Annotated in this window: 104 protein-coding genes and 2 pseudogenes; 60 read left to right on the top strand and 46 right to left on the bottom strand. The window is 60.9% G+C overall.

Annotated elements, in window-relative coordinates:
* Window positions 1-254: 254 nt before the first annotated feature.
* Window positions 255-1142 (top strand): threonine/homoserine exporter RhtA, encoded by an 888-nt coding sequence (gene rhtA / locus V6F91_RS20765; RefSeq protein ID WP_332767695.1) that lies wholly within the window; start codon window positions 255-257, stop codon window positions 1140-1142.
* 167 nt (window positions 1143-1309) lie between these two features.
* Window positions 1310-1591, top strand: coding sequence for a hypothetical protein (locus V6F91_RS20760; protein WP_332767693.1), 282 nt, complete (start codon window positions 1310-1312; stop codon window positions 1589-1591).
* Between the two features lies 1 nt (window position 1592).
* Here V6F91_RS20760 and V6F91_RS20755 read toward each other — a convergent pair whose 3' ends face one another.
* Window positions 1593-2156, bottom strand: a complete 564-nt coding sequence (locus V6F91_RS20755; protein WP_332767691.1) for a TetR/AcrR family transcriptional regulator — start codon at window positions 2154-2156, stop codon at window positions 1593-1595.
* 91 nt (window positions 2157-2247) lie between these two features.
* Here V6F91_RS20755 and V6F91_RS20750 point away from each other — a divergent pair, with 91 nt between their 5' ends.
* The gene (locus tag V6F91_RS20750; protein WP_332767689.1) at window positions 2248-2976 is read left to right on the top strand and encodes an SDR family oxidoreductase; all 729 of its coding nucleotides are present in this window, start codon (window positions 2248-2250) and stop codon (window positions 2974-2976) included.
* 48 nt (window positions 2977-3024) lie between these two features.
* Entirely contained in the window at window positions 3025-3621 is a 597-nt protein-coding gene (locus V6F91_RS20745; protein WP_332767712.1) for a 2-hydroxychromene-2-carboxylate isomerase, read from the top strand.
* Window positions 3622-3670: 49 nt separating this feature from the next.
* On the opposite strand, the gene V6F91_RS20740 is transcribed toward V6F91_RS20745, so the two are convergent.
* From V6F91_RS20740 to V6F91_RS20720, 5 genes are all read right to left on the bottom strand, one after another.
* The gene (locus tag V6F91_RS20740) at window positions 3671-5479 is read right to left on the bottom strand and encodes an aminopeptidase P family protein (RefSeq protein WP_332767687.1); all 1809 of its coding nucleotides are present in this window, start codon (window positions 5477-5479) and stop codon (window positions 3671-3673) included.
* A 56-nt stretch (window positions 5480-5535) separates the two neighbouring features.
* The gene (locus tag V6F91_RS20735) at window positions 5536-6702 is read right to left on the bottom strand and encodes an aminotransferase class V-fold PLP-dependent enzyme (RefSeq protein ID WP_332767685.1); all 1167 of its coding nucleotides are present in this window, start codon (window positions 6700-6702) and stop codon (window positions 5536-5538) included.
* Between the two features lie 205 nt (window positions 6703-6907).
* Window positions 6908-7522 (bottom strand): LysE family translocator, encoded by a 615-nt coding sequence (locus V6F91_RS20730; protein WP_208940372.1) that lies wholly within the window; start codon window positions 7520-7522, stop codon window positions 6908-6910.
* Between the two features lie 101 nt (window positions 7523-7623).
* Window positions 7624-7893: a hypothetical protein gene (locus tag V6F91_RS20725; RefSeq protein ID WP_090284800.1), complete on the bottom strand. Its 270-nt coding sequence runs from the start codon at window positions 7891-7893 to the stop codon at window positions 7624-7626.
* Window positions 7894-8023: 130 nt separating this feature from the next.
* Entirely contained in the window at window positions 8024-8389 is a 366-nt protein-coding gene (locus V6F91_RS20720) for an antibiotic biosynthesis monooxygenase (RefSeq protein WP_332767681.1), read from the bottom strand.
* A gap of 90 nt (window positions 8390-8479) precedes the next feature.
* Here V6F91_RS20720 and soxR point away from each other — a divergent pair, with 90 nt between their 5' ends.
* From soxR to V6F91_RS20700, 4 genes are all read left to right on the top strand, one after another.
* Entirely contained in the window at window positions 8480-8932 is a 453-nt protein-coding gene (gene soxR / locus V6F91_RS20715; RefSeq protein WP_332767679.1) for a redox-sensitive transcriptional activator SoxR, read from the top strand.
* Between the two features lie 102 nt (window positions 8933-9034).
* Entirely contained in the window at window positions 9035-9493 is a 459-nt protein-coding gene (locus V6F91_RS20710; RefSeq protein ID WP_332767677.1) for a VOC family protein, read from the top strand.
* 224 nt (window positions 9494-9717) lie between these two features.
* A complete protein-coding gene (locus V6F91_RS20705; protein ID WP_332767675.1) occupies window positions 9718-10593 on the top strand; it encodes an alpha/beta hydrolase in 876 nt (291 codons plus the stop codon).
* 24 nt (window positions 10594-10617) lie between these two features.
* Entirely contained in the window at window positions 10618-11568 is a 951-nt protein-coding gene (locus V6F91_RS20700) for a LysR substrate-binding domain-containing protein (RefSeq protein ID WP_332767673.1), read from the top strand.
* A 29-nt stretch (window positions 11569-11597) separates the two neighbouring features.
* On the opposite strand, the gene leuD is transcribed toward V6F91_RS20700, so the two are convergent.
* Complete coding sequence (gene leuD, locus V6F91_RS20695) at window positions 11598-12212, bottom strand: 3-isopropylmalate dehydratase small subunit (RefSeq protein WP_332767670.1); 615 nt, start codon at window positions 12210-12212, stop codon at window positions 11598-11600.
* A complete protein-coding gene (gene leuC, locus V6F91_RS20690) occupies window positions 12209-13627 on the bottom strand; it encodes a 3-isopropylmalate dehydratase large subunit (RefSeq protein ID WP_332767668.1) in 1419 nt (472 codons plus the stop codon). Before leuC ends, leuD begins: the two co-directional genes overlap by 4 nt.
* 407 nt (window positions 13628-14034) lie before the next feature.
* On the opposite strand from leuC, the gene V6F91_RS20685 reads away from it, so the two are divergent.
* Genes V6F91_RS20685 through V6F91_RS20650 form a run of 8 tightly spaced genes read left to right on the top strand, consistent with a single transcriptional unit; the run spans window position 14035 to window position 20301 of the window.
* Entirely contained in the window at window positions 14035-15234 is a 1200-nt protein-coding gene (locus V6F91_RS20685; RefSeq protein ID WP_332767666.1) for a PepSY domain-containing protein, read from the top strand.
* Window positions 15231-15773, top strand: a complete 543-nt coding sequence (locus V6F91_RS20680; protein ID WP_332767664.1) for a thiamine pyrophosphate-binding protein — start codon at window positions 15231-15233, stop codon at window positions 15771-15773. The genes V6F91_RS20685 and V6F91_RS20680 overlap by 4 nt, the downstream gene beginning before the upstream one ends.
* Window positions 15770-16111 (top strand): hypothetical protein, encoded by a 342-nt coding sequence (locus V6F91_RS20675; protein ID WP_332767662.1) that lies wholly within the window; start codon window positions 15770-15772, stop codon window positions 16109-16111. Before V6F91_RS20680 ends, V6F91_RS20675 begins: the two co-directional genes overlap by 4 nt.
* Window positions 16108-16683, top strand: coding sequence for a DUF6162 family protein (locus V6F91_RS20670; RefSeq protein ID WP_332767660.1), 576 nt, complete (start codon window positions 16108-16110; stop codon window positions 16681-16683). Before V6F91_RS20675 ends, V6F91_RS20670 begins: the two co-directional genes overlap by 4 nt.
* Window positions 16683-17648, top strand: coding sequence for a metal ABC transporter substrate-binding protein (locus V6F91_RS20665; RefSeq protein WP_423815344.1), 966 nt, complete (start codon window positions 16683-16685; stop codon window positions 17646-17648). Before V6F91_RS20670 ends, V6F91_RS20665 begins: the two co-directional genes overlap by 1 nt.
* Window positions 17645-18496: a metal ABC transporter ATP-binding protein gene (locus tag V6F91_RS20660; RefSeq protein WP_332767656.1), complete on the top strand. Its 852-nt coding sequence runs from the start codon at window positions 17645-17647 to the stop codon at window positions 18494-18496. Before V6F91_RS20665 ends, V6F91_RS20660 begins: the two co-directional genes overlap by 4 nt.
* Window positions 18496-19395: a metal ABC transporter permease gene (locus V6F91_RS20655; RefSeq protein WP_258448503.1), complete on the top strand. Its 900-nt coding sequence runs from the start codon at window positions 18496-18498 to the stop codon at window positions 19393-19395. The genes V6F91_RS20660 and V6F91_RS20655 overlap by 1 nt, the downstream gene beginning before the upstream one ends.
* A complete protein-coding gene (locus V6F91_RS20650) occupies window positions 19396-20301 on the top strand; it encodes a metal ABC transporter substrate-binding protein (RefSeq protein ID WP_332767652.1) in 906 nt (301 codons plus the stop codon).
* Window positions 20302-20483: 182 nt separating this feature from the next.
* On the opposite strand, the gene V6F91_RS20645 is transcribed toward V6F91_RS20650, so the two are convergent.
* The 5 genes from V6F91_RS20645 to V6F91_RS20625 all read right to left on the bottom strand — a co-directional run bounded on the left by V6F91_RS20645 (window position 20484) and on the right by V6F91_RS20625 (window position 25035).
* The gene (locus V6F91_RS20645) at window positions 20484-20708 is read right to left on the bottom strand and encodes an MbtH family protein (protein ID WP_332767650.1); all 225 of its coding nucleotides are present in this window, start codon (window positions 20706-20708) and stop codon (window positions 20484-20486) included.
* A gap of 83 nt (window positions 20709-20791) precedes the next feature.
* Entirely contained in the window at window positions 20792-22201 is a 1410-nt protein-coding gene (locus V6F91_RS20640) for an aspartate aminotransferase family protein (RefSeq protein ID WP_332767648.1), read from the bottom strand.
* Between the two features lie 142 nt (window positions 22202-22343).
* Window positions 22344-22829: a GNAT family N-acetyltransferase gene (locus tag V6F91_RS20635; RefSeq protein WP_332767646.1), complete on the bottom strand. Its 486-nt coding sequence runs from the start codon at window positions 22827-22829 to the stop codon at window positions 22344-22346.
* Between the two features lie 203 nt (window positions 22830-23032).
* Entirely contained in the window at window positions 23033-24355 is a 1323-nt protein-coding gene (locus tag V6F91_RS20630; RefSeq protein ID WP_332767644.1) for an ATP-binding protein, read from the bottom strand.
* Window positions 24355-25035, bottom strand: a complete 681-nt coding sequence (locus V6F91_RS20625; protein ID WP_332767642.1) for a response regulator — start codon at window positions 25033-25035, stop codon at window positions 24355-24357. The genes V6F91_RS20630 and V6F91_RS20625 overlap by 1 nt, the downstream gene beginning before the upstream one ends.
* 237 nt (window positions 25036-25272) lie before the next feature.
* Between V6F91_RS20625 and V6F91_RS20620 the strand changes: the two genes are divergently transcribed.
* The 4 genes from V6F91_RS20620 (at window position 25273) to dsbG (ending at window position 29424) form a co-directional block, all read left to right on the top strand.
* A complete protein-coding gene (locus tag V6F91_RS20620; RefSeq protein WP_332767640.1) occupies window positions 25273-25965 on the top strand; it encodes a hypothetical protein in 693 nt (230 codons plus the stop codon).
* 98 nt (window positions 25966-26063) lie between these two features.
* Window positions 26064-27797 carry a protein-disulfide reductase DsbD gene (gene dsbD, locus V6F91_RS20615; RefSeq protein ID WP_332767638.1) on the top strand — a complete coding sequence of 578 codons (1734 nt, stop codon included), beginning with the start codon at window positions 26064-26066 and terminating at the stop codon, window positions 27795-27797.
* Window positions 27797-28678 (top strand): TlpA disulfide reductase family protein, encoded by an 882-nt coding sequence (locus V6F91_RS20610; RefSeq protein ID WP_332767636.1) that lies wholly within the window; start codon window positions 27797-27799, stop codon window positions 28676-28678. Before dsbD ends, V6F91_RS20610 begins: the two co-directional genes overlap by 1 nt.
* The gene (gene dsbG, locus V6F91_RS20605) at window positions 28654-29424 is read left to right on the top strand and encodes a thiol:disulfide interchange protein DsbG (protein ID WP_332767634.1); all 771 of its coding nucleotides are present in this window, start codon (window positions 28654-28656) and stop codon (window positions 29422-29424) included. Before V6F91_RS20610 ends, dsbG begins: the two co-directional genes overlap by 25 nt.
* 136 nt (window positions 29425-29560) lie before the next feature.
* On the opposite strand, the gene V6F91_RS20600 is transcribed toward dsbG, so the two are convergent.
* Window positions 29561-30376 (bottom strand): alpha/beta fold hydrolase, encoded by an 816-nt coding sequence (locus V6F91_RS20600; RefSeq protein ID WP_332767632.1) that lies wholly within the window; start codon window positions 30374-30376, stop codon window positions 29561-29563.
* Window positions 30377-30592: 216 nt separating this feature from the next.
* Window positions 30593-43591 carry a non-ribosomal peptide synthetase gene (locus V6F91_RS20595; protein ID WP_332767630.1) on the bottom strand — a complete coding sequence of 4333 codons (12999 nt, stop codon included), beginning with the start codon at window positions 43589-43591 and terminating at the stop codon, window positions 30593-30595.
* A gap of 372 nt (window positions 43592-43963) precedes the next feature.
* Between V6F91_RS20595 and V6F91_RS20590 the strand changes: the two genes are divergently transcribed.
* Window positions 43964-44518 (top strand): RNA polymerase factor sigma-70, encoded by a 555-nt coding sequence (locus V6F91_RS20590; protein WP_332767628.1) that lies wholly within the window; start codon window positions 43964-43966, stop codon window positions 44516-44518.
* A 137-nt stretch (window positions 44519-44655) separates the two neighbouring features.
* Here V6F91_RS20590 and V6F91_RS20585 read toward each other — a convergent pair whose 3' ends face one another.
* From V6F91_RS20585 to V6F91_RS20575, 3 genes are all read right to left on the bottom strand, one after another.
* A complete protein-coding gene (locus V6F91_RS20585; protein WP_332767626.1) occupies window positions 44656-45669 on the bottom strand; it encodes a GNAT family N-acetyltransferase in 1014 nt (337 codons plus the stop codon).
* Between the two features lie 87 nt (window positions 45670-45756).
* Window positions 45757-46554 (bottom strand): transporter substrate-binding domain-containing protein, encoded by a 798-nt coding sequence (locus V6F91_RS20580; protein WP_332767624.1) that lies wholly within the window; start codon window positions 46552-46554, stop codon window positions 45757-45759.
* 92 nt (window positions 46555-46646) lie between these two features.
* The gene (locus tag V6F91_RS20575; RefSeq protein WP_332767622.1) at window positions 46647-47270 is read right to left on the bottom strand and encodes a TetR/AcrR family transcriptional regulator; all 624 of its coding nucleotides are present in this window, start codon (window positions 47268-47270) and stop codon (window positions 46647-46649) included.
* A 184-nt stretch (window positions 47271-47454) separates the two neighbouring features.
* On the opposite strand from V6F91_RS20575, the gene V6F91_RS20570 reads away from it, so the two are divergent.
* From V6F91_RS20570 to V6F91_RS20535, 9 genes and pseudogenes are all read left to right on the top strand, one after another.
* On the top strand, window positions 47455-49239 hold the full coding sequence (locus V6F91_RS20570; RefSeq protein ID WP_332767620.1) for an acyclic terpene utilization AtuA family protein: 1785 nt from the start codon (window positions 47455-47457) through the stop codon (window positions 49237-49239).
* A 12-nt stretch (window positions 49240-49251) separates the two neighbouring features.
* On the top strand, window positions 49252-50121 hold the full coding sequence (locus V6F91_RS20565) for an SDR family oxidoreductase (RefSeq protein WP_332767618.1): 870 nt from the start codon (window positions 49252-49254) through the stop codon (window positions 50119-50121).
* Window positions 50122-50124: 3 nt separating this feature from the next.
* A complete protein-coding gene (locus V6F91_RS20560) occupies window positions 50125-51741 on the top strand; it encodes an acyl-CoA carboxylase subunit beta (RefSeq protein ID WP_332767616.1) in 1617 nt (538 codons plus the stop codon).
* Window positions 51742-51771: 30 nt separating this feature from the next.
* On the top strand, window positions 51772-52929 hold the full coding sequence (gene atuD, locus V6F91_RS20555; protein ID WP_332767614.1) for a citronellyl-CoA dehydrogenase: 1158 nt from the start codon (window positions 51772-51774) through the stop codon (window positions 52927-52929).
* The gene (locus V6F91_RS20550) at window positions 52926-53723 is read left to right on the top strand and encodes an enoyl-CoA hydratase/isomerase family protein (protein WP_332767612.1); all 798 of its coding nucleotides are present in this window, start codon (window positions 52926-52928) and stop codon (window positions 53721-53723) included. Before atuD ends, V6F91_RS20550 begins: the two co-directional genes overlap by 4 nt.
* A 118-nt stretch (window positions 53724-53841) precedes the next feature.
* Window positions 53842-55348, top strand: a pseudogene (locus V6F91_RS20545) (acetyl-CoA carboxylase biotin carboxylase subunit); the annotation flags it as partial.
* 110 nt (window positions 55349-55458) lie between these two features.
* Window positions 55459-55803: pseudogene (locus V6F91_RS27540) on the top strand (acetyl-CoA carboxylase biotin carboxyl carrier protein subunit); the annotation flags it as partial.
* A gap of 70 nt (window positions 55804-55873) precedes the next feature.
* Window positions 55874-56416 (top strand): exonuclease domain-containing protein, encoded by a 543-nt coding sequence (locus tag V6F91_RS20540; protein WP_332767608.1) that lies wholly within the window; start codon window positions 55874-55876, stop codon window positions 56414-56416.
* 70 nt (window positions 56417-56486) lie between these two features.
* Entirely contained in the window at window positions 56487-56771 is a 285-nt protein-coding gene (locus V6F91_RS20535) for a pyrimidine/purine nucleoside phosphorylase (RefSeq protein ID WP_007940055.1), read from the top strand.
* Window positions 56772-56842: 71 nt separating this feature from the next.
* On the opposite strand, the gene V6F91_RS20530 is transcribed toward V6F91_RS20535, so the two are convergent.
* Window positions 56843-57649, bottom strand: coding sequence for an MOSC domain-containing protein (locus V6F91_RS20530; RefSeq protein WP_332767605.1), 807 nt, complete (start codon window positions 57647-57649; stop codon window positions 56843-56845).
* Between the two features lie 106 nt (window positions 57650-57755).
* Window positions 57756-58691 (bottom strand): chemotaxis protein CheV, encoded by a 936-nt coding sequence (locus V6F91_RS20525; RefSeq protein WP_090284879.1) that lies wholly within the window; start codon window positions 58689-58691, stop codon window positions 57756-57758.
* A gap of 455 nt (window positions 58692-59146) precedes the next feature.
* On the opposite strand from V6F91_RS20525, the gene V6F91_RS20520 reads away from it, so the two are divergent.
* The 3 genes from V6F91_RS20520 to V6F91_RS20510 all read left to right on the top strand — a co-directional run bounded on the left by V6F91_RS20520 (window position 59147) and on the right by V6F91_RS20510 (window position 61654).
* Window positions 59147-59614, top strand: a complete 468-nt coding sequence (locus V6F91_RS20520) for a hypothetical protein (RefSeq protein ID WP_332767602.1) — start codon at window positions 59147-59149, stop codon at window positions 59612-59614.
* A gap of 490 nt (window positions 59615-60104) precedes the next feature.
* Window positions 60105-60998 (top strand): sensor histidine kinase, encoded by an 894-nt coding sequence (locus tag V6F91_RS20515; protein ID WP_332767710.1) that lies wholly within the window; start codon window positions 60105-60107, stop codon window positions 60996-60998.
* Entirely contained in the window at window positions 60995-61654 is a 660-nt protein-coding gene (locus V6F91_RS20510) for a response regulator transcription factor (protein ID WP_332767600.1), read from the top strand. The genes V6F91_RS20515 and V6F91_RS20510 overlap by 4 nt, the downstream gene beginning before the upstream one ends.
* Here the strand turns inward: V6F91_RS20510 and yegS are convergent.
* On the bottom strand, window positions 61638-62555 hold the full coding sequence (yegS, locus tag V6F91_RS20505) for a lipid kinase YegS (RefSeq protein ID WP_332767598.1): 918 nt from the start codon (window positions 62553-62555) through the stop codon (window positions 61638-61640). The two genes, V6F91_RS20510 and yegS, sit on opposite strands and share 17 nt — an antisense overlap.
* Window positions 62556-62870: 315 nt before the next feature.
* Here yegS and V6F91_RS20500 point away from each other — a divergent pair, with 315 nt between their 5' ends.
* Complete coding sequence (locus tag V6F91_RS20500) at window positions 62871-63179, top strand: hypothetical protein (protein WP_332767596.1); 309 nt, start codon at window positions 62871-62873, stop codon at window positions 63177-63179.
* 61 nt (window positions 63180-63240) lie between these two features.
* Here V6F91_RS20500 and glp read toward each other — a convergent pair whose 3' ends face one another.
* Both glp and moaB read right to left on the bottom strand, forming a co-directional pair.
* Window positions 63241-64467: a gephyrin-like molybdotransferase Glp gene (gene glp / locus V6F91_RS20495; protein WP_332767594.1), complete on the bottom strand. Its 1227-nt coding sequence runs from the start codon at window positions 64465-64467 to the stop codon at window positions 63241-63243.
* Window positions 64451-64990 carry a molybdenum cofactor biosynthesis protein B gene (gene moaB, locus V6F91_RS20490; RefSeq protein ID WP_090284891.1) on the bottom strand — a complete coding sequence of 180 codons (540 nt, stop codon included), beginning with the start codon at window positions 64988-64990 and terminating at the stop codon, window positions 64451-64453. The genes glp and moaB overlap by 17 nt, the downstream gene beginning before the upstream one ends.
* Before the next feature lie 81 nt (window positions 64991-65071).
* Here moaB and mobA point away from each other — a divergent pair, with 81 nt between their 5' ends.
* Both mobA and V6F91_RS20480 read left to right on the top strand, forming a co-directional pair.
* Window positions 65072-65674: a molybdenum cofactor guanylyltransferase MobA gene (gene mobA / locus V6F91_RS20485; protein ID WP_332767591.1), complete on the top strand. Its 603-nt coding sequence runs from the start codon at window positions 65072-65074 to the stop codon at window positions 65672-65674.
* 78 nt (window positions 65675-65752) lie between these two features.
* Entirely contained in the window at window positions 65753-65974 is a 222-nt protein-coding gene (locus V6F91_RS20480) for a YgdI/YgdR family lipoprotein (protein WP_016770600.1), read from the top strand.
* Window positions 65975-66049: 75 nt separating this feature from the next.
* Here the strand turns inward: V6F91_RS20480 and V6F91_RS20475 are convergent, their stop codons facing one another.
* The 3 genes from V6F91_RS20475 to V6F91_RS20465 all read right to left on the bottom strand — a co-directional run bounded on the left by V6F91_RS20475 (window position 66050) and on the right by V6F91_RS20465 (window position 67674).
* Window positions 66050-66940 carry a pseudouridine synthase gene (locus tag V6F91_RS20475; protein WP_332767589.1) on the bottom strand — a complete coding sequence of 297 codons (891 nt, stop codon included), beginning with the start codon at window positions 66938-66940 and terminating at the stop codon, window positions 66050-66052.
* 71 nt (window positions 66941-67011) lie between these two features.
* Window positions 67012-67329 (bottom strand): transcriptional regulator, encoded by a 318-nt coding sequence (locus V6F91_RS20470; protein ID WP_003226726.1) that lies wholly within the window; start codon window positions 67327-67329, stop codon window positions 67012-67014.
* Window positions 67330-67437: 108 nt separating this feature from the next.
* Window positions 67438-67674: a glutaredoxin family protein gene (locus V6F91_RS20465; RefSeq protein WP_332767586.1), complete on the bottom strand. Its 237-nt coding sequence runs from the start codon at window positions 67672-67674 to the stop codon at window positions 67438-67440.
* 210 nt (window positions 67675-67884) lie between these two features.
* Here V6F91_RS20465 and V6F91_RS20460 point away from each other — a divergent pair, with 210 nt between their 5' ends.
* Window positions 67885-69597 carry a monovalent cation:proton antiporter-2 (CPA2) family protein gene (locus V6F91_RS20460; protein ID WP_332767584.1) on the top strand — a complete coding sequence of 571 codons (1713 nt, stop codon included), beginning with the start codon at window positions 67885-67887 and terminating at the stop codon, window positions 69595-69597.
* Here the strand turns inward: V6F91_RS20460 and V6F91_RS20455 are convergent.
* The gene (locus tag V6F91_RS20455; RefSeq protein WP_332767582.1) at window positions 69594-70802 is read right to left on the bottom strand and encodes an ammonium transporter; all 1209 of its coding nucleotides are present in this window, start codon (window positions 70800-70802) and stop codon (window positions 69594-69596) included. The two genes, V6F91_RS20460 and V6F91_RS20455, sit on opposite strands and share 4 nt — an antisense overlap.
* A gap of 305 nt (window positions 70803-71107) precedes the next feature.
* On the opposite strand from V6F91_RS20455, the gene V6F91_RS20450 reads away from it, so the two are divergent.
* The 8 genes from V6F91_RS20450 (at window position 71108) to V6F91_RS20415 (ending at window position 82893) form a co-directional block, all read left to right on the top strand.
* On the top strand, window positions 71108-71422 hold the full coding sequence (locus tag V6F91_RS20450) for a DUF883 family protein (protein WP_090284903.1): 315 nt from the start codon (window positions 71108-71110) through the stop codon (window positions 71420-71422).
* A gap of 2 nt (window positions 71423-71424) precedes the next feature.
* Entirely contained in the window at window positions 71425-71811 is a 387-nt protein-coding gene (locus V6F91_RS20445) for a phage holin family protein (RefSeq protein ID WP_016985474.1), read from the top strand.
* Window positions 71808-72143 carry a hypothetical protein gene (locus V6F91_RS20440; RefSeq protein WP_208940325.1) on the top strand — a complete coding sequence of 112 codons (336 nt, stop codon included), beginning with the start codon at window positions 71808-71810 and terminating at the stop codon, window positions 72141-72143. Before V6F91_RS20445 ends, V6F91_RS20440 begins: the two co-directional genes overlap by 4 nt.
* A 119-nt stretch (window positions 72144-72262) precedes the next feature.
* Window positions 72263-73426, top strand: a complete 1164-nt coding sequence (locus V6F91_RS20435; RefSeq protein ID WP_332767578.1) for an EAL domain-containing protein — start codon at window positions 72263-72265, stop codon at window positions 73424-73426.
* A 76-nt stretch (window positions 73427-73502) separates the two neighbouring features.
* Window positions 73503-74831 carry a deoxyguanosinetriphosphate triphosphohydrolase gene (locus V6F91_RS20430; protein WP_203418868.1) on the top strand — a complete coding sequence of 443 codons (1329 nt, stop codon included), beginning with the start codon at window positions 73503-73505 and terminating at the stop codon, window positions 74829-74831.
* A gap of 790 nt (window positions 74832-75621) precedes the next feature.
* Window positions 75622-76248, top strand: a complete 627-nt coding sequence (locus tag V6F91_RS20425) for a response regulator transcription factor (protein ID WP_208941065.1) — start codon at window positions 75622-75624, stop codon at window positions 76246-76248.
* Window positions 76249-76255: 7 nt separating this feature from the next.
* On the top strand, window positions 76256-79900 hold the full coding sequence (locus V6F91_RS20420; RefSeq protein WP_332767574.1) for a transporter substrate-binding domain-containing protein: 3645 nt from the start codon (window positions 76256-76258) through the stop codon (window positions 79898-79900).
* Between the two features lie 47 nt (window positions 79901-79947).
* The gene (locus tag V6F91_RS20415; protein ID WP_332767572.1) at window positions 79948-82893 is read left to right on the top strand and encodes an HD domain-containing phosphohydrolase; all 2946 of its coding nucleotides are present in this window, start codon (window positions 79948-79950) and stop codon (window positions 82891-82893) included.
* Here the strand turns inward: V6F91_RS20415 and V6F91_RS20410 are convergent, their stop codons facing one another.
* Window positions 82894-83376, bottom strand: a complete 483-nt coding sequence (locus tag V6F91_RS20410) for a GAF domain-containing protein (RefSeq protein ID WP_208940319.1) — start codon at window positions 83374-83376, stop codon at window positions 82894-82896. It lies immediately after the preceding gene.
* Window positions 83373-84263 carry an ATP-binding protein gene (locus V6F91_RS20405; protein WP_332767570.1) on the bottom strand — a complete coding sequence of 297 codons (891 nt, stop codon included), beginning with the start codon at window positions 84261-84263 and terminating at the stop codon, window positions 83373-83375. Before V6F91_RS20405 ends, V6F91_RS20410 begins: the two co-directional genes overlap by 4 nt.
* Window positions 84264-84429: 166 nt before the next feature.
* Here V6F91_RS20405 and V6F91_RS20400 point away from each other — a divergent pair, with 166 nt between their 5' ends.
* Window positions 84430-86751, top strand: a complete 2322-nt coding sequence (locus V6F91_RS20400) for a hybrid sensor histidine kinase/response regulator (protein ID WP_332767568.1) — start codon at window positions 84430-84432, stop codon at window positions 86749-86751.
* Here the strand turns inward: V6F91_RS20400 and V6F91_RS20395 are convergent.
* The 3 genes from V6F91_RS20395 to msrB all read right to left on the bottom strand — a co-directional run bounded on the left by V6F91_RS20395 (window position 86735) and on the right by msrB (window position 88183).
* A complete protein-coding gene (locus tag V6F91_RS20395) occupies window positions 86735-87196 on the bottom strand; it encodes a MarR family transcriptional regulator (RefSeq protein ID WP_332767566.1) in 462 nt (153 codons plus the stop codon). The genes V6F91_RS20400 and V6F91_RS20395 overlap by 17 nt on opposite strands.
* A complete protein-coding gene (locus tag V6F91_RS20390; RefSeq protein WP_093099714.1) occupies window positions 87193-87678 on the bottom strand; it encodes a glutathione peroxidase in 486 nt (161 codons plus the stop codon). Before V6F91_RS20390 ends, V6F91_RS20395 begins: the two co-directional genes overlap by 4 nt.
* A 109-nt stretch (window positions 87679-87787) precedes the next feature.
* Entirely contained in the window at window positions 87788-88183 is a 396-nt protein-coding gene (gene msrB, locus V6F91_RS20385) for a peptide-methionine (R)-S-oxide reductase MsrB (RefSeq protein ID WP_208940315.1), read from the bottom strand.
* Between the two features lie 224 nt (window positions 88184-88407).
* Between msrB and V6F91_RS20380 the strand changes: the two genes are divergently transcribed.
* Both V6F91_RS20380 and htpX read left to right on the top strand, forming a co-directional pair.
* Window positions 88408-89619: a pyridoxal phosphate-dependent aminotransferase gene (locus V6F91_RS20380; protein ID WP_332767562.1), complete on the top strand. Its 1212-nt coding sequence runs from the start codon at window positions 88408-88410 to the stop codon at window positions 89617-89619.
* 303 nt (window positions 89620-89922) lie between these two features.
* The gene (gene htpX, locus V6F91_RS20375) at window positions 89923-90810 is read left to right on the top strand and encodes a protease HtpX (protein ID WP_123466521.1); all 888 of its coding nucleotides are present in this window, start codon (window positions 89923-89925) and stop codon (window positions 90808-90810) included.
* A 196-nt stretch (window positions 90811-91006) separates the two neighbouring features.
* Here htpX and V6F91_RS20370 read toward each other — a convergent pair whose 3' ends face one another.
* Window positions 91007-91663 carry a thiopurine S-methyltransferase gene (locus V6F91_RS20370; protein ID WP_332767559.1) on the bottom strand — a complete coding sequence of 219 codons (657 nt, stop codon included), beginning with the start codon at window positions 91661-91663 and terminating at the stop codon, window positions 91007-91009.
* 102 nt (window positions 91664-91765) lie between these two features.
* Here V6F91_RS20370 and V6F91_RS20365 point away from each other — a divergent pair, with 102 nt between their 5' ends.
* Window positions 91766-92533 (top strand): class III extradiol ring-cleavage dioxygenase, encoded by a 768-nt coding sequence (locus V6F91_RS20365; RefSeq protein WP_332767557.1) that lies wholly within the window; start codon window positions 91766-91768, stop codon window positions 92531-92533.
* Window positions 92534-92650: 117 nt separating this feature from the next.
* Here the strand turns inward: V6F91_RS20365 and V6F91_RS20360 are convergent, their stop codons facing one another.
* Window positions 92651-94324 (bottom strand): DEAD/DEAH box helicase, encoded by a 1674-nt coding sequence (locus tag V6F91_RS20360; RefSeq protein ID WP_090284939.1) that lies wholly within the window; start codon window positions 94322-94324, stop codon window positions 92651-92653.
* Window positions 94325-94744: 420 nt separating this feature from the next.
* On the opposite strand from V6F91_RS20360, the gene V6F91_RS20355 reads away from it, so the two are divergent.
* Window positions 94745-95536, top strand: coding sequence for a crotonase/enoyl-CoA hydratase family protein (locus V6F91_RS20355; protein WP_332767554.1), 792 nt, complete (start codon window positions 94745-94747; stop codon window positions 95534-95536).
* 132 nt (window positions 95537-95668) lie between these two features.
* On the opposite strand, the gene V6F91_RS20350 is transcribed toward V6F91_RS20355, so the two are convergent.
* On the bottom strand, window positions 95669-96424 hold the full coding sequence (locus tag V6F91_RS20350) for a spermidine synthase (RefSeq protein ID WP_332767552.1): 756 nt from the start codon (window positions 96422-96424) through the stop codon (window positions 95669-95671).
* Between the two features lie 152 nt (window positions 96425-96576).
* On the opposite strand from V6F91_RS20350, the gene V6F91_RS20345 reads away from it, so the two are divergent.
* Window positions 96577-97923 carry a class II 3-deoxy-7-phosphoheptulonate synthase gene (locus V6F91_RS20345; RefSeq protein ID WP_332767550.1) on the top strand — a complete coding sequence of 449 codons (1347 nt, stop codon included), beginning with the start codon at window positions 96577-96579 and terminating at the stop codon, window positions 97921-97923.
* A 98-nt stretch (window positions 97924-98021) separates the two neighbouring features.
* On the opposite strand, the gene V6F91_RS20340 is transcribed toward V6F91_RS20345, so the two are convergent.
* Window positions 98022-99248, bottom strand: coding sequence for a winged helix-turn-helix domain-containing protein (locus V6F91_RS20340; protein WP_332767548.1), 1227 nt, complete (start codon window positions 99246-99248; stop codon window positions 98022-98024).
* A 64-nt stretch (window positions 99249-99312) separates the two neighbouring features.
* Window positions 99313-99534 (bottom strand): DUF1127 domain-containing protein, encoded by a 222-nt coding sequence (locus tag V6F91_RS20335; RefSeq protein ID WP_090284949.1) that lies wholly within the window; start codon window positions 99532-99534, stop codon window positions 99313-99315.
* 97 nt (window positions 99535-99631) lie between these two features.
* On the opposite strand from V6F91_RS20335, the gene V6F91_RS20330 reads away from it, so the two are divergent.
* On the top strand, window positions 99632-100486 hold the full coding sequence (locus V6F91_RS20330) for a LysR substrate-binding domain-containing protein (protein WP_332767708.1): 855 nt from the start codon (window positions 99632-99634) through the stop codon (window positions 100484-100486).
* On the opposite strand, the gene V6F91_RS20325 is transcribed toward V6F91_RS20330, so the two are convergent.
* The gene (locus V6F91_RS20325) at window positions 100476-101225 is read right to left on the bottom strand and encodes a sulfite exporter TauE/SafE family protein (protein WP_332767545.1); all 750 of its coding nucleotides are present in this window, start codon (window positions 101223-101225) and stop codon (window positions 100476-100478) included. The genes V6F91_RS20330 and V6F91_RS20325 overlap by 11 nt on opposite strands.
* Before the next feature lie 107 nt (window positions 101226-101332).
* Between V6F91_RS20325 and V6F91_RS20320 the strand changes: the two genes are divergently transcribed.
* The 4 genes from V6F91_RS20320 (at window position 101333) to V6F91_RS20305 (ending at window position 104624) form a co-directional block, all read left to right on the top strand.
* Window positions 101333-102289: a LysR family transcriptional regulator gene (locus V6F91_RS20320; RefSeq protein ID WP_332767543.1), complete on the top strand. Its 957-nt coding sequence runs from the start codon at window positions 101333-101335 to the stop codon at window positions 102287-102289.
* A gap of 87 nt (window positions 102290-102376) precedes the next feature.
* Window positions 102377-102832, top strand: a complete 456-nt coding sequence (locus V6F91_RS20315; RefSeq protein WP_332767541.1) for a MarR family transcriptional regulator — start codon at window positions 102377-102379, stop codon at window positions 102830-102832.
* Window positions 102833-103158: 326 nt separating this feature from the next.
* Window positions 103159-103578 (top strand): organic hydroperoxide resistance protein, encoded by a 420-nt coding sequence (locus V6F91_RS20310; RefSeq protein ID WP_034155242.1) that lies wholly within the window; start codon window positions 103159-103161, stop codon window positions 103576-103578.
* Window positions 103579-103613: 35 nt separating this feature from the next.
* Window positions 103614-104624, top strand: a complete 1011-nt coding sequence (locus V6F91_RS20305; protein WP_332767538.1) for an alpha/beta hydrolase — start codon at window positions 103614-103616, stop codon at window positions 104622-104624.
* Between the two features lie 180 nt (window positions 104625-104804).
* Here the strand turns inward: V6F91_RS20305 and V6F91_RS20300 are convergent, their stop codons facing one another.
* Both V6F91_RS20300 and earP read right to left on the bottom strand, forming a co-directional pair.
* Window positions 104805-105374 carry an elongation factor P gene (locus V6F91_RS20300; RefSeq protein ID WP_003226785.1) on the bottom strand — a complete coding sequence of 190 codons (570 nt, stop codon included), beginning with the start codon at window positions 105372-105374 and terminating at the stop codon, window positions 104805-104807.
* A 48-nt stretch (window positions 105375-105422) separates the two neighbouring features.
* Complete coding sequence (gene earP / locus V6F91_RS20295) at window positions 105423-106565, bottom strand: elongation factor P maturation arginine rhamnosyltransferase EarP (RefSeq protein WP_332767535.1); 1143 nt, start codon at window positions 106563-106565, stop codon at window positions 105423-105425.
* Window positions 106566-106689: 124 nt separating this feature from the next.
* Here earP and V6F91_RS20290 point away from each other — a divergent pair, with 124 nt between their 5' ends.
* Together V6F91_RS20290 and V6F91_RS20285 are read left to right on the top strand one after the other, a co-directional pair.
* Window positions 106690-107106, top strand: a complete 417-nt coding sequence (locus V6F91_RS20290; RefSeq protein WP_332767533.1) for a hypothetical protein — start codon at window positions 106690-106692, stop codon at window positions 107104-107106.
* A 2-nt stretch (window positions 107107-107108) separates the two neighbouring features.
* A complete protein-coding gene (locus tag V6F91_RS20285) occupies window positions 107109-107591 on the top strand; it encodes a transcription elongation factor GreAB (RefSeq protein WP_332767531.1) in 483 nt (160 codons plus the stop codon).
* Window positions 107592-107600: 9 nt separating this feature from the next.
* Here the strand turns inward: V6F91_RS20285 and cysB are convergent, their stop codons facing one another.
* The 5 genes from cysB to V6F91_RS20260 form a co-directional block, all read right to left on the bottom strand.
* Entirely contained in the window at window positions 107601-108575 is a 975-nt protein-coding gene (gene cysB, locus V6F91_RS20280; protein ID WP_003183769.1) for an HTH-type transcriptional regulator CysB, read from the bottom strand.
* Between the two features lie 112 nt (window positions 108576-108687).
* On the bottom strand, window positions 108688-109191 hold the full coding sequence (locus V6F91_RS20275; RefSeq protein WP_090284968.1) for a universal stress protein: 504 nt from the start codon (window positions 109189-109191) through the stop codon (window positions 108688-108690).
* 96 nt (window positions 109192-109287) lie between these two features.
* Window positions 109288-110193, bottom strand: a complete 906-nt coding sequence (locus V6F91_RS20270; protein WP_332767527.1) for a 5'-nucleotidase — start codon at window positions 110191-110193, stop codon at window positions 109288-109290.
* A 20-nt stretch (window positions 110194-110213) separates the two neighbouring features.
* Window positions 110214-111170, bottom strand: a complete 957-nt coding sequence (locus V6F91_RS20265) for a putative 2-dehydropantoate 2-reductase (RefSeq protein ID WP_332767525.1) — start codon at window positions 111168-111170, stop codon at window positions 110214-110216.
* Window positions 111167-111553: a thioredoxin family protein gene (locus V6F91_RS20260; protein WP_093099687.1), complete on the bottom strand. Its 387-nt coding sequence runs from the start codon at window positions 111551-111553 to the stop codon at window positions 111167-111169. Before V6F91_RS20260 ends, V6F91_RS20265 begins: the two co-directional genes overlap by 4 nt.
* Between V6F91_RS20260 and V6F91_RS20255 the strand changes: the two genes are divergently transcribed.
* Both V6F91_RS20255 and V6F91_RS20250 read left to right on the top strand, forming a co-directional pair.
* Window positions 111552-111995, top strand: coding sequence for a PilZ domain-containing protein (locus V6F91_RS20255; protein WP_332767522.1), 444 nt, complete (start codon window positions 111552-111554; stop codon window positions 111993-111995). The genes V6F91_RS20260 and V6F91_RS20255 overlap by 2 nt on opposite strands.
* 129 nt (window positions 111996-112124) lie before the next feature.
* The gene (locus tag V6F91_RS20250) at window positions 112125-113201 is read left to right on the top strand and encodes a 3-deoxy-7-phosphoheptulonate synthase (protein WP_090284978.1); all 1077 of its coding nucleotides are present in this window, start codon (window positions 112125-112127) and stop codon (window positions 113199-113201) included.
* Window positions 113202-113261: 60 nt separating this feature from the next.
* On the opposite strand, the gene V6F91_RS20245 is transcribed toward V6F91_RS20250, so the two are convergent.
* Window positions 113262-113543 (bottom strand): GNAT family N-acetyltransferase, encoded by a 282-nt coding sequence (locus tag V6F91_RS20245; protein WP_332767519.1) that lies wholly within the window; start codon window positions 113541-113543, stop codon window positions 113262-113264.
* Between the last annotated feature and the right edge of the window lie 256 nt (window positions 113544-113799).

Genomic DNA, 113799 nt, shown 5'->3' with positions numbered 1-113799 from the left:
CGATGAACTGAAGCCGCTTGCTGTCGAAACCTACTTAACTCATTGAATCTCAAGGAGTTTTCCGTTTCGACTGCGCCGGAAGTGGGGCGAATTATAGACACCTCAGATCTGCCGTCAACCGTTAATTATGCTTTTCTATCGGAACTGGCGAAAATACCTTCTATATATAGACGTAGCCAAAAGCAATGCGCAGTATATTGCTCAATTCTAAAAACAAGCCTTTTACGCTCTCACCTATTGGACGATGCCGCGCAATGAATAACCAACCAAGATCACTTGCCTCCATGCTGTTCCCGGTTGGCCTGCTGTTAATCGCCATGGCATCGATCCAGTCCGGAGCCTCTCTGGCGAAAAGCATGTTCCCCGTGGTTGGCGCCCAGGGCACCACCACGCTGCGCCTTATGTTTGCCAGTGTGATCATGTTGCTCATACTGCGCCCCTGGCGGGCCAAGCTGACGGCCAGATCGCTGCGCACCGTGATCGTTTACGGGATGGCGCTGGGCGGCATGAACTTCCTCTTCTATATGTCACTGCGCACGGTCCCACTGGGCATCGCCGTTGCCCTCGAATTCACCGGCCCACTCGCCGTAGCTATCTATGCATCCCGCCGGGCAATCGACTTTCTGTGGATCGCCCTCGCTGCGGTTGGTTTGTTCCTGTTGATCCCCTCCGGAGCCACCAGCGCCGGTATCGACCTGGTGGGCGCCGGCTATGCACTGGGCGCAGGTGTCTGCTGGGCGCTGTACATCCTGTTCGGACAAAAGGCCGGCGCCGATAATGGCGTCACGACAGCTGCACTTGGAGTGATGATCGCCGCGCTGTTCGTAGCACCGATCGGGATCGTGCATGCAGGCGCAGCTCTGTTGACCCCCTCGTTGATCCCGATTGCCATCGGTGTGGCGATTCTGTCTACCGCCCTGCCCTACACGCTGGAGATGGTCGCACTTACGCGCATGCCGGCGCGTACGTTTGGCACATTGATGAGCATCGAGCCGGCCTTCGGCGCGCTGTCCGGCCTGTTGTTTCTGCAGGAATTCCTCACGCTGTCACAATGGATGGCCATTCTGTGCATTATTCTGGCTTCCGTCGGCGCCACCATGACCATGGGCAGCGCTGCGAAACCGGCAATCGCGGCCGATTGAATGCGCAAGTGACGAAGGTCTGGCAATTGCGGCGCATTTAGGCCATGTTTAGCCCGGTAACCCAATGCCAGACATGGATTTTTTTCACACAGGGACGGACAACGCTCAACGCGTGGCGAACACAGGCAGACCCGAGCGACAGACTCGTGGCCGCTATAAGGACGGTAATGAAACGAATTTTGCTACTGATCGCCATCCTGGCAGTTGCGGGTTGTGCGGCGACTTCGGAAACACAGGTCAAACGCGGGAAAAAAGGGCTGCATATCAACTGTTCGGGGCTGTCGTCCTCCTGGGACAAGTGCTACGCCAGCGCCGCCAATGCCTGTTTGCCGAAAGGCTACAAGGTGATCGCCAAATCCGGTGACGCCGTCGAAGAGCCCGGCGACTATCCCTTTGGTCTCAACCCTGCCGGCTACACCAGCCGCAGCATGATCGTCATCTGCAAATAGCTCAGCGTGGTTCGGCCATCTGACGGCCGATCTCGTCATGACTGGACTTCAGCACCGCTTGCTGAATGTCCGGCGTGACCAGCATGCGCGCCACCACCAGCGCGCCGACGCATTGCGACAGAACCGACCACGCCAGGCTGTCGCTTTCCAATATCTGAGCCCAGCGCTCATGCAACCGGCAAATCCACAACTGCGCTTGTTCGCGCACTTGTACATCCGAGCGGGCAATTTCCGCGCCCAACGCCGGCAACGCGCAGCCAACTTCAGGCTGCTCGACGTGAGACACACTCAGATAGTGTTTGAGGCAGCGCTGCAACCGCTCGCGATCCTGTTCACCCTTCCCGCCCAAGCGCTCAAGGCTTTGACTCAGCTCGCGTTCGACAATCGCAGTAAACAACTGATCTTTCGATGAGAAGTGGCTGTAGAACGCCGCCCCACTCAAGCCGATCGCTTTCATCAACGCATCGACGCCGACCGTGGAAAACCCGGAGCGTTTTGCCGACAGTGCGCTGCTCTGCAATAACTTCTCTCGTGTTTCAAGCTTGTGACTGGCGGAATAGCGCATGGGATTACCCTCGAATCGACGACCTTGACGTTGCCCGAATCCTAGCATAACGTTCGTTCACTTAACGATCGTTTAATAAAGGGATTCACCCATGAATAACAAGAAGGTCGTATTGGTGGTTGGCGCCGGAGACTCAACGGGCGGAGCGATTGCCAAGCGTTTTGCCCGCGAGGGATTCGTCGCTTGCGTTACCCGGCGCAGCGCCGACAAGTTGCAACCGCTGGTAGACGCAATCAACGCTGAAGGCGGTGAAGCCCACGGTTTTGCCTGCGATGCGCGCAAGGAAGAGGATGTCATTGCACTGATTGAAGACATCGAAACCCGCCTCGGTCCGATCGAAGCCTTTATCTTTAATATCGGCGCCAACGTGCCCTGCAGCATCCTCGAAGAAACCGCACGCAAGTATTTCAAAATCTGGGAAATGGCCTGCTTCTCAGGCTTTCTCAATGCCCGCGAAGTGGCCAAACGCATGGTCACCCGTCAGCGCGGCACGATCCTGTTCACCGGTGCAACCGCCGGGCTGCGTGGCGCTGCAGGATTCGCTGCGTTCGCAGGTGCCAAACACGGTATTCGCGCACTTGCGCAAAGCATGGCACGGGAGTTGGGGCCGATGAACATCCACGTCGCCCATATTGTGGTCGACGGTGCTATCGATACCGACTTCATCCGCACCAGTTTCCCCGAGAAATACGCGACGAAAGATCAGGACGGCATACTCAACCCCGAGCACATTGCCGAGAACTATTGGTATCTGCACAGCCAACCGAGGGACGCCTGGACCTTTGAACTTGATCTGCGCCCGTGGAATGAACGCTGGTAAGCCCTCGCTATAACTACTCGCCATAAAAACAAGCAGAGAGACGCGATGATGACGAAAACCGTGGAGTTCTATTTCGACCTCGGCAGCCCTGCCACCTATCTGGCCTATACCCAATTGCCGAAGATCTGCGCCGAAACCGGCAGTCAGTTGCGCTACATTCCGATGCTGCTTGGTGGCGTGTTCAAGGCGACCGGCAATGCATCACCGGCGATGATTCCGGCGAAGGGTCGTTACATGTTTCAGGATCTGGACCGCTATGCGAAACGCTACGCAGTGCCGCTGAAATTCAATCCGCACTTTCCGATCAATACGCTGATGCTGATGCGCGCAGTGACGGGCATTCAGCTTCATCAGCCTGAACGTTTTCAGGCTTTTATCGACTGTCTGTTCAAAGCGGTTTGGGTTGAAGGACGCAGCTTGAATGAACCAGAAACCGTAGCGGCCGTATTGATTGAACACGGTTTCGACCCGCAGACAGTGATGGCGTTGGTTAACGACGAAACAGTCAAAGCAGCCCTCAAGGAAAATACCGAAACCGCCGTTAAACGCGGTGTTTTCGGCGCACCGAGCATGTTTGTCGACAACCAGTTGTTCTTCGGACAGGATCGATTGGATTTTGTCGAAGCGGCATTGCGCCAGCTCTAAAGCATAGCAAACACCCGGGCGCTGGCGGCAGCGCCCGAGTGACAGTCGCTTAAATGGCCGCGGTCCGCGTGTTCAGCCATTCCAGCGCAGCGCCTTCCAGCAATGGGCTTAAGCGTTCACGCACCTCGGCGTGGTAGCCGTTGAACCACTGTTTCTCGTCTTGTGTAAGCAGAGCAGGCAACAAGCAACGCGTGTCGATCGGGCACAGCGTCAGGGTTTCAAACTCAAGAAATTCACCGAACTCGCTGCTGCCCGCCTCGCGGTTCATCGCCAGGTTCTCGATTCGCACACCCCAACGACCCGGACGATAAGTGCCCGGCTCGATCGAAGTGATCATTCCCGGCTGCATGGCCGTTTGCGGCGCAGGCGCGGCCTGGTAGGCAATCACTTGCGGACCTTCGTGGACATTAAGGAAATAGCCAACGCCATGCCCGGTGCCGTGTCCGTAATCGACGTTATCCGCCCAGATCGGCGCACGGGCGATGGCGTCCAGCAGCGGCGAGAGAATCCCTTTTGGGAAGCGTGCCCGCGACAGGGCAATGACGCCTTTCAACACCCGCGTGCAATCGCGTTTCTGCTCTTCGGTCGGCGTACCGACTGGCACCATCCGCGTGATATCGGTGGTGCCGCCCAAATATTGGCCGCCGGAGTCGATCAGCAGCAAGCCGTCGCCTTCGATCAGCGCATGCTCTTCTTCTGTGGCATGGTAATGCGGCATGGCACCGTTGGCGTTGAACGCGGCAATGGTGTTGAAACTCAGCGAGACGTAATCCGGACGTCGCTCACGTGCGGCAGTGAGCTTCTCGTCGATGGTCAATTCGGTAATGCGTTCGCGTCCCCAGGCCGATTCCAGCCACGCGAAAAACTCGCACAGCGCCGCACCGTCCTGCTCCATTGCCCGCCGAATATGTTGCGCATCCGCTTCGCTTTTTTGCGATTTGGCGAGCGTGGTCGGGTTCAAGCCTTCGACCAGTTTCACTTCGCTGTCGAGGTTGTCCAGCAGGCCCGTGGTAACTCGCGCCGGATCAACCAGCAGGCTCGCGCCCTTCGGTACGTCACGCAAAGCGTGCGCAACGTCGCTGTAGTCGCGCAGCGTCACGCCATCCTGTTCCAGCACTGCGCGCAAATTCGCGTCGACTTTGCTCAGCGCGACGAACAGCGTCGCTTGCTGTTGACTGATCAACGCAAACGAGACAAACACCGGGTTGAACGACACGTCACCGCCGCGCAGGTTGAACAGCCAGGCGATGTCGTCGAGGGTGGCGATGAAATGCCAGTCAGCCCCGCGCTCCTGCAAGGTTTCGCGCAGTCTGGCGAGTTTTTCGCCGCGGCTGACCGTCGCCTGCGGTGGCAGATGCGGATATATCGGGGCATTCGGCAGGCTCGGGCGGTCGCTCCAGACGTCCTGCAGCAGGTCGATGTCGGTGCGCAGGCGCGCCCCGCGTGCTTCGAGCTTGCTGCTCAAGGTACGCGCCGATGCCACGGCCATTACCGCGCCGTCAACCGCGACCACACCACCTTCCGGCGTCTGCTCGGCCAGCCAGTCCAGCGGGCTCGGCTGCCCCGGTTGCAGCTTGACCAGTTCGATGCCGCTGCCCTTGAGTTCCTTGGTCGCCTGTTCCCAGTAGCGGCTGTCGGCCCAGACCCCGGCAAAATCGGCGGTGACGATCAGCGTGCCGACCGAACCATGGAAACCCGACAACCATTGCCGACCCTGCCAGTAGCCCGGCAGGTATTCCGACAAATGCGGGTCGGCGGACGGCACCAACAACGCATGGATACCTTCGCGGCGCATCAGTTCACGGGTCTGCGCCAAGCGCTGGGGCACCAATCCTTCGGTCGAGGTCTGGGTACTCATCATGTCTCCTGCTAATCACTTCATCGTTATTGTTCGTAGCCGTTTATCCGGCTCGTTTAAAGTCCTGTCGCCCAGAATGCCGGGGCACTGGCGCAAGCGCTCTTGATCAGTTCAACGGCCTTGTCGACATCCTCGGCGGTGGTAAAACGGCCAAGGCTCAAGCGGATGGTGCGGCCGGCCAGATGCGCGTCATGCCCCAACGCCAGCAGCACGTGCGACGGCGCGTTACTTGCCGAATTACACGCCGACGTTGCGGAAAAAGCGATCGACTGGCTCAACGCCGCACTGTTGAATTCACCTTCGCTGAAGGTCACGCTCAAGGTATGGGGGATGCGCTGGGTGGCACAGCCGTTCAGGCGCACGCCCGGCAGGCTCGACAGTTGTTCGAGCAGGCGTTGGCGCAGCGCGACAATGGTTGCTTTCTCTGCGTCAAAGGCTTCGGCAGCCAAGGCAAACGCGGCGCCCATGCCGGCAATCTGGTGGGTGGCCAACGTTCCGGAACGCAATCCACCTTCGTGACCGCCGCCGTGAATCTGCGCCTGCAAACGCTGCTGCGCCCGCAGGCCGACGTACAACGCGCCGATGCCTTTGGGGCCGTAGAGTTTGTGCGCGGAAAACGACATCAGATCGACCGGCCATTGCCGCAGATCGATGGCAATTTTGCCGGCACCCTGCGCGGCATCCACATGAAACAAAGCGCCGCGGGCCCGCACGACTTCGCCAATCGCTTGAACATCATTGACGGTGCCCAACTCATTGTTGACCAGCATCAGCGACACCAGAAAAGTGTCGTCGCGCAGCGCCTCGCTGACCGCTTGCGCGGTGATCAAACCATTGGCGTCGGGGACCAGATACGTCACGGCGACGCCGCTGTCCTGCAACTGGCGGGCGGTATCGAGGATGGCTTTGTGTTCGATCTGGCTGGTGATGATGTGGCCACCGGGCACACCGCGTGCCTGCGCCACGCCCTTGAGGGCCAGGTTGTTGGATTCGGTGGCGCCGGAGGTCCAGACGATCTGCTCGGCATCGGCGCCGACCAGTCCGGCGACTTGCCGGCGCGCCTGCTCGACCGTGTGCCGGGCCTGCTGGCCGAAGGCATGGGAGCTGGAGGCCGGATTACCGAAATTGCCGTGAAAACCCAGACACTCGATCATCACCTGGATGACCCGCTCGTCCACCGGGGTGGTGGCGGCGTAATCGAAATACAACGGACGTGTGTTCATAAAAGACTCGCAGAGCGTGTTCCGGGATCAGGAGGCTCGTGTCTGCAAACGGCACAGCGCAGCCTTGTGAGCTGCGCGTCGGTTCGAGAGCGTCATCAATACCTGATCGGATGCCGTTAAAGAAGGACAACTTCATTTAAAAGTGCGTAGGAACGCTCCTGAAGCCGAGCTTAACAGGCATCCGGCCTGCGGTTGAAGCAATGCGTCAGCTAAAGCTTTCGAGAAGTAACGGGTACAGGGAAATCACCAGCAGCGCGGCCATGCCCCAGTTGAACACACGTAACCAACGCGGTTCCTTCAGTACATTGCGCAGCAACGTGCCGCAGGCGGCCCAGACACCGACGCTGGGCAAGTTGATGATGGCGAACACCGCAGCGATCACCACGACGTTGGTGAAATAGCCCTGCATCGGCGTGTAGGTGCTGATCGCGCCGATGGCCATGATCCAGGCTTTCGGGTTGACCCACTGAAACGCCGCGGCACCGAGATAGCTGATCGGCCTGGCCTCGCCTTCGACACTGTCGCCGACCGGCCCCGAGTGGGCGATTTTCCACGCCAGATACAACAGATACGCCGCGCCGACATAGCGCAGGATCGTGTAAAGGATCGGATAGTTCTGGAACACCGCACCCAGACCAAAGCCCACCGCCACCACCAGAACGAAAAAGCCGCAGGTAATACCGAGCATGTGCGGAATGGTGCGGTTGAAGCCGAAATTCACCCCCGATGCCAACAACATGGTGTTGTTCGGCCCCGGCGTTATCGAGGTGACAAGGGCAAACAGGGCAAAGCCCAACAACAGATCAAGCGAGAGGGTCATAGCGGGCAGTCCATCAAGGTCATTCAGATGTTGACCCTATCCCACTGCGCCCGCCCGGCCCACGGACAGTTGCGGAAAACTTGCAGCAGTACAGTTGTATTTCAGCTTGGGCGACCGTGCAGCTGTACGGCACGTTCGGCGCTCATCTCGCCTTGCTGGTCGAAACCGTAGGATTTCTGCGGCTGACCCAACAGTGCGGCTTTCTTAGCGTGGTATTCGTCGAAGGACAGGCCGCTGCGATTCAGCGCTTCCAGCGCCAGTTCGCGGGATTCTTCGGCGGTGTAAGGGCGTAATTCCGGTGCGACATGGCCGGCACATCCGGCGAGTACGGAAACAGCGAGCAGCAGCGAAACAGTCAGTAAACGATTCATGGGAGCGTCCTGGCGAGCAGTGTTGGTCGATGTAGAAAGGCTACGCCGCGGCACGCTCGCGCAGAAATCAACGCTCTCAATAGTGGCTATCAGTAATTCGCCACGGGCAGTGATGAATCGCCGAATCAGCCTAACCGAGCAACCGGCAATGCAGCGCGTCGTCGCGGCTGCGGGCGATGCTGCTAAGCACCTGGAACGAATTGAAGGTGATGGTTTTGGCCCGGTGGCGACGAATCAGTTGCCAGAAATCCTGCTCACCGGTCTCGAAACTGCGAAACGCCGCCTCGCCCGCCTCGCGGGTCTGCCATTGCAGAAACCCCAGCACGCGTCGGCCATCGTCGCTGGCTTGCACGCTGGCGCTGACGAACCCGGCATAACGCTGGGCCAGGCGCTCGGTTTGCAGCGCCAGCTCCGCCACCAGGGCTGGCTGCTGCACCGGTTCGATTTCAAATTCGATCAACTGCGTGAAGCTGCGGTTTTGCGTGGATGCTTGCATGGTGTCCCCACTTATCGTCAGGCGAATCTTGCGACTCGAAGGCCAGCAGGGTAAAACCTCCAGTTAAGTCAAGGTCAAGAGCTGTTTTCGATGATCAGCAAAGAACAGGTGCGTAAACCGTTGACCGTTGGTGAAGTGGCGGCGCGCAGCGGCGTCTCGGTCACGGCGCTGCATTTTTATGAAACCAAAGGCTTGATCAAGAGCCAGCGCAACGCGGGCAATCAGCGCCGCTATGGGCGTGAGGTGCTGCGCCGGGTGGCGCTGATCAAAGTGGCGCAGCGCCTGGGCATTCCATTGGCGCAGATTGGCGACGCGCTGCAAATGCTCCCGGACGATCGCGCGCCCACGGCAGCCGACTGGAAGATCCTCTCCGAGCGCTGGCGCAAGGAGCTCGATGAGCGTATCGAACAGTTGCTGTTACTGCGCGACCGCCTCGACGGCTGCATCGGTTGCGGCTGTTTGTCGATGGAGGCCTGCCCGCTGCGCAATCACGGCGATGTACTTGGTGAACAGGGGCCCGGGCCACATTTCCCCAACGATTGACGGCTCGTCGGGCCAACCTCTGCACCGCTCCGAGCGTTCTATAGTGATTTCTCCACCCATCCGGTGAGAGCAATTTCGTAGAACAAAATCAGGGAGAACGTCATGAGCGTCAAACCCATTCCCGAGGGGTATCACAGCATTACCCCCTATCTCGGCATTCACAAAGCCGCCGAGGCCATCGATTTCTATAAAAAAGCCTTCGGCGCCACCGAGGTCATGCGCCTGGCCATGCCCGACGGCTCCATCGGGCACGCCGAGCTGCGCATCGGTGACAGCGCAATCATGCTCGGTTCGCCGTGTGATCAGGGGCCTTTGAGCAATCCCGATCATGCGGTTTCGGTCGGTTTGCATCTGTATGTGGCCGATGTTGATCGATCGTTTCAACAGGCGCTGGATGCCGGGGCGACCATGGTGTCAGAGGTCAAGGATCAGTTCTACGGCGATCGCAGCGGGACGTTGAAGGATCCGTACGGGCATCTGTGGTTTCTGGCTACGCACAAGGAGGATTTGACTGAAGAGCAGATCAGGCAGCGGGCGATGGAGATGTTTCAACAGAGTTGAGCGCTTTGGCGTCTGCCCCGGCCTCTTCGCGAGCAGGCGCGCTCCCACAATGGAAATGCATTTCAACCGTGGGAGCGAGCCTGCTCGCGAAGGGGCTAGCAAAAGCACTGCAAAACTCCCTGAACACAGTTCATGAACCTGCCCACCACGCTTTAGCCCTTGCCACACACTCCGGACGATTTCAGGATGCATCCAACAAGAACCCTGAAAGAAGGACCAACCCGATGTTCGCCGGATTCCGCAAAGACCAGCGTCACGTCAACGGCGTCGACATCGCCTGCCGCATCGGTGGCAGCGGCCCAGGATTATTGCTGCTGCACGGGCACCCGCAGACCCACGTAATCTGGCACAAGATCGCCGAACCGTTGGCCGAGCATTTCACCGTGGTCGCCGCCGACCTGCGCGGTTACGGCGACAGCAGCCGTCCGCCGGCGGATGACGTGCACAGCAATTATTCAAAACGTGAAATGGCCCGCGACAATGTCGAGTTGATGCAGTCGCTGGGGTTTGCGCAGTTCTCGATCCTCGCTCACGACCGCGGCGCAAGGGTCGCTCATCGTCTGGCGCTCGACCACGCTGAAGCCGTGCAACGCATGATGCTGCTGGACATCGCGCCGACCCTGTCGATGTATGCGCAGACCAACGAAGCCTTCGCCCGCGCGTACTGGCACTGGTTCTTCCTGATCCGCCCGGCGCCGCTGCCGGAAACTCTGATCGAAGCCGATCCTGAAGGCTATCTGCGCAGTGTCATGGGCAGTCGCAGCGCCGGGTTCAAGCCGTTCACCGATGAGGCGTTTGGCGAATACCTGCGTTGCCTGCGACAACCGGGCAGTGCACGCGGCCTCTGCGAGGATTACCGCGCCAGCGCCAGCATCGATCTGGAGCATGACCGCGCCGACATCGCCGCCGGGCATCGGTTGAATTTGCCGTTGCGCGTGCTGTGGGGTGCGGAAGGCACCGTCGGGAATTGCTTCGATCCGCTCAAAGAATGGCAAGAGGTAGCCGCCAATGTCAGCGGCAAAGCCTTGCCCGCTGGCCATTACATCGCCGAAGAAGTCCCCGAATTGCTGCTGGCCGATGCGCTGGCGTTTCTGCGCTGAGCCGCGCCTGCACAGCGCGGTGCTATGCTGGCGGCTTGTGCCGCCAGTGCCCGTTTAGACATGTCCCGGAATAACGACGCCTTGCCCCTGCCCGAAGACCTGCGTGTGTTGCTCACGGTGATTCGCAAGAACGGCTTCGCGGCCGCTGCGGATGATTTGGGCTTGTCACCGGCCTATGTCAGCAAACGCATTCAGATTCTCGAAAGCACTCTCGGCACACGTCTGCTGCACCGCACCAGCCGTCGCGTGTCCCTGACCGAGGACGGCGAGCGCGTGCAACGTTGGGCGCTGCGCATTCTCGATGACTTTCAGCAATTGCACGACGAACTGTCCGATGCCCACGCCAGTCCGCGTGGGCGTCTGCATATCTGCAGCAGCTTCGGCTTCGGCCGCAATCACGTGGCGCCAGCGGTGTCGCTCTTGGCGGAACGCTATCCGCAGCTGGAGATTCGTCTCGACCTGTTTGACCGGGTGGTGGATATCATCGACGAAGGCTTCGATCTGGAGATTCGCGTGGGCGATGACCTTCCCGGCCAGCACATCGGCCGCAGGCTGGTCAGTAATCGCCGCGTGCTGTGCGCCGCCCCCGCGTACCTGCAACGCCGCGGAACACCGCAGACCCTCGAAGACCTGCAAGCGCATGACTGCCTGGTGATCAAGGAGCGCGACAACGCTTTCGGCATCTGGAATCTGGACGGTGACAATGGCGAAGAAACCGTGCGGGTCAGCGGCCCGTTGTCCTCGAACAACGGCGAGATTGTCCTGCAATGGGCGCTGGACGGCCGCGGGATTCTGCTGCGTTCACTGTGGGATGTGAAACCCATGCTGGAGCAAGGACGCCTGGTGCGGGTGCTCGATGCTTACAGCCAGAGCGCCAACGTCTGGGCGGTTTACCCGACGCGCCTGGCGCACTCGGGGAAATTGCGCGCGTGTGTGGAGTTCTTGCAGGACCATTTCAAAGGACTGTCGCTGTAACTGCAAACACCACAGAACCCTTGTGGGAGTCAGGCGAGCCACGGATTATTGGCCAGATGCTCGCGCTCAAAGGCCTCGATCTGCTCGCGCCGCTGCAAGGTGCTGCCAATCGCATCCAGCCCCAGCAGCAAGGCGCTTTTGCGCAAGATGTCGATCTGAAAATCCACTACCGAGCCATCCGCCAGGCGGATCTGCTGCGCCTCGAGGTCAATACTGATCCGCGCCGTCTCCGGCTGCCCGACCAGCCGGCCAATCCGCTGCAACTGCGCCTCTTCCAGGGTGATCAACAACACGCCGTTACGCTGGCAATTGTCGTAGAAGATCCCGGCGAAACTGCTGCCGATCAAAGCGCGGATACCCATCTGCTGCAACCCCCACACCGCATGTTCGCGGCTGGAACCGCAGCCGAAATTCGGCCCGACCACAAGAAAACTCGCGCCCTGCCACACCGGTTGATTCAGCACGAAGTCGGGGTTGGGACCGCCATCGCGCAGAAAGCGCAGATCGAAGAACAGCCCGCGATCCAGTCCCTGCCGATCAATACCCTTGAGGAATTGCTTGGGCATGATCACGTCGGTGTCGATATTGGCCGCCAGCAACGGCGCGGCCTGACCGCTGACGTGAGTGAAGGGTTGCAGGCTCATGGGCGTTCTCCAAAATCGCGGACATCGGTGAGTCGGCCGCTGATCGCCGCGGCGGCGACCATCGCCGGGCTCATCAGATGGGTGCGCGCGCCGGCGCCCTGGCGGCCTTCGAAGTTGCGGTTGGTGCTGGAGGCGCAGCGGTCGCCGGATGCGAGCACATCGTCGTTCATCGCCAGACACATCGAGCAACCGGACTGGCGCCATTCGAAACCGGCGTCGATAAAGATCTGCGCCAGCCCTTCCGCCTCAGCCTGGGCGCGGACTTCGCTGGAACCGGGCACGATCATCGCCCGCACGTGCCCGGCCACTCGCCGGCCGTCGACGATTCGGGCGGCGTCACGCAAATCTTCGATGCGCGCATTGGTGCACGAGCCAATAAAGGCGTGGCTGATGACGATCTCGCTGAGCGCCATGCCCGCTTCGAGGCCCATGTAATTCAGGGCGCGGCGCATGTCCTGACGCAGGATCGGATCGCTGATCGCTTGCGGGTCCGGTACACGCGCGCCAATAGCGGCAGCCTGATCCGGGCTGGTGCCCCAGGTGACCATCGGCTCAAGGACGCTGGCATCGAGGTGGATCTCGCGGTCAAACTCCGCGCCCGGATCACTGCGCAGTTCGCGCCATTTTTCCACGCCCTGTTCCCACAGTGCGCCAACCGGCGCCCTTGGTTTGCCCTTGAGGTAGGCGAACACCTTTTCATCCGGCGCCATGAACGCTCCGCGCGCGCCGGCCTCGACCGCCATGTTGCAGATGGTCATGCGCGCTTCGACGCTCAACGCATCGATGGTCGAACCGCAGAATTCAATCGCATAACCGCTGGCCCCGGAAGCGCCGATTCGACCGATCAGCGCCATGATCACGTCTTTGGAGGTCAGGCCCGGCGGCAGTGCGCCATCGATGGTCACGCGCAGGGTTTTCAGGCGTTTGTAGATCAGGGTCTGTGACGCCAGCAGGTGCTCGATCTCGGAGGTGCCGATGCCAAAACCAAAGGCACCGAGGGCGCCGTAGGTCGTGGTGTGGCTGTCGCCAGCGGCAATCACCATGCCCGGCAGAATGAAGCCCTGCTCCGGGGCGATCACATGTTCGATGCCCTGACGCTTGTCGAGGATGTCGAGCAATTCGATGCCGAAGTCCCGGCAGTTTTCTGCCAGGTACGACACTTGCCGGGCACCGCCCGCGTCGGGCATGGCAGCGATGCGCAGCGGCGCGGTCGGGTTGACGTGATCGACCACCGCCAGCGCCGTGCCCGGCCGCCACACCTTGCGCCCGGCCGCACGCAAACCGCTGAAGGCCTGCGGGCTGGTGTATTCGTTGATCACCTGGCGATCGATATACAACAGCACATGGCCCTGATCATCGAGACGGCAAACCGTGTGCGAATCGATGTGTTTGGCGTAGAGGGTTCTGGCGGTCATCACGGGGCGCTCATTGAGGAATCCGGTGATGCCCATCATAGGGAGCATGCACCGGCCATCAATTGGCAGAGGGTGATGGCGTCGTTCATGAAGCGTGTTCGATCCCGACACACCGAAATTTCCCTTGTGGGAGCGAGCCTGCTCGCGAAAGCGGTGGGTCAGGCACGAATGCATTGTCTGATCCGGCGCCTTCGCAAGCAGGCTCGCTCCTACAGGGGACTTGTTGTGATTGAGGCGAAACGCGAAACATTTACTTTCATATCGTTTATCGGGATTTGCCGCGCTCATTCGTCTTATAGAGATGCGAGCCGGCCGCGTAGGCAAAAGCCACGGCCGGACCTTCCAGGGAAACAGCGACTGCGAAGCCCGTAGTCATGCCCCTTTCACCGAAAACAAGACGCGCAACCATGTCGAAGAAATCCCGTTCCAAACTGTGGTTCCTGGTGCATAGCTGGCTCGCTTTGCCCATCTGGTTCTTTGTGCTGATCGTCTGTGTCACCGGCACGCTGGCGGTGGTCAGCCAGGAAATCGTCTGGCTGGCCAACCCGCAGATGCGCGCCAGCCAGCCGGCGGATGATGCGCCACGACTCAGCTACGACCAGATTCTGGCCGCGATCAAGCAGGCCGAACCGCAAACCGTGGTGCAGCGCATCAGCCGGCCCGACGAGTCGCATTTTGCCCTCGACGTCAACGTCAGCTACCCCGACGGGCGTTCGCAAACCGTTTACGTCAATCCCTATACCGGGGTGATTCAGGGCGGCGCGCCGGACTTCAATTTCAAAGCCTTCACCCGTGCACTGCATGGCTGGTGGCTGGTGCCGTTCACCAACGGCTTCAGTTGGGGCTGGTATCTGGTGTCGTTCCTCGGCTTGCCGTTGCTGGCTTCGTTGATCACCGGGTTGGTGGTCTATAAACGCTTCTGGAAAGGCTTCTTCCACCCGACCCTGCGTTTTCGTCACGGTGCGCGGATCTTCTGGGGCGACTTCCACCGTCTCAGCGGCATCTGGTCGATCTGGTTCATCGCGGTCATCTCCATCACCGGCATCTGGTTCCTGATCGAAGCGCTGCTGTTCGACAATCACATTTCCATTTCCAGCGAGCCGGTCATTCCGGCGATGGCCCGTGAAGCGGTGCCGATCTCCGCCGACGGCACGCCGCCGCCGCGCATCAGCCTCGACCGCGCGATTGAAGTCGCGCAGCAGAAAATCCCTGGCCTGGAAGTCAGCTTCGTCAGCCTGCCGGGCAATGCTTACAGCCACATGAACCTCGGTGGCCGTGGCTGGTATCCGCTGATGTTCCAGTCCGCCACGCTCAACCCGTTCAACGGTGATCTGGCCGCTTCGCGACTGTTGTCCGATCGCACTGCGCTGGAGTTCGTCACCGAATCCATGCGTCCCCTGCACACCGGCGACTTCGGCGGGTTGTGGATCAAGCTGATCTGGTTCTTCTTCGGTCTGGTGCTGAGCATGATGGTGCTCAGCGGCCTGTTGATCTGGACCAAACGCACCGCGCTGGCCACCGCCAATGCGCTCAAGCGTGAATCGAAGAAAACCCGTGTGACGGCGCAACCAGCCGTCAATCGTGAGCCTGCGGAGGTCAACCCGTGAGCAAGTCCATTGCGGCACCGCAACCCTCGCGCCTGAGCCGGTTCTGGCATAAATGGCGCTTCCACATCAACGTTTTGCTGTTGCTGATTCCGCTGGGCTTCATGCCCAAATACTTCGCCGATGCCGCGCTGTTTCGCGGCGATATCGGGCTGGGTGAGCGCGAAGTCGGCGAAATCGCCGTCGGCCCGTGGAGCCTGCGTCTGGCCGAATTGCGCAACGAAGCGCCACGCCTGGAAGGCCCGGCCGGCTACATGAAAGGTTTCAACGCCGCGCTCTGCGATGCCTGCATCGACAAGGTCAAGGCGACCTACCTGCGGATCGGCAAACCGCGTAGCCTGCGCGCAGCCGGCGCGCTGTTCTTCGGCACGCCCTATCGCATGGGCGCGCAATTGCCGGTGCCGGAAAAAACCAAAGCCGATGCCGAACTGTGGATCACCATGGAAGGCTGGGACGGCAGCATGCATCAGGCCTCTATTCCCCTGAGCCAGGCCTCGCCCGCCACCCTCGACTGGCTGAACAAACAAGGAGCCCGACCATGACTCGCTTTCAACGTGCTTCGCGCCTGCATTTGAGCGCCGTGTTGCTGGTGCTGAGCGCCGCTTTCAGCACTGGCGCGCTGGCGCATAACCCGATGTGCGAATGCAAAGCCATCGACGCCGAACAGATCAAATGCACCGGCGGCTTCTCCGACGGCAGCGGCGCTCCGGGGGTGACCCTCGATGTGATCGGCTACGACGAAACGATCCTGGTGCCGGGCAAGCTCGGCGCCGATTCAACCCTGACCTTCAAAAAGCCCGGCGCCGAATTCTACGTACTGTTCGACGCCGGCCCCGGCCATGTGGTCGAAATCGACCAAGCGGATATCCAGGCCCCATGAGTACACCAACCACGCAAATCGTGCGCCCGGCCGGCGCCGGTCATGAAACTCTAAATGTGTTGCTGCTGTGCCTGTTGATTCTGGCGGTCGCCGGTTCCGTGGTGGCCTGGCGCGGCGTCTCCCATGAGCCGGAGCCGGTGGCCGGCAATCAGCTCGACGCGCGCCGTGACCTCACGGCGTCCGAGCAAGGCATCTATGCCGATCTGCGCGTGACCCTCGATGAAATCCGTCTGCTGCGTGAAGAACAGCAAGCGCTGCCGACGCCGCAGAATCTGGCCGACGAAGGGTTCGCGCCGTTTGCCCGCGATGCGAGTTCGGTCAGCCGTGGCGGGCATGCCTGGCAACTGCTCGGCGACACCGCCTACTTCGGTCACAGCCAGTCGAGCAGCGTCGCCGGTTCGTTCCTGATGCGCCTGAGCAGCGATGACCAGGCGGCGCCGGACATCTGGCTCAACCGTGGCGCTGCGCTGCAAACGCCGACCGAATTGTCCGACGCGGCCCTCGCCGCTGCTGGCTGGAAACAGATTGTCGCGCAATACGATGCCGGGGTAACCCGCGAACATCGCCATTGATGCCTCGCCCATTTTCGAGAGAAGACTGCTTGCCCATGTCCATTTCATTACCTCGCCGTCCGTTGCTGCGTTCGCTTCTGCTCGGCGTCTGCGCCTGCCTGCTCAGCCCGCTGGTCAGCGCCGATCAGGCCAAGCGCCTGCGCATCGGCATCACTCTGCACCCGTATTACAGCTACGTGGCGAACATCGTCGGCGACAAGGCCGATGTGGTGCCGTTGATTCCCGCCGGTTTCAACCCGCATGCCTACGAGCCGCGTGCCGAGGACATCAAACGCATCAGCGGGCTGGACGTGGTCGTGCTCAACGGTGTTGGCCATGACGACTTCGCCGACCGCATGATCGCCGCCAGCGAAACACCGAACATCAAGACCATCGAAGCCAACGAAAACGTCCCGCTGCTGGCGGCCACCGGGGTGGCCGCGCGCGGCGCCGGCAAAGTGGTCAATCCACACACGTTCCTGTCGATCAGCGCTTCCATCGCCCAGGTCAACAACATCGCCCGCGAACTGGGCAAACTCGACCCGGACAACGCCAAGACCTACACACAGAACGCCCGCGCTTATGGCAAACGCCTGCGACAGATGCGCGCCGATGCCCTGGCGAAACTTTCCCAGGCGCCCAACGCCGAACTGCGCGTCGCCACCGTGCACGCGGCTTACGACTATTTGCTCCGTGAGTTCGGGCTGGAAGTGACCGCGGTGGTCGAACCGGCCCACGGCATCGAGCCGAGCCCGAGTCAGCTGAAAAAGACCATCGACCAGCTGCGCGAGCTGGACGTGAAGGTGATCTTCTCGGAGATGGATTTCCCGTCCACTTATGTCGACACCATTCAGCGTGAATCCGGGGTAAAGCTGTATCCGCTGTCGCACATTTCCTACGGCGAATACACCGCCGACAAGTACGAAAAGGAAATGACCGGCAACCTCAACACCGTGGTGCGGGCGATTCAGGAGTCTGGCGCATGACTTCAAAGGAAACCCTCATCGCCGATAGCAGTGAAAACCCTGTGGGAGCGAGCTTGCTCGCGAAGGCGTCAGATCAGCCAACCACTCCTTTGAATGAAACACCGCATTCGCGAGCAAGCTCGCTCCCACAAGGGGTAAGCGGACCGACACTGGATTTTGCCGACGTGAGCCTGACCCTCGGCCGCACGACCATTCTCGACAAGGTCACCTTTAAGGTGCAGCCCGGCAGCGTGCATGCGCTGGTCGGCCCGAACGGCGGCGGCAAGAGTTCGCTGATCAAGACCTTGCTCGGGCAGATGCCCCATCAGGGCCAGCTCAGTCTGCGGTGGCCCGGCGCGCCCGGCACCATCGGTTACGTGCCGCAGGCGCTGGAGTTCGATCGCGGTTTACCGATGACGGTCGACGATTTCATGGCGGCGATGTGTCAGCGCCGCCCGGCATTTCTCGGTTTGAGCAAACGCTACGCTGCCGCCATCGGTGAGGCGCTGGAGCGCGTCGGCATGCAGGACAAGCGCAAGCGGCGCATGGGCGCACTGTCCGGTGGCGAACGCCAGCGCGTCTTGCTCGCGCAGGGGCTGATTCCCGCACCGCAATTACTGGTGCTGGATGAACCGATGTCGGCCCTCGATGAGGCCGGGATCCAGGTGTTCGAACGCCTGCTCGGCGACTGGCGCGCAGCGGGTATCACGGTGCTGTGGATCGAGCACGATCTGGAAGCGGTCGGCCGTTTGGCCGATCGGGTCACCGGGCTCAATCGGCGCGTACTGTTCGACGCCACGCCGCAACAGGCGCTGACCCCGGAGCGGCTGCTCAGCCTGTTTTCCACCCATCCGCGGAGTGCTGCCTGATGAGTTACGAAGCCTTTCGTTTGATGGTACAGGGCTGGGCCTCTTCCGGCTACCTGCCGGAAGCGCTGGCCTACGGATTCGTGGTCAATGCGTTGCTCGCCGGTTTGCTGATCGGCCCGGTCCTCGGCGGCCTCGGCACGCTGGTGGTGGTCAAGCGCTTCGCGTTTTTCTCCGAAGCCGTCGGCCACGCGGCGCTGACCGGTGTGGCCATCGGCATTCTGCTCGGCGAACCTTACACCGGCCCCTATGGCGCCCTGTTCGGCTACTGCCTGCTGTTCGGCATCCTGCTCAACTATCTGCGCAACCGCACCGGTCTGGCGCCAGACACGTTGATCGGCGTGTTCCTTTCGGTATCGCTGGCATTGGGGGCGAGCCTGCTGCTGATTCTCGCCGGCAAGATCAACGTGCACATTCTCGAGAACGTGCTGTTCGGTTCGGTGCTGACGGTCAACGGCAACGACATTGCGGTGTTGGCGATTGTCGGCTCGCTGGTCATGGCACTGGCCTTGCCGCTGTACAACCGCATCATGCTGGCCAGTTTCAACCCGCAACTGGCGGCGGTGCGTGGCGTCGCCGTGAAGACCCTGGATTATCTGTTCGTGATTCTGGTGACCCTGATCACCGTGGCGGCGGTGAAAGTCATCGGCGCGATTCTGGTCGGCGCATTGCTGGTGATTCCGGCTGCCGCTGCCCGCTTGCTCAGCCAGTCGCTCAAGGGCTTTTTCTGGTGTTCGGTGCTGATCGCCACGGTCAGCACGCTGTGCGGGATTCTCGCGCCGATCGTGTTCGATCTGCCGATTCCATCCGGCGCCGCGATCATTCTGGTCGCCGGCATCGCCTTCGCCCTCGCCGCCATTGCCCGCGGCGTTGTCCCCAGCCTGAAAGGGAATCTTGGATAAATGATCTTTTCGTTGCGAAAAATGACCCTGGCTCTGGCCCTGTGCGGCATTGTCAGCACGCCGTTGTTGGCCGCCGAAAGCGCCAAACCGCTGCGGGTCCTGGCCTCGTTGCCGATTACCTATGGTCTGGGCGAGGTTCTGCTCAAGGGCACGGATGTCAGCCTTGAACGCGCGGCACCGGCGAACCTGCCAGGCAGCCGGCAGAGCGCCTACTTCACCGGGCGTGGCGCGCCAGCACTGAGCAAACTGGCCAGCGATGCCGACGCGGTGATCGGCGTGCGCTCGCTGTGGCCGGATGATCAGCTTTATCCGATCGCCCGGCGCAGCAATATCCGCATCGTCGAAGTCGACGCTGCGCGCCCGGTCGACGGCGCCCTCCCCGGCATTGCCGTGCAGCCAGATCTCAACGTCGATGGTTTGAACAGCCAGCCATGGCTGGCCAGCAATAACATGGGACGCATGGCGGATGTGATGGCCGCCGATCTGGTGCGCTTGGCACCGGCCGCCAAAGCGAAAATCGAGGAGAATCTGGCGACGCTGAAACAACGTCTGCTCAAGCTCAGCGCCGACAGCGAGGCGCGCCTGGCCCGTGCCGACAACCTCAGCGTGATGAGCTTGAGCGATCACTTCGGCTATCTGATCGGCAGCCTCAATCTGGAGCTGATCGGTCAGGATGCGCGGCCGGACGCCGAATGGACCGCTGAGGATCTGAAGAAGCTTACCGCGACCCTCAAGGACAACGACGTCGCGGTGGTGCTGCATCATCGTCAGCCATCGGAAGCGGTGACGGCGGCGATTACCGAATCGGGCAGCCGCTTGCTGGTATTGAGCACCGATGCGGTGGATCCGGTGGCGGAGCTGGAAAGCAATGTGGATGCGCTGATCAAAGGTCTGAGCGGAGCGTAATTTCAGTCGGACCGGGTTATCGATCATCGCCAGCAGGCTGGCTCCCACAGGGGTTGTGTTCACCGACAATCCCCTGTAGGAGCTAGCCTGCTGGCGATGAGGCCCGCCCGGGCAACACAAATCCAAAGCATGAAAAAACCCGCTGCCCCTCAAAGGTTCAGCGGGTTTCTTTTGCCCCGGATTTACCGGGCAGCGGCTTGGGCATCCATCTTCTGGCGCAGGCTCAGCGGGCGCATGTCGGTCCAGACTTCCTCGATGTAGGCCAGGCATTCCTTTTTCAGGCCGCTCTTGCCCACGGTGCGCCAGCCCTCTGGCACGGCTTTGTAATCCGGCCAGATCGAGTACTGCTCTTCGTGGTTGACCACGACTTGAAAGAGGATGTCCTCGCGGTCGAATACTGACGTCATGCTGCTTCTCCATCGTTGTAAGGGTGGGCCGCACGCGCGGTGCAGCCGGGTATGTAGAAAGAACGTTCGGCGCGGCGAAAAATTTACAGTGCCGTGGTCGCCGCCGCCAAAGCGCGGCCGAAGATCTCGGCGACGCGGTCGATCTCAGCGGCTGTGATCACCAATGGCGGCAGGAAACGCACCACCGCGCCATGCCGCCCGCCCAGCTCGAGAATCAGTCCACGCTTGAGGCATTCGCGCTGCACCAGTGGCGCCAGACGGGCAAATGCCGGCGGATGGCCAAGGGCATCCACTGCGCCGTTGGGGTCGACCAGTTCGACGCCCAGCATCAGGCCGCGGCCGCGGATATCGCCGAGTTGCGGGAAGTCGCGCTGCAGGATGTGCAGGTGCTCGCTGAGCCGTGCGCCCATGGCTTCGGCGTGTTCGCACAGTTTGTGTTCCAGCAGATAGCGCATTACCGCAGAACCGGCGGCCATCGCCATCTGATTGCCGCGGAAGGTGCCGGCGTGAGCGCCCGGCTGCCACGTGTCGAGCCAGTCGCGATACACCACCACCGCCAGCGGCAGGCTGCCGCCAATGGCTTTGGACAGCACCACCACATCCGGAATGATGCCGGCGTATTCGAAGGCAAACATTCTGCCGGTGCGGGCGAAACCGCTCTGGATCTCGTCGACGATCAACGCCACCCCAGCCTGCTCGGTGATCCGGCGCAAGCCGCGCAACCACTCGATATTCGCGGGAATAACACCGCCCTCGCCCTGCACCGCTTCAACGATCACCGCGGCGGGCAATTGCACACCGCCTTCGGGGTCGTTGAGCAGGTTTTCCAGATAACTCAGGTTGGCTTTGATCCCCGCTGCACCGCCGAGGCCGAACGGGCAGCGGTAGTCATACGGGAATGGCATGAACTGCACGCCCGAACTGAGCAAGGCACCCAGCGGTTTTTTCGGGCCCAGGCTGCCCATCAGGCTCAAAGCGCCCTGACTCATGCCGTGATACCCACCGGAAAACGACAATACCGTGCTCCGCCCCGTGGCCGTGCGCACCAGTTTCAGCGCGGCTTCTACCGCGTCAGTGCCGGTCGGCCCACAGAACTGGATTTTTGCTTGCGCCGCGAGAGCGGGTGGCAGCAGACCGAACAGGTCCTGGACGAACTGATCCTTGACCGGCGTCGTCAGGTCGAGGGTGTGCAAGGGCAATTCATCGGCCAGCACCTGCTGGATCGCCTCGATCACAACGGGATGATTGTGCCCCAGCGCCAACGTACCGGCGCCGGCCAGGCAGTCGATGAAGCGGCGGCCCTCGACGTCTTCAACATACAGGCCCTTGGCGCGTTTGAGCGCCAGCGGAATACGCCGCGGATAACTGCGCGCATTCGACTCCTGTTGCGCCTGGCGCGCGAGCAGTGGCGATTCGTCGAACTGGTACAACGTTTCGACCGGCGCCGAGGTAACCCGGACCGACTCTTCGATAAGGCTGGTGGCGACTGACATTTCTCGACCCCTCAATGAACTATGGATAGCGACCCAAACGGCACGCCGGACAACTGCGCGTTCCGGTCACGGGGCGCACTGGCAGGTTTTCCTGTTCTTGAAACGCTTAAGGGCGTCGAGGATTTAGCCCTTGACCGGGTCGTCAGACCGGCAACACCAAAGGCTTGTGCATGGGCTGCACCTGCAAGCCATGGCATTCGCAAGGCGCGGTGGCTGCGCGATAGCCCAGATGTCGATAAAACGCCTGACCCGTACGCGTGCTATTGAGCTGCGCCTGCAGCACACCACGAATCAGCAGCCAACCCTCCAGATCCCGCATCAACGCACGCCCGACACCGCGGCGAAACGACTCCGGCTGGACATGACACAGCAGAATCTCGCTGCCATTGCCTGCCATGCCGACGCCGACCGGCTTGTCATCAAGCAAAGCGATGCACAGGTAAAACTGCGGGTCGGCGAGCCGGGCGCTGATGACATCGGCGGATTGCAGGCCGACCCAGCGGCTGACGAGTGAAAGGTCGTTGCGGTGATCGTGCGCACAGCCAAAGCGGATCGAACGTTCGATGATGCGGCTGATAATGCCGGCATCGGCCAGTGTGGCCGGGCTGATGCAGATGGACGCTTCCATGGCGCAGTTCCCTCAATCCATTGAGTCAAAGCTGCGTCGACCTTACGCCCAGCCCGAGCGGATAGCGAACGCCGAGAAGTTACATTTGATGTGCCCCTGTGGGAGCGAGCCTGCTCGCGAAGACGGCAGGACAGACAGCATCGATGTGCCTGTAAAACCGCTTTCGCGAGCAGGCTCGCTCCTACAGGGGATGTGTGCCAGGTCTACACGCGTTGCAACGGCATGGTCAGTTCAACACGCAACCCATCCGCGCGGCTGTCGAAATGCAGCGCACAGTCGCAGCGCTGGACGATCGCCTGAACAATTGCCAGGCCGAGGCCACAACCGGTGCTCTGGCCGTTGCGCCAGAAGCGTTGGGTCAGGTGTTGCAGATCATCCGGGGCAATGCCCGGACCATGGTCGCGCACGACAAATCGCACACGGTTGCCGAGGGTGATCAGGCTGAGCTCGACCCTGCAGTCCTCAGCGGTATGGCGCAGAGCGTTGTCGAGCAGATTACGCAGCGCGGCAATTGCCAGCACGGCGGGCATCGACAGCGGTGCTGTCGACAGATCCTGCGGCAGTTGCAGCTCAATGCGCGTGCGCTCACCGCCGGTGGCGTCCTGAATCGCCAGACGTGCGACTTGTTCAGCGCTGCACTGCGAGCCGTCGTCGAACGACAGGCTGCCCTCGACCCGCGCCAGCAACAACAATTGCTCAAGGGTGCGATGCAAACGATCGGCGCCCTCCTCGGCCCGCGCCAATGACTGATCGCGGGCGTTGCCATCGGTCATCCGCGCCACTTGCAGGTGGGTCTTGATCGCTGTCAGCGGGCTGCGCAGTTCATGGGCGGCGTCGCCGGTCAGCCGTCGTTCACGCTCGATGGTCTTGCCGATGCGCTGGAACAACTGGTTCTGGGTTTCCAGCAGCGGTTTCAATTCGCTGGGAAACGTCTGGATCTGCAATGGCTCAAGCGAATCGGCGTTGCGCCGCATCAGCGCTTCACGCAGACGATTGAGCGGCGCCAGGCCCTGGCCGATCCCCAGCCACAACAGGCACAGACAACCGAGCAGCGCCACACCGACCGGCACCGACGCCGCCAACAGGATCGACATGTTCAGCGCCTCGCGCTCGATCTGCCGATCCGCTGTGGTAATCCGCACATCGCCTCGTGCCAACGTAAAGCTGCGCCACGGCGCGCCATCGATCATCTGGTCATGGAAGCCCATTTTCTCGGCTTCCAGCGCCTGTTCGGGGTTGTTGTGGCTGCGGGCGAGAATTTCCCCGCGCAAGGAACTGACCTGACAGGCCATGCCGCCGGGAATATTCAATTGCTCGGCGCTGAAATGGGTGCCCTCGCCTTTGCTCGGCAGCGTCGGCAATTGCTCGAGCAGGCCGGCGACCATGCGCGCCGACGCGACCAGACGCTGGTCGAGGGAAAACATCATCTGGTTGCGCAAATCACTGAGCATCCACGCCGCCGCCAACGCCCAGATCAGCGCAAACGCAGCGCCCAGGGTCAGGCTCAGGCGCAACCGCAGACTCATCACTTGCCTTGCTCTCCACCGTCAGCCGGGCCGAGGCGATAGCCCAGACCGCGCACGGTTTCGACGATGCCCTTGCCCAGTTTGCTGCGCAGATGATGGATGTGTACGTTCAGCGCGTTGCTTTCCAGTTCATCGTTGAAGCCGTAGACGCTGTCCTTCAATTGCTCGGTGGACAGCACCCGGCCGCGATTGTGCAACAGCGCCTGGAGCAGTGACTGCTCGCGCCGTGACAAATCGACCGGTTGCCCGGACAGAGTGGTTTCGCGGCTGCTCGGGTCGTAGGTCAGCGCGCCGTGCTCGATCAGGTTGACGCTGCGTCCGGCCACCCGACGCAACAGGGTTTGCAGACGCGCGAACAGCTCACGCAGGTCAAACGGCTTGAGCAGGTAATCGTCCGCCCCGGCCTGCAAGCCGTCGACGCGGTCGGTCACCGAGTCGCGCGCGGTCAGTATCAGCACCGGAATCTCCAGCCCGCCCTGACGCAATTGCTGCAGCAACTTGAGGCCATCTTCGTCGGGCAGACCGAGGTCGAGCACCATCACGTCGAACTCGGCAACCTTGAGCATCGCCCGCGCTTTCGATGCGGTGTTGACGTGCTCGACCGTCAAACCCTGAGCCGTGAGGCCGGCAACGATGCCGCTGGCGATCAGCTCATCGTCTTCGCAAACCAGTACGTGCATGGGCGCTCCGAAAATAAAAAGGCGAGTGAAGCAGGCGAGGATTAAGTGGCAATTATGGCGGTCACCGGCAGTGACGGGAAGACCAGACTCAACGGCCACGCAAACCACGCAGCACCAGGCTGGAAACTTTGTTAAATACGTACACCCATACGGAAACACTTTGCGTCTGTATCGCCAAATACCGCTGATTTAGCCTTGGAGCTGTTGTTTCAACTTACTTAAAAGGACTTAACGCACATGCCTCAACTAAAAAACTTCGTCGCCATCGATTGGCGCGCCGGCCCGGATCGCATTTACTTCTTTTTCAAGGACAGTGACACCTACTCTCGCTTCGATCTGGGAACCAACAAGGTTCCCGATATCTACCCCGCCTCCACGGCGGGCAGCTGGGACAAGTTCGACCCGTTCGTCAAAGACCTGCGCTTCGGTTTTACAACCACGTCAATAGGCTTCAACGCCCCGGGCGACGAAGACATTGCGTGGTTATTCCATTACCAGGGCGCAACGCCCATGGTTTGCAAGTACGACCAGGATAAAGATGCGGTCGCCAGTTTTCAGAAAGTCGCCGATTCGATCTGGAAACCGATACTGCCGTACTTCGACCAGATCATTGCCGGCACCTGGTTTCAACTGACCGGGCAAGCGTTTCTGTTTCGCTTCATTCTCAATGACGGACATTATCTGTCGTTCAATTACAGAGCAAAAACCCTGACGCGCAATCCGTTCGGCGAATATCAACTGGGCGTATTGAAACCCTACAAAGACCGCATCATTACTGCTGCACAAAATGACCGGACGCTCGCCGACAGCTACTGGTACATTTTCCTGACCAACAATCAGTATCTGGTTTACAACATCCAGAGCGATCGACTGGTCTCCGGTCCGCACACGATCAACGAAGCGAACTGGCCCGGACTGCTGCGCGGCTGATTAGCCGATCCGGAGAGAGCCTTGTACGATACGGGTTAATTATCGGTTAATCGCCGCCGCCCATTCTGCGCTCACTTGCACAGGGACAAGGCTCCTCCATGCGTCATTTTTTTCTTTTGCTCGCTCTCTTGATCTCGGGTCTGGCCCAGGCAGGAAACAATCCATTCGATACGAAACCGGAGTTCTTGCCGGTCGACAAAGCTTTCGTGCTGACATCCGAACGTCTCGAGTCCGGGGAAACCCAGTTGTTCTGGCAGATCAACGACGGCTATTACCTGTATCAGAAACGGTTGAAGTTCGATGGGCTCACCGCCGACCAGCAGCCGACGCTGCCCGAGGGCGAATCCCACAGCGACGAGTTCTTCGGCGAGCAACCGGTCTACCGTCAGGGTCTGGAAGTGAAAATTCCGGCATCCGCCAGCGGTCAGATCAAGGTCAGCTATCAAGGCTGTGCCGATGCCGGTCTGTGTTATCCACCGCAAACCCGCGTGATTGATCTTGGTGGCAAGGCGACCGTTGCGCCGGGCGCTCAAGCACCGGATCAGGCCCTGGCCAGCAGCCTGCAACAACGGGCGCTGGGCTGGAGTTTATTGGTGTTCTTCGGCCTCGGTCTGCTGCTGGCCTTTACCCCTTGCACGTTGCCGATGCTGCCTATTCTCGCCGGCATGGTGGTCGGCAGCGGCGCCACACCGCGGCGCGGCTTTGCCTTGGCCGGAAGCTATGTGATCTGCATGGCGCTGGTCTATGCCGCAATGGGCGTGATCGCCGCGCTGCTCGGCGCGAACCTGCAGGCATGGTTGCAGAACCCTTGGTTGCTCGGCACGTTTGCGGCAATTTTTGTGATTCTGGCCCTGCCGATGTTCGGCTTCTTCGAACTGCAACTGCCGGTGGCCCTGCGTGATCGCCTCGAACATGCCTCGCGCAGTCGCAGCGGTGGCAGCCTGATCGGTGCCGGGGTGCTCGGTGCGCTGTCCGGTCTGCTGGTTGGCCCGTGCATGACCGCACCGCTGGCCGGCGCCCTGCTCTATATCGCGCAGACCGGCAATGCCTTGCACGGTGGCTTGATTCTGTTCTCGCTGGGCATCGGTATCGGTGTGCCGTTGCTGTTGCTGGTGACCGTGGGCAACCGCTTCCTGCCCAAGCCCGGCGCGTGGATGAACCTGCTCAAAGGCGTGTTCGGTTTCCTCTTTCTCGCCACTGCGCTGTTGATGCTGCGCCCGGTACTGGAGGCGTCGTTGTGGCTGGGCCTGTGCGGTGCATTGCTGTTGATCGCCGCGTTCTGCGCCTGGAAACAGTCCGAAGGTTTTGGCCGCGTCGCGCAGGTGTTCGGTGCCACTTCGCTGCTGCTCGGGTTGTGGGGCAGCCTGCTGGTGATTGGCGCGGCCGGTGGTAGCGACGACCCGTATCAACCGTTGCAGGTCTACAGCGCTGGCCGTGCCGGTTCAGTAGCGCCAGCCGGGCATGACGCGTTCACCACGATCAAAGAGCCGGCGGCGCTGCAACGCGAACTCGACGCGGCCAAGGCGCAGGGCCAATGGGTGCTGCTCGATTACTACGCCGACTGGTGCGTGTCGTGCAAGGTCATGGAAAAACAGGTATTCGGCAAGGTCAATGTGATGCAGGCGTTGAATGATGTGCGCCTGCTGCGGCTCGATGTCACTGCTGACAATGCCGCCAGCCGTGAGCTGCTCAGCCGCTACAAAGTGCCGGGGCCACCGAGTTTCGTCTGGATCGGCGCCGACGGCGAAGAGCGTCGCGGCCAGCGCATCACCGGCGAAGTCGATGCCGATACATTCCTGCAACGCTGGAACGCTACCCGAGACGCCCATTAATGCTCACTCTGACCCTCGGCACCTTTGCCATCGCGCTCAACCATCTGCTGCTGATCAGTGCCCTGGCGCTGGCGACTTTTGTCGGCTGGCGGGTGGCCAAGCGCGGTGGCGATAACCCCGAGTCGGCACTGTTCAGCCTGTTTTTGCTGGGCATGCTCGCCGCGCGGGTGGCCTTTGTCGCGCTGTACTGGTCGCACTATCGCGCTGACCCGTGGCAGATCATCGACCTGCGTGACGGCGGTTTCCTCGCCTGGCCGGGGGTAATCGTGCTGTTGCTCGCAGCGCTGTATCGCGGCTGGCGCCGTCCCGGACTGCGTCGGCCGCTGGGTTTCGGCGTGGCCAGCGGTGTGGCGTTCTGGCTGCTCGCGACGCTGTCGCTGAATATTTACGAACAAGGCACTCGTCTGCCGGACATCACCCTGCGCAACGCGGCCGGCGAAACCATCCAGCTCAGCGATTATCGGGGCGGTCCGCTGGTGATCAATCTGTGGGCGACCTGGTGCCCGCCGTGCCGGCGCGAAATGCCCGTGCTGGAAAATGCCCAGCAACAACGCCCGGACCTGACGTTCCTGTTCGTCAACCAGGCCGAAAGCATGCAAAGCGTGGCGACGTTCCTCGAAACCCAGGGACTGAGCCTGAACAACGTATTGTTCGACCGCAGCGGTCGCCTCGGTCAGGCCGTGGGTTCGATGGCATTGCCGACTACGCTGTTCTATAGCCCCGACGGTCGCTTGCTGAGCAGCCACCTCGGTGAGTTGTCGAACGCCAGCCTGGCCCGTGCGCTGGAAAATTTCGACACGAAGGTCCCCCATTCGAACCCGGCCACCGCACCGGCCACCTCTGCAAGGAAACTGCCATGCCCCGCCTCCGCCACCTGCTGACCTTGACCCTGAGCGGCGCCCTGCTGCACTTGCCGTCGGTGCAGGCTGCTGAAGAACTGCCCGCCGCGATCAAGCAGATCGAGGCCAAGGGCGCGAAGATTGTCGGCCAGTTCGACGCCCCCGACGGCCTGCGTGGTTATGCGGCGCAATACCAGAATCGCGGCATGGCGCTGTACCTGACGCCGGATGGCAAGCACGTGTTGTTGGGTAATCTGTACGATGCCGACGGCAAGGACCTGAGCAGCGAGCCGCTGCAAAAACTGGTCTATGCGCCGATGGCCAAGGAAGTCTGGGCCAAGTTCGAGGCCAGCAACTGGATTCAGGACGGCAACAAGGAGGCACCGCGTACGGTGTACCTGTTCAGCGACCCGAACTGCCCGTATTGCAACATGTTCTGGGAACAGGCGCGGCCGTGGGTGAAAGCCGGCAAGGTGCAATTGCGCCACATCATGGTCGGCATCATTCGCGAAGACAGCCCGGGCAAATCGGCGGCGCTGCTGGCGGCGAAAGACCCGGCCAAGGCACTCGAAGACCACGAAAAGGCTGGCAAGGGCAGCTCGCTCAAAGCCTTGAAGGATATTCCGGTGGCGGTGCAGACCAAGCTGGCAGCGAACATGCAGTTGATGGAAGACCTTGAGTTGCAGGCCACACCGGCGATCTTCTACATGGATGACAAGGGTGAGCTGCAACAGCAACAAGGGGCGCCGACGGCGGAGAAGCTGGTGAAGATTCTGGGACCTAAATAACTTCAGATCCTTTGTCGTCTGAAACGGCCTCTTCGCGGGCAAGCCCGCTCCCACAGTGACCGAGGTGATCACAAATTTCGTGTACGTCACCCAATTCTGTGGGAGCGGGCTTGCCCGCGATAAACGATGACTCGGTCTAAAGGTTGCGCTCGCTCAGGAAGCTCAACAACGCATCCGTCACAAACGGCGGATTCTCCAGATTGGAGATGTGCCCCGCCTCTGGCACCAGCACGCATGGGCAACCGATCAACTCGGCCATTTCGCGAGCTTCCGCAGGCGGCCGCGGCTTGTCCTGATCGCCGCACAACACTAACGTGGTTGCCGCATCCAACTCGCCCAAGCGTGGCAACAAGTCATCACGTCCAAAAGTGATACGCCCCATCGGCACGATGCTGTCGCGCAGTCGATCGGCGGAATACGCCGCCAGTTTTGCGCGAAAATCCTGATACAGCGCCGACTGCGGATCGATGCCCGGACGGAAGAAGATCGGCACGACGATATCGAGCAGCTGTTCGGAAATCTCGCCGCTGTCTTCGATCTGCTTGAATAGCGAAAAATAGTACTGGCGGGTCGGCTCGGGCTCGACGCCGACATAGGTGTCCATCAGCACCAGACCGTTGAGTCGCTGCGGCGCCGAGAGCGCCAGACGCACGCCCCACATGCCGCCGACCGACAGGCCCACCAGCGTGACGCGGTCGATCTGCAGATGGTCGAGCAAGGCTAGCGCCTGACGGGCGATGTCATCCAGTGACGAGGTGCCTTCCGGCAACCGCCCCGACTCGCCATGGCCCCACAGATCCAAAGCAATCACCCGATAATGCGGCGCCAGCGCAGCGATCTGCGGCGCCCACATGGCGTGATCCCACAAGTAACTGCCAGCCAGCAGCACCGCCGGGCCAGCGCCTTGATCGGTGTAATGCAGCGTTTGTCCGTCAACCGTGAAAAAAGGCATCAACCATCCCCCGCGAGAAAAAACAGAACCGGCAGACTGAGCTGCCGGTTGCTGATCGTCAAGGATCGAAATGTACAGTCACTTACCGGTTGATTTGTGTTGAATTCACCGGCGCCATTCGCGAGCAGGCTCGCTCCCACAGGGATTTTGTGAAAATCAAAGATCCTGTGTGGGAGCGAGCCTGCTCGCAAAGAGGCCAATGCAGACACTAAATAATCAGAGCCCCTCCAGCTCCGCCATCAGATCATTGAGCCGATCAACCTTGTCCTCGGTGATGCCACCCGCCGCCAGTCCATCGATGTATTCAGCCAGTTCCTCCACCGTGCTGCATTCGAACATCGCCCGCAGCGGCACGTCGCGTTGCAGGGCTTTCTGCACCCGCGAGGCAATCTGCGTGGCCAGCAACGAATGCCCGCCCAGCTCGAAGAAGTTGTCACGCACGCCGACCTTGTCGACCTTCAGCACCTCGGCCCAGATACCCGCCAGGGTCTGCTCCAGCTCATTGCGCGGCGCCAGGTAGTCGTGGCTGTACAACTGGCCGATTTCCAGCGCCGGCAAGGCTTTGCGATCAAGCTTGCCGTTGGCGTTGAGCGGCAGTTGATCGAGCCACAGCCAGTGCAGCGGCACCATGTATTCCGGCAGCTCGGCGCGCAGGCGCTGTTTGATTCGCTCCAGGCGTTCGTTCGGGTTCAGTGTGGAATCCGCTGCGACCAGATAACCGACCAGATGTTTGCCGTTGACGCCCTCCTGCACACCGACCGCGCCGTCGCGCACTTCCGGCTGTTCATGCAGGCGTGCTTCGATCTCGCCCAGTTCGATGCGGTAACCGCGAATTTTCACCTGATGATCAACGCGGCCGACATATTCCAGCACGCCATCGCTGCGCCGCCGCGCCAGATCTCCGGTGCGATACAGGCGCTCGCCCGGCGCACCGAACGGATTCGGCACAAACACCGGCGCGGTGCGCAGCGGATCACTGACGTAACCGCGTCCGACGCCCGTCCCGGCGACGCACAATTCGCCCACCGCGCCCAGCGGCACCAACTCCAGCGCACCATCAAGCAGGTACAGCAGATTGTTGTCGGTCGGCGTGCCGATCGGCAGATAGCTGCCGCGCGTCGATGCCATGTCGACACGGAAGAACGCCACATCGTCCGAACACTCGGCCGGGCCATAGGCGTTGACCAGACCAATGCCCGGGTAACGCAGCAGCCATTGGTGCGCCAGCTCCGGCGGCATCGCTTCGCCGGTCGGTAGCATCCAGCGCAGGCCATCCAGGCTCAGGCGCTCGGAGGCGAGCATGCCCTGAATCAGCGACGGCACACTTTCCAGCACGGTAATGCCCTGTGCTTGCACATGCACCAGCAAACCCTGCGGATCTTGGGCAATGCTGTTCGGCACGATGTCGACCCGCGCGCCGAACAACGGCGCGGCGAGGAACTGCCAGACCGAAATGTCGAAGCTTTGCGAAGCGGTCTGCGCGATCACATCGGCTTCGCTCAATTGCAGATACGGCACCTTGCTCAACTGGTTGTTGAGCATGCCGCGCTGCTCGACCATCACCCCTTTCGGCTGCCCGGTGGAACCCGAGGTGTAGATCACGTAGGCGAGATTGTCCGGGGCGCTGTAAAGGCCTGGGTTCTCCACCGGGGTAGCCGCGGCCTGAATCTCTTCCCAGACCAACAGTCTTGGACGATGCGCGCAACCGCACTCATCGAGCAACGCTTGCGCCTGTTCGCGACAGGCCTGGCTGCAGACCAGCACCGGCGTGCGGCTCAGTTCGACGATGCGTTGCAGGCGCTGGCCCGGCAGGCCCGGGTCCAGCGGCAGATAGCCGGCGCCGGCCTTGAAGCTGCCGATGATCATGCCCAGCAGATCGAGATTGCGCTCGCCCAGCAGCGCCACCGGTTGATCAAATGTCACCCCGGCGGCGATCAATGCGTGACCGAGGCGGTTGGCGCGCTGGTTCAGCTCGGCATAGCTCAGCTGTTGATCGAGACAGCTGGCCGCGATGCGTTGCGGATGCGCGGCGACCTGCGCTTCGAACAGCGCGACATAGCTCTGCTCCAGCGGATAATCCTGCGCACTCTGGTTGCAACCGTGCAGCAGGAAGTCCTGCTCCTGCCCACCGAGCAGCGGCAGCTCGGCCATGTCGCCATGGAAACCCTCGACCAGCGCCAGCAGCAGGCGCTTGAACTCAGCGAGCAGGCGCTCGACCGTCGTCTCGTCGAAATAGCGCTGGTCATACGACAGGTGCAGACCGAGGTCATCGCCCGGATAACACACCGCCGTCAACGGGAAGTTGGTGTGGGTCCGGCCGGAATCCGAGGTCGCGTTGAGGCTCTGCGCGCGGTCCAGCACCGAGACTTCCACCGGGGCGTTTTCGAAGACGAACAGGCTGTCGAACAGCGGCTGGCCCTTGGGCAATTCGCTTTGTTCCTGGATGTTCACCAGCGGCAAATATTCGTACTCGCGCAACTGCATGTTGCAGTCGAGCAGCGCGCTCAGCCATTGCCGCACACTGCAGCGCTCGTCGTCTGCCGGCATCTGTACGCGCAGCGCAATGCTGTTGATGAACAGGCCCACCGTGCGTTGCATCTCTGGCATGTCTACCGGGCGCCCGGCCACGGTGACGCCAAACAGCACGTCGCGATCACCGCTGAGGCGGCGCAAGACCAGCGCCCACGCCGCTTGGGCAAACGTATTGATGGTCAGCTGATGTGCCTGCGCCAGTTCACGCAACCGCGCACCGTCCTCGACATTGAGGCGGGTGTAGCAGTCGCCAACGCTCATTCCGCCGCTTTCACCGGCATGTTCACGCAGGAACGGACGGTCGCTCGGGATCGGTGTGGTGCGCTCGAAGCCTTGCAGATTCTGCTGCCACCACTGCCGCGCTTCGGCCAGGCTCTGGCGTTGCAGCCAGCCGATGTAATCGCGATAACGTGGCGGCGTGCTTAACTGCGCTTCGCGGCCTTCGCCGAGGGCGCTGTAGATCTCGAAGAAATCGTTCATCAGCAACGAGCGGCACCAGGCATCGATGAGGATGTGGTGATTGCTCATCATGAACCAGTAACGCGCCGCGCCGACCTTGATCAGGCGCAGATGAAACGGCGCCTGAGCGAGCAGATCGAAACCGGCCTCGCGCTCGCTTTTCAGCAAGGTTTGCAGCCGCGGTTCCTGTTCGGCTTCAGCGACAGCGCTCCAGTCCAGGTATTCGATCGGCGTGCGACCCGGCGTGTGGATCACTTGCAGCATGTCTTCGCCGACGTTCCAGCAGAACGACGCACGCAACGCTTCATGGCGGGCGACCACCGCTTGCCACGCCTGGGCGAAACGCTCGGGGTCGAGTTCGCTGTTGATGCGGTAGCGATCCTGCATGTAGTACAGACCAGTGCCCGGTTCGAGCAAGGTATGCAACAGCATGCCCTCCTGCATCGGCGTCAGCGGATAGACATCTTCGATGTGCGCGGCCGGCACCGGCAGCGCATCGAGTTGCGCCTGGGTCAGTTGCGCCAGCGGGAAGTCCGACGGCGTCAGGCCACCGGCCTCGTCTTGCAGACAATGGGCGATCAGGTTTTGCAGCTCAGCGAGGTAGGCATTGGCCAGATCGGTTATGGTGCGGGCGTCGAAACGCTCGGCGCTGAAGGTCCAGCGCAGCTGCAGTTCGCCGCCGTAGACCTGACTGTCGACACTCAACTCGTTGGGCAACGGCGCCTGCGGATCGTGGGCGGAACCGAGCGGCTCGTCGAGCGGACGGAACAGCGCGTCGCTGGCGAAGCTCTGGTCGAACTGGCCGAGGTAGTTGAAGGTAATCGGCGCATTCGGCAGCGCGGCCATGCTCGCACGAATGGCATCGTCGGCCAGATAACGCAGCACACCGTAACCCAGGCCTTTGTGCGGAACTGCACGCAATTGTTCTTTGATCGCTTTGATCGACGCGCCCTGCCCGGCGCTTTCTTCACTGGCGCACGGCATCAGGCGCAGCGGATAAGCGCTGGTGAACCAGCCGACCGTGCGGGTCAGATCGATCTCTTCAAACAGGGCTTCGCGGCCGTGGCCTTCCAGTTGAATCAGCGCCGACGCCTCGCCCGTCCAACGGCACAGCACACGGGCCAGCGCGGTCAGCAGCAAGTCGTTGACCTGCGTGCGGTAAGCGCTCGGCGCCTGTTGCAGCAGTTGCCGGGTACGCTCGGCATCGAGGCGTACGCTGACGGTTTGCGCGTGACGATGCTGTCGCCCGCCCTGTGGATTCGCACAAGGCAGATCGGCGCTCGACCCGGCCAATTGGGCCTGCCACCAACCGAGTTCTTCGCGCAGGGATTCGCTGCCGGCGTAGGCCTGCAAACGCGCGGTCCAATCCTTGAACGCGCTGGTTTTCGCCGGCAGTTGCAGCGGCTGCTCGGCGTCGAGTTGGCGATAGACCGTTTGCACATCGTCGAGCAACACGCGCCACGAGACACCGTCGACCACCAAGTGATGAATCGCCATGAACAGACGTTGCTGGCCTTGCGGGCCATCGACCAGCACCGCCCGTAGCAGCGGTCCTTGCGCCAGATCGAGGCTGCGCTGGGCCTCGGCGAACAGGGCTTGGCAAGCCTCCATCGATTCGACGCGGCGATGCCAGAAAAAATTCGCAGCGGACAGCGGTTCATGGGTGGCTTGCCACTGACCATTGACCTCGGCAAAACGCAGACGCAAAGCATCGTGGTGCTCGATCACCGCCAACAGCGCTTGCCCCAGAATCTGCGCTTGCAGCGCCACGCCCGGCTCGAGCAGCAACGCCTGGTTCCAGTGCTGTCGCTGAGGAATGTCGGTGTCGAAGAACCAATGCTGAATCGGCGTCAGGCGCGACTCGCCGGCCACGAGACCTTGCTCGGCCGTTACGCGCTCGGTACGACTGGCGACGGCGGCGAGGCTCTGCACGGTCTGATGCTGGAACAGATCCCGCGGGCTGAAATGAATGCCCTGTTGACGCGCGCGGCTGACCACCTGAATCGAAAGAATCGAGTCGCCGCCGAGTTCGAAGAAGTTGTCGTTAAGGCCGACCTGCTTGACGTTGAGCACTTCACACCAGATCTGCGCGAGGCTCTGCTCCAGCGCATTGCTCGGCGCCACATAATCCTGACGGTTGAGCTCAGGGTCGGGCGCGGGCAAGGCGCGGCGGTCGAGTTTACCGTTGGCGGTCAGCGGCATGCTCGCCAATAGAATCAGGTGGGTCGGCACCATGTAATCCGGCAGTTGTGCCTTGAGGTGCGCCTTCAGCGCTTCGCGCAGTTCGATTTGCCTGGCTTCGCTTTGCCCGGCGACTTCGGTCACCAGATAGCCAACCAGTTGCTTGCCGCTCGGCGCATCGAGCGCGAGCACTACCGCTTCGCGAATCGAAGCGTGATCGAGCAGGCGGGTTTCGATTTCACCGAGTTCAATGCGGAAACCGCGAATCTTCACCTGATGATCGATACGCCCCAGATACTCCACCAGCCCATCGGCTCGCTGGCGCACCAGATCCCCGGTGCGGTACATGCGCCCGCCGTCAGCGGCAAACGGATCGGCGACAAACCGCTCTGCGCTTATGCCCGGACGATCGTGATAGGCCTGCGCCAGCCCGGAGCCACCAATGAACAGTTCCCCCGTCGCACCTTGCGGCACCAGCGCCAGATCGGCGTCGAGAATGTACGCCAGGCGCGCGCCGATCACGCTGCCGATCGGCACGCTGCCAGCGCCCTCCTCCAGCACCTCTGGCGCCAGACTGGCCAGCGGCATGACCACGGTTTCCGTCGGCCCATAGGCGTTGAAGAACAGCGTGGGTTTGAACGCCGCACGAATCCGTTGCAAGTGCTCACCGGTCAACGCTTCGCCGCCGGTGATGATCATCCGCACCGGCAAGGTCTGATCCTGCGTGGCGAGGAACTGCGCCAACTGGCTGCCATAACTCGGCGTAAAACCGAGGACGTTGATCCGATGGTCACGGATCAAGCCGCAGATTTCCTCGGCGTCCCACTGACCTTGCGCACGCAGCACCACCTGCGCGCCGCTGAGCAACGGCACCAGCAGACGCTCGGTGGCGGCGTCGAAGTTGATCGAATAGAAGTGCAGCTCGCAGTCGTCGGGGCGCATGCCGAAACGCTCGCTTACCGCTTGGCAATGCATGGCGATTTCGCCGTGGGAAACCACCACACCTTTCGGTTTGCCGGTCGATCCCGAGGTGTAGATCAGGTACGCCTGATGCTGCGGCAGGCTGATCAACGGCAACTCGGTCGCCGGGTAATCGGCGAGTACCGCGCTGTGGTCTTCCAGACACCAGCGCACGACGCCCTGTGGCAGCTCACCAAGGGCGGCGAACATCGCCCGATCACTGAGCAGCAGACCGATGCGGCTGTCTTCGATCATGTAGTGCAGACGCTCGAGCGGGTATTCCGGGTCGAGCGGCACATACGCGCCGCCGGCCTTGAGAATCGCCAGCAGACCGATGACCATTTCCAGCGAACGCTCCAGCGCCAGACCGACCCGCACTTGCGGGCCGACGCCGCGCTCGCGCAGGGCCCAGGCCAGACGATTGGCGCGGGCATCGAGTTCGGCGTAGCTCAGGGTCTGCCCGGCAAAGGTCAGCGCCGGCGCGTCTTTGCGCGCCAGTGCTTGTTCGGCGAACAGGTGATGGATGCATTGGTCGAGACGGTGCGTGCCCGCTTCAACACCCAAGCTGTCGAGCAGCTGTTGTTGCTCGGCAGGGTCGAGCAGCGGCAGTTCGCCGAGGCGTTTTTGCGGGTCGGCGATCAGCGCTTCGAGCAGGTTGCGCCAGTGCCCGGCCATGCGCGCAATGGTCGGTTCGTCGAACAGATCGGTGCTGTAGGTCAGGCAGCAACCGAGGCGCTGATCGAGGTCGGTGACTTCCAGGTTGAGATCGAATTTGGTCGCGCGGGCATCGTTGGCCAGGTACTCGACGGTCATCCCGGCCAGATGGCGGCTCTGCTGGAATTCCCAGCGCTGCACGTTGCACATCACCTGGAACAACGGGTTATAGGCAGCGCTGCGCGGCGGCTGCAACGCCTCGACCAGATGATCGAACGGCAGGTCCTGATGCGACTGACCTTCGATCACCGTATGGCGTACCTGCTCGAACAATTCGCCGACCGACATCATGCCGTCGAGCTGGCAACGCAGCACCTGGGTATTGAGGAACGCACCGATCAACCCTTCGCTTTCCGGGCGGATGCGGTTGGCCACCGGTGCGCCGATGCGCAGATCGGTCTGGCCGCTGTAGCGGTACAGTAATGTGGCGAGCGCAGCCGTCATGGTCATGAACAGAGTCAGACCGTGTTGCGCATTGAATGCCCGCACCCGCGCGGCGAGGTCGTCGCTGAGATCGAAACGGAACAGCTCGCCCTGATGGCTTTGTACCGGTGGTCGTGGACGATCGCCCGGCAGTTCCAGCAATGGATGTTCGCGGCCCAGTTGCGCGGTCCAGTAGTCGAGCTGACGCTGACGCTCGCCGGATTCCAGCCAGTGGCGCTGCCAGACGCTGTAGTCCAGATACTGCACCGGAAGCGGCTCCAGCGGCGATTCGCGCTCATCGACAAAGGCTTCGTACAACGCGCTGAGTTCGCGGGCGAAGATGTCCATCGCCCAGCCTTCGGTGACGATGTGGTGCAGGGTCAGGACGAAGTAATGCTCGTGCTCGGCGGTCTTTACCAGACAGGCACGCAGCAGCGGGCCGGTTTCCAGATCGAACGGCCGATGTGCTTCTTCGTCGGCCAGTTGCTGGACCTTTTGCTCACGCACCTGAGCAGCAGATCCGGAGAAATCCTTCCAGCCCATGCGCACGCCAGTTTCGCCATGCACCTGCTGGCGGGCGACGCCGTCGATGCTGGGGAATGTGGTGCGCAGGGTTTCGTGGCGCAGGATCAATGCTTGCAAAGCCGCTTCAAAATGCTCGACATGCAACACGCCGCGCAGCCGCGCCATGCCACCGACGTTGTACGCCGGGCTGTCCGGTTCCATCTGCCAGAGGAACCACATGCGCTGTTGCGAATAGGACAGCGGCACCGCTTGGCTGCGATCGACTTTGGCGATCGGCGGCTGTTCGTTGGTGCGCCCGCTGAGCTGAATCTGGCGGACCTGCTCGGCGAAATCGCCGAGTTCGCTGTGTTCGAACAAGGCGCGCAGCGGCAGCTCGACGTCGCAGGCCTGACGGGTGCGCGAGATGATTTGCGTGGCCAGCAGCGAATGACCGCCAAGGGCGAAGAAGTCGTCGCGCAGGCCGACCCGGGTCAGGCCCAGCACTTCACGCCAGATCGCGGCGATCTGTTGTTGCAGTTCAGTCACCGGTTCGACGTGCTCGCGCAGTTGCCATTGCGGCTCGGGCAAGGCGCGGTGGTCGAGTTTGCCGCTGGGGCTCAACGGCATGGCATCGAGGCGCAGCAGTTGCGCCGGGACCATGTATTCCGGCAGCTCGGCGGCCAGTGCGGCTTTCAGGCGGGTAATTTGCTCGTCGTGGTTTTCGCGAGGATCGGTTGTGGTGAAATAACCGATCAGTTGCCCGCCGGCAGCAGTTTCGCGCACCAGCACCACGGCTTGGGCGACGCCATCCTGGGCGAGCAAGCGCGCCTGGATTTCCTCCGGTTCAACGCGGAAGCCGCGCAGCTTGACCTGCTGATCGAGACGGCCGAGGTATTCGATCACGCCGTCGGCTGCCCAGCGGGCACGGTCGCCGGTGCGATACAAACGTGCGCCCTGCTCGCCCAGTGGATCGACGACAAAGCGTTCGGCGGTCAACGACGGACGCCCCAGGTAACCGCGAGCCAGACCGATGCCGCTGATGCACAACTCGCCCGGCACACCGGCCGGCAGCGGATTGAGATCGGCATCCAGCACCCGGCAGATCACGTTGCCCAGCGGCCGGCCAATCGGCGAGCGCTCGCCATCGGCAGCGGTGCAGTGCCAGTGGGTAACGTTGATCGCGGTTTCGGTCGGGCCATAACGGTTGTGCAATTGCATCGCCGGCAACTGCGCCAGCACGCGGTTGCGCAGTTCGGCGGGCAACGCTTCACCGCCGGAGAACACTCGGCGCAGGCTGGTGCATTCGATGCTTAGCGGTTCGTCGATGAACAGCGCCAGCAGCGGTGGTACGAAGTGCAGCGTGGTCACGCCAAACTGCTGCACGAGCCGGGCGATGCGATGCGGGTCGCGATGTTCACCGGGACCGGCGAGCAACAACCGTGCACCCGTGATCAAAGGCCAGAAACACTCCCACACCGAGACGTCGAAACTGATCGGCGCTTTTTGCATCAGTACATCGGTTTCATCGAGCCGGTAAGTGTTCTGCATCCATTGCAGACGTTCGGCCAGTGCCGCGTGAGTATTGCCGACGCCTTTTGGCTGGCCGGTGGAGCCTGAGGTGTAAATCACGTAAGCGAGGTTGTCGCCATGCAGGTGCAGACCCGGTGCCTGGCTCGGCCAGTTTTCCAGATGCAGTGCGTCCATGGCGATCACGCTGACGCCGTCGCTGGATGGCAAGCGCTCGAGCAGTCGGGTCTGGGTCAGGAGCAGTTCGACACCGCTGTCGCGCAGCATGTAGGCCAGACGCTCGGCCGGGTAATCCGGGTCCAGCGGCACGTAGGCGCCTCCAGCCTTGATGATTGCCAACAGACCGATCAGCAGTTGCGGCGAACGCTCGGCAGCAATCGCCACGCAGACATCCGGACCGACGCCTTTGTCGCGCAGATAATGCGCGAGGCGGTTGGCCTGCATCTGCAGTTCGGCGAAATCGAGGCTGCCGCCGTCCCACACCAGCGCGGTACGCTGCGGGGTCAGGCCTGCCTGTTGATTGAGCAGTTCCGGCAGCCATCGTTGTGCCGGGGCGCAGGGTTCTACGCTCCACTGTTGCTGGTGCTGCTGCTCATCGGGCGCCAGCAATCGCAGATCGCCGATCGCCTGCTGCGGATGCTCGCAGACATCGCGCAACAGGTTGCAGAAGTGCTCGGCCAGTCGCTCGATGGTTGCCGCGTCGAACAGTTCGCTGGCGTAATCGAAGGACAGGGTCAGGCGCCCGTTGCGGTCTTCTTCGCTGTGCAGCTGCAGGTCGAACTTGGCTTCGCGGCTGTGCCACGGCAGTTCTTCGGCGAGCAGCCCCGGCAAGCGCTTGAGCGCACTCAGGTCACGCTGCTGATGGTTGAACATGACCTGGAACAAGCCATGTTCGCGGGCCTGCGGGAAGGCCTCGAGCAACTGTTCGAACGGCAGATCCTGGTGGGCTTGCGCGCCGAGCGCCGCCAGGCGTGTCTCGGCCAGCAGTTGGGCAAACGACTGGCGCGAATCGATCTGCGCACGCAGCACTTGGGTGTTGATGAAGAAACCGATCAATCCTTGGGTTTCCAGGCGCGGCCGGTTAGCGTTGGGCACGCCTATGCGAATGTCGCGCTGACCGCTGTAGCGATACAACAGACTTTGCAAAGCGGCGAGCAACAGCATGAAGGTGGTCGATTCATGCGCCTGCGCCGTGTTGCGGATGGCTGCGCTGAGGCTCGCGTGCAGACGCAGGCTATGCCGCGCTGCGCTGTGTTTTTGCCTGGCGGAGCGTGGGTGATCGGTGGCCAGTTCCAGCGCCGGGTGCTCGTCGCCCAGTTGTGCTTGCCAGTACACCAGTTGCCGCTCGCCCTCGCCTTGTGCCAGCCATTGGCGCTGCCAGTTGCCGTAGTCGGCGTATTGCGTGGGCAGCGCTGCCAGTTCTGCCGTCGCGCCTTGGCTGGCGGCGGCGTACAGGCGCGAAAATTCGTCGAGCAGGATGTTCAACGACCAACCGTCGGCGATGATGTGGTGCATGGTCATCAACAATTGGTGATCTTCGTCGTCGAGGCGAATCAGGCTCACCCTGAGTAGCGGGCCTTTTTCCAGATCGAATTGTGCATGCGCCTGGTCTTCGCGGATCTGCTGGGCGCGAGCTTCGCGCTCGGCGGCTGGCACGTCGCTGAGGTCGATCACTTGCAGGTTGAACTCGCCTGCCGCCAGCACTTGTTGCAAGGCGACGCCGTCGCGCTCGAAGAAGCGTGTGCGCAGGGATTCGTGGCGCTCGATCAGTTGCTGAAAACTGCTGCGCAGTGCGACCTCGTCGAGTTCACCGCGCAAGCGCAGGGCGCCGGGAATGTTGTAGGCGCTGCTGTGCGGGTCGAGTTGCCAGGTGATCCACAAGCGGTTTTGCGCCAGCGATTGCGGCATCGGCTCGCTGCGTGACAATTCAACGATCGCACCTTGGACGCTGCCGCCGGCCTGCTGCTGTTGCGCCACCGCAGCGGCGAACGCCGACAGGGTTGGCGCCTCGAACAGCAGACGCAGGTTCAGCTCCAGCGCGAGTTCTTCGCGCACCCGGGCGATCACTTGCGTGGCTGCAATCGAGTTACCGCCGAGCAGGAAGAAGTGATCGTCGCCGGCGACCTGTTTGACGTTCAGTTGCTCGGCCCAGATCTGCCCGATCCGCGCTTGCAGATCCGAGCCGCTGGATGGCGCGGCCTGGGATTCGGTCGTCGTCGACGGGAACAGCGCGTAGCTGTCGAGGCTGCCATCGGCCAGACCCGTGCGGCACGCCGAGCGCTGCAATTTGCCGCTGGAGGTTTTCGGCAAGGCGCCCGGATTAAGCAGGATCACCACGCCTGGCGCCTGTTGATACGCCTCGGCCACGGCTTGGCGGATGGCCTTGATCAATGCTTGCGGCGTAAGGATCTTCTGCACGCTGCGGCTGATTTCCGCAGCGATACCGATGCCCTCCTCGCCCTCATGATTGACGGCGAACGCGGCGACGCGGCCCTTGCGCACCCCTTCCACTTCGTTCTCGACGGTCTTCTCGATGTCCTGCGGATAGAGGTTGTGACCACGCACGATCAACATGTCTTTCAGGCGCCCGGTGATGAACAGTTCACTGTTGCGCAGAAACCCCAGATCACCGGTACGCAGCCAGGTGCGGCCGGCGTGCTGGACGAAGGTCTTGGCGCTGGCCTCGGGGTTGCGCCAGTAGCCGTGAGCGATGCTCGGCCCGGTGGCCCAGACTTCACCGACGGCGTTATCCGCCAGCTCTTCGAGCGAATTCGGTTCGACGATCAGTACCGCGTGCCCCGGCTGGCTGATGCCGCAGCTCATGATCGCGCTGCCGTCCCCCGGTTCGGCGCGGTTCTGCGCCAGGGCTTGATCGTCGACACGCAGCGCCGGTATGCCGGTGCCGCGCGGGGTGCCAGCAACGAACAGCGTGGCTTCGGCCAGGCCGTAGGAAGCCATGAAACTGTCAGCGCTGAAACCGCACGCGCCAAACTTCTCGGCAAAGCGTTCGAGGCTGTCGAGGCGGATCGGCTCGGAGCCGGAATAGGCCACGCGCCAGCGGCTCAAATCGAGGCGCGCCAAAGCGGATTCGCTGACCCGTTCGCTACACAGACGATAGGCAAAATCCGGCCCGCCGCTGATAGTGCCGCCGTATTCACTGATCGCTTCGAGCCAGCGCAACGGCCGGGCGAGGAAATACGCCGGCGACATCAGGATGCACGGCACGCCGCTGAAAATCGGCTGCAACAAGCCGCCGATCAGACCCATGTCGTGGTACAGCGGCAGCCAGCTGACGATCACGTCGTCCGGGTTGACGTCGATACCGAAACCGTGGCGGATCAACTGTTCGTTGGCGACCAGATTGCCGTGGCTGACCTGCACGCCTTTGGGCAATGCGGTGGAGCCGGAGGTGTATTGCAGGAAGGCGATGTGATCTGCCGTCAGCGTCGGCTCGAGCCAGTTTTCTGCCAGCGCCTCGTCGAGGCTGTCGACGCACAGCAGCGGCGGCGCGCCTTCGATCTGCTGCAAGGCGCCGCGCAGATCGGCGCTGGTCAGCAACAGGCGCGGTTCGGCATCGGCAATGATCGACAGCAAGCGTTCCTGATGATGACGCCGTGCCGATTCCGGCGGATAGGCCGGCACTGCGATCACGCCGGCGTACAGGCAACCAAAAAACGCCGCGACGTAATCCGCGCCGCTGGGAAACAGCAACACTGCGCGGTCGCCCGACTCGGCCTCGGCCTGCAACGCGGCAGCGATGGTCCGCGCCCGCTGATCGAGTTCGCGATAACTGAGTACCACAGCCTGCTCCTGGTTTTCGGCAAGAAAACGCAAGGCCAGTCGATCCGGCGTCAGGGCCGCGCGGCGCTGAAGGGCGTGGACCAGGGTGCTGGGGAGTTCGAACGCGTCGGTCATGAGGTTTCCTGCCTGAATTCGGCTTGCTGATGGAATCGGGTTGCGGCGTCACGCCTTGCGAAAAGGCATGCTGGGGCGCGGTCTGTGCCGACCGTGCAAGGCATCGGAATGCTGTTTGGCCGGGAGCTATACCCGCGGCCATTCACAGATGAGAACGGATGACGTCTGCAAATAATTAGTCGACGAGCGCGCCCCTCAACGGGGCCGGGGTGCGGCGGCGTGTCGCAGTTCGCAAAACACAATTGCTTGCAGCATTAGTTCTCTTTCTCAATTGACAATCATTATCATTCAACATAATTTGTCGCTCGATGTGTAGGACAGCCCTGCCCCCAGGGGCGTCCCACTAACCAATTTGGCAGCAAGGTGATTTCCATGACGGAACAAGTATCCACAAGCAGGTGCGATTCACCGCTACTTCAGGCATTCGTCGACAATCGGCTGATTCTGGTCAAGATCGCCGCGCGCATTACCGGTTGCCGCTCGCGCGCGGAGGACGTGGTGCAGGATGCGTTTTTCCGCCTGCAGTCGGCGCCACCGATCACCTCGTCGATCAAGGCACAACTGAGTTACCTGTTCCAGATCGTGCGCAACCTCGCCATCGATCACTACCGCAAACAGGCGCTCGAGCAGAAATACTCAGGTCCTGAAGAGGAAGGGCTGAATGTGGTCATCCAGGGTGCATCGCCGGAAACCTCGCACATCAACTTCTCGACCCTGGAAAACATCGCCGACGCTTTGACCGAACTGCCCAGCCGCACACGCTATGCGTTCGAGATGTATCGCCTGCACGGCGTACCGCAAAAGGACATCGCCAAGGAACTCGGCGTCTCGCCGACCCTGGTCAACTTCATGATTCGTGATGCGCTGGTGCACTGCCGCAAGGTCTCGGGCAGTCGGCGCGATACGGTGGTTGCGGGTCGTCGTTAGGATCTGGTTTTTGCGTCAAGCCATTCGCGAGCAGGCTCGCTCCCACAGGGCTTTGTGAACAGTACAGATTCCATGTGAGAGCGAGCCTGCTCGCGAAGACGGACTTGAGACCGCAATGGATCTCAAGCCCGATCGCCTCAGGCCAGGTTGCAGCGATCAAAAAACCGCTCACGCCCCAGCATCATCAGCGCCGCGCGCTTGTGCGGAAAGTCGAATTCCTTCTCGCAGTGGAAACACTGGTTGTGCATGTGGCCGATCATCTTCGCGTTGTCGGCGCGCGGCTCGGCGACCACCCGCTGCGTGCGCGGATCATCAAGAAACAGGTAATGCACCAGCGCCGATAACCAGCTCGCCACCTTGTGCGGACCACGGTGGTCTTCCTCGCCAACCAGCATGTGGATGCCACGATCGTAATCATCGCTATCGTAGAACGGCGCGATGCGATCTTCCTTGGCCCAATAGGCTTCGAAATAGGCAAACGGCTGATCGTCGAAACAGCCGATCAAGGTCAGCGTGTGCGGGTCGGCGTCGAGTTTGCTCAGGTACTCGCGGTGCTTGTCGAGACTGCCCTCTTCTTGCCAGAAACTGGCCACGCGCGGGCTGTTCTGCCAGCGATTGAAACGCGGTAAATCGTCCTCGATTTCCACGGTGCGCAAGGAAATCCAGGCGCCGAGTCGCGCATCGAAACGCCGATAGACTTCACCGCGCGGTTTCACCGGGCGCCGGGGATGGCGTTTGCCTTCGCTGATGATCATTTGTTGCGGATAACTGCCGGTCAGCGAGGCCCCAAGCCAGGGTTGCGGCAGTTGCCAGAACAGCGTGCGCTCGCAGCGATATTCGCCCACCACCTCGGTGCTGATCAGCAAACCACTGAGCAAGGCCTCGGTCGGTGGTTGATCCAGCTGCCAGGTCAATTGCTGACACTCAGGATCGCGCGCGAACAACCAATAACAGGCAGCCCAGAGCGCTTGCCCCGGCGGCAACGCAAAGCGCTCATCGATCTGGATCGGGCCCTTCGCGTCGCGATCAAGGCGCAGGCGAATCAGCGGCTGGCCGTCGAGGCTCAGGCTCAAACGGCTTTCGCTGGCATCAGCGATAAGGTGATTGCCCGAGGGCAACGCCAGGGCAGTCAGGTCATTCAGATTGGACATGGGTCGGGCTCACGATAATCGTCGACAGTTAGACGATGTGACGTGAGCGGCAGGCGGAAATTTAGGCTTTCAGCGCAAATCGGCGTATCAGCGATTGAGCACCGGCACCACGGCGATTTTGTACGGATCGAAAATCTTCAGCATCTCGCCGTTGTCACGCAGCCCCTGCAACAGCTTGCCGAAGGCCACGCCGCTGATCGGTGCCGCCGGACGCAGAATCGCATAGTGATGGTAGATCTGATCGACGCGCTGCGAGACCAGCAACTCATCACGCACCTTCTCGTTACGCAGCAGGTAATCGCTCAGGTACGAGCGGGTCACCAGAGCGATGTCAGCGCGCGAGCGCAGCACCATCAGCAGGTTGCTGTCGTGGGAATAGGTCAGCGTCGCGTTGAATTGCTGCGCGAGGAATTTAGGGTCGGCGTTGAAGGCCGCGAATTCGTAGTGATAGCCGCTGAACAGCGCCAGGCGCTTGCCTTTGAGGTCGGCGAAATAGTTCTGCTGACGGCCGTCTGCGCGTTGCGCGACAAATATCTCGGCGTCTTCCAGGCCCATGTCGACGTCGCTGTGGGGTATGTCTTTCCAGCCCCAATCCGGGTTCTCAAAGATCGCCATGTCGATCCGGCCCTGCTTGAAATCACCGAAACGCCGGGGAATCGACGTGGGCACCAGGACGAACTGATAGTCGCTTTGCAAACGGTTCAGCGCTTCGACCAATTGCGGCAGCAGACCGGTGTCGGCGCCGTTTTCCGGGCGGATGGTGTAGGGCGGAAAATGCGCCGCGCCGACCCGGACCAATTGCGCTGCCTGAGCGGGCAATACCCATGATGCAGCCAGCGCTGCGAGCATCAACCCCGCGACGGTCCGAATTGGCAAAGACTTCAAAACACCCCACTCCCCGAAAAAATACCGATCAATGCATTCAAGCTAGGCGGTTTCGCCCAGTTAGCCAGTTTCCCGGCCGGATAGAAAGTGGCTCAGCGCTCTTCGAGGACCAGAATCAGCGCCTCGTCGGCCAGCTGATCGAGGCTCAAACTGCCGCCGGCACGGAACCATGTGGTGGTCCAGGACAGTGCGCCAGTCAGGAAACGTCGCGTAATAAAAACGTCGCCACGGATGAATCCGGCGTCTTTGGCTTCACCCAATACTTGCAACCAGATCTCTTCGTAGACGTCGCGCAGCGCAAGCACTTTGGCCTGGCCTTCTTCCGATAGCGAGCGCCACTCATAGACCAGCACCGCCATGGCCTCGCCGCTGCCGCCCATGATCGACTGCAATTCACAGCGGATCAGCGCCAGCACGCGTTCGCGGACATTGGCGGCATCGGCCAGTGCCGCGCGCATCAAAGCGGTGTTGTAGCGAATGGTTTCTTCCATCACCGCGCGCAGGATTTCGTCCTTGCTCTTGAAGTGATGAAAAATGCTCCCCGACTGGATGCCGACCGCGCCGGCCAGATCACGCACGGTGGTGCGTTCGTAGCCTTTGTTGCGAAACAGGTGAGCCGCCACTTGCAGCAATTTACCGCGGGCGCTGTCGGGGTCGGTCAACTGGCCGCTGTCGACCAAATCGCGCATGACCCTCAGGGCTTTTTGCTCGTTCACCCGTTCTCTCCTACAGTCGATCAGTGTCTTGCCCCCTGAAACCGCAGGGTTGCGCGCAATTTAAGCCGCCAGCGACAACCAAGCAAGCGCTTGGGCAGAAGATAGTTTCAACTGTTTACAAACCAAGCGCTTGCTTGGTAGCCTCCAGACACTTCTGTCGCAGATCGCTGAGCCGGAGATAAAAATGCCAAATACCGTGCGTATCGGATGCGCCAGCGCCTTCTGGGGTGACACATCGACCGCCGCGGCGCAACTGGTGGCCGGCGGGCGCCTGGATTATCTGGTGTTCGATTATCTGGCCGAGATCACGATGTCGATCATGGCCGGCGCGCGCATCAAAGAACCGCAGGCCGGTTACGCCAGCGATTTCATCGACATGCTGGCGCCGCTGCTGCCGCAATTGGCCGAGCAGAACATCCGCGTCATCAGCAACGCCGGCGGGGTCAATCCACAAGCCTGTGCCGCCGCCCTGCAAGCCGCGTGCGACCGCGCTGGCGTCGCGTTGAAAATTGCTGTGCTGCTTGGCGATGACCTCCAGCCGCAATTCAAACAGCTCAGCGGTATCACCGAAATGTTCACTGGCGCCCCGCTGCCGCCGCTGTGCGTGTCGACCAACGCCTACCTCGGCGCGCCGGGCATCGTCGAAGCCCTGAAGCTGGGCGCCGACATTGTTATCACTGGCCGGGTGGTCGACAGCGCCGTGGTCAGTGCGGCACTGGTGCATGAATTCGGCTGGTCGTGGCATGACTACGACAAACTCGCTCAGGCCGCACTGGCCGGGCACATAATCGAATGCGGTGCGCAGTGCACCGGCGGCAACTTCACCGATTGGCGCGACGTGCCGGATTACCAACACATCGGTTTTCCGATCGTCGAGGTCAGTGCCGACAGCCAGTTCATCGTCAGCAAACCCGAAGCCACCGGTGGCCTGGTAACACCGCTGACCGTCGGCGAACAGATGCTTTATGAAATAGGCGATCCACAGGCTTATCGGCTGCCCGATGTGATCTGTGATTTCACTCAGGTCGAACTGCGGCAACACGCTGAAAACGCCGTCCATGTGCATGGCGCCAAGGGCTTGCCGCCCAGCGATCAATACAAGGTCAGCGCCACCTATCCGGACGGCTTTCGCTGCACCGCCAGCTGCCTGATCGCCGGCATCGATGCGGTCGCCAAGGCACGGCGCGTCAGTCAGGCGATCATCGACAAAACCGCAGAAATGTTCAGCCAGCACAAATGGGCGCCCTATAGCGAAACCCATGTCGAACTGCTTGGCAGCGAAGCCACTTACGGCCAGCACGGCCAGCGTCAGGACAGCCGCGAAGTGGTGATCAAAATTGCCGTGCGCCATCCCGATAAGAAAGCCTTGGTATTGTTTTCCAAGGAAATCGCTCAGGCCGCGACCGGCATGGCACCGGGTCTGACCGGCATCGTCGGCGGCCGTCCGACGGTATATCCGCTGATCCGCCTGTTCTCGTTTCTGATCGATAAAAATGCCTGCACGTTGCAAGTCGAGATGGCTGGCGAACGTCATACGTGCAGTCTGCCCGCACCCGGCGCGCCGCAAAGCGAAACACCGGCCCCGCCCCATCAAACACCCGAACCGCAGGGCCGCGCCGATGCTTCTGTGCCGTTGGTAAAACTCGCCGTGGCGCGGTCCGGCGACAAAGGCAACCACAGCAACATCGGCGTCATGCCGCGCAAGCCCGAATACCTGCCGTGGATCGCCGCAGCGCTGACACCGGCAGTGGTCGCTGACTGGATGCGCCATGTACTCGACCCAGTTAACGGTCGGGTCGAACGCTGGTACTTGCCCGGCACTCACAGCCTGAACTTTCTGCTGGAAAACGCCCTTGGCGGCGGCGGTGTCGCCAGTCTGCGCATCGATCCGCAAGGCAAGGCCTTCGCCCAGCAATTGCTGGAAATCCGTATTCCGGTGCCGCAGAGCATCGCCGAACAACTCGACTAGAGGTTGCGCTTCATGGCCTACGCATCGATTTACCAGGCCGGGCTGTTCAGCGGCCAGACCCTTATCGTCACCGGGGGCGGCAGCGGCATCGGCCGTTGTACCGCCCATGAACTGGCGGCGCTCGGGGCCAACGTGCTGCTGGTCGGGCGCAAGCCTGAAAAGCTCGAACGCGTCGCCGCCGAAATCGCCGAGGACGGTGGCCGCGCCCACTGGCAGGCCTGCGATATCCGCGATGAAGAAGCGGTAAAGCAACTGGTCAGTGAGCTGATCGCCGAACACGGGCCGATCCACGGTCTGGTCAACAACGCCGGCGGCCAATATCCGTCGCCGCTGGCTTCGATCAATCAGAAAGGTTTCGAGACTGTGCTGCGCACCAATCTGGTCGGCGGGTTTCTGATGGCCCGGGAAGTGTTCAATCAGTCGATGAGCAAACACGGCGGCAACATCGTCAACATGCTCGCCGATATGTGGGGCGGCATGCCCGGCATGGGCCACTCTGGCGCTGCGCGCTCGGGCATGGACAACTTCACCAAAACCGCGGCCGTCGAGTGGGGTTACGCCGGGGTTCGGGTCAATGCCGTGGCGCCGGGTTGGATCGCTTCCAGCGGCATGGACACTTACCAGGGCGCATTCAAAGCGGTGATTCCGACCCTGCGCGAACACGTGCCGCTCAAGCGTATCGGCACCGAATCGGAAGTCAGCGCAGCGATCGTGTTTCTGCTCAGCCCGGCGGCGGCGTTCATCAGCGGCAGCACCTTGAAAATCGACGGCGCGGCCAGCCTCGGCAGTCGCGCCTGGCCGCTGCATAAGGCGACGCACAGCGAGTCGTTCAACGGATTTCATCGGGCCTACTTGCCTGACGTGCTCAAGGACAAGGAATAAGCCATGGCGCAGATCCAGTCCCGACTCGACCCGCACAGCGAAGCCTTCGCGCGCAACCGGGCGGCGATGCTCGCTGCCATCGAACATGTGCAGCAGCTGGAACAGAACCTGCTCAACAAAGCCGCCGAAGCCAAGGCAAAATTCGCTCAGCGCGGGCAACTGTTGCCGCGCGAACGTCTGAACCTGTTGCTCGATCCCGGCGCGCCGTTTCTGGAGCTGGCGAGTCTGGCCGGCTACAAACTGCACGATGACAAGGACGGCAGCGCGGCCGGTGGCGGCTTGATCGCCGGCATCGGTTACGTCTGCGGCATTCGCGCGATGGTGGTGGCCAACAACAGCGCGATCAAGGGCGGGACGATCTCGCCCAGCGGCCTGAAAAAATCCCTGCGCCTGCAACAGATCTCCCTGGAAAACAAACTGCCGATGATTACTCTCGCCGAAAGCGGCGGTGCCAATCTCAATTACGCTGCGGAGATTTTCGTCGAGGGCGCGCGCAGTTTTGCCAATCAGGCGCGGCTGTCGGCACTGGGTTTGCCGCAGATTACCGTGGTGCACGGCTCGGCCACTGCTGGCGGCGCCTATCAGCCCGGTTTATCGGACTATGTGGTGGTGGTGCGCGGCAAGGCCAAGCTGTTTCTCGCCGGGCCGCCGCTGCTCAAGGCGGCCACCGGTGAAGTGGCTACCGATGAAGAACTCGGCGGCGCCGAGATGCACGCGCAGGTCGCCGGGACCGCCGAGTACCTGGCCGAAAACGATGCCGATGGCGTGCGCCAGGTGCGCGACATCCTGCGCATGCTGCCGTGGAACGAACAACTGCCGTGGCGGCCGGAACCGCAATACAAAGAGCCGCTCTACCCCATCGACGAATTGCTCGGGCTGATCCCGGACGATCCGAAAAAGCCCTACGACGTGCGCGAAATCATTGCGCGCATCGCCGACGAATCAGACTTTGTCGAGTTCAAGGGCGAATACGACCAACAGACACTGTGCGGCCATTTGAAAATTCAGGGCCGCGCCTGCGGTTTCATCGGCAACAACGGCCCGATCACCCCGAACGGTGCGAGCAAAGCGGCGCAGTTCATCCAGCTGTGCGACCAGAGCCAGATCCCGTTGCTGTTTTTCCACAACACCACAGGCTTCATGGTCGGCACCGAATCGGAACAGCAAGGCGTGATCAAACACGGTTCGAAACTGATTCAAGCGGTGGCCAATGCGCGGGTGCCTAAACTGACTCTGGTGGTCGGTGGCTCCTACGGTGCCGGCAACTATGCGATGTGCGGACGCGGGCTCGATCCACGCTTCATTTTCGCCTGGCCGAACAGCCGCACCGCAGTGATGGGCGGCGCACAGGCCGGCAAGGTGCTGCGCATCGTCACCGAAGCCAAGCAATTGAAGGACGGCCTGGTGCCGGACCCGAAAATGCTCGACATGCTCGAACAAGTCACCGCGCAGAAACTCGATAGCCAGTCCACAGCGCTCTACGGCAGTGCCAACCTGTGGGACGACGGGCTGATCGACCCGCGCGACACGCGCACCCTGCTCGGTTATCTGCTGGACATCTGCCATGAAGCCGACGTTCGTACGCTGCAACCCAACAGCTTCGGCGTCAGCCGGTTCTGACCGTCACGGATCCTACGGAGAACAATAACAATGATCTTCACCCCGGAACACGAAGCGCTGCGGCGCACCGTCCGACAGTTCGTCGACAATCAGATCAACCCGCACGTCGACGAATGGGAAAAGGCCGGACGCTTCCCGATCCACGAGATTTTCCGGCAGGCCGGCGAGCTGGGTTTGCTGGGAATTTCCAAACCGGAAAAGTTCGGCGGCATGGGACTCGACTATAGCTATTCGATCGTCGCCGCCGAGGAGTTCGGCACCATCCATTGCGGCGGCATTCCGATGTCGATCGGCGTGCAGACCGACATGTGCACCCCGGCGCTGGCGCGCTTCGGCTCCGATGCATTGCGCGAAGAATTCCTGCGGCCGGCGATCAGCGGTGAGCAGGTCGGCTGCATCGGTGTCTCCGAAGTCGGCGCCGGTTCCGACGTCGCCGGGCTGAAGACCACGGCGCGCAAGGATGGCGACGATTACGTGATCAACGGCAGCAAGATGTGGATCACCAACTCGCCGAGCGCCGACTTCATCTGCCTGCTGGCCAACACGTCGGATGACAAGCCGCACATCAACAAGTCACTGATCATGGTGCCGATGAACACGCCCGGCATCAGTCTGAGCTCCCATCTGGACAAGCTCGGCATGCGCAGTTCGGAAACCGCCCAGGTGTTTTTCGACAACGTGCGCGTGCCGCAGCGCAACCGCATCGGCCACGAAGGCGCCGGTTTCATGATGCAGATGCTGCAGTTTCAGGAAGAACGCTTGTTCGGCGCGGCGAACATGATCAAAGGCCTGGAGTATTGCGTCGACAGCACCATCGACTACTGCAAGGAGCGCAAGACCTTCGGCAATGCGCTGATCGACAATCAGGTGATTCACTTTCGCCTCGCCGAATTGCAAACCGAAATCGAGTGCCTGCGCGCGCTGGTCTATCAGGCTACCGAGCAGTACATCAAAGGCCAGGACGTCACGCGGCTGGCGTCGATGGCCAAGCTCAAGGCCGGGCGGCTCGGACGTGAAGTCAGCGACAGTTGCCTGCAATATTGGGGCGGTATGGGTTTCATGTGGGACAACCCGGTGGCCCGCGCCTATCGCGATGTGCGGCTGGTGTCGATCGGCGGCGGTGCCGATGAAATCATGCTGGGGATCATCTGCAAGCTGATGGGCATCCTGCCGGGGAAAAAGAAATGAGCCACCTGCCCGAGTGCCAGACGCTGCTGCTGGAACTGCATGGCGGTGTGCTGCACGTCACGCTGAATCGGCCGGACAACCGCAATGCGATGAGCCTGCAAATGGTCAGCGAATTGCGCACGGTATTCGCCGCCATACGCGATGATCGCGATGTTCGCGCGCTGGTGCTCAGCGGCGCCGGCGGGCATTTCTGTGCCGGTGGCGATATCAAGGACATGGCCAGCGCCCGTGCTCAGGGTGGCGAGGCTTATCGCGAGTTGAACCGCGCCTTCGGTGCCTTGCTCGACGAAGCGCAGAACACGCCGCAAGTGTTGATCAGTGTGTTGCAAGGGGCAGTGCTGGGTGGTGGATTGGGGCTGGCCTGCGTCAGCGATATCGCGATAGCCGACCATCAGGCGCAATTCGGCTTGCCGGAGACCAGTCTCGGCGTGATCCCGGCGCAGATCGCACCGTTTGTGCTGCAGCGCATCGGCCTCAGCGAAACCCGGCGCCTGGCGCTGACCGCTGCGCGTTTCGATGGCGATCAGGCTCGGCAACTGGGGCTGGCGCATTTTGTCGAGCGCGATGCCCAGGCGTTGGCCGAACGGCTGGATGAGGTGCTGCAGCAAGTGCTGCGTTGCGCGCCGCAGGCGAATGCCATGACCAAGCAATTGCTGCTGGTCAGCGCCGGGCAGCCGTCGAGTGAATTGCTTGATCAGGCCGCGCAGTGGTTCAGCGAGGCGGTGACGGGCGAAGAAGGGATCGAGGGCACCCTGGCTTTCATGCAAAAGCGTAAACCGCGGTGGGCCACATAAAAGCTTCGCGAGCAGGCTCGCTCCCACAGGTTTTGTGCACGACGCAAATCCCTTGTGGGAGCGAGCCTGCTCGCGAAGAGGCCAGCCAATCCACCGCCAAATACTCAGGAAGACCAACATGCCCGTCATTCACAAAATCCTGATCGCCAACCGCGGTGAAATCGCCTGCCGCATCCAGCGCACCGCCCAGGCCCTCGGCTACCGCACCGTCGCCGTCTACAGCGATGCCGACGCCGATGCGCTGCACGTGAAGATGGCCGATCAGGCCGTGCGTATCGGCCCGCCACCGGTACAGCAGTCCTACCTGAACATCCCGGCAATCCTCGACGCCGCCCGCCGCAGTGGCGCCGACGCGGTCCATCCCGGCTATGGCTTTCTGTCGGAAAACGCCGAATTCGCCCGCGCCTGCGAACAGGCCGGCCTGACTTTCATTGGCCCCAGCGTCGAAGCCATCGAACTGATGGGCAGCAAACGCCTGTCGAAGATCGCCATGCTCGACGCCGGCGTGCCCTGCATCGCCGGTTATCAGGGCGCGGCACAGGATGACGCGACCTTGCTGCGCGAAGCCGAGCGCATCGGCTACCCGTTGATGATCAAGGCCAGTGCCGGCGGTGGCGGGCGCGGCATGCGCCTGGTGCACATCGCGGCTGAGCTGCCGGCGCAATTGCGCACCGCGCGCTCGGAAGCGTTGAACGGTTTTGGCAGTGATGAGTTGATTCTCGAACAGGCCGTACTCGAACCCCGGCATGTCGAAGTGCAGGTGTTCGGCGACCATTACGGCAACCTGATCTACCTTGGCGAGCGTGACTGTTCGATCCAGCGTCGCCATCAGAAAGTCATCGAAGAAGCGCCCTGCCCGATCATGACCGCCGAGTTGCGCCAAGCCATGGGTGAAGCGGCGTTGAAGGCTGGCCGCGCGGTGAATTATGTCGGCGCCGGCACCGTAGAATTTCTGCTCGACGCGCGTGGGAAATTTTATTTTCTGGAAATGAACACGCGCCTGCAGGTCGAACACCCGGTCACCGAACTGATCACCGGTCTTGATCTGGTGGCGTTGCAATTACAGGTCGCCGAAGGCCAGCCGCTGCCGCTGACTCAGGATCAGGTGCAACTCAACGGGCATGCCATGGAAGTGCGGCTGTACGCCGAAGATCCGGCGCAGGATTTTCTTCCGCAGACCGGGCGTATCGAAGCCTGGGAGCCAGCGCTCGGCCACGATGCGCGGATTGATCACGGCTTGCTCGAAGGGCAAGTGGTCAGCCCGTTCTATGACCCGCTGCTGGGCAAACTGATCGCCCATGGCGCCACCCGGGAAGAGGCGCGGCGCAAGCTGTTGCGCGCGGTGCAGGACACCGTGTTGTTAGGCGTGCAAAGTAATCAGCGCCTGCTCGCCAGCCTGTTGCAGCATGAACAATTCGTCAGCGGCGAATTCAGTACCGCATTCATCACCCAACACTTCAGCGATCACCCCGACCTGCATCGTTACGTGCCCAGCGCCGAGGAACTGGCGATTGCGGCGCTGCTGTTCTATCAAACCAGTGCGCGCCACCATCGACCGCCACTGAGCGGCTGGCGCAATAACGCCAGCGTGCCGCTGACTTATCGCCTCGGCCTCGATGAGCAGAACTGGAACCTGCAGTTGTACGCCCACGGGCCAGACCTGTTTCAGGCCAGCGTCGGTGAACGCACGATCGACCTGCAACTCATGGAGTTCGACGCGCATTCGCTGACAGTGGCCATCGGTGGCGTGCGCCAGCGCCACGCCTTTCGACTGGTGGGCGCAGAGCTCTGGCTGTTCTCCCATCCGGGCGGTCTGCGTCTGGAGGATCGAACTCATGCGCTGATCGACAGTCAGACCAGCGTCGGCTCTGGCACCTTGAAAGCGCCGATGGACGGCGCCATTGTCGACGTCCTGGTCAGCGAAGGCAGCGCGGTCAGCAAAGGTCAGTTGCTGGTGGTACTGGAGGCAATGAAAATGGAGCACCCGCTAAAGGCCGGCATCGACGGCGTGCTCAAGCGGGTGCAGGTCAAGGTTGGCGATCAGGTAAAAAATCGTCAGGTTCTGTTGCAGGTCGAGTAGTCGCCCACACACCGATGCGGGTTTTGACTACGCTCTGAGATATCAGAACGCGAAAATCAGGAACCCTGCGATGCCCCACTGGCTGGTCATAGATCTGGAAGCCACTACCGACGAGGGTGGCTGGCCGGTCACCGAAATGGAAATTATCGAGATCGGCGCCACCCTGGTTGATCGTGCCGGACGCGAGCAGGATCACTTCCAGCGCTTCGTCAAACCGACGCGGCGCCCCTTGCTCACCGCGTTCTGCCGCGAACTGACGCACATCACCCAAGCCAATATCGATGCCGCGCAACCGCTGCACGACGTCTGGCCGGTGTTCGAGCGCTGGCTGGCCCAGCACCAGTCGCGCCTCGAGGGCTGGGTCAGTTGGGGCGATTACGATCGCAAGCAGTTGCTGCAGGAATGGCAGCGACTGCAACTCGACAGTGGCCTCAGCCGTGTGCCGCACATGAACCTCAAACAGCGCTTCGCCAAGGCCCGCCGCCTCGAGCGGCCACTGGGCCTGAACGGTGCGCTGCAACTGGCCGGCCTGCAGTTCAGCGGTCAGCAGCACCGGGCGCTTGAGGACGCGCGCAACACGGCGCGGTTATTGCCACTGGTGTTGCCGCTTTAGAGACGTGACGAGGCTGAAAGCCTTGGGCATACTGGCCGGCCCCTTTTCAGCCCTTTTCGAGGAATCGCCCATGTTTAAAGTCAACGAGTACTTCGACGGCACCGTCAAGTCGATCGCCTTTGGCACCGCTGAAGGTCCGGCGACCATCGGCGTCATGGCCCCGGGCGAATACGAATTCGGCACCAGCCAGCGTGAAATCATGCACGTCGTGTCGGGCGCGCTGACCGTCAAGCTACCGGACAGCAGCGACTGGGAAACCTTCGCCGCCGGCAGCCAGTTCAACGTACCGGCCAACAGCAAGTTCCAGCTGAAGGTCGCGGTCGACACCGCTTACCTCTGTGAATACCGCGGCTGATACGGCGGTCCTGTCGAGCGCAAAAAAATGCCCGCGTCCAAAAACGCGGGCATTTATTATGGCCTGCTTATTTACTCAAGAATTTCCACCGGCATCCCGACTTCGAGTCGACCGTTACTGTCGTTGACCAGGTTCTGCCCGAACATTGCACCATCGACCGTGGCCCGATGTTTTTGCAGAGTGGCGAACGGTTCGCGGTCAGCACTGCGCTCACCGGTTTGCGGGTCAACAGTGGTCATGATGCAGCGCGAGCACGGCTTGACCACGCGAAACTCGATATCGCCGACGCGAATACGCTTCCAGCTATCCTCGGCGTAAGCCGCGCTGCCTTCGATCACCAGATTCGGCCGAAAACGCAGCATCTCCAGCGAGCGTCCGACCTTGCCGGAAAGGTCCTGCAGCGACGCGTCGCCAATCAACAATAACGGATAGCCGTCGGCGAATGCCACCTGGTCGTCGTCATGGCCAAAACCCGATTGCGTGGTGCGTGCGCGATCCAGCGGCATTTGCACCAGCCGTGTCGACTTGCCAAGAAACTCGCTGACCCAGCGCGCCGCCTCGTCGCCGGCATCCGGCACGCGCAGGGTATCGCGCCAGATGGTCACGCCGCGCAGCTCGGCGCCTTCAGCCGGCAAGGGAATATCGATGGAGCCTTGCCCGGGCGTCTCGAGTGTCAGGCCGCCATCGGCATTCCACAGTGCCGACAGCTGACTCATCCGTGCTTCGGCACGCTGGGTCAGGAATCGCCCGCTGGCCTCATCCACCAGCATCCAGCGTCGGTCGCCCGCCAATCCCAGCTTGTCCAGCTCGGCGCTTTGCAGCACTTCGCCCTTGCCGGATTTCAACGGGTAACGATAAAGCGCGCTCAGACGCAGCATGGCCAGCTCCTTGTGGTGGAAGCCGCCACCCTATACGAGCTTGAATACGGAATCAAAGGGCAACCACTGCAGGAGCGAGCGGGCTCGCTCCCCGGCGGAATGACGGTCAGGCCGGGACTTCGTCGAGCATCAGACGCTGACGCACCACGTCGACCAGTTTGTCCGGCTGGAATTTGGAGAGGAAGTTGTCGCAGCCGACCTTCTTCACCATCGAATCGTTGAAGCTGCCGGACAGCGAGGTGTGCAGCACCACGTACAGGCCACGCAGACGCGGGTCGTTGCGAATTTCGGTGGTCAGACGGTAGCCGTCCATTTCCGGCATTTCCGCGTCGGTGAAGATCATCAGCAGTTTGTCGGTCATGTGCACGCCGGTATCGGCCCAAGCCTTGAGCATGTTCAGTGCCTTGAGGCCGTCGCTGGCAATGTGCATTTTCACCCCGAGCTGGCCGAGGGTGTCGCGCAGCTGCGACAGCGCCACGTTGGAGTCGTCGACCAGCAGCACTTCACGGCCACGGGCGCGTTCCAGCACTGGATCGTCGAGTTTGTCGCGCGAGACCTTGGCGTTGTACGGGACGATTTCGGCGAGGACTTTTTCCACGTCGATGATTTCCACCAACTGATCGTCGACCTTGCTGATAGCCGTCAGATAATGCTGGCGACCGGCGCTGGTTGGCGGCGGCAGAATGGCTTCCCAGTTCATGTTGACGATGCGATCGACGCCGCCCACCAGAAAGGCCTGCACCGAACGGTTGTATTCGGTGACGATGATGGTGCTGTTCGGCCCTGGCACCAAGGGGCGCATGCCGATTGCCTGGGACAGGTCGATCACCGGCAGGGTCTGCCCGCGCAGGTTGACCACACCGCAGACAAACGGGTGACGCTGCGGCATCAGCGTCAGCTTCGGCAGTTGCAGCACTTCCTGAACCTTGAACACGTTGATCGCAAACAGCTGTCGCCCGGCCAGTCGAAACATGAGAATTTCCAGGCGATTCTCACCCACCAGTTGCGTGCGTTGGTCTACCGTGTCGAGAATGCCGGCCATCAATGACTCCTGGGCTTGTTCTGATGAATTCACTTATGTGAGGTTATCGGCTGCAAATGGCGCTTCTTGATTGTCATGACTAACCTGTGAGAAATGCCATGGACAGCCATTGATGTCACATTAACATCATGCTTTACTGGCGCAGTTATTTTCATCTGCTACTTTTATCTGTGGCGCGACCTCGGTTAGCGTCATAGGTTCCCTCGCCTAAGGGATTCCCCTAGGGACAATCAGGCCCAACCTGATATTCCCGATATCCAATAGCCATTAATGTGACGCCATTCTCATTGCATGAACGGAGTCAGGCTATTGTGTGCGATCGCAGTTCAGTGGCAACAAACCCTCTGGAAACTCCCAGTCTGTGCACTTGCACGGCCGGGCGCGATCTGTCGACGGTTCATGATCGTCGCCACACACGGCATTCCTTCATCAGACATGACGTTGTGGAGATAAGCATGCCAATCGACCGCAAAGACTGGGTACAACGCTTCCCCGAATTTCTTGTCGAGGCTGAAACGCTACTGGCCAAGTCCGAGGAGTGCCTGAGCCATCTGCAACTGATCAGCAATGACAAGGACGCCATTGAATGCATGCTCAGTACCTTGCTCAAGCTTGCTCGCCGAGCGGAGGCTCTGGCGCTGGAGTCGATCAGCGAATTTTCCCTGCACATCCACAGCCTGCTTGACCTCAATCATGCTCGTGTCGATCTTCATGATCAGGCGCTGCAAGCGTTGCAGGATTGCTTCACGCTGATGGCCTGGCAGCTCGAACTGGTCGATCAGAAAACAGGTCAACTGAGCCTGGATGAAAGCGAGCAGACTTCACTGATCGAAGCGCTGGCGTTCCAGGTCGGTCAAAGCCCGGTTCAGTCGCCGCTGCCAGGCAAACGTTTGCCGCAACTGCCTTACTCGGGCCAGGCCTGACTCATCGCCTTGGCGTTGATGGCCTTAGCCGACCCACGCGTCGAATGTCGTAATTGAATAGTCCATACCTGCCAGCGACAAAACGCTATAAATAATCAGCATTGATCATTCGCCCTTTCTCTTGTCGGCCTCAGGGTTTGCCTGTGTACCAGGGAGCACAACTTCGGGCATCGCTTGTCTGCTCCTCACCCCCGTCAAAACCGACTTTCGTCTTTATGGAACTGGCGTGCAAACCCTTGTATTTCCTTACTGAATGGACATATATAGCAAGCGCGACCAACGGTATCTTAAGTGGTATTATGTCGCCCATTACTTGTACTCAAATTAATGGCACGGTGCTTTCATTCAGAAGTTATCTGTTGAAGATTGCAAACAACCGGGACTCCCGGCCATGTTGAAACCATTGCCATATTTGACAGTATTTTCAGACAGAGACCCGCCATGCTCCGGCCGGTCTGCCCGCAGCGAACATTCATTGGCTCCATCCGCTATGTACGCCAGCCTCAAGTCAATTACCCAATGGCCCCCTTCGCGGGAAAATGCGCGTCGGTTCACACTGATATTGTCAATCGTGGCCACATTGGGCAGTTTGTTGACCTATGGTTTTTCAACTTCCTTCAGTTTGGGTCTGCTGCTACTGCAAATCGCGGCGACTGCCTGTGTCTGGGTGCAATATCGGCTGTCGCGCAAATCAATCAAGTTTCAGCCGCAGGAACTCGCCGACCGTCTGCTGCAAGTCCAGGAGAACGAACGCCATCGCCTCAGCCGCGAACTGCACGACGATATCGGCCAGTTATTGACTGCGGCAAAATTGCAGAGCGAGTGGCTCAAACGCCGTCTGCCGCCCGACTCGCAGGAACAATGCGCAGTGTTATGCGACACCCTCGAAGAGACCCTGAACAAGGTGCGCGACGTTTCGGCCATTCTTAATCCGCGCCAGTTGACCAGTCTGGGACTTGAGGCCAGCCTGCGTGCGCATCTGCTCAAGACCCTGGCCAACACCAGCGTGCAATGGAGCCTCGATTGTCAGCAGCGCCTGAATGGCATTCCGGAAGAGATGGCAGTCGCCGCCTTTCGCATCACCCAGGAAGCGGTTACCAACATTCTTCGTCATGCACAGGCAAAAAATCTGGTGGTACGCTTGCAGCGCCTGCCCGAAGGTCTGACATTATTGATCAGTGATGACGGCGCGGGATTTGCGCCAGCGACCGATCCGGGTCGCGAAGGACAACGCGGCATGGCCGGGATGGCCGAACGAATCGAGCAACTGGGTGGCACCCTGAGCGTCGTCAGCGAGCCGGGCAGAGGCACCCAGATCGAAGCACTTTTCCCGTGGGCGCCGCGCGCACTCGAACGGGCCAGTACGAATAAGGTTATGCGTTGACTTGCAATTTACTTCTGGTGGATGACCACTCGCTGATCAGGGCCGGCGTGCGCGCTCTGGTGCTGGATATTCCCGGTTACGCGGTGATCGGCGAGGCCAATGATGGTTCGCAATTGCTCGAGATGGTCGAGCAACTCAATCCCGATATTATCTTGCTGGATATCTCCATGAAGGAAACCGGCGGCCTGCAAGCGCTGCAACGCCTCAAGCGCGTGCGACCGCAGAGCAAGGTGCTGATTCTGTCGATGCACACCGATCCGGCGCTGATCATGCAGGCACTCGAGTCCGGCGCCTACGGTTACCTGCTCAAGGACACCACCGCAACGGAACTCGAACACGCCCTGGAAGCCTTGCGCAACAACGAGCGCTACTTGAGCCCGGCCATCGCCCATACCGTGATCAATCAGGCACTGACCCGTAATCAGAACCAGCAGCCGGACATTGCCGACTCACACAACCTGACGGCGCGCCAACTGGAAATCCTGCGACTGATCGTGCGCGGCAAGTCCACACGCGAGATTGCCAACGGCCTGGGCTTGAGCATCAAAACAGTCGAAACCCACCGTTCACAGATCATGAAGCGTCTGCAGATTTTCGATGTGGCGGGCCTCGTGCTGTTCGCAGTGCGCGAGCAGATCATCAGCCTTGACGACTGATCGCTTCGGTACCGCTCAACAAGGGTGAATGTTCCGGCAAATGCACGCGCAATGCCGCCGGACGCACTTCAAAGCGCAGGCTGTTGCACTCCAGTGGTTCGCCGTCGAGATTCATGCACAGCCCCTCGGCCACCTTGATTTCAACCCATGGCAAACGGGTTCGCACGAATAGATTATCCAGGCCGAAACCCTCGCTCAGCAGTGATTTCAAAGTCCCCACCAGCTCCTGTGGTGCCGGCAGGATGCTGATATCGAGCAGCCCATCATCGGCCAGCGCCTGCGGGCACAATACGTGTCCGCCGCCGGCCTGACGGCCATTGCCGATGCCCAGCGCCAACAGCTCGCCGCTCCAGTGAAAGTCCGGCCCCTGCAGTTCGCCATAGGCAGCATGCAACTCGCTGAAGCGCGACAATCCAGTGAACAGATAAGCTGCGCCGCCGAGAACTTTCTTCAAATCTTCAGACGTATTGGCCGTGACCTGACTGCCGAACCCACCGGTGGCCATGTTGAGAAAGATCTGCCCGCCAACCTCGCCCACGTCAATATCGTGCGGCGGCACATTGAGCAATTCCAGTGCTTCGGCAGGCTCCAGCGGCACCCCGGCGGCGCGGGAAAAGTCGTTGGCGGTGCCCAGGGGCAAAAGCACCAGACTGGCCTTGCCCGGCTGCGTCGCGAGCGCTTCGGCAATATCGCGCAAGGTGCCATCGCCACCGCCGGCAATGATCGTGGTGTAGCCGTCCGCTAACGCCTGTTCTACCCAGCGCTGTGCATCCCCGGCTTCCCAGGTCAGGCGCACGGCCAGTTCCCAGCCCTGCTTGCGCTTGTCTTCGACGGCGGCACGAACAGCCTCGTTGAGAGCCTGTTTGCCATGCAGAATCAACAGCGCCCGGCGCTCGTTCATTGCGTTACTCCCCAGAATCGAATCGATTGAAACATCTTGACCACTGCGGCACGCAAAAAAGCCCCGCCCTCCCTAATTAAATCCGCCTTGCGCCGCGGCCGTCCTACACGACGGTACTTTTTCTTACAAAACATGCGGAATCGGCTCAATTGACCCGCTTCGAGCATTGGGTCACCGTGTTCCGGCGTTATCAATCTTAAAATCCAATACACAAGGACGTGCATGTAATGAGTGGATACACCCACAGAGCTTCGGTCAGTTCTGGAGCCCGAATAGCCTGCAAGCGAACATTTGAAACAGCCGGTGGATGCTTCCATGCCAAGCCATGAAGCGCGAATGCCAGTGAGCCCGGTTGGACCCATCGGCGAAAGTCGTACGAACCACAAGTCCGACTTCAAAAAAAACGCCAGAACGACTGGAGAAGTTGATATGGAACCTCGTGTTACCGAGCTTGAAACCCATCTCAAATATCTTCGACGGGACATGGACGAAGTCCGGGGTGATGTCAGAGCGATCAAGCACCGGCTCGCCTATTCGGCCGGAGCCATGGCAGCGGTGCTGGGACTGCTGGGCTGGGTGGCCAACAGCCGGTTCGACCAGCTCGTCACCTTGATGAGCAATTGAACCTGTAAGTCATGGCAGGCGCCGCTTGAGTCAGCCGGCACCTGCCTTTGCAGTGCCCCGGTCAGCCCAGCAGATCGCTCAATGGAATGAAGCTTACCTCGTCGCCAGCACTCAACGTGCGACCTTCCAGTACTTCTACCAGCCCGTCAGCCCACACGGCGCTGCGCAATACCCCGGAACTCTGGTTGCGGTAAACAGTGGCCCGCCCCTGCTCGAGACGCCCGCGCAGGTATTCGCGCCGATTGCCGGCCACAGGCCAGGCAAAACCCGCTGGCACGCTGAATTTCAGTGGTTCGACGTCATGCACACCCTGGCGCCGCAACAGATAAGGCCGGGTCAGCAGAGCAAAGGTCACCAGGGTCGAGGCCGGATTTCCCGGCAAGCCAATGACCGGTACGTTGCGGAAATGACCACAGGTCAGTGGTTTCCCGGGTTTGATTGCCAACTTCCACAGTGCGAGTTCGCCCTCCTCACGCAGAGCTATGCCGAGAAAATCCGCTTCGCCCACCGACACGCCACCGGTGGAGAGAATCAGATCGACATCCTGCAACTCACCGAGCCGAGCGCGGGTAGTGGCGAGGTCATCCGGAAGAATGCCGGCATCGATCACCTCGCAGCCAAGCCGTTGCAGCCAACTGCACAGCAAGACCCGGTTGCTGTTGTAGATCTGGCCTGGCCCCAGCGTCTGACCCGGTTCCACCAGTTCGTCGCCAGTGGAAATCACCGCCACGCGAACCTTGCGCACCACCCTCAGCGCGGCGCAGCCCAGTGACGCAGCGAGACCTTGCTCGATCGGACCCAGCCGGGTTCCGGCCGGCAGAATCAGCTCACCAATGGTGGTTTCCTGCCCTTGCGGCCGAATGTTCTGCCCGGCCTTCATCGGTTCGAGGAAGCGCACTTTGCCGTCGGCCTCGACCGCAGCGTTCTCCTGCATTTCCACGCAGTCAGCGCCCGCCGGTACCGGCGCGCCAGTGAAGATGCGTGCGCAAGTGCCAAACTGCAAAGGTTGCGGGGATTGGCCGGCAAACACCTTTTGACTGACCGGTAACGACTGCCCATTCCATTGGCCGAGGTTGAGCGCGTAGCCATCCATGGCGGAGTTCGGCCAAGGTGGCAGATCCAGCGTGGAAAACAGATCTTCGCTCAGCACTCTTCCCTGGACCTGCGCCAGCGGTAGATGCTCATGCTCGACGATGGGTGAGGCCTCGGCCATTTCCAGCAAGCGCGCCAGCGCCGCTTCGACCGGCATCAAGGCTCCCGTCTTGCCCGGCTTAGCCACGGGTTTCACACGGCGCCGCCTGCTTCAGATGCGTGACGAAATTGCACGGACGATGGCGGGCGTCCAACTGCTCACCGAGAATGCCGTCCCAACCGGTGCGCACCGCATTGGTGGAACCCGGCAGGCAGCACACCAGCGTGCCGTTGGCCAGACCGGCCAGCGCACGTGATTGCACGGTCGAAGTGCCAATATCGGCGACCGAGATCTGCCGGAACAATTCGCCAAAGCCGTCGACCTGTTTGTCGAGCAGGCAGGCCACCGCTTCCGGGGTGCTGTCGCGGCCGGTGAAACCCGTTCCGCCGGTGATCAGCACCACCTGCACGACGTCGTCGGCAATCCAGTTGGCGACTTGCGCACGAATCTTGTAGAGATCATCTTTGAGCAACACGCGTTGCGCCAGGTTATGCCCCGCCGCCGTCAAGCGGTCGACGAAGACCTGGCCGGAAGTGTCGGTTTCCAGAGTCCGGGTATCACTGACAGTCAGCACCGCGATATTGAGCGGCACAAAAGGTACATCAGCCTTGGCTTTCATAGGCTCTTCCAGTTGTAGGAGAAACAGCCCGGTGTTATATCACAGCGCCCCGTTTTTTCGCCGCCCCTGTGGAGGGATGCAATGACTATCAACACGCTACCGCCGCCCTGCTCGATCCTGCTGCTGGCAGGCGGACGCGGCCAGCGCATGGGCGGTCAGGACAAGGGACTTGTGGAATGGCTGGGCGAGCCGATGATCGCGCATCTGCAGCGCAAGGTCCGTGCGCTGACCGACGACCTGATTATTTCCTGCAACCGCAATCGCGAGCGCTACACGGCTTTTGCCGATCAACTGGTCGCTGACGATGAAGGCGATTTCCCCGGGCCACTGGCCGGGATTCGCGCCGGCCTGAAAGCCGCGCGCCATACGCACTTGCTGGTATTGCCCTGCGATGTTCCGCGCATTGACGCCGCATTGCTGCAGAGCATGCGCGAGACGGCGCAGCTGAATTCTGAAAAACCTTTAATGTTGCGCCATGGCGAACACTGGGAACCGTTGCTTTGCGTGATCCCGCTGAGCCTTTCGGCGGCCTTCGAAGAGGCCTGGAATGCCGGTGAACGCAGCCCCGGCCGGGTGATGCGCAGTCTCGGTGCAACTGCCCTGCAATGCCCGGACAACGACCCGCGCCTGGCCAACCTCAACACCCCCGAACTGTTAAACGCTTACAACACTGTGTCAGACTGACACCATTCAAGGAACTCTCACGCCTTGTATACGTCTCAAGCTCAGTAACCAAAAGAATTCCCATTCGGAGACACACTCATGACTCAACGGACCCTCGCCACTTTCATGCTCGCACTGGGCCTGGCCACCCTCGCTGGTTGCTCCTCGCCTACAGTGATCACCTTGAATGACGGTCGCGAAATCCAGGCCGTCGACACCCCGAAATACGATGACGATTCGGGCTTCTACGAGTTCCAGCAGCTGGACGGCAAAGAGACCCGCATCAACAAGGATCAGGTGCGTACCGTTAAAGAACTGTAAGTTCTGGTCAACCGGATACAAAAAAGCCCGCATTGATTGCGGGCTTTTTCATGGGCGCTCGATACTGCCTGAGTGTCACCACTGCAGCGTGATCCGGCTCTCGAACTCACGCGCCTCTGCCGTCACAGGGTCAATGAATTTCAGTCCCTGCGCCAGCAGCTTCAGCGGGTTGGCGTAGTCATCCTCGACATCTTTCAACACTTGCGGATAAAACGGGTCATTGCAAATGCTCGCACCCAATGCGCTCATGTGAACGCGCAATTGATGTTTCTTGCCGGTCACTGGAAACAGCCCATAGCGCCACAGGCCGCCGTTCTTTTCCCGTACCTCTACCGCCGTTTCGGTATTGCTGACACCGGGACCTTCCTGCATGCGGAAGAACGGCTCGCCATCGACCAGACGACTTTTGTGCACCAAGGGAAATTCCAGATCAGGCAATGCCGGGGCAATCGCTTCATAACGCTTGTCGATCTGGCGCGTCGGGAACAACGACTGATAGGCCGAACGGGTCTGCGGATTGGCCGAGAAAATCACCAGCCCTGCAGTATGTCGATCAATACGGTGCAGCGGCACCAGATGAGGGTTGTCCAGGCGGCGGATCAGGCGGCGCAACAGCGTTTGCTCGACGTACTCCCCGGCCGGCGTCACCGGTAGAAAGTGCGGTTTGTCCGCTACCACCAGGTGTTCATCCGCGTACAGGATCGTCTCGACCACCGGAATCGGCTTTTCGTCCGGCACTTCGCGAAAGTAATGAATGCGCAGACCTTCCTTGTAAGCCAGGTTCACGTCGATCGGCTGACCGTTGCCATCCAGTACACGCCCTCGGGCAATCCGGTCCAGCCATTGCTCACGGCCAATGGCACTGAAATGCTCGCACAGACAATCGAGTACTGTCCGCCATTGACCCGGCGGCAGATAGAGCGTGCTGGCCTGAGCGTGGGCGGCAGAGAATGTTGGAGTGGACATATGAAAATTCGGACCCTCAATGCGAAGTCGCATTATCCAGCACTGAGGGAAACCTACCTAGCGCAGAATACTTACGCCGGGATCGACTTGAGCGCTGCGGCCTCGGTGAATTCCTTGAGCCAGCGCAGCACGTCGACCGCCTCCCAGCGACCCGGATCGTACAAGGCATAAAGCAAGCCCTGATAGCCGACCACATCCAGCTGTTTGTGGTAACCGGCACGCTGAAACAGCGCCTCGATTTCGGCGAAACAGGTGTTGAAATGCAGTTTGTTGAAAGGCGTCTTGCCCTCCGTGACCAGCCCGTCCAGGCGCAATTCAAGAACCGCCTCGCGCACCACGTCAACCGACATCCGGTTCACGCTGTTCTTCAACTGTTCGACATTGACCACGGTTCATCCCTCTGACGCATCTACTGTATAGACATACAGTAACCGAACAAACCGCATAAAGCCAAGGGATGGAAGCCGGTGGCGACCGGCGGAAAGGGGCGTTTCGAATCAACGCAGAAACGCGACCACCTCATCCGCGCTGAACGGCCAGTCCAGTTCCGCCCCGGTATCGATCCGGCGCAATACCGGAATCCTCAGGCTATAGGCCCGGAACCAAGTTTCATCGTCAGCGACATCGATCAGCTCGACCAACAACCCATGCTCGACAAAAGGCATGAGCTCGGCTTCAGCGACTTCACAGAGATGACACCCGAGAGTGCCGAACAACTGACATTCAGGAGGCATGTACGCTCAACCGCAAATGAGTGGGGCTTCATTCTAGGCCTGTGCGCAAAACCCGTCGAGCCAGCACCGCTCAAAGGGCTTCGGCGCAAAAATGCAGCCGCGCTGGCAAAACTCTGACGTAAATCAGTTCGCGAAAAATCCGATTGCGCGATGCTTCCGGTCTTTTTGCCTCTACGCTTGAAAAGCCTGAATCTGCTGCCGGAGTGTCCAGTGTTCGCCAATCTGTTGATCATCCTCGCCTCGTCTCTCGTGGTGATTGCCCTGTTCCGCCGGCTGCGATTGCCGCCGGTGCTGGGCTATCTGTGCGTCGGGCTGCTGGTCGGGCCAAGCGCATTCGATTGGGTCAACGAGAGCGAGCACTTGCCGGACGTCGCCGAGTTGGGCGTGGTGTTTCTGTTGTTTTCGCTGGGTCTGGAGTTTTCCCTGTCGAAGATGATCGCGCTGCGCCAGGTCGTTTTTCGCCTCGGCAGTCAGCAGGTGCTGATCAGCACTGCGCTGCTCGGGCTGTTGCTGATGCTGCTGGGCATGCCGGTGACGCCTGCCTTGCTGCTCGGCGCCGGGCTTTCGCTGTCGTCGACGGCGATCGTCACCAAAGAGCTGGGCAGCCTCGGCGAAGTGTTCAGCAGCCATGGGCAGAATGCGGTAGGGGTGTTGCTGTTTCAGGATGTTGTTGCGGTATTGCTGCTGACGCTGGTCCCGGTGTTCGCCGGCAGCAGCGAGCAGGCCTGGTATTGGGCGCTGCCGTTGACGCTGGGGAAAACCGTGGTGCTATTCGTCGGTCTGCTGCTGGCCAGTCGCTGGCTGCTGCCGCGGCTGTTTCATGAGGTGGCGGCCTCGCGCTCGGCGGAATTGTTTGTGCTGCTGGCGCTGGTGATCGTGCTGTTGACTGCATGGCTGACCCACCTGCTGGGCCTGTCCCCTGCCCTTGGCGCCTTTCTCGCTGGCATGTTGCTCGGCGAAAGCCATTACCGACACCAGATCGAGGCCGATATCCGGCCCTTTCGCGACATCCTGCTCGGGGTGTTTTTCGTCAGCATCGGCATGTTGATCGACCTGCAATTGTTCCTCAGCCACAGCCTGGCGATCCTCGGCCTCACCGTCGGGTTGATGATGATCAAGGGCATCGTGGTGGCATTGCTGGTGAAATGGCGCGGCAGCGACAGCGAAACCGCCTGGCGCAGCGGTCTGGCACTGGCTCAGGGCGGCGAGTTCTGCTTTGCATTGATGGCGCAGATGCAACAGAACCGCATGCTGCCCGACGGCTTGGGCGACCTGCTGCTGGCGGCGACATTCTGCTCGATGCTGCTGACTCCGCTCTTGCTGCGTGCAGCGCCACGCATCGCCGCAACTCTGCATCGCAAACCCAATCAGGAAGCGCAGATCGAAGAAATCAGCGAGCTCAACGCCGACCTCAACCAACACGTAGTGATTTGCGGCTACGGCCGTGTCGGCCAATCGATCGGGCGGTTCATGAGCAATGCCAGACAACCTTACATCGCCCTGGACAATGACCCGGTGCGCGTACAGGAAGCCACCAATGGCGAAAGTGATGTGCACTATGGCGACTCGTCACGTAGCGACCTGCTGACCGCCGTCGGCCTGCTGCGTGCGCGACTGTTGGTGATCGCCGTGGATCAGAGCGATGTCGCCCTGCGCATCCTCAAGGAAGCCCGGCGGCTGAATGCCCATGTGCCGATTCTGGTGCGCACCCGCGACGACAGCCAGTGGGCCGAATTGAAAGCCGCCGGCGCCACCGAAGTGGTGCCGGAGCTATTGGAGTCAAGCCTGATGCTCGCCTCTCACGCGTTGATCATGCTCGGATTGCCCGCGCATAAAGTGCAGGAACAAGTCGATCAAGTGCGCATCGACCGCTATCGCCTGCTGCACGGGTTTTATCCCGGTACCGACGATGCCGAGACTTAATCCTGGCTCACCGCGCCGATCTTGTGCAGCGACAGGTCGGCACCGTAGTACTCTTGTTCCTGGCTCAGGCGCAGACCATGCAATGCCTTGATCACGCCGTACACGACGAAGCCGCCGATCAGCGCCACCGCGACGCCGAGCCCGGTGCCGATCAACTGGCTGATCAGGCTGACACCGCCGATACCGCCGAGCGCGGTCTGGCCAAAGATCCCGCAGGCGATTCCACCCCACACGCCGCACATGCCGTGCAACGGCCATACCCCCAGCACATCGTCGATGCGCCACTTCACCTGAGCGGCGGTAAAGCACCAGACAAACAATGCGCCGGCGATGGCCCCGGTCAGCAGCGCGCCGACCGGATGCATCAGATCCGAACCGGCACAGATCGCCACCAAACCGGCCAGCGGGCCGTTGTGCAGAAAGCCTGGGTCATTGCGCCCGACGATCAGCGCCGCCATCGTGCCGCCGACCATTGCCATCAGCGAGTTGACCGCGACCAGACCACTGACGCCTTGCAGCGTCTGCGCGCTCATGACGTTGAAGCCGAACCAGCCGACAATCAGAATCCACGAGCCCAGTGCCAGGAACGGAATGCTCGACGGTGCGAACGCCACCAGACGTCCGTCGCGGTAACGACCATTGCGCGGCCCCAGCAGCAACACCGCCGCCAGCGCCAGCCAGCCACCCATGGCATGCACCACCACGGAGCCGGCAAAGTCATGGAACGGCGCACCGAACTGCGCCGTCAGCCAGGCTTGCAGGCCGTAGTTGCCGTTCCAGATCATGCCTTCGAAAAACGGGTAGATGAACGCGACGATCAATGCCGTGGCGCACAACTGCGGCACGAAGCGCGCGCGCTCGGCGATGCCGCCGGAAATGATCGCCGGGATCGCCGCAGCAAAAGTCAGCAGGAAGAAAAATTTCACCAGCCCGTAACCGTGATCGGCGCTCAACACCGCTGCCGGTTGCATGAACGTCACGCCGTAGGAGATCCAATAGCCTATAAAGAAATAGGCCAGTGTCGAGACGGCGAAATCGCTGAGAATCTTCGCCAGCGCGTTGACCTGGTTTTTCTGCCGGACCGTTCCGACCTCCAGAAAGGCGAAACCGGCGTGCATCGCCAGTACCATCACGGCACCGATCAGAATGAACAAGGTATTGGAACTGTGAACCAGCGTGTCAACAGCGCTTTGCAGATTTTCCATAAGCAGGCAGACCTAACGGCAGAAAAGGCACCAAAGCGGTTCATGCGCACATTTCATGCACCAAGTTGCAACCAGAGAGGCACCGAATGGCATCTTCAGCGAACTGCTTTGGCGCACCCGGTCGATGGGCTGACACGAACCGCGATCATTCGGGACAAGGTTTCCCGTGGCGTACGCCCGGCAACAGCGCACAATGGCCGGGCGACGCACCACAACACAGCAATTGTCGTACCAGTCATTTCTACTGAACCTTCGCGCAAGGCTCATACTCGAACGCTTCAGACGTCACTACGGAGATCCACCCAATGGCCAGCATCAAGGCAAAGACTGCTCAAGACATCCTGATGAACGACTTCCAGACCCTGGTCGCCGACACCGAGCGCTTGCTCGAGCACACCGCCACCCTGGCCGGTGATCAGGCCGATGAGCTGCGTGCGCAGATCCACGACAGCCTGTTGCGTGCCCGCGAAACCCTGAAACTGACCGAAGACAGCCTGCGCGAACGCGGTCAGGCTGCGGTGACCGCCACCGAGGAATACGTGTCGGCCAACCCATGGCAGTCGGTCGGTATTGCGGCCGGCGTCGGCTTTCTGATTGGCCTGCTGGCCACTCGGCGCTGATCATGTCGATCGGTGAATCCGGCCCGACTGCGGGCACCGCCTCTTCCACGCGACGCCTGGGCGCCGCCGTTCTGGGTCTGCTGCACAGTCATGTCGAATTGTTCGGCATCGAATTGCAGGAGCAGAAATCTCGCACCGTGAGCCTGCTGCTGTTCGCAGGGCTGGCCCTGGTCTTTGCCCTGTTGCTGCTGGTGGGGTTATCGACGCTGGTGATGATCGTGTTCTGGGACACGTATCGTCTGGCTGCGATCATTGGTCTATGCGTTTTTTATACGCTGGCCTCGATCTTCTGCGGACTGCGCCTCAAGGCGGCGATCTTCGATGAGTCCTCACCCTTCCACGGCACGCTCGAAGAGCTGGCCAACGACCGGGAGCGCCTGCTGCCATGAGCCATCCGCAATTGCCGCACAACAGCTCACGCCGAGAAATGCGCAAGGCACTGATTCGCCTGCGCATGGAAATGCATCGCCAGGAAATCCGCCATGAGGCCGGGCAAGTGCTGCAACCGTTGCAGCGCGTGCGCGGCATGACGCAGGGTCTGCACAGCGGTTTCGGCATCAAGCACGCGCCGTTATGGGGCGTGGCCGCCGTTACGCTGCTGGGTTTTCTTACCGGCAAAGGTGCGAAAAGCGGCGGCGGTGGCGTCAGCCGCTTGATCCGGCTCGGCACTACGCTGGGGCCACTGATCAAACTGGTCATGCAGAGCTCGGCAAAACGCTGAAGTGATCCATCTGGCTACATTCTTGCACTGACGGCGGGATGAACCTGTTATCCGCAGGTTCAATCCCGCACGCCTATCCGGCCGGCGGGGTTCATCAAAACAAGAACCAAGGAGGCCCCGTGATCGACGGGCAACCGCTCGCCTGCTTTCAACCCTTCATCGATACCGCCACCGGACTGATTGCAGGCGTAGAAGCGCTGGGTCGCCTGCGCCAGGTCGACGGCCAACTGGCTTTGGTCGGGCCGTTGTTCGCCGATCCGCGTACGCCGGCGATTGCCCTGCGCCGCCTTGACCGACAGATCCGTGACAACGCTTTGAGCCGCCTGCACGAAGCCCCGCCGGACTGGTTTCTCAGCCTGAACATGTCGCCGCGCTGGATCAGCCGCCTGCGTGCCGGGCAGGCATTGCCCAGCCTCCGGCAACTGGCGCGTCACGCGGTCGATCCGCAACGCATCGTCTTCGAAATCACTGAGCTGGGCGGCAATGACCAGCGCCTGGCCGAGGTGGTCGCGCGTTATCGCGAGGCCGGTGCCAGAATTGCCATCGATGACTTCGGTGCCGGGTACTCACAGCTCGATCGGGTGCTGGCATTGCAACCGGACATTCTCAAACTCGACATGCGCCTGTTTCAGGCCGCGGCGCTGGGCGGGCCGAGCAGTGACGTGGTCAAGGCACTGGCGCAGATGGCCGAGAAGACCGGCTGCTGGATCATTGCCGAAGGCGTCGAGACCGAAGCGCAGCTCAATTTTGCGCTGGAATGCGGATCGCGTTACGTGCAGGGTTTTCTGTTCGCCCGGGCGCAAGAGGCGTTCTTCCCCACCGATGCATTTGTGCAGGTTTTCGCCGAACTGCGTCAGCGCTATGTGCGGCAGAAACTCGCCGAGCGCGGACGACTGATGCAGATGCGCCAGCAACTGACCGAACTGATGTCGATCCTGCAAGCCTGGGCGCAGGCCCACGCACCGTTGAGCGCACTGCCACGCCTGGAGGCCTTTCCCTGGCTGCTGCGGTTTTATCAATGCGATCGCCACGGTACGCAACTGACGCCCAATCTGGAGTGGCGCCAGCAAGGCTGGGTTGCCGACAACCGTTATCTGGGCCACAACTGGTCGTGGCGGCCGTACTTCTATCACCTGCTCGCCGAGGGCTGGGAAGAGCGCCGCTTGACCCTTTCCAGCACTTACCGCGATGCCACCAGCAATCAGTATTGCCTCACCGCCGGGCAGTTTTTCGACAACGGCGAGCGCTTGCTGCTGATCGACATCGACGCTGCCGGCTTGTAGTTCCGCTTGCAGGCGCGTTCACGAACCGGGAAGCTAGCGGCCAACATTCCAGTTTTCCTGACGGAGAGAAACAGCCTTGGATTGGCACACCCTGCTCAACCGCGAACGCCTCGGCAAACCGCTGCACAGCCCTCAAGAACTTGGCCGCAGCCCGTTTCACAAAGATCATGACCGGATCATCTTCTCCGGCGCCTTCCGCCGACTCGGGCGCAAGACCCAAGTGCATCCGGTCACCAGCAATGACCATATTCATACGCGCCTGACCCATTCACTGGAAGTCAGCTGTGTCGGCCGCTCGCTGGGCATGCGCGTCGGCGAAACCCTGCGCAGCGCCCTGCCCGAATGGTGCGACCCGGCTGACCTCGGCATGGTCGTGCAATCGGCGTGTCTGGCCCACGACATTGGCAACCCGCCCTTCGGCCATTCCGGTGAAGACGCCATCCGCCACTGGTTCCAGCAGGCCGCCGGACGCGGCTGGCTCGATGGCATGAGCGACGCCGAACGCGGCGACTTCCTCAATTTCGAAGGCAATGCCCAAGGCTTCCGCGTCCTTACGCAACTGGAATACCACCAGTTCGACGGCGGCACCCGCCTGACCTACGCGACCCTCGGCACCTATCTCAAATACCCGTGGACTGCACGCCACGCCGACTCGCTGGGCTACAAGAAACACAAATTCGGCTGCTATCAGAGCGAACTGCCGCTGCTGGAACAGATCGCTCACAAGCTCGGCCTGCCGCAAATCGAAGATCAGCGCTGGGCGCGCCATCCACTGGTGTACCTGATGGAAGCGGCCGACGACATCTGCTACGCGCTGATCGATCTCGAAGACGGCCTCGAAATGGAGCTGCTGGAATACGCCGAAGTCGAAGCGCTGCTGCTCGGCCTGGTCGGCGATGACCTGCCGGAAACCTATCGCCTGCTCGGCCCGCAAGACTCGCGCCGACGCAAACTGGCGATCCTGCGCGGCAAAGCCATCGAGCACCTGACCAACGCCGCCGCACGCGCCTTCGTCGAACAACAGGACGCCCTCCTCGCCGGCACCCTGCACGGCGACCTGGTCGAACACATGCACGGCCCGGCCAAACGCTGCGTACTGAACGCCAAAGACATCGCGCGCAAAAAAATCTTCCAGGACAAACGCAAGACCCTGCACGAAATCGGCGCCTACACCACCCTGGAAATCCTCCTCAACTCCTTCTGCGGCGCCGCGCTGGAACAACACAACGGCCGCACCCCGTCCTTCAAAAGCCGGCGCATCCTAGACCTGCTCGGCAGCAACGCTCCCGACCCGCAAGGCTCGCTACACACCTCGTTCCTGCGCATGATCGACTTCATCGCCGGCATGACCGACAGCTACGCCAGCGACATGGCACTGGAAATGACCGGACGGTCCAGCCACTGAGCCCTGCGCAAGCGCCACAAAGATCAACAGCCCCTCACCCTAACCCTCTCCCGGAGGGAGAGGGGACTGACCGCAGTGATTGGAAGAGCTGCGCCGACATGACATACCGAGTCGAACTCAGGTTCTGAACGGCCCATAAATCGGCTCCCTCTCCCTGGGGAGAGGGCTGGGGTGAGGGGCGAATCCACCGAAAATCTCAAGCCATACGGCGCTTCTAACCACTCAACAATGAGCGCCAGCTCGAGTGCTTTTGATCTTGCCTAACCGGCGACATCGGAAGGCTGAGCGAAGGGATTGATCCGGGCGTAGGAGCGCAGCGACCGTCTGGCGCAGCCAGACACAGCGGAAGTAGGTGCAGCGCAGCAAACCGTAGCCGCTGCGCCCGGATCGATCCCGCAGCGAAGGGACCCGAGCCTGCGAGGGCCGAACGCAGGAGCCAAGCCTTTTGGTTCCTTTTTGGCGTTTGAAAAAGGGACTCGCCGTAAGGGCGAAACCGCCAGAAGCAACACCCGCAGCACCGGATATTCACCCAAATAAAAACCAACACACCCATAACTTTAAACAATAAAAAAACGCGATCCCCGCCAACACTTACCACTCATTCAAGCCAAACTAAAAGCCCATCCCGATCCTGCACTTCCTTACGCCAAACCCAGTTCAACTGTAGTCCGCTTCCTCATTGATTGTAGGACTTATCCGATACTATGACGCAGACCCCGTCACTCCCTGCGAGTGCTCATACAACTGAGCTAAGGTGCGCGCTTTATTCGCGCTCGCATGGGATTTGATTATGAACTCCGTTTTTATCGTCGACGATCACCCGGTCATCCGTCTCGCCGTTCGCATGCTGCTCGAACATGAAGGTTACAAGGTCGTCGGCGAGACCGACAACGGAGTCGATGCCATGCAGATGGTCCGCGAATGCATGCCCGATCTGGTCATCCTCGACGTAAGCATTCCCAAACTGGACGGCCTGGAGGTGCTGGCCCGCTTCAACGCCATGGGTTCGCCGCTGAAGATCCTGATCCTGACCGCACAGTGCCCTACCCTCTTCGGCATTCGCTGCATGCAATCCGGCGCCTCGGGCTATGTCTGCAAACAGGAAGACCTGAGCGAACTGGTCAGTGCGATCAAGGCAGTACTTTCCGGTTACAACTACTTCCCGAGTCAGGCATTGAATCCGGTTCGCAGTGACGATGTTCGTTATGCCGAACTTGAACTGTTCAAATCCGTCAACGATCGCGAGTTGATGGTCTTGCAACTTTTTGCCCAGGGCCGCACCAACAAGGAAATCGCCAAAGGCATGTTTCTAAGCAATAAAACCGTCAGCACTTATAAAAAACGCCTGATGCAAAAACTCAAAGCCAAATCCCTTGTAGAACTTATTGAGATGGCCAAACGCAACGCACTCGTGTGAGAACCTCATGCCCAGTCGTTTGAAGAACTATCTATTGGCGTTGAGCGCGAGTCTGCTCCTGAGCAGCAACGTCTGCGCCCTGACTGATACCTCGCCGGATTACGCCTTGCTCAGCCGGTCGGCGAGCGAAGCAGTCACGGTCATGCTCGACCGGCCACAGCGGCAGTGGCTGCTCGAACGCAACGAACTGGTGCTGGGAACTTCGGCACCCGATTATCCGCCCTTTGACATGACCGTCAGCGGCAAGGATTACGAAGGCCTCACCGCCGACTACGCCGGACTCCTGAGCCAGGCCACCGGTCTGCCGATCCGGGTGCAGCGATTCCTTTCGCGCGATGCAGCGATTCGCGCCTTGCTCGATGGCCAGGTCGATCTGCTCGGGACCGCCAACGGTTTCGAAGCCAGCAACGCCAACCTTGCCCTGTCGACCCCGTACGCTTTTGATCAGCCCGTGCTGGTCACCCGCGAGGACGAAACCCGCTCGCTCAGCGAAGGCCTCGCCGGGCTGCGGCTGAGCATGGTCTACCACTATCTGCCGTTGTCAGAAATAAAGGCGCTGTATCCGAAAGCGCTCATCACCTGCTACCCCTCCTACCAGAACGCAATCAACGCGGTGGCGTTCGATCAGGCCGATGTGTTTCTCGGCGATACCCTTTCCACTCACTACATGATCAACAAGGGCTACCTGAACAACGTGCGCATGGCCAACTTCGGCAAGCAGGAAGCCCAGGGCTTCAGCTTTGCGGTGCGCCGCAGCAACCCGCAACTGTTGGGCATCATCGACCGCGTGCTCAAAGCCGTGCCGGCCAGCGAACGTGACAGTATTGCCAAACGCTGGAGCGCCGGTAGCGATCTGCTGCTCAGCGAGCAGAAACCGCAACTGACTGAACGCGAAGAAGCCTGGCTCAAACAGCATCCGGTGGTCCGCGTGGTGGCCAACGAGGCGTTTGCACCACTGACGTTTTTCGATAACGACGGCAATTTTCGAGGCATCAGCGCCGACCTGCTTGAGCTGATCCGCCTGCGTACCGGTCTGCGTTTCGAGATCAGGCGCAGCCGTAACGACGCGGAAATGATCGAGCAGATCGATCGCCATCAAGCCGATCTGATCGCCGCGCTGCTGCCGTCGGAAGAACGCGAGAAACATCTCGGTTTCAGTCGGCCCTATCTGGAAAACTCCTACGTGTTGCTCACGCGCAAAAGCGCCGACGGCCCGACCAATCTCGGCCAGTTGCGCGGCAAGCAATTGGCGATTGCCCAAGGCAGTCCGATGGTCGACTACCTGCGCGAGGAATATCCGCGCATCCATCTGATTGAAACCGCGGACACCTTCAGCGCAGTGTCGCTACTTGCCGAAGGCCGGGTCGACGGCGCGGTGAACTCGCTGGTCATCGCCAACTACTTCATTTCCTCGCGGATCTTCAACCAGCCGCTGCAGATCACAACCACCATTGGTACCCGTCAGGCCGCATTTTCACTGGCGATGGCACGTGACAACGCCGAGCTGACGTCAATCATCAACAAGGCGCTATTAAGCATCGCACCGAATGAACTGGGCGTGATCAATGGCCGGTGGCGCGGTTATTCCACTGCTTCGCAGAACATCTGGCACAACTACCAGCGCCTGTTCTATCAGGTCATTTTGGGAGCATGCCTGCTGTTGTTGCTGCTACTGGCGTGGAACGCCTACATGCGTCACCAGATCAAGCAGCGCCAGGCCGCCGAACGCGCGCTGAACGATCAGCTGGAGTTCATGCGTTCACTGGTAGACGGCACGCCGCATCCGATTTACGTGCGCGACCGCCAGGGTTTGCTGCAAAGTTGCAACGAAAGCTACCTCGAAGCATTTGCTGCCAAGCGTGAGGACGTGATTGGCAAAAGCGTCATTGAAGGCACCCTGAGCAATGCTTTCGAGGCCAATGCCTTTCACGCCGATTACCAGCGAGTGGTTGCCGAAGGCACACCGATGGTGGTTGACCGGCCGTTGCATATCGGCAATCGCCGCTTGACGATCTATCACTGGATATTGCCGTACCGCGATTCCAGCGGCGCTGTACAGGGCATCATCGGTGGCTGGATCGACATCAGTGAGCGTCGTCAGTTGTTCGATGAACTGCGCGCGGCCAAGGAGCAGGCGGACGAGGCCAACCGGGCGAAAAGTACTTTTCTGGCGACCATGAGCCATGAGATCCGCACACCGATGAACGCGGTGATCGGCATGCTCGAACTGACTCTCAAACGCATGGATCAACAACACCCGGATCGTTCTTCGATCGACACCGCCTACCATTCGGCCAAGGATCTGCTCGGTCTGATCGGCGACATTCTCGACATCGCGCGCATCGAATCCGGGCGCCTGAGCCTGTGTCCGGAGCGGGTCAATCTGGTCGACACCGTGGCATCGGTCACGCGTATTTTCGACGGTCTCGCCCGGCAGAAAAACCTCGTCCTGCAAACCCTGCTCAACCCACCGGAGCTGGCCGTCGATGTCTATCTCGACCCACTGCGCTTCAAGCAGGTGCTGTCGAATCTGGTCAGCAACGCGATCAAATTCACCGAGCAAGGCCAGGTCAGGATCACCCTTGATCTGATGAACACCGAAGTGCCCGGCCGCGCGCTGATGCAGTTGACCGTGCAGGACAGCGGCATCGGTATCAGCGCCGAGGATCAGCAACGCCTGTTCGCGCCATTTGCCCAGGCGCAAAACAGCCATCGGCAAGGCCGAAGCGGCGCCGGTCTGGGCCTGGTGATCAGTCGCAACCTGTGCGAAATGATGGGCGGGCAACTGCAATTGAGCAGCCAGCCGGGTATTGGCACTCAGGTGTGCGTCACACTGGCTGTGGAAACGCTACCGGCTCAGGTGAGTGCCGGCAAAAGCGAAGCTGCGATCAAAACAGCGCGAACCCCGCTGTACGTGCTGGTGGTGGACGATCACCCGGCCAACCGCCTGCTGATGTGCCAGCAGTTGGAGTTTCTCGGCCATCGCTTCAGCGTTGCCGAAAATGGCTGCGCCGGTCTGGAATTATGGCGGGCCGGCCAATTCGATCTGGTGATTGTCGACTGCAACATGCCGCTGATGAACGGCTATGAGCTGACCCGCGCCATTCGCCAGCATGAAGCACAGACGCGCATCCCGCCTTGTACGGTGCTGGGCTTCACCGCCAATGCGCAACCGGAGGAAGTCCAGCGTTGCAAACAGGCCGGCATGGACGATTGCCTGTTCAAACCGCTGAGTCTGAGCCTGCTCAGTGAATGGGTCGATGGCATCACGCCGACTTCGCCGGGCCCGGCGTTCGATCTGCAAAACCTCGACATGCTGACCGCTGGCAACCCGGCGCAGACCCAACGCCTGCTGGCCGAGTTGCTCAAGAGCAGCCGCCTTGATCGCCAGGAGTTGCTGGCCTTAGCGCCGGCCAATGACCGCGCGGCGCTGGCGGCGGTTGCGCACAAGATCAAAGGCGCGGCACGGATTGCGCAGGCCGCGCGGGTCATCGAATGTTGCGAAGCCCTTGAACAGGCTTGCATCAATGCGGCGTCACAAGATGAGCTGGTCGGCCATTGCGAGGCGAGCAACCGGGCGATGCTCGAACTGGAGCAGGCCTTGCAACAACAATTGACACTGTCGGAGCAAAGCACAATGAGCTTGCCTTAACTATGCTGGGTGCTGAGCAGTGAGTTAACCATCATGGAGAGCCAGAAATGCCCAGCCCACTGCGCCCGGAACAACGCCGGTTACCGCTGCATGTGCACATCAGCGTCATGTTTACCTGCCTGCTGCTGCTCACCGGGGTCGTGCTGGGGATATTCAATTACCGCCAGACCACACAGATCATCCTGTCGAGCAGCGAGAAACTGTTCGACAGGATCGAACAGGACGTGCGCCTGGACATGGCCGCCACCTACCAACCGATCCGTCATCTGCTGAGTCTGCTGGCCGGTGATCCGGCCACCCAGGCGACCAATCTCGAGCAACGCCTGCCCTTGCTGCGATCGTTCAGTCAGTCACTGACCGACAACCCAAGCCTGGCCTCGCTGTACCTGGGTTATGCCAACGGCGACTTTTTCATGGTGCGGCCATTGCGCAGCGCCGCCCTCAAGACCTTGCTCAAGGCGCCCGAGGCCGCAGCGTTTCAGGTCTGGAGCATCGAGCACGATGCGCAGGGCAGCCTGCACTCGCAGTCACTGTTCTTCGACCCGGCGCTGCTGCCGGTCGGGCGTCAGGACAACCTCGCCGACCGCTACGATCCGCGCAGCCGCGCCTGGTTCACCCAGGCGCGCGAGCAAAACGAGCAGATCACCACCGAGCCCTACGTGTTTTTTTCCACGCATAATGTCGGCACTACCCTGGCCCGACGCAGTGGCGACACCGCCGTGATCGGTGCCGACCTGACTCTGGTCGCCTTGTCGGCAACCTTGAGCAAGCATGTGGTCACGCCGTCCACCGAAATCGCCCTGTTCGATGCCGACGGCAACGCCGTGGCCTACCCGGACAGCCATCGTCTGATCGTCGAGGGCAGCACGGCGAGCCTGGCCAAAGCTGCGGATCTGAGTCCCGCCCTGCACGCGCTGCTGACGGGTGCACCCCGGGGCAATCGCCTGACCGCTGATGGCCGCCAATGGATCGTCGCACGCAGCACTGTCGAGGAAGGCGGACCGCAGGGCTTGCAGTTGGCCCTGTTGGTGCCGGAAGACGAATTGCTCGTCGATGCTTACCGCATGCGCTGGCAAGGCGCGCTGATTACCTTGGCGATATTGCTGCTGTGCCTGCCGCTGGGCTGGGTGATCTCGCGGATTCTGGTCAAACCGCTGCACGCGCTGGTCAAGGAAGCCGACGCGATCCGCAGTTTCAATTTCGACTTTCCCTCGGCACGCCGCTCGCCGGTCCTGGAGGTCGACCAGCTCAGCGTGTCGATGGCGCGGATGAGAGACACCCTGGCGAGCTTTTTTCGCATCACCGACACCCTCGGCGCGGAAACGCGCTTCGCCTCTCTGTTGCAGCGAGTGCTGTTCGAAACGGTGCAGATCGCCCAGGCGCAGGCCGGGCTGATCTACCTGCGTGAAAGCGACAGCACGCGCATGGAGCCCTACGGTCTGGTCATCGATGGCACGCCCCAGGCACTGGAAACCTTCGAGTTACAAGGTCACGACCTGCAGCAAGGCAACGCCCCCGAGTGGTTCGAACAATTGATCAGCGCGAACAATGTCGTCAGCCACTTGGGTTTTGATCAGGCCGGGGACCTGCAAAGGGTCCTGCTGGCGATGCAAACGCCACGCATCCATCTGATCGGCATTCGTCTGCACAATCGCCATGACGAAACCATCGGCCTGCTGATTCTGCTGGTCAATGACAGCGGCACCACGGCCGATCTGGAAAAACTGCGACCGGACCGTATCGCCTTTTTGCAGGCGGTTTCCGGAGCAGCCGCGGTGAGCATCGAGAGCCAGCGCCTGCAAGCGCGGCAGAAACAACTGCTGGATGCATTCATTCAGTTGCTGGCCGGCGCCATCGATGCGAAAAGCCCCTACACAGGCGGGCATTGCCAGCGCGTGCCGGAGCTGACACTGATGCTGGCTCAGGCGGCAGCAGCCAGCGATGCGCCGGCCTTCCGTGCCTACAAGCCCAGCGAAGATGAATGGGAAGCGCTGCACATCGCCGCGTGGTTGCACGACTGCGGCAAGGTGACAACGCCGGAATACGTGGTCGACAAGGCCACCAAACTGGAAACCATCAACGACCGCATCCACGAAATTCGCACGCGTTTCGAAGTGCTCAAGCGCGATGCCTGGGTCAGCTATTGGCAAGCACTTGCCATGGGCGGCGATGAGTCCGCCCTTACGGGCCTGCGCGATACGACGCTGGCGGCGCTGGATGACGATTTTGCGTTTGTCGCGCGTTGCAACCTGGGCAGCGAGGCCATGGCTGAGGTCGATCTGCAACGCCTGAACACACTGGCGCAGCGCACCTGGATGCGTACGCTGGATGACCGTCTGGGCGTGTCGTGGGAAGAGAACCGGCGTCAGGCACGCACACCCGCGCCAAGCTTGCCGGTCCGGGAAAAGCTGTTGGCGGACAAGCCCGAACACTTGCTCGAACGCGACCCCAACGAGCTGATTCCCGAAGACAATCCGTGGGGTTTCAAACTCGATGTGCCGCGCTACAAATACAATCGCGGCGAACTCTACAACCTGAGCATCAGCCGCGGCACACTGACACGCGAGGAGCGCTATGTGATCAACCATCACATGGTGCAGACGATCATGATGCTCAGCCATCTGCCCTTCCCCGGCCACCTCGAAAGCATTGCCGAGATAGCCGGCGGCCATCACGAAAAAATGGACGGCACCGGTTATCCGAAACGCTTGAGGCGCGAAGAAATGAGCCTGCCGGCGCGGATGATGGCGATTGCCGATATCTTCGAGGCATTGACCGCTGCCGATCGCCCGTACAAGAAAGCCAAGACCCTGAGCGAGGCATTGGCGATCATGGCCGCCATGTGCCGCGACGCGCACATCGATGCGCAGTTGTTTGGCCTGTTCATCAACGAAGGCGTGTACCGGCAGTACGCCGAGCGTTTTCTCGATCCGGCGCAGATCGACAGCGTCGACCCGGCCAGCCTGTTGCTCAAGGCTAGCCTCGATCCGTGATCAGCAGTCGGTCAGACGCAGGAAAATCGCCGCCAGTTGCTCGATGCCGGCCTGATCCTGCGCAGCGAAACGCGAAAGTTTCGGGCTGTCGAGATCAAGCACACCGATCAGGCGACCGTCCTTGACCAGCGGCACGACCAGTTCACTGTTCGAAGCGCTGTCACAGGCGATATGACCGGGAAAGGCATGTACGTCTTCGACGCGCTGGGTTTGCCGGGTGGCAGCTGCCGCACCGCACACACCGCGACCGAAAGGAATGCGCACGCAAGCGATCTGGCCTTGAAACGGGCCGAGCACCAGTTCTTCGTTGCGATTGAGGTAAAACCCGGCCCAGTTCAGGTCATCGAGCTGGTTGAACAGAAAGGCCGAAAACTGCGCGGCGTTGGCGATGAAATCGCGCTCGTCCGCCAGCAGCGATTCCAGTTGTGCCGCCAACAGACCATAGCCTTCAAGGCCCTGGCCACTTTGTTGCAGATCGATCATGCCTTGTGCTCCAGCAATTTCAGGCCCACCCAATAGCGGGCAAACTGATACGCGCAACGTCCGTTGCGATTGCCGCGGCCGGTGGCCCAACGCACGGCGAGAATATCCAGCGCTTCGTCACGCTGCCAGCTCAGGCCGGCCTTCGCGGCCAACTGGCCTATCCAGTGTTCGACGACGTTGAGGAAATGTTCTTGGGTAAACGGGTAGAACGACAGCCACAGGCCGAAACGGTCCGACAGCGCGATCTTGTCTTCAACGGCTTCGCTGGGATGCAGTTCGCCGTCGACGCGTTTCCAGTTTTCGTTGTCGCTTTCCTTTTCCGGCACCAGATGGCGACGGTTCGAGGTGGCGTACAGCAAGACGTTGTCCGGCGCCTGTTCGAGCGAGCCGTCGAGCACGCTTTTGAGCACCCGATAATCGCCTTCGCCGGATTCGAACGACAGGTCATCGCAAAACAGCACGAAGCGTTGCGGCAGTTTGGCGATCTGCTCGACCACCCGCGGCAGATCCGCCAGATGGTCGCGCTCGATTTCGATCAGGCGCAGGCCAGCCGTGGCGTGTTCCGCCAGCAGCGCGCGCACCAGCGACGACTTGCCGGTACCGCGCGAGCCCCAGAGCAACGCATGATTGGCCGGCATGCCATCGAGAAACTGTTGGGTGTTGCGTCCCAGTTGTTCCAGTTGACGGTCGACACCGATCAGGTCGGACAAGCGCATGTCGAGGCTGACTTCCAGCGGCAGCAGATAACCGCTGCGCCCGTCGCGCTGCCAGCGCGCGGCCAGACAAGTGCCCCAGTCGATCACCGGCCGTGGCGCCGGCAACAACGGTTCGATGCGCGCCAGAACCGACTCGGCGCGTTCAAGAAAAGCATTCAATCGGGAATCCACGTCTTCTCCTCGGGCACATTCACAGTGATGATGACGATCCAGCGACGACAAACAGCCCCAAATCACCCGAGCAAGCCTTGTTACAAGGCGATTCGGGAACCTCGGTATCCATACATGATCGACTATGCTTGAGCAGCGAAGGGAAACGGAAGTGGTTCAACACCCCATGGATATCAAATTCACCCACCGGCTGTCGTTCAAACAAGCCAGGCTTACCGTGCTGGTCGGGTTCATTCTGGGCACGCTGCTCAGCCTGCTGCAAATCGGCATCGATTATGCCAGCGAAGACGCCTCGATCAACCGTGAAATCCTGTCTCTGCTGGAAATCAGCCACAACCCGGCTTCACGCATCGCCTACAACATCGATGCCGAACTGGCGCAAGAGCTGACCTTGGGCTTGTTGCGCTCGCCGGCGATCATCTCGGCGACCCTCACCGACAATAACGGCACAGTACTGGCCAACGTCAAGCGCCCGGAGCTGCAGAGCGGCTATCGGGTGATCAGCGATTTTCTGTTTGGCGCCAAGCGCCAGTTCGAGGATCGCCTGTATCTGGATCATCTGCCCAACGAATCGCTTGGCGTATTGAATCTGGAAGTCGACACTTACGCCTTCGGCAGTCGGTTCCTGCGCCGGGCCGAGATCACCCTGCTCAACGGTTTCGCCCGTAGCCTGCTACTGACCGGCATTCTGCTCGCGCTGTTCTACGTAATGCTGACCAAGCCGTTGGTGCGGGTCATCCGCGAACTCAGCGGCCGCGACCCGCGCAGCGCCGAGCCGACCACTCTGGAATGCCCCGCTGGCCATGCCAACGATGAAATCGGCGTGCTGGTCAAAGTCGCCAATCAGCAATTCGAGAACATTGCCACAGAGATCCAGCAGCGACGCAATGCGGAAAACCGCCTCACCGACTACCTCGGTCAACTGGAAAACATCGTCTCGGCGCGCACTGCCGAACTCAAGGCCATCAATGCGCGGCTCAGTCAGTCCAATCAGGAACTGGAAGTCGCGCGCAGCACCGCGCTGGATATGGCCGAAGCGCGCTCGGCGTTTCTCGCCAACATGAGCCACGAAATCCGCACGCCGCTCAACGGCCTGCTGGGGATGATCGCACTGTCACTCGACGGCCCGCTGAACGCCGAACAGCAGCAACAACTGTCGATCGCCCACGACTCGGGCAAGGTGCTGGTCGAGCTGCTCAACGACATTCTCGACCTGTCGAAATTCGATGCCGGGCAACTCGAGCTCGAACACATCCCGTTCGACCTCGGCTCGCTGATCGAAGACACCGCCAACCTGCTGTCGCAGAACGCCGCGCCAAGCGTCGAGCTGACCTGCCTGATCGATCCGCACTTCCCGGCGCTGGTGCTCGGCGATCCGACCCGAGTGCGGCAGATCGTCAGCAACCTGTTGTCCAACGCGCTGAAATTCACCCGCTTCGGCCGGGTCGATGTACGTCTGTCGACTTACAAGGAAGGCGTACGCATCGAAGTCTGCGACACTGGCATCGGCATCGCTCAGGAAGCGCAGTTGAAAATCTTCCAGCCGTTCACCCAGGCGGGCGCCGGTATCACCCGCCAATACGGCGGCACCGGCCTGGGGCTGGCGCTGACCTACAACCTCTGCGAAGCCATGCAGGGCCGGCTGACGATCAGTTCCGAGATCGGTTTCGGCAGTCAGTTCTGCGCCGAGCTGCCCCTGCCCTGTCATACCCGGGCTCTGGCACCGGCGCCGCTGCAAGGGAAGATTCTCGCCATAACCGCAGCCAGCAGTGGTCTGGCGGAACTGCTGCAAAGTCTGCTGCCGGTCTGGGGCCTGGCGTATACGCAGCGCACCATCGATGATTCGCTGCTGGGTCTGACACCTGACGTGCTGATTACCGATTGCCCGGAGTGCCTGTTCGGGTTGCGACCGACCATCACCGCACCGATTCTGCTGGTGACGGCCTACGGCAGTTTCCTGCCGAGCGAAGAAGCCGCCGCCCTCGCCCCTCTGCAACAACAGGCCCGCCCGCTGGCGCGTAACGCGCTGTACCAGAACCTGCGGCGCACGTTGCAGCCGGAAATAATCGCGATCAACGATGCGCAGCAAGACGCATCGACCGCAATCACTCGCGGGCGGGTGTTACTGGTCGAGGACAACCCGGTCAATCAACTGGTGGCCAAGGGCATGCTCGGCAAGCTGGGTTGCGAAGTCGTCGTCGCCGCCCACGGTGCCGAAGCGCTGGATCAGCTTGAATTCAACGATTTCGATCTGGTGTTGATGGATTGCAACATGCCGGTAATGGACGGTTACGAAGCGAGCCGGCAGATCCGCCAGAGCGGACGCTGGCCGCAGCTGCCGATTGTCGCCCTGACCGCCAACGCCATGTCCGAGGAACGTGAACGCTGCCGCGCGGCCGGCATGAGCGATTATCTGGCCAAGCCGTTCCGCCGCGAGGAGCTGGCGGCCCTGCTCGATCAGTGGGTGCCGACTACGCCAGCACCTTGATCTGCGCCAACAAGTGGTCAAGGCCGTCACGCAATTCATTGAGCCGGTTCAGGTCTACTCCGCTGTCGCATAACAGGCGGGCCTTCAGCGGCCCGACCTGCTCACGCAGATGCTGTCCCGCAGTCGTCAGGCTCAAGTGCACTTCACGTTCGTCACGGGCCGAACGTTGGCGCTGCACCAACTGCAATTGCTCCAGACGTTTGAGTAGCGGCGTCAATGTGCCCGAATCCAGCGCCAGACGCTCGCCCAGAGCTTTGACGGTCGGTTGCTGCGGTGCGGCGTCCTGCCATTCCCACAACACCAGCATCGCCAGGTATTGCGGGTACGTCAGGCCAAGCTGATCGAGCATCGGCTTGTAGGCGCGAATCACCGCTCGCGAAGCGGCGTACAGCTTGAAGCACAACTGGCTGTCGAGCTTCAGCGAATCGCCCGGCAGGCTGCTCATTTGAGCAAGGCTTCGATCTCGCGGCTCAGGTCCTGCGGCTTGGTCGCCGGGGCGAAACGCTTGACCAACTGGCCGTCCTTGCCGATCAGAAACTTGGTGAAATTCCATTTGATGCCTTGCGAGCCGAGCACACCGGGCGCGCGTTTCTTCAACTGCACGAACAACGGATGAGCGCCGGCGCCGTTGACCTCGACCTTTTTGAACAGTGGAAAGCTGACACCAAAGTTCAACTCACAGAACTCGCTGATCGCGCCTTCGTTACCCGGTTCCTGTTTGCCGAACTGGTTGCAGGGAAAGCCCAATACCACCAGGCCCTGGTCCTTGTAGGTCTGCCACAGTTCTTCGAGACCCTTGTACTGCGGGGTGAAACCGCACTTGCTCGCGGTGTTGACCACCAGAACCGCTTTGCCGGCGAAATCGGCCAAGGTCTTTTGTTCACCCTTGATGGTGGTGCACGGGATGTTCAGCAGGTTGTCGCTCATGAGACAGGCTCCACGAAGGGTCGGCAAAGTCCAAACATAGCGAGCAATTCAATTGTGTGCAATTTAATTACTCGATAAAAAGGCGACCCGGCGGTCGCCCTGTTGACGCTTACTCGCGTGGCTCGAGATTCAGGCACACCGAGTTGATGCAGTAGCGCAGACCGGTCGGTGGCGGGCCGTCAGGAAATACATGGCCCAGATGCGCATCGCAGCGCGCGCATTTCACTTCGGTACGGATCATGCCGTGGCTGGTGTCACGGATTTCGGTCATCGCGCTTGCGCCGATCGGCTCATAAAAACTTGGCCAGCCGCAGCCGGAGTCGAATTTGGTTTTCGAATCGAACAGTGGCTCGTTGCAGCAGACACAGTGATAGACACCATCGGTCCTGGTGTCGTTGTATTTGCCGGAGAACGGGCGTTCGGTGGCACTGAGGCGGCACACGTTGTACTGCTCCGGATCGAGCATGGCTTTCCATTCTTCCAGGGTTTTCTGCATCTTTTCCATCATCACACCTCAGCGGCTGAAAAAGCCCGATCTGTACCTTTTCCACGGATCGGGCGGCACGTATGATTGCGCCTCGTCACGCACCAGTCTGGCAGCCAGACCGGTCGCATTCAAACGGATTATCCGAGCCGCGGCTCGATCGGTCCGCCTGTGTGAAGACGCAGGATTCCCAGTACGGTTGTCCATTCGCCGCCTGGATCGTTCATTTTCAGGATCACATCGCCATGCAGTTCAGCAAATCGAACAAGCTCGCCAACGTCTGCTACGACATTCGCGGCCCGGTGCTCAAGCACGCCAAACGTCTGGAGGAGGAAGGCCAGCGCATCCTCAAGCTGAACATCGGCAACCCGGCACCGTTCGGTTTCGAAGCGCCGGACGAAATTCTTCAGGATGTGATCCGCAACCTGCCGACCGCGCAAGGCTACAGCGACTCCAAAGGCCTGTTCAGTGCGCGCAAGGCAGTCATGCAGTATTACCAGCAGAAAAACGTCGAAGGTGTCGGCATCGAAGACATCTACCTGGGCAACGGCGTGTCCGAGCTGATCGTGATGTCGCTGCAGGCGCTGCTCAACAACGGCGACGAAGTGCTGGTGCCGGCCCCGGATTACCCGCTGTGGACCGCCGCCGTCAGCCTCGCCGGCGGTAACGCCGTGCACTACCTGTGCGACGAGGGCGCCGGCTGGTTCCCCGATCTGGCCGACATCAAGGCCAGGATCACCCCGAATACCAAGGCGATGGTGATCATCAACCCGAACAACCCGACCGGCGCGGTGTATTCGAAGGAAGTGCTGCTGGGCATGCTGGAAATCGCCCGGGCGCACAATCTGGTGGTGTTCTCCGACGAGATCTACGACAAGATCCTCTATGACGATGCCGTGCACGTCTGCACCGCCTCGCTGGCGCCGGACCTGCTCTGCCTGACCTTCAACGGTCTGTCGAAGTCCTACCGCGTGGCCGGTTTCCGCTCGGGCTGGATCGCCATTTCCGGGCCGAAGCACAACGCGCAGAGCTACATCGAAGGCATCGACATGCTGGCCAACATGCGCCTGTGTGCCAACGTGCCGAGCCAGCACGCGATCCAGACTGCGCTGGGCGGCTATCAGAGCATCAATGATCTGGTGCTGCCGCAGGGTCGCCTGCTGGAACAGCGCAACCGCACCTGGGAACTGCTCAACGACATTCCTGGCGTGAGTTGCGTCAAGCCGATGGGCGCGCTGTATGCGTTCCCGAAAATCGACCCGAAAGTCTGCCCGATCCACAACGACGAGAAATTTGTCCTCGACCTGCTGCTTTCGGAAAAGCTGCTGGTCGTGCAAGGCACGGCATTCAACTGGCCATGGCCGGACCACTTCCGTGTGGTCACCCTGCCCCGCGTCGACGATCTGGAAATGGCCATCGGCCGCATCGGCAACTTCCTCAAGTCCTACCGCCAGTAACTGGCCAGCAGTGCGCAACGGCTGAATGTTGCGCACTGTCTGATTCAGCAACACTTCTGCGCTGCGCCTGCGCTTATGCCTTCTACACTTGCGTTTCGTGCCCGCTGACAGCGTCCGGGGTAATGGCGACGGGTCGCGGCTGCTCGTCATCCTTGTCCTGATACGACGTGGGAAATGTGCCCGATACCGGGGAATTCGGTGTAGGACACAGTTTGAAATAGTCACCCAGTTGAATAGCCCGGTGCAGCACCTTATATACCCCGCAGTACGCTACATCTTTAGCTTGAGGAGATTTCTACAACCATGATGCGCATCCTGCTGTTTTTGGCCACCAACCTGGCGGTCGTGCTGATAGCCAGCATCACCCTGAGCCTGTTCGGCTTCAACGGGTTCATGGCGGCCAACGGGGTCGACCTCGACCTCAGTCAGCTGCTGGTTTTCTGTGCCGTCTTTGGTTTCGCCGGCTCGCTGTTCTCGCTGTTCATCTCCAAGTGGATGGCGAAGATGAGCACGGGCACCCAGATCATCAGCCAGCCGCGGACCCGGCATGAACAATGGCTGCTGCAAACCGTCGAGCAACTGTCCCGCGAAGCCGGGATCAAGATGCCCGAAGTCGGTATTTTCCCGGCCTACGAAGCGAACGCCTTCGCCACCGGCTGGAACAAGAACGACGCGCTGGTCGCGGTCAGCCAGGGCCTGCTCGAGCGGTTTTCGCCTGATGAAGTCAAAGCCGTACTGGCCCACGAGATCGGCCACGTGGCCAACGGCGACATGGTCACGCTGGCGTTGATCCAGGGCGTCGTGAACACCTTCGTGATGTTCTTTGCGCGGATCATCGGCAACTTCGTCGACAAGGTGATCTTCAAGAACGAAGAAGGCCAGGGCATCGCCTACTACGTGGCGACCATCTTCGCTGAGCTGGTGCTGGGCATTCTCGCCAGCGCGATCGTCATGTGGTTCTCGCGCAAGCGCGAATTCCGCGCCGACGAAGCCGGCGCCCGTCTGGCCGGCACCAACGCGATGATTGGCGCCCTGCAACGCCTGCGCGCCGAACAGGGCCTGCCGGTGCACATGCCGGACACCCTGAATGCGTTTGGTATCAACGGTGGCATCAAACAGGGCTTCGCCCGCATGTTCATGAGCCACCCGCCGCTGGAAGAGCGTATTGACGCGCTGCGTCGTCGCGGTTGATTCCGAAAGTGATAAAAACAAGGCCCGCAGTGATGCGGGCCTTTTTTATATCTCGGGGTTATGCGTCGCGAGTGCCGGCCTCATCGCGAGCAAGCTCGCTCCCACAGGGCTGGTTGTGGAACACAGATTTTGTGTACACCATCAATACCTGTGGGACCGAGCTTGCTCGCGATGAGGCCAGTAAGTGCGACAAAACCTATCGGCTTGAGATGCGGTAAACCCGCTCCAGCAACTCCGTCACCCCCGCATCGGAAAACCTCGGGCTTTCGGCCAACACATCCTGTTCTTCCAGCCTCTGCACCTGCCAGCCCTCACCGAGCAACCGCTGCACCTCTTCATCATCCACCGCAAACGGCGGCCCGGGCATTTGCGCCTGCGGGTAATCGAGAGTGATCAACATTCCCTGCACGCCCGGCGCAAGGATCTGCTGCAAATGCTCGGCATAACGCTCACGCATCGGCGCCGGCAACGCGATCAGCGCGGCGCGGTCGTACAACGCCGTGCAACCGGCAACATCCTGCGCCGTCAGCGCAAAAAAGTCCCCGCACCACAGCTCAAAGGCATCACTGTGGTAAATCTTGAAAGCGCCCTTCTGGCTGATCTGCGGTTCAACCTTGTGCTCGCTGAAAAAATCCTCGATGGCTTTTTCCGACAACTCAATCCCGAGCACCTGATGGCCGCGCTCGGCAAGCCACAGCAAATCCAGGCTTTTCCCGCACAGCGGCACCAGCACGCGCGCCGAGGGCTCAATCGACAGGTCGGGCCAATAGCGCTGCAAATACGGGTTGGCCTCGGGCTGATGAAAGCCGATCTGGTTGGAATCCCATTTCTTGTACCAAAACTCAGGCTGCATGCATCACTCCCGAAAAATCGATGAAAAACCGCGAAAACTTATATTAGATTCAAATCAGTCAACTGACCGAAGATGAGCCATCTTAACCTTCAGGACTCCCCTATGTTGCCCAGCCTGTTCATTTCCCATGGCTCGCCCATGCTCGCTCTGGAACCCGGTGCCAGCGGCCCGGCACTGGCGCGGCTGGCGGCTGAATTGACAAAACCCAAAGCCATTGTGATCGTTTCCGCGCACTGGGAAAGCCAGGAGTTGTTGGTCAGCAGTCACCCGCAACCGGAAACCCGGCACGACTTCGGCGGTTTTCCCCGCGCATTGTTCGAGGTGCAATACCCGGCACCAGGCAATCCGCAACTGGCCGCTGAAGTCGCCGCCCTGTTGACCGCAAACCACCTGCCGGCGCGCCTCGACCCGCAACGCCCGTTCGATCATGGCGTCTGGGTACCGCTGTCGCTGATGTATCCGCAAGCGGACATTCCGGTGGTGCAGGTGTCGCTGCCGAGCCACGCGGGGCCGGCGCTGCAAACGCGGGTTGGCCGAGCGCTGGCGAGCCTGCGCGATCAGGGCATTCTGCTGATCGGCTCTGGCAGCATCACTCACAACCTGCGCGAACTCGACTGGCATGCCGGCCCCGAGAGCGTCGAGCCGTGGGCGAAGGAATTTCGTGACTGGGTCATCGGCAAGCTCGCTGCCGATGATGAGACGGCGCTGCATGATTACCGCCAGCAGGCGCCGAATGCCGTGCGCAGTCACCCGAGTGAAGAGCATTTGTTGCCGCTGTACTTTGCGCGGGGTGCCGGGGGTGAGTTCAGTGTGGCGCACAAGGGGTTCACGATGGGGGCGTTGGGGATGGATATCTATCGTTTTGGCTGACGCCATCGCCAGCAGGCTAGCTCCCACAGGTTTTTTTGTGAACCCGAAAGACAGGCAAAAAAAATCCCCGAACCAGTCGGGGATTTTTTATGTGCGATCAATCAGCCCGAGGGCGGATCAATCTTCGCGGTAGCGACGCAGTTTCAGCTGCTTGCCGGCAACGCGAGTGTCCTTCAGTTTGGTCAGGAGTTTGTCCAGACCATCTTCCGGCAGCTCGACGAGGCTGAAGCTGTCACGCACCTGGATGCGACCGATCGCTTCGCGGGCCAGGCCACCTTCGTTGAGGATCGCGCCCAGCAGGTTTTTCGCTGCGATACCGTCACGCGCGCCCAGCGCGGTACGGCAACGAGCACGGCCTTCGCCCAGAGGCATTGGCGCGCGACGCTCGCGGTCACCACGATCAGGGCGATCACCGGAACGCTCAGGACGGTCGCCACGCGGTGCGTTGTTCGGCACCAGTGGACGCTCCTTCTCGATCGCCGCCAGGTTCAGCGCTTGACCATTGGTAGCTTTGCGCAGCAGGGCTGCAGCCAGTGCACGCGGGGTGCAACCGATGTCAGCAGTCAGGCGATCGAGCAGATCACCGTGGGTCGACTCGGCATCGCCAACCAGTGGCGACAGGCTGTTGGTCAGTTTCTTGATGCGTGCATCGAGAACGGCCTGAGCGTCCGGCAGGCGGACTTCAGCAACCTTCTGACCGGTGACACGCTCGATCACTTGCAGCATGCGGCGCTCACGCGGAGTCACCAGCAGCAGCGCACGACCTTCGCGACCGGCACGGCCGGTACGGCCGATACGGTGCACGTAGGATTCCGGATCGTACGGCATGTCAACGTTAAACACGTGAGTGATGCGCGGAACGTCCAGACCACGGGCAGCAACGTCGGTGGCGACAACGATGTCCAGACGGCCATCCTTGAGCGAGTCGATCACGCGCTCACGCTGGTTCTGGGCGATGTCACCGTTCAGCGCCGCGGCTTTGTAGCCTTTGGCGTCGAGGGCGCTGGCCAGATCCAGAGTCGCTTGCTTGGTGCGCACGAACATGATCAGCGCGTCGAAGTCTTCGACTTCCAGCAGGCTGAGCACGGCCGAAGTCTTCTGGTCAGCGTGAACCAACAGGTGAGCCTGTTCGATCGCGGTAACGGTCTGGGTCTTGGTCTGGATCTTGACGTGTTGCGGATCGCGCAGGTGGCGTTCGGCAATGGCGCGGATCGACTGCGGCAGGGTCGCCGAGAACAGAACGGTCTGACGGGTCGCTGGCAGAGCCTTGAAGATGACTTCCAGGTCATCCATGAAGCCCAGTTTCAGCATTTCGTCCGCTTCGTCGAGAACCAGATGGTTCACGGTCGACAGGACTTTCTCGTCGCGACGCAGGTGGTCACACAGACGACCCGGAGTGGCGACAACGATCTGTGCGCCATTACGGATAGCCTTGAGTTGCGGGCCCATCGGCGCGCCGCCGTAAACAGCCACGACAGTAACGCCTGGCATTTGCTTGGCGTAGGTTTCAAAAGCGGTTGCTACTTGCAGCGCCAACTCTCGGGTTGGCGCCAGGATCAGGGCTTGCGGTTCGCGCTTGGCAGGATCGATGCGGTGCAGGATAGGCAGTGCGAACGCGGCGGTTTTACCGGTACCGGTTTGCGCCTGGCCAATCATGTCCTGGCCGGCCATGATGATCGGGATCGATTGCTGCTGAATCGCCGAAGGCTCTTCGTAGCCAGTCGCTGCGACGGCTGCAAGAATATTCGGGTTGAGATTAAAAGCGGCGAATCCGCCGGTTTCCTGGGTCATGGGTCTGCCTCTAAGTGCATCCGCAAAGACCCATGCTCCAAAGCTGCGCATGCCGTGTTGAGACTCAAGAGTCGCCCTGGCAGCTTTGTCGGCGGGGATTTGCGAAAACGAATGAATGAAGATGGATCGTCAAGGAAGAGCCCGCAGTGCGGACGTGCAGCCGAAGCTGACTTCGGGAAATTGCGCTACCTAAACGCGGCCCGGTTAAAGGCCGGCGCGCACTATACCGGATTTTGCCCGAAAAGGGAGCTTTTTTTATCGGCCGTATCGCTGTGTCAGCGCTGTGTAACGGGGTTTTGCAGATAATCGCGCCAGGGTCTATTTTGCAAAGGCCCGCCCCGGCGTGCGATGCCGCTTAAACGATTCATCGAGCTGTGACATACCGTCGCGGCGCCGCTCTTCCCGCCCGAGGATTCAGCCATGAATCAACCCTGCCCCGGCCGCGTCAGCCGCGAACGACGCGGTCACGTCCACCTGATCGGCCTCGATCGGGCCGCCAAACGCAACGCCTTTGATCTGGACCTGCTGAATGATTTGAGTCTGGCCTATGGCGAATTCGAGGCAGACAGCGACGCGCGGGTGGCGGTGGTGTTCGGTCATGGCGAACATTTCACCGCCGGCCTGGATCTGCTCAACGCCAGCGCTGCTCTCGCTGAAGGCTGGCAGGTGCCGAACGGCGGTTGCGATCCGTGGGGCGTGTTCGTCGGGCCACGAGTGAGCAAACCGGTGATCGTCGCCGCGCAGGGTTACTGCCTGACCATCGGCATCGAGCTGATGCTGGCTGCAGACATCAACCTTTGCGCCAGCAATACCCGCTTCGCGCAAATGGAAGTGCAGCGTGGGATCTTTCCTTTTGGCGGCGCGACATTACGTTTTCAGCAGATCGCCGGTTGGGGTAACGCGATGCGCTGGCTGCTGACCGGGGATGAATTTGATGCTCACGATGCGTTGCATCTGGGCCTGGTGCAGGAAGTGATGGCCAGCGAAGATCTATTGCCCCGGGCGATCGAGCTGGCCGAACGGATTGCCCGGCAGGCGCCGCTGGGCGTGCAGGCGACTTTGATGTCGGCACGGCAGGCGCGGTATGAAGGAGAAATGGCGGCGGCACAGGGACTGCCTGCACTGGTGAAAAAGTTATTGAACAGTGAAGATGCCAAGGAGGGGGTGAGGTCGCTGGTAGAGCGGCGGCCTGGGGTTTTCAAAGGGGTTTGAAAGTTGCAGCGTTCGTGATGCCGCCCTCGCGAGCAAGCTCGCTCCCACAGGGTTTGCGTCGTACAGGAAAGCTGTGAACGACTCGGTCACTGTGGGAGCGAGCTTGCTCGCGAAGGGGTCGGCACTGACAACTCAAGTGGCCGGGCGAATACTGTTGATCAACGACTGCAACGAATAGCCCAACCGCGGCGCCAGCGCTTGCGCCCGTGCCGTCAGCGCCTGCATGTCGAGCACCTGATCCAGATCCGCCGGAACAATCAGAATCACATTGCCCTCCTTCACCGGCAGCTCCCAGTAATGCCGGTGATAGAGCCCGCGCAGCAACGCCGCGCCCAGCGGCTTGCCGTCATCCGTCGCCCATTGATTGATCACCAGCCAGCCGCCCGCATTCAGGCGCTTCTGGCAGTCGCCGAGAAAGCTCCAGGCCAGATGCCCGACGCCCGGGCCGACGTCAGTATAGAGGTCGACAAAAATCAGGTCCGCCGGTTCTGCGCTCGGCAGCAAATCGAGGGCATCGCCGACCCGAATGTACAAACGCGGATCGTCATCCAGCCCCAGGTATTCGATTGCCAGGCGCGGCACATCGGGGCGCAGTTCGATGGCTTCGACGTCTTCCAGCGGCAGAAATTTCAGGCAGGCCTGGGTCAGCGTGCCGGCGCCGAGGCCGAGAAACAGCGCGCTTTCCGGCTGTTCATGACACAGCGCGCCAATCAGCATGGCGCGGGTGTAGTCATATTCGAGCCAGCTCGGATCGGCGGTAAACACGCAGCTTTGTTCGATGGCATCGCCGAATTCGAGAAAGCGGTAGTCGGCCACTTCCAGCACGCGAATCACGCCGAACTCATCCTGTACTTCGGCGAGCAGATGCTCGACGCGCTCCTCAGTCATTTCGTCTCCTGATGGTCACCGGGCGCGGTGACGCGATGGCACTGCTGTGGTGCCGTGGCAAAGCGGCAATTGTCGGTGATGGGGCGGGAACAGGTCACGCACTAATTGCTGCTACCATGGCGTTTCCCTGCGTATGAAATTTCGAGACCGTGATGAGCCAACCGTGGAGCCCTGACAGCTGGCGCGCCCTGCCGATCCAGCAACAACCGCAATACCCCGACGCCGCGCACCTGCGCCAGGTCGAGCAAACTTTGGCCAGCTACCCGCCACTGGTGTTCGCCGGCGAAGCGCGCGAGCTGCGCCGCCAGTTCGCCGAAGTCACTCAGGGTCGGGCCTTTCTGTTGCAGGGCGGCGATTGTGCAGAAAGCTTCGCCGAATTCTCCGCAGCCAAGATTCGCGACACGTTCAAAGTGTTGCTGCAAATGGCGATCGTCATGACCTTCGCCGCCGGTTGCCCGGTGGTCAAAGTCGGGCGAATGGCCGGTCAGTTCGCCAAACCGCGCTCGGCCAACGATGAGACGATTGAAGGCGTGACGCTGCCGGCTTATCGCGGCGATATCGTCAACGGCATCGGTTTCGACAAAAAGAGCCGCGTGCCCGATCCGGAACGCCTGCTGCAGTCCTATCACCAGTCCACCGCGACGCTGAATCTGCTGCGCGCCTTTGCTCAGGGCGGTTTTGCCGACCTGCATCAAGTGCACAAGTGGAACCTGGACTTCATCGCCAACTCGGCGCTGGCCGAGAAGTACAGCCACCTCGCCGACCGCATCGATGAAACCCTGGCGTTCATGCGCGCCTGCGGCATGGACAGCTCGCCGCAACTGCGCGAGACCAGTTTTTTCACCGCCCACGAGGCGCTGCTGCTGAACTACGAAGAAGCTTTCGTGCGCCGCGACAGCCTGACCAACGATTACTACGACTGCTCGGCGCACATGCTGTGGATCGGCGACCGCACCCGCCAGCTCGATGGCGCGCATGTGGAGTTCCTGCGCGGAGTGAACAACCCGATTGGCGTGAAAGTCGGCCCAAGCATGAACCCTGACGATCTGATCCGCCTGATCGATGTGCTCAACCCGGACAACGATCCCGGCCGTCTCAACCTGATCGCGCGGATGGGCGCGAACAAGGTCGGCGATCATTTGCCAGCGCTGATCCGCGCGGTGCAGCGTGAAGGCAAGCAAGTGCTGTGGAGCTCCGACCCGATGCACGGCAACACCATCAAGGCCAGCAGCGGCTACAAGACCCGCGATTTTGCGCAGATCCTTGGTGAAGTGAAGCAGTTCTTCCAGGTGCACGAAGCCGAGGGCAGCTACGCCGGCGGCATTCATATCGAGATGACCGGGCAGAACGTCACCGAATGCATCGGTGGTGCGCGGCCGATTACCGAGGATGGCTTGTCGGACCGTTATCACACCCATTGTGATCCGCGGATGAATGCTGATCAGTCGCTGGAACTGGCGTTTTTGATTGCCGAAACTTTGAAACAAGTCCGCCGCTAGACCGAGTCGCCATCTTCGCGAGCAAGCTCGCTCCCACACAGGACCTGTGGCCTACACAAAACCAATGTGGGAGCGAGCTTGCTCGCGAAGGGGCCAGCTCAGACACCCTCAACCTGCGCGAACGCGACTCTGAGCCGCGCCGCACTCTCGCGCTGACAATTGAGCTGCACCCGCGCCAGTCCCAGCCAAATCGCCATCCTGCGCAAATTCACCGCCAGCGCCAGCATGCCCTCCTCGTCCAGCCCCGGTTCTTCCTCATGCACCGCATGCACTGCCAACTGCCCCGCCGCTCGCTCGGCGCGCAGATCGACCCGTGCGGCGATCCGTTCGTTGTGCAAAAACGGCAACACGTAATAGCCATAGACCCGCTTGGGTTCCGGCGTGTAAATCTCCAGCCGATAGCGAAAATCGAACAGGCGCTCGGTGCGGCTGCGTTCCCAGATCAGCGAATCGAACGGCGACAACAGCGCACTGGCGATAACCTTGCGCGGCACCTTGGGTTGCGGCAGGCAATAGGCAATTTGCTGCCAACCGGCGACTTCGCACCTCTGCAATTGCCCCGCCTCGACCAGCTCGGCCAGGCGCGGCCGCGCATCCGTCGGGCTCAAGCGGAAATAATCACGCAGATCTTTTTCCGTACCCACGCCCAACGCCCCCGCCGCGTGCAGCAACAGTCCGCGTTGCGCCTCGGCTTCGTCGGGCATCGGCTGCTGCAGGATCGCCGCGGGGATCACCCGCTCGGGCAAATCATACAAACGCTCAAAACCGCGTCGCCCGGCCACGGTCACTTCACCGGCGGCAAACAACCATTCCAGCGCAAGCTTTTCCGCACTCCAGTCCCACCACGGGCCGGCCTTGTCTTCACGGGTCGACAGACTGCCAGCGCCCAAGGCGCCCTGCTCTTCAACCGTCGCCAGCACCCGACGAATCGTCTCTTGCTGTTCGCGACCGAACTTCGCCAGTTGCTGATAAATGTCCTCGCCGCGTCTGGCGCGCTGCATGCGCCAGCCCAGCAACGGGTACATCGACAGCGGCAGCAGCGACGCTTCATGGCCCCAGTATTCGAACAGCGTGCGCCGACGCCCCGAACTCCAGGCAGCCTGGTCGAGCAACTCAGAGGAATAGGCACCGAGACGGGAAAACAGCGGCAGGTAGTGCGAGCGCACCACGGCGTTGACGGAGTCGATTTGCAGCAGACCGAGGCGTTCGATCAGCCGGTTGAGATGGTTCGCGTTGAGGGTCGGCGGCTGGCGCCCGTTGAACCCTTGGGCAGCCAGCGCCAGACGTCGCGCCTGTTTGAGGGAAAAGGACATTGTTGCGGGCATTTATTCCTCCATGTCTGCTCGCAACCTACCTCACCTGAAAGGGGTTTGTGTAGCGATGACCTCATCATTTATGCATCGGATCGTCCCAGAACGGCCGCACCGCCTCGTGCTCAACGTCGGCACGACTGACACCGATGTCCTTCAACGCTTCGTCACTCAGACTGGCGAGCAACTCGCGTTCACGGTGCAGTTCGTACCAGCGGCTAAACTTGTGCAGCAGATCGGAAACGATATGGCCGTGGCCGGACAGCTGTTCCTGGTTCACATACTCTCTTTGACCTTTCATCGTCTTGCCTCCCTTTGTGGATGGCTCAAGTCTCGTCCCGGCGCTAAGATCAATCCAACGAATGTTTCTGATGGCATGCATCACGGAGATTCATCAATTGTCCGCCTACCCCAGTATCGATACCGATGTCCTGCGCACCTTTGTGGCGATTGCCGATCAGGGCGGATTCACCCGCGCCGGCGAGATGGTCAACCGCACGCAATCGGCGGTGAGCATGCAGATGAAGCGTCTGGAAGAAGACGTGTTGCAGCGCCAGTTGTTCGAGCGCGATGGCCGTCAGGTGCGCCTCACCGCCGAAGGCCAGGTGTTGCTCGGCTATGCGCGGCGCATCCTCAAGTTGCACAGCGAGGTATTCAACACCTTGCGCGAGCCGCACATGGTCGGCACCGTACGCATCGGCACGCCGGATGATTACGTGATGCGTTTTCTGCCGGGGATTCTCTCGCGGTTTGCGCAGTTCTATCCACTGATCCAGATCGAGGTGCATTGCGAGTCGACCAAACAGTTGCTGCAGCGCACCGATCTGGATTTGTCGATCGTCACCCGCGAGCCGGGTAACGAGATCGGCCAATTGTTGCGCAAGGAGCGATTTGTCTGGGCCGAGGCGCAGAATTTCAGCGCCCACGAACAGACCCCGTTGCCGCTGGCGATGTTCAACAGTGATTGTTTCTGCCGTTTATGGGCGTGCAATGCGCTGGACGCGATGGGCCGCGAATACCGCATCGCCTATAACAGCACCAGCCTTTCGGCGTTGATGGCCGTGGTCAGCGCGGGTCTGGCGATCACTGCGCAACTGGAGAGCCTGATCACTCCAGACATGCGCATTCTTGGCGCCGACGAGGATTTGCCGGTGCTGCCCGAGGCCAGCATTATGCTGATCCGCAATCTGAACAATCCGTCGCCGATCACTGAATGCCTGGCCGAGCACATCGTCGAAGGCTTTAAACTTTAAACGCGAGCATCACCGCACACAGCACCAGGAAACCGCAAAACAGCCCGCGCAGGAGTTTTTCCGGCATCGCGTGGGCCACTTTCACCCCCCAACTGATGCTGGCCAGACCGCCGAGGGCCAGCGGCAGTCCGATCATCCAGTCGACTTCGTGGTGCACCGCATAAGTCACCAGGGTGACGCCAGTGCTGGGTAATGCCAGCGCCAGGGACAAGCCCTGAGCGACCACCTGAGTGGTGCCGAACAGACTGGTCAGCACTGGCGTCGCCACCACTGCCCCGCCCACCCCAAACAAACCGCCCATGGTTCCCGAAGCGGCGCCGAGCACACCGAGCCACGGCCACGAGTAGCGCATTTGCGCGGTCGCCGCGGGCGTCGGGCCGAACATTTTCAACACGTTGTACGCCGACAGCGCCACCAGAAAGGCCACGAAACCGATGCGCATGGTTTGTGCGTCGATGCCCACCGCCCAGATCGAACCGAGCCAGGCGAAGCAAAAGCCCATCAGCGCCAGCGGCAGCGCATGGCGTACCTCAATGCGATTGCGCTGGTGATAACGCCACAGCGCCAGCATCACGTTCGGCACCACCATCACCAGCGCCGTGCCTTGGGCGATCTGCTGATCGAGCCCGAACCACACGCCGAGCAACGGAATGGCGATCAAGCCGCCGCCGATACCGAAAATGCCGCCGAGTGTGCCGAGCGCGGCGCCGAACAACAGGTACAACAAGAATTCCATCACCGCACATTCCTCTTCGTCAGGCTCGCCATGCTACGCAGTCGCGGCTGGCGGGGAAACGCACAGCAACGCACAATGGCTGTGCCGATTCCGCATAAGCGCCCAACACCATGAACCCCAATCAATTGACCGATCAGCTCGGGCTGTTTCTCGATGTACTGGAAAGCGGCAGTTTTTCCGCCGCCGCGCGCCGCCATCCATTAACGCCTTCGGCGGTCGCCCGACGCATCGACAATCTCGAAAGCGCGGTGGGCAGCCAGCTGTTCGTGCGCAGCACCCATGCGGTGCGCGCAACGCCGGCCGGGCTGGCCTTTGCCGAGCGCGCAAGGCGGATTGTTGCCGAGCTGCAATTGGCCCGCGCCGAAGCGGTGTCGCTGAGCAGTGCCCCCGAAGGCCTGATCCGCATCGACGCCCCCGCCGCATTCGGACGCCGTCATCTGGCGCCGATGATCGCTGACTTTCTGCTGTTATACCCGGGCCTGGATGTTCAGTTGCATTTGATCGACAGCTTTATCGACATGGACGGGGCGAACCTGGGCAAAGTCGATCTGGTCCTGCGCGCCGGGCAACTGGCCGACACGCGTCTGGTCGCCACGCCGCTGGCAAGCATCGTGCGCATTGCCTGCGCCAGCCCCGATTACCTGAAACGCCGTGGCGTGCCGAGCCATCCCGCGCAATTGAATGAACACGACGGGCTCGACTGGGACGGCCTCGCCCCGCCCTTCGCCTGGCGCTTTCAACTCGACGGGCAACTGCAGTTGCACCGTCCGGCCCGCATCCGCCTGAGCGCCAACAATGCCGAGGCGCTGGTCTGTGGCGCTTTGACCGGATTGGGTATCGCCCACCTGCCGACCTGGCTGGCCAGCGAATACCTGCTGCGCGGCGAACTGCTGCCGTTGTTCTGTGACAACGGCTTTCCCGAGGCAGAGTCCGCAGGCATTTACGCTTTGCGCATGGGCCAGCAGACCCATTCGCGCAGCCGCTTGCTGCTGGAATACCTGAAAACCCGCTTCAATCCTGTTCCTCCTTGGGACCTGGCATTGCGAAGGGATCTGGGCCGCCACTAGGCATCAGGTTCAAGGCTCTGGAAAATTATCTGGCGCATTAAAGGTTCGAGCGCTAGATTCATTGCATTACTGAACAAGGCTTGCACCATGACTTCCGAACGCGACACCTGCGACGACCTGCTGCTGGCTAACCAGGCCTGCTTCGCCCTGCACTCCACTTCGCTGATGATGACCAAGGTCTACAAGCCGCTGCTGCAAGCGCTGAACCTGACCTACCCGCAGTATCTGGCGATGATGGTGTTGTGGGAACAGGACGGTTTGACGGTCGGAGAAATCAGCACGCGCCTGCTCACCGATCCGGGCTCGCTGACGCCCCTGCTCAAGCGTCTGGAAGCAGAAGGCTTGCTTAGCCGCACACGCAGTCGCGAAGACGAGCGCGTGGTCATCGTCGAATTGACCGAGCAAGGCCGGGCCCTGCGGGACAGGGCGCAAAGCATTCCGCAGTGCATCCTCGGCGCCAGCGGTTTTACCCTGGAACGCCTGCGAAAGCTGCAAGCGGAATTGCAAGCGCTGCGCGGGCATTTGCAAGACAGCCTGAATTAAGCCCCACCACATTCCCCTGTGGGAGCGAGCCTGCTCGCGAATGCGTCCTGTCAGACAACACTTCGTTGAATGACACACCGCTTTCGCGAGCAGGCTCGCTCCCACAATTTTTTTGCGATGCCAAAATTATTCCTCACATCTAAAATCCGTCGCCAACCGCTCTAAATCAAGCCTTGCAGCCCCGTCCAACACCCTGCCACTTAATGGAAACGGATTTTTCTTAAAAATTTATCTTGCGCGCTAAACATTAGCGCTATACATTCTCCTCACACCTACTTAGCGCGCAAACAATTAGCGCACAACATCACACCAACGAGGCTCACACCATGCAAACTCTCTACACCGCAATCGCAACTTCCACTGGCGGCCGTGACGGTCGTGCGATCTCCAGCGACAACATCCTCGACGTCAAACTCGCCACGCCAAAAGAACTCGGCGGTGCTGGCGGTGCGGCGACCAACCCTGAGCAACTGTTCGCTGCCGGCTACTCGGCCTGCTTCATCGGCGCGCTGAAATTCGTTGCCAGCCAGACCAAACGCAAGATCCCCGATGACGCTTCGATCACCGCCCACGTCGGTATCGGTCAGATCCCTGGTGGCTTCGGTCTGGACATTGACCTGCACATCAGCCTGCCAGGTCTGGAACAAGCCGATGCGCAAAGCCTGGTCGACGCCGCTCACCAGGTCTGCCCGTACTCCAACGCGACCCGCGGCAACGTCGACGTCCGTCTGCACGTCACCGTGTAATCACTGAGCCCCGGCCCGAACAAGGAAAATTGAACATGAACACTTTCAGCAAAGTCTTGACCGGTACCCTTCTCGCTCTGTCCGTGCACAGCGCCTTCGCCGGTGATGTCGAACACAACACCCAGGCGTTTCTCGATGTGCTGAATGCCGGCAGCGGCAAGCCGATCGAGCAGCTGTCGCCCAAGGATGCTCGCGCCGTGCTGGTCGGCGCGCAGTCCGGGACCAAACTGACACTGCCAAACGCCGATGTCAGCGAGAAGACCATCCAGGTCGATGGCCAACCGTTGAGCCTGACCATCGTCCGGCCGGCCGGGGTCAAGGGCGAGTTGCCAGTGTTCATGTTCTTCCACGGTGGCGGCTGGGTGCTGGGGGATTTCCCGACCCACGAACGGCTGGTCCGCGATCTGGTGGCCGGTTCAGGTGCGGCGGCGGTATTCGTCAACTACACCCCGTCGCCGGAAGCGCATTACCCGGTGGCGATCAACCAGGCCTACGCCGCGACCAAGTGGGTGGCGGAACACGGCAAGGAGATCAACGTCGATGGCAAACGTCTGGCCGTGGCCGGCAACAGTGTCGGCGGCAACATGGCCGCGGTGGTTGCACTGATGGCCAAAGACAAGGGGACGCCGGCGATCAGATTCCAGGCGTTGCTGTGGCCGGTGACCGATGCCAACTTCGATACCGGTTCCTACAACCAGTATGCCGAGGGGCACTTCCTCACCCGCAACATGATGAAGTGGTTCTGGGACAGCTACACCACCGACGCCAAACAGCGTAACGAGATCTACGCCTCACCGCTGCGCGCTACCACTGCGCAACTGAAAGGTTTGCCGCCAGCACTGGTGCAAACCGCCAGCGCCGATGTATTGCGCGATGAAGGCGAAGCGTATGCGCGCAAACTCGACGAAGCCGGTGTTCCGGTAACGTCGGTGCGTTACAACGGCATGATTCACGATTACGGTTTGCTCAACGTGGTCAGCCAGGTGCCGGCGGTGCGTTCGGCGATGTTGCAGGCTTCGCAAGAGCTGAAAGAACATCTGAAATAAATACTGACCCCAATGTGGGGAGCGAGCTTGCTCGCGAAGGCGTCCGGTCAGACAACGCTTCGTTGAATGACACACCGCTTTCGCGAGCAAGCTCGCTCCCACAGGGGCTCGGGTGATCACATGAAGCACAAAAAAACCCGACTCAATGGTCGGGTTTTTTCTTTCCGTAAAAAGCAGTGCTTATTTCGCACGGCCTTTGTAGGAACCGCCTTCGCGGGTATCGATCTCGATCATGTCGCCGATTTCGATGAAGTCGGCAACCGACAGCTCGGTACCGTTCTTCAGTTTGGCAGGCTTCATCACCTTGCCCGAAGTGTCACCGCGAGCGGAACCTTCGGTGTAGTCAACCTGACGCACGATGGTGGTCGGCAGTTCTACGGAAACCAGACGCTCTTCGAAGAACACGGCTTCGCAAACGTCGGTCATGCCTTCTTCAACGAAAGGCAGAACGCTTTCGATGTCTTCGGCATTCAGCTCGTACATGGTGTAGTCAGTGGTGTCCATGAACGTGTAAGTGTCACCGCTGATGAACGACAGGGTGGCTTCTTTACGATCCAGGATCACGTCGTCCAGCTTGTCGTCCGCACCGTAAACGGTTTCGGTCTTGTAACCGGTCAGCAGGTTCTTCAGCTTGGTCTTCATGATCGCGCTGTTACGGCCCGACTTGGTGAATTCAGCTTTCTGAACCAGCCAAGGATCGTTGTCGATACGGATCACGGTACCGGGTTTGAGTTCTTTACCAGTTTTCATTGCGAATATCCGAATTTGGATGGGATTTACAAAAATCTAGGCCGCGTATCATATCCAATTTAGGTAAAACTGTACCAGCGCCGTGGCAAGATCCGCCTGCAAGCCCTGTTCCAGACACCACGCCTCGGCATTCTCCTGCAGTTCTGGCCAGTGCTTGCGAGCCGCTAGCCAGTGCTCGCCGATCGGCTGCCCGGCGCTCCAGGCGCGCCACAGACCGTTCATCGCCTCGGCAGCCGCAGGCGACAGCCCTTTGGTGTAGAGCGCGAGGAAAGCGTCGAGCTTGTCCAGATGGATGTCTTCGTCCTGCTGATAGATGTGCCAGAGCATCGGCCGCCCCGCCCATTGCGCACGCACGAACGAGTCCTCACCGCGCACGGCGTTGAAATCGCAGCACCAGAGCAAGTGATCGTATTGATCCTGACGAACGAACGGCAACACCTGCACGGTGAGCGACTGTCGTTGATGAATGGCACCGACCGTCAGCGTCTCCACCTCGAGCCAACGCGCAACATCGCCGAGAATGCGACCTTCCGGCACCAGCAAATGGGTCGGCGTGTCCGCCGCTGCCAGCACGTCGAGCCAACTGGCCAGCCCGGCATTCTCGTAGGCAAACAGCGAAATCAGTTGCGCATCAGATGCGCGATCGATGCCCAGCCCTTGCAGGAATTGTCGCTGCGCTGCGACATCCTGCTGAAACTGCCGACGCTGCTCAAGCAAGCCGCGCTCGCGCAACAGTCCGCCGGTGCCTGGCTGAAAGCCGGGGAAAAAGAAAATCTTCTGCACCGATTTGTATTTGACCGAAGGCAATCCGTGACAACCGACGACCCAGTCTTCGGCGCTCAGATAGTCAAGGTTCAGCCACAGCGGCGGCTGTTCACGCGTGGCCATGGCGTCCATGTAATCGCTGGGCAAGTTGCAGGCGAACGCGGCGATTACTACGTCAGCGGCGTCCGTGTGAACCCACTCGGCGGGCCAGTGCCGCACCTCGACGCCCTGCTGATATTGCCGCGCGGCGTCGATATCGATGGGCGGGCAGATACGTTCGAAGGCGCGCAGATCATCGACCCACAAGCGCACCGTCAGTGAATGCTCGGAGACCAGTTGCCGGGCCAGCCGCCAGGTCACGCCGATGTCGCCGAAGTTGTCGACGACGGTGCAGAAAATATCCCAGCGGGTGTTCGTTTCAGTCATTCAAGGCTCCCGTTGGCAAAAGCGCCGATTGTCCGCATAAATGCCTTCGCGCAGAAGAGCCGACGTCGATTAATCTTCGTGCGACAATCGCCACTTGCCCTCATTCATCCGCCAGGAGGCAGCCATGCCCTACCGTCCCCGTTCGCGTCGCCCCTTGCCTGTTCAGCTTAGCGCTCTGCATCTGATCGGCAGCATCGCCCTGGGCATGTGGCTGGGCTTTCTCGCCATCGCTCTGACCTGCTGGCTGCTGTCGCGGTTCATCTTTGCCGAGCAGCTTGCGCCGGTCGCGCAGGCCGTGCAGCAAATTGCCAATCCGCCTGCGGCTGTGTCTGTGCAAGCCCGGCCAGACATCCCGCCGCAGAGTCCGTTGTTCGAGCAGTACGAAGAAAACCTGCGCAAGAACGAACAGCAGGCTCGGCTGGATCAGGCGCGCGCCAATTCGCGCAACGCGTCCAACCCCAAATGCCAGTTCTGGCTGCAGCAGGACCAGACCGCGCCCAGCGAAAAGAGCCGCGCCAACGTTTTGCAATTTTGCGATTGATCATGAACAAACACATCGTCCACCAACTGATTCTCGACAAACTGCGCATTGACCTCGACATCGCCGAACGCGCTGCGCAGACCGCTTACGAAACCGCGACTCACGAAGAGAACATTGCCGAAAACAAGTACGACACGCTGGGTCTTGAGGCGTCGTATCTGGCAGCCGGGCAGGCGAAACGGGTCGAGGAGATTCGCCAGTCTCTGGCGCTGTGCCAGAACCTCACGCTGCGTGCCTACGATGAACAGCGTGGCATCGAGATCGGCGCCCTGCTCGGCCTTGAAGACGAAAAGGGCCGCGAGCAATGGCTGTTTCTGGCGCCGGATGCGGCCGGTTTGAAAGTCGACGTGGTCGGTCAGCCGATCACCGTCATCACCCCGCGCTCGCCGCTGGGCAAAAGCCTGCTGGGCAAGTTCGAGGGCGATGAGGTGGAGATTCTGGTGGCGGGCACCCGGCAACAATTCGCTGTTACCGAGGTGCTTTGAAACAGCGGATCAGTGAACCGGCAGTTCGACGCCGTCGAACAGTTCTTCCAGTTCCTGTTTGTTGTGGCACTGAATGGCCTTGGCCATGACTTCGCGGGTCAGGTGCGGGGCGAACTTCTCGATGAAGTCGCACATGAACCCACGCAGGAAGGTGCCGCGACGGAAACCGATCTTGGTCACGCTCGATTCAAACAGCTCGCTGGCGTCCAGCACTACCAGATCGTTATCGAGTTTGGTGTCGACTGCCATTTTCGCCACGATGCCCACGCCCAGACCCAGACGCACGTAGGTCTTGATCACGTCGGCGTCGGCAGCGGTGAATACCACTTTCGGCGTCAGGCCGCGATGGCTGAAGGCTTCGTCGAGTTTCGAACGGCCGGTGAAACCGAACACGTACGTCACGATCGGGTATTCGGCGAGAGCCTCGAGAGTCAGCTTCGGCAGCTTGGTCAGCGGGTGGCCCTGGGGCACGACCACGCAACGGTTCCAGCGATAGCACGGCATCATCACCAGATCGCCGAACAGCTCCAGCGCTTCGGTGGCAATGGCGAAATCGACGGTGCCGTCGGCGGCCATTTCGGCGATCTGCATCGGCGAGCCCTGATGCATGTGCAGGGCCACGTCGGGATATTGCTTGATGAAATTGCTGATCACCGGTGGCAGTGCGTAACGGGCCTGAGTGTGCGTGGTGGCGATCGACAGGGTGCCCTTCTTCTCGTTGGAGAATTCCTGAGCAATCTGCTTGATGCTTTCGACCTTGCGCAGAATCTCGCCAGCGGTGGTGATGATGCGCTCACCAGCCGGGGTGACGCGGGTCAGGTGTTTGCCGCTGCGGGCGAACACTTCGACGCCCAGTTCGTCTTCCAGCAGACGGATTTGCTTACTGATGCCCGGTTGGGAGGTGTAAAGGCTTTGGGCGGTAGCGGAAACGTTGAGGTCGTGGTGCGCCACTTCCCAGATGTAGCGCAGTTGTTGAAGCTTCATATCAATCCCTCAAAGCAGATAGACGCCACGGGCATCAGCGACGGTATATAACTATATTAATGGTTTGAAGAATAAATCTAGAACTTTTTCATCAAAGCGCCATTATTTTGCCTTAGCGATCCTCGCGCCGCCGACGCTCTACCAACGGCACCAGATAAACCGGCACCTTGGCCAATTGCAGGACCCGCGCAGCCGTCCGCCCCAACGGTGTTTCCGCGCCGACTCCGTGGCTGTGACTGCCTACGATCAGCAGATCGACAGAGAGTTTCTGCACCTGGTCGAGAATCACCTGCGACGGATCGCCCTGCAGCACGCGCACCGCACGTATGCGCTGCAGATCCAGTTCGCCATCGTCGCCGAGTTCTTCGCGAAAGCTCTCCAGCACGCGCTGCTCGATATTGGCGATGACTGTTTTCAGACCCTGGCTGTGGAATTCGTTCAATGCCTGCTCGTCGAGATAACTCTGCAACACCGATTCGGCGAACAGCCCCATCGGCTCCACCGCGTGCACCACATACAGATCGGCATTGAACGTGCGCGCCAGCGCCAGGGCATGCTGCATCACGAACGGGGCGTACAGACCGAGGTCAGTGGCATACAGCATCGAACGAATCATATGACCTCCTCGCAAGCCAACATGGCGGAGATTGATTCAGCTTAGCAGTGCCTTGACGAGAACGACGGGCGAGGCAACGTCTTGAGCCAAAGGGCTTTAAATCGACGGTTCGTTGCTGATGCCGTGGGGCACATGGCCGGTGGCGACCACTTCGCGGGCCAGTTCACAATGCCCGGTCTGATCGTCGAAGAACACGTCGGCGGCGAACGCTTCGAGGAACGCCGATTTGGTCAGACCGCCGAGAAACAGCGATTCATCGAGACGGATGTCCCACTCGCGCAAGGTGCGGATGACCCGCTCGTGGGCCGGCGCCGATCGCGCGGTGACCAGCGCGGTGCGGATCGGGCAGTCATCGTCGGGAAACTCGCGCTGGAGCAGATTGAGCGCCGCCAGAAAGCCCTTGAACGGGCCGCCGCGCAACGGCTCGCGCGCCGACTCGCGTTCCTTGGCCTGAAACGCTGCGAGGCCGCCGGACTGATAAACGCGCTCCGACTCGTCGGAAAAGATCACCGCGTCGCCGTCAAAAGCGATGCGCAATTCATCACTGGCAGCACGGCTGGCGCCGCCGGACAAAATCGTCGCAGCGGCAAAACCGGCGTCCAGCGCAGCGCGCACATCCTCGGCATGGGTGGACAGAAACAGGTCGCAGCCAAAGGCTTTCAGATAAGGATAAGGACTGCGCCCACCAACGAACGCCGCTCGGGAAATCGCCAGACCATAATGATGGATCGAGTTGAATACGCGCAGCCCGGTATCGGCGCTGTTGCGCGAAACAAGGATCACTTCGACCCGCGCGCGGCCGAGGCGGCTGTTGAGGCTCAGCAGCTTTTCCACCAGTGGGAAGGCATCACCGGGCGCAAGAATCTCGTCTTCGTGTTCGATCTGATATTGCCGATAGGCCTCAACGCCACTCGACAGGTAGACCTTGTGGCTTTCGCTCAGGTCGAACAAGGCGCGTGACGAAATCGCCAGCACCAGTTTGTCATCGATGTTGTTGGCCATGTTTCCCCCAGAGCGACCGGTTAAAGGTTGCGTCGGTCGATAAATCCTAAAGTGCGGTACAGCGATTCGATGCGCGGCAGTTCGCAGCCTGCCGCTTTCGCGACTGCCAATGGCCGAGCATAGATCGCTTCCAGCTCCATTGGCCGCTTGTGTAAAAAGTCGTGGTACATGCTTGGCCAATAGTCGGGCATTTTCTCGGTCATGCTGAACAGGTAATCAGCGTAGCCCGGCGGCATGTCGTGGCCACAGGCCTTGGCGCCCCGCACCACTTCGACCATCAGCGCCTGGATCAACGCGCGGCTGTCGGCATCGGCCATCAGCGCGCTGGTACCGGCACCGAGCAACACCGAAAGCCCATTGTAGGGGATGTTCCAAACCAGTTTCTGCCAGCGTGCCTGATGCAGATCGGGCATCGCCTGGGAATCGATGCCGGCAACGCGAAACAGCCCGGCGCCCTCCTCGACAATCGCCATGCGCGCCAGCTCATCAATGGCCGGGCCGCTGTGGTAACCGATGTTCACCGCGCCCAAGGCTTGATGAGTGACCACGCCGGGGCCTTCGCGATGGACGCAGATCAGGCACAAGCCGCCCAACAGATGCAGGGCGTCGGGGAGCAATGGGCGCAAGCTGTCTTCGACGTCGAGGCCGTTCTGCAGCAACAGCACTTTTGCGTCTGGCTTGGCCGCCTCGATAATCGCCGGCGCCAGGTCGGCGTTGCTGGTGGTTTTGGCGCCGACCAGCAACCAGTCGCACTTGGGCATGTCGGCGGCGGCGCAATAGGCCTGCGCCGGATGCAGCGTCAGCGGGCCATGCACGGCGCTGTTGACCTGCAAGCCGCGTTCAGCCACTGCTGAAAACTCGCTGCGCAACAAAAAGTGCACATCGTAGCCGGCGCGCGCCAGCATCACTCCGTAAAAGCCACCAATCGCCCCGGTGCCGATAATCCCCACCACGGGTTTATGCACTGCCCCCATCACGGCAACTCCTCTGCAGTTCGATTCAGCGCCTGCGCCAGTGCTGCGTTGAGCGCATCGGCGGTCAGGCGCGTGTGCAATGCGCCAAAGAACTCGCCGTCGCGCACCACGAACAGCGCCGGCAAATGAAACACCTGATAACGCTCGACCAGTCCGCCGTTGTCGCCGGCATCGATCCAGCACAGTCGATCGACTGCCAGTGGCAGCCCCGGCAACACTTCGCGGGCATAGCGGCAACTGGCGCAACCGACACTGGTGAACATCACCAGGGAAACGCCGCTCATCGCCAACAGGCGCTGGTCGGCGTCGAAATCGGTCAGTTCGGATTCGACCACTATACTGGGGGAAACAATGTCAGAAGGCCGACACAGGGAGTCTGTGCTCATGGGACGTTTCATTCCTCATCCGGACGAAGTGCCGGTCGAATTGACGTTACTCAAGCCTGAATGCATTTCCAGACAACAGCTGCACACTATCAGCCTCGGCGGCATTGCTTGCAATTACCACCGCGCGTGGCGCCATGGCACGGCCCTGCAGGTGCGCATGCCAAGCGTGAATGCCGACCTGTGTTATCCGGGCTATGTGGCGTGGTGCCTGCGCCGCAAGAAAGGCTATCTTGTGGGCATCGCGTTCACCGACGAGCAGACGCTGTTCAGTGCGCGAATGGGCGAGCAGGTGTGTCAGATCGAGCGTTTCTATCGCATGAAAAACAGCCACGACGATCTGCAGGATATTCAGGCACTGGCCCTGCAATGGGTTGAGCAGCATGCTGACGAGTTCTCCCATGACACCGTGCGCAAGGCTTTTATGCCGCCGACATTGGACTAAAGCGCCGTTTGCCCATTGTCGAGCAGCGCCCGACGCGCTAAGGTTCGGCTCCCCCGACGCGCTAAATCTGCTGTGCCCCGCCGCGCGGGGATCGCTGGCGGCCGGCACCCGTGACCTGACGAGTAAACGATGGCTGATTTACCGATCAACGACCTGAACGTCGCCTCTAACGAGACCCTGATCACTCCCGATCAGCTCAAGCGTGATATCCCTCTGAGCGACGCCGCCCTGCGCACCGTCACCAAGGGCCGCGAAGTCATTCGCAACATTCTCGATGGCACCGACCACCGTCTGTTCGTCGTGATCGGCCCGTGCTCGATCCACGACATCAAGGCCGCCCACGAATACGCCGATCGCCTCAAGGTGCTGGCCGAAGAAGTGTCCGACACCCTGTATCTGGTCATGCGCGTGTACTTCGAAAAGCCGCGCACCACCGTGGGCTGGAAAGGCCTGATCAACGACCCGTACCTGGACGACTCGTTCAAGATTCAGGACGGCCTGCACATCGGTCGTCAGTTGTTGCTGGATCTGGCCGAGAAAGGCCTGCCGACCGCCACCGAAGCCCTCGACCCGATCTCGCCGCAGTACTTGCAGGACCTGATCAGCTGGTCGGCGATTGGCGCGCGCACGACCGAATCGCAGACCCACCGGGAAATGGCTTCCGGACTGTCCTCGGCGGTCGGCTTCAAGAACGGAACCGATGGCGGCCTGACCGTGGCGATCAACGCCCTGCAGTCGGTGTCGAGCCCGCACCGCTTCCTCGGTATCAACCAGGAAGGCGGCGTGTCGATCGTCACCACCAAAGGCAATGCCTACGGTCACGTGGTGCTGCGCGGCGGTAACGGCAAGCCGAACTACGACTCGGTCAGCGTCGCCCTGTGCGAGCAGGCGCTGAACAAGGCGAAGATCAAGCCGAACATCATGGTCGATTGCAGCCACGCCAACTCCAACAAGGACCCGGCCCTGCAACCGCTGGTGATGGAAAACGTCGCCAACCAGATTCTCGAAGGCAACCAGTCGATCATCGGTCTGATGGTCGAGAGCCATCTGAACTGGGGCTGCCAGGCGATTCCGAAAGACCTCGCCGATCTGCAATACGGCGTGTCGATCACCGACGCCTGCATCGATTGGTCCGCCACCGAGACCACCCTGCGCAGCATGCACGCCAAGCTCAAGGACGTGTTGCCGAAACGTCAGCGCACCTGATCGACGTTTCGCGGGCATAAAAAAACGCCGGGCAGTGCCCGGCGTTTTTGTGTGTGCGGTTCAGATCTTCGCGGCGCGGCGCTGGTGACGCTCCATGTAGCGCTCGACGTAGGAACACGACGGGATCACCGTGTAGCCCATTTCTTCAGCGTAATTCAACGCACTTTCGGTCAGCGCGGCAGCAACGCCACGGCCACGTAATGCGTTGGGCACAAACGTGCGGTAGATATCCAGGGTCTGTTTACCCAGATCCATATAGGTCAGGTAGGCACGATGACCGTCCACGATGGTCTCGAACTGATGACCAGCCTGGTCATGGTGGATGGACAACGCCTCGCTCATCACTACTCCTCGCGGGTCTTGGATTGTGACCCCTACCTTACCGATGTTTTCCCGGCGAAGGAACATCTACGCCGCCCCGTGCCTGACGGACACCGAGAAGAGCCACACCGATCTCGCGCACCCTGACACCTGATAAATAGTAGGCACCATTGGCGGTAATGCTCAAGATGCGCTCGTCATCGAGCGCGTTGCACAGGGTGGCTCCCGGGGGACGCAGGACAGTCGCGGAAGAAGATCTTCGCGGGCCGCTCAGCTG

It is taken from the genome of Pseudomonas koreensis, assembly GCF_036668835.1.
Lineage (GTDB): Bacteria > Pseudomonadota > Gammaproteobacteria > Pseudomonadales > Pseudomonadaceae > Aquipseudomonas > Aquipseudomonas koreensis_I.
Note: the sequence above shows the minus strand (reverse complement) of the source record. Positions and strands in the feature narration are given on the sequence as shown.

Excerpts from the sequence above, each read along its gene's own strand:
- rhtA (WP_332767695.1), top strand. The coding sequence starts at position 255 with ATGAATAACCAACCAAGATCACTTGCCTCCATGCTGTTCCCGGTTGGC.
- V6F91_RS20760 (WP_332767693.1), top strand. The coding sequence starts at position 1,310 with ATGAAACGAATTTTGCTACTGATCGCCATCCTGGCAGTTGCGGGTTGT.
- V6F91_RS20755 (WP_332767691.1), bottom strand. The coding sequence starts at position 2,156 with ATGCGCTATTCCGCCAGTCACAAGCTTGAAACACGAGAGAAGTTATTG.
- V6F91_RS20750 (WP_332767689.1), top strand. The coding sequence starts at position 2,248 with ATGAATAACAAGAAGGTCGTATTGGTGGTTGGCGCCGGAGACTCAACG.
- V6F91_RS20745 (WP_332767712.1), top strand. The coding sequence starts at position 3,025 with ATGACGAAAACCGTGGAGTTCTATTTCGACCTCGGCAGCCCTGCCACC.
- V6F91_RS20740 (WP_332767687.1), bottom strand. The coding sequence starts at position 5,479 with ATGAGTACCCAGACCTCGACCGAAGGATTGGTGCCCCAGCGCTTGGCG.
- V6F91_RS20735 (WP_332767685.1), bottom strand. The coding sequence starts at position 6,702 with ATGAACACACGTCCGTTGTATTTCGATTACGCCGCCACCACCCCGGTG.
- V6F91_RS20730 (WP_208940372.1), bottom strand. The coding sequence starts at position 7,522 with ATGACCCTCTCGCTTGATCTGTTGTTGGGCTTTGCCCTGTTTGCCCTT.
- V6F91_RS20725 (WP_090284800.1), bottom strand. The coding sequence starts at position 7,893 with ATGAATCGTTTACTGACTGTTTCGCTGCTGCTCGCTGTTTCCGTACTC.
- V6F91_RS20720 (WP_332767681.1), bottom strand. The coding sequence starts at position 8,389 with ATGCAAGCATCCACGCAAAACCGCAGCTTCACGCAGTTGATCGAATTT.
- soxR (WP_332767679.1), top strand. The coding sequence starts at position 8,480 with ATGATCAGCAAAGAACAGGTGCGTAAACCGTTGACCGTTGGTGAAGTG.
- V6F91_RS20710 (WP_332767677.1), top strand. The coding sequence starts at position 9,035 with ATGAGCGTCAAACCCATTCCCGAGGGGTATCACAGCATTACCCCCTAT.
- V6F91_RS20705 (WP_332767675.1), top strand. The coding sequence starts at position 9,718 with ATGTTCGCCGGATTCCGCAAAGACCAGCGTCACGTCAACGGCGTCGAC.
- V6F91_RS20700 (WP_332767673.1), top strand. The coding sequence starts at position 10,618 with ATGCTGGCGGCTTGTGCCGCCAGTGCCCGTTTAGACATGTCCCGGAAT.
- leuD (WP_332767670.1), bottom strand. The coding sequence starts at position 12,212 with ATGAGCCTGCAACCCTTCACTCACGTCAGCGGTCAGGCCGCGCCGTTG.
- leuC (WP_332767668.1), bottom strand. The coding sequence starts at position 13,627 with ATGACCGCCAGAACCCTCTACGCCAAACACATCGATTCGCACACGGTT.
- V6F91_RS20685 (WP_332767666.1), top strand. The coding sequence starts at position 14,035 with ATGTCGAAGAAATCCCGTTCCAAACTGTGGTTCCTGGTGCATAGCTGG.
- V6F91_RS20675 (WP_332767662.1), top strand. The coding sequence starts at position 15,770 with ATGACTCGCTTTCAACGTGCTTCGCGCCTGCATTTGAGCGCCGTGTTG.
- V6F91_RS20670 (WP_332767660.1), top strand. The coding sequence starts at position 16,108 with ATGAGTACACCAACCACGCAAATCGTGCGCCCGGCCGGCGCCGGTCAT.
- V6F91_RS20665 (WP_423815344.1), top strand. The coding sequence starts at position 16,683 with ATGCCTCGCCCATTTTCGAGAGAAGACTGCTTGCCCATGTCCATTTCA.
- V6F91_RS20660 (WP_332767656.1), top strand. The coding sequence starts at position 17,645 with ATGACTTCAAAGGAAACCCTCATCGCCGATAGCAGTGAAAACCCTGTG.
- V6F91_RS20655 (WP_258448503.1), top strand. The coding sequence starts at position 18,496 with ATGAGTTACGAAGCCTTTCGTTTGATGGTACAGGGCTGGGCCTCTTCC.
- V6F91_RS20650 (WP_332767652.1), top strand. The coding sequence starts at position 19,396 with ATGATCTTTTCGTTGCGAAAAATGACCCTGGCTCTGGCCCTGTGCGGC.
- V6F91_RS20645 (WP_332767650.1), bottom strand. The coding sequence starts at position 20,708 with ATGACGTCAGTATTCGACCGCGAGGACATCCTCTTTCAAGTCGTGGTC.
- V6F91_RS20640 (WP_332767648.1), bottom strand. The coding sequence starts at position 22,201 with ATGTCAGTCGCCACCAGCCTTATCGAAGAGTCGGTCCGGGTTACCTCG.
- V6F91_RS20635 (WP_332767646.1), bottom strand. The coding sequence starts at position 22,829 with ATGGAAGCGTCCATCTGCATCAGCCCGGCCACACTGGCCGATGCCGGC.
- V6F91_RS20630 (WP_332767644.1), bottom strand. The coding sequence starts at position 24,355 with ATGAGTCTGCGGTTGCGCCTGAGCCTGACCCTGGGCGCTGCGTTTGCG.
- V6F91_RS20625 (WP_332767642.1), bottom strand. The coding sequence starts at position 25,035 with ATGCACGTACTGGTTTGCGAAGACGATGAGCTGATCGCCAGCGGCATC.
- V6F91_RS20620 (WP_332767640.1), top strand. The coding sequence starts at position 25,273 with ATGCCTCAACTAAAAAACTTCGTCGCCATCGATTGGCGCGCCGGCCCG.
- dsbD (WP_332767638.1), top strand. The coding sequence starts at position 26,064 with ATGCGTCATTTTTTTCTTTTGCTCGCTCTCTTGATCTCGGGTCTGGCC.
- V6F91_RS20610 (WP_332767636.1), top strand. The coding sequence starts at position 27,797 with ATGCTCACTCTGACCCTCGGCACCTTTGCCATCGCGCTCAACCATCTG.
- dsbG (WP_332767634.1), top strand. The coding sequence starts at position 28,654 with ATGCCCCGCCTCCGCCACCTGCTGACCTTGACCCTGAGCGGCGCCCTG.
- V6F91_RS20600 (WP_332767632.1), bottom strand. The coding sequence starts at position 30,376 with ATGCCTTTTTTCACGGTTGACGGACAAACGCTGCATTACACCGATCAA.
- V6F91_RS20595 (WP_332767630.1), bottom strand. The coding sequence starts at position 43,591 with ATGACCGACGCGTTCGAACTCCCCAGCACCCTGGTCCACGCCCTTCAG.
- V6F91_RS20590 (WP_332767628.1), top strand. The coding sequence starts at position 43,964 with ATGACGGAACAAGTATCCACAAGCAGGTGCGATTCACCGCTACTTCAG.
- V6F91_RS20585 (WP_332767626.1), bottom strand. The coding sequence starts at position 45,669 with ATGTCCAATCTGAATGACCTGACTGCCCTGGCGTTGCCCTCGGGCAAT.
- V6F91_RS20570 (WP_332767620.1), top strand. The coding sequence starts at position 47,455 with ATGCCAAATACCGTGCGTATCGGATGCGCCAGCGCCTTCTGGGGTGAC.
- V6F91_RS20565 (WP_332767618.1), top strand. The coding sequence starts at position 49,252 with ATGGCCTACGCATCGATTTACCAGGCCGGGCTGTTCAGCGGCCAGACC.
- V6F91_RS20560 (WP_332767616.1), top strand. The coding sequence starts at position 50,125 with ATGGCGCAGATCCAGTCCCGACTCGACCCGCACAGCGAAGCCTTCGCG.
- atuD (WP_332767614.1), top strand. The coding sequence starts at position 51,772 with ATGATCTTCACCCCGGAACACGAAGCGCTGCGGCGCACCGTCCGACAG.
- V6F91_RS20550 (WP_332767612.1), top strand. The coding sequence starts at position 52,926 with ATGAGCCACCTGCCCGAGTGCCAGACGCTGCTGCTGGAACTGCATGGC.
- V6F91_RS20540 (WP_332767608.1), top strand. The coding sequence starts at position 55,874 with ATGCCCCACTGGCTGGTCATAGATCTGGAAGCCACTACCGACGAGGGT.
- V6F91_RS20535 (WP_007940055.1), top strand. The coding sequence starts at position 56,487 with ATGTTTAAAGTCAACGAGTACTTCGACGGCACCGTCAAGTCGATCGCC.
- V6F91_RS20530 (WP_332767605.1), bottom strand. The coding sequence starts at position 57,649 with ATGCTGCGTCTGAGCGCGCTTTATCGTTACCCGTTGAAATCCGGCAAG.
- V6F91_RS20525 (WP_090284879.1), bottom strand. The coding sequence starts at position 58,691 with ATGGCCGGCATTCTCGACACGGTAGACCAACGCACGCAACTGGTGGGT.
- V6F91_RS20520 (WP_332767602.1), top strand. The coding sequence starts at position 59,147 with ATGCCAATCGACCGCAAAGACTGGGTACAACGCTTCCCCGAATTTCTT.
- V6F91_RS20515 (WP_332767710.1), top strand. The coding sequence starts at position 60,105 with ATGTACGCCAGCCTCAAGTCAATTACCCAATGGCCCCCTTCGCGGGAA.
- yegS (WP_332767598.1), bottom strand. The coding sequence starts at position 62,555 with ATGAACGAGCGCCGGGCGCTGTTGATTCTGCATGGCAAACAGGCTCTC.
- V6F91_RS20500 (WP_332767596.1), top strand. The coding sequence starts at position 62,871 with ATGCCAAGCCATGAAGCGCGAATGCCAGTGAGCCCGGTTGGACCCATC.
- moaB (WP_090284891.1), bottom strand. The coding sequence starts at position 64,990 with ATGAAAGCCAAGGCTGATGTACCTTTTGTGCCGCTCAATATCGCGGTG.
- mobA (WP_332767591.1), top strand. The coding sequence starts at position 65,072 with ATGACTATCAACACGCTACCGCCGCCCTGCTCGATCCTGCTGCTGGCA.
- V6F91_RS20480 (WP_016770600.1), top strand. The coding sequence starts at position 65,753 with ATGACTCAACGGACCCTCGCCACTTTCATGCTCGCACTGGGCCTGGCC.
- V6F91_RS20475 (WP_332767589.1), bottom strand. The coding sequence starts at position 66,940 with ATGTCCACTCCAACATTCTCTGCCGCCCACGCTCAGGCCAGCACGCTC.
- V6F91_RS20465 (WP_332767586.1), bottom strand. The coding sequence starts at position 67,674 with ATGCCTCCTGAATGTCAGTTGTTCGGCACTCTCGGGTGTCATCTCTGT.
- V6F91_RS20455 (WP_332767582.1), bottom strand. The coding sequence starts at position 70,802 with ATGGAAAATCTGCAAAGCGCTGTTGACACGCTGGTTCACAGTTCCAAT.
- V6F91_RS20450 (WP_090284903.1), top strand. The coding sequence starts at position 71,108 with ATGGCCAGCATCAAGGCAAAGACTGCTCAAGACATCCTGATGAACGAC.
- V6F91_RS20445 (WP_016985474.1), top strand. The coding sequence starts at position 71,425 with ATGTCGATCGGTGAATCCGGCCCGACTGCGGGCACCGCCTCTTCCACG.
- V6F91_RS20440 (WP_208940325.1), top strand. The coding sequence starts at position 71,808 with ATGAGCCATCCGCAATTGCCGCACAACAGCTCACGCCGAGAAATGCGC.
- V6F91_RS20425 (WP_208941065.1), top strand. The coding sequence starts at position 75,622 with ATGAACTCCGTTTTTATCGTCGACGATCACCCGGTCATCCGTCTCGCC.
- V6F91_RS20420 (WP_332767574.1), top strand. The coding sequence starts at position 76,256 with ATGCCCAGTCGTTTGAAGAACTATCTATTGGCGTTGAGCGCGAGTCTG.
- V6F91_RS20415 (WP_332767572.1), top strand. The coding sequence starts at position 79,948 with ATGCCCAGCCCACTGCGCCCGGAACAACGCCGGTTACCGCTGCATGTG.
- V6F91_RS20410 (WP_208940319.1), bottom strand. The coding sequence starts at position 83,376 with ATGATCGATCTGCAACAAAGTGGCCAGGGCCTTGAAGGCTATGGTCTG.
- V6F91_RS20400 (WP_332767568.1), top strand. The coding sequence starts at position 84,430 with ATGGATATCAAATTCACCCACCGGCTGTCGTTCAAACAAGCCAGGCTT.
- V6F91_RS20395 (WP_332767566.1), bottom strand. The coding sequence starts at position 87,196 with ATGAGCAGCCTGCCGGGCGATTCGCTGAAGCTCGACAGCCAGTTGTGC.
- V6F91_RS20390 (WP_093099714.1), bottom strand. The coding sequence starts at position 87,678 with ATGAGCGACAACCTGCTGAACATCCCGTGCACCACCATCAAGGGTGAA.
- msrB (WP_208940315.1), bottom strand. The coding sequence starts at position 88,183 with ATGGAAAAGATGCAGAAAACCCTGGAAGAATGGAAAGCCATGCTCGAT.
- V6F91_RS20380 (WP_332767562.1), top strand. The coding sequence starts at position 88,408 with ATGCAGTTCAGCAAATCGAACAAGCTCGCCAACGTCTGCTACGACATT.
- htpX (WP_123466521.1), top strand. The coding sequence starts at position 89,923 with ATGATGCGCATCCTGCTGTTTTTGGCCACCAACCTGGCGGTCGTGCTG.
- V6F91_RS20370 (WP_332767559.1), bottom strand. The coding sequence starts at position 91,663 with ATGCAGCCTGAGTTTTGGTACAAGAAATGGGATTCCAACCAGATCGGC.
- V6F91_RS20365 (WP_332767557.1), top strand. The coding sequence starts at position 91,766 with ATGTTGCCCAGCCTGTTCATTTCCCATGGCTCGCCCATGCTCGCTCTG.
- V6F91_RS20360 (WP_090284939.1), bottom strand. The coding sequence starts at position 94,324 with ATGACCCAGGAAACCGGCGGATTCGCCGCTTTTAATCTCAACCCGAAT.
- V6F91_RS20355 (WP_332767554.1), top strand. The coding sequence starts at position 94,745 with ATGAATCAACCCTGCCCCGGCCGCGTCAGCCGCGAACGACGCGGTCAC.
- V6F91_RS20350 (WP_332767552.1), bottom strand. The coding sequence starts at position 96,424 with ATGACTGAGGAGCGCGTCGAGCATCTGCTCGCCGAAGTACAGGATGAG.
- V6F91_RS20345 (WP_332767550.1), top strand. The coding sequence starts at position 96,577 with ATGAGCCAACCGTGGAGCCCTGACAGCTGGCGCGCCCTGCCGATCCAG.
- V6F91_RS20340 (WP_332767548.1), bottom strand. The coding sequence starts at position 99,248 with ATGCCCGCAACAATGTCCTTTTCCCTCAAACAGGCGCGACGTCTGGCG.
- V6F91_RS20335 (WP_090284949.1), bottom strand. The coding sequence starts at position 99,534 with ATGAAAGGTCAAAGAGAGTATGTGAACCAGGAACAGCTGTCCGGCCAC.
- V6F91_RS20320 (WP_332767543.1), top strand. The coding sequence starts at position 101,333 with ATGAACCCCAATCAATTGACCGATCAGCTCGGGCTGTTTCTCGATGTA.
- V6F91_RS20315 (WP_332767541.1), top strand. The coding sequence starts at position 102,377 with ATGACTTCCGAACGCGACACCTGCGACGACCTGCTGCTGGCTAACCAG.
- V6F91_RS20310 (WP_034155242.1), top strand. The coding sequence starts at position 103,159 with ATGCAAACTCTCTACACCGCAATCGCAACTTCCACTGGCGGCCGTGAC.
- V6F91_RS20305 (WP_332767538.1), top strand. The coding sequence starts at position 103,614 with ATGAACACTTTCAGCAAAGTCTTGACCGGTACCCTTCTCGCTCTGTCC.
- V6F91_RS20300 (WP_003226785.1), bottom strand. The coding sequence starts at position 105,374 with ATGAAAACTGGTAAAGAACTCAAACCCGGTACCGTGATCCGTATCGAC.
- earP (WP_332767535.1), bottom strand. The coding sequence starts at position 106,565 with ATGACTGAAACGAACACCCGCTGGGATATTTTCTGCACCGTCGTCGAC.
- V6F91_RS20290 (WP_332767533.1), top strand. The coding sequence starts at position 106,690 with ATGCCCTACCGTCCCCGTTCGCGTCGCCCCTTGCCTGTTCAGCTTAGC.
- V6F91_RS20285 (WP_332767531.1), top strand. The coding sequence starts at position 107,109 with ATGAACAAACACATCGTCCACCAACTGATTCTCGACAAACTGCGCATT.
- cysB (WP_003183769.1), bottom strand. The coding sequence starts at position 108,575 with ATGAAGCTTCAACAACTGCGCTACATCTGGGAAGTGGCGCACCACGAC.
- V6F91_RS20275 (WP_090284968.1), bottom strand. The coding sequence starts at position 109,191 with ATGATTCGTTCGATGCTGTATGCCACTGACCTCGGTCTGTACGCCCCG.
- V6F91_RS20270 (WP_332767527.1), bottom strand. The coding sequence starts at position 110,193 with ATGGCCAACAACATCGATGACAAACTGGTGCTGGCGATTTCGTCACGC.
- V6F91_RS20255 (WP_332767522.1), top strand. The coding sequence starts at position 111,552 with ATGGGACGTTTCATTCCTCATCCGGACGAAGTGCCGGTCGAATTGACG.
- V6F91_RS20260 (WP_093099687.1), bottom strand. The coding sequence starts at position 111,553 with ATGAGCACAGACTCCCTGTGTCGGCCTTCTGACATTGTTTCCCCCAGT.
- V6F91_RS20250 (WP_090284978.1), top strand. The coding sequence starts at position 112,125 with ATGGCTGATTTACCGATCAACGACCTGAACGTCGCCTCTAACGAGACC.
- V6F91_RS20245 (WP_332767519.1), bottom strand. The coding sequence starts at position 113,543 with ATGAGCGAGGCGTTGTCCATCCACCATGACCAGGCTGGTCATCAGTTC.